Source organism: Leucobacter sp. CX87 (assembly GCF_018682295.1).
Taxonomy (GTDB): Bacteria; Actinomycetota; Actinomycetes; order Actinomycetales; family Microbacteriaceae; genus Cx-87.
Window position 1 is genome coordinate 114,355 of record NZ_JAFIRI010000005.1, and the last position, 115,343, is coordinate 229,697.

Annotated in this window: 95 protein-coding genes and 1 tRNA gene (1 of these 96 running past the window's edge); 62 read left to right on the top strand and 34 right to left on the bottom strand. The window is 64.8% G+C overall.

Features of this window, described 5'->3' with window-relative positions; genetic code table 11:
• From eccCa to KOE53_RS07700, 3 genes are all read left to right on the top strand, one after another.
• Nucleotides 1–472, top strand: the 3' end of a protein-coding gene (gene eccCa, locus KOE53_RS07690; RefSeq protein WP_188058027.1) for a type VII secretion protein EccCa. 3,512 nt of this gene lie to the left of the window's left edge; 472 of the gene's 3,984 nt are visible here — the last part of the coding sequence; the start codon falls outside the window, past its left edge; it ends in the stop codon at nucleotides 470–472.
• A gap of 96 nt (nucleotides 473–568) precedes the next feature.
• Complete coding sequence (locus tag KOE53_RS07695; protein WP_188045599.1) at nucleotides 569–1,207, top strand: NfeD C-terminal domain-containing protein; 639 nt, start codon at nucleotides 569–571, stop codon at nucleotides 1,205–1,207.
• 3 nt (nucleotides 1,208–1,210) lie between these two features.
• On the top strand, nucleotides 1,211–2,845 hold the full coding sequence (locus KOE53_RS07700; RefSeq protein WP_188058028.1) for an SPFH domain-containing protein: 1,635 nt from the start codon (nucleotides 1,211–1,213) through the stop codon (nucleotides 2,843–2,845).
• A gap of 273 nt (nucleotides 2,846–3,118) precedes the next feature.
• On the opposite strand, the gene KOE53_RS07705 is transcribed toward KOE53_RS07700, so the two are convergent.
• Both KOE53_RS07705 and KOE53_RS07710 read right to left on the bottom strand, forming a co-directional pair.
• Complete coding sequence (locus KOE53_RS07705) at nucleotides 3,119–3,643, bottom strand: MarR family winged helix-turn-helix transcriptional regulator (RefSeq protein ID WP_188045601.1); 525 nt, start codon at nucleotides 3,641–3,643, stop codon at nucleotides 3,119–3,121.
• Nucleotides 3,636–5,354 (bottom strand): DHA2 family efflux MFS transporter permease subunit, encoded by a 1,719-nt coding sequence (locus KOE53_RS07710; protein ID WP_188058029.1) that lies wholly within the window; start codon nucleotides 5,352–5,354, stop codon nucleotides 3,636–3,638. Before KOE53_RS07710 ends, KOE53_RS07705 begins: the two co-directional genes overlap by 8 nt.
• 144 nt (nucleotides 5,355–5,498) lie before the next feature.
• Here KOE53_RS07710 and KOE53_RS07715 point away from each other — a divergent pair, with 144 nt between their 5' ends.
• From KOE53_RS07715 to KOE53_RS07735, 5 genes are all read left to right on the top strand, one after another.
• Complete coding sequence (locus tag KOE53_RS07715; protein WP_256434431.1) at nucleotides 5,499–6,632, top strand: 5-(carboxyamino)imidazole ribonucleotide synthase; 1,134 nt, start codon at nucleotides 5,499–5,501, stop codon at nucleotides 6,630–6,632.
• A gap of 120 nt (nucleotides 6,633–6,752) precedes the next feature.
• On the top strand, nucleotides 6,753–8,264 hold the full coding sequence (locus tag KOE53_RS07720) for an APC family permease (RefSeq protein WP_188045604.1): 1,512 nt from the start codon (nucleotides 6,753–6,755) through the stop codon (nucleotides 8,262–8,264).
• 251 nt (nucleotides 8,265–8,515) lie between these two features.
• Complete coding sequence (locus KOE53_RS07725) at nucleotides 8,516–8,959, top strand: DUF1801 domain-containing protein (RefSeq protein ID WP_188058030.1); 444 nt, start codon at nucleotides 8,516–8,518, stop codon at nucleotides 8,957–8,959.
• Between the two features lie 43 nt (nucleotides 8,960–9,002).
• The gene (gene purE / locus KOE53_RS07730) at nucleotides 9,003–9,524 is read left to right on the top strand and encodes a 5-(carboxyamino)imidazole ribonucleotide mutase (protein WP_188045606.1); all 522 of its coding nucleotides are present in this window, start codon (nucleotides 9,003–9,005) and stop codon (nucleotides 9,522–9,524) included.
• Between the two features lie 11 nt (nucleotides 9,525–9,535).
• The gene (locus tag KOE53_RS07735) at nucleotides 9,536–9,997 is read left to right on the top strand and encodes an HNH endonuclease (RefSeq protein WP_188058031.1); all 462 of its coding nucleotides are present in this window, start codon (nucleotides 9,536–9,538) and stop codon (nucleotides 9,995–9,997) included.
• On the opposite strand, the gene KOE53_RS07740 is transcribed toward KOE53_RS07735, so the two are convergent.
• Nucleotides 9,896–10,984 carry a glycosyltransferase gene (locus tag KOE53_RS07740; protein WP_188058032.1) on the bottom strand — a complete coding sequence of 363 codons (1,089 nt, stop codon included), beginning with the start codon at nucleotides 10,982–10,984 and terminating at the stop codon, nucleotides 9,896–9,898. The genes KOE53_RS07735 and KOE53_RS07740 overlap by 102 nt on opposite strands.
• A gap of 176 nt (nucleotides 10,985–11,160) precedes the next feature.
• On the opposite strand from KOE53_RS07740, the gene galE reads away from it, so the two are divergent.
• The 3 genes from galE (at nucleotide 11,161) to KOE53_RS13555 (ending at nucleotide 15,295) form a co-directional block, all read left to right on the top strand.
• The gene (gene galE, locus KOE53_RS07745; protein WP_188058033.1) at nucleotides 11,161–12,174 is read left to right on the top strand and encodes a UDP-glucose 4-epimerase GalE; all 1,014 of its coding nucleotides are present in this window, start codon (nucleotides 11,161–11,163) and stop codon (nucleotides 12,172–12,174) included.
• Nucleotides 12,171–13,562 carry an LCP family protein gene (locus tag KOE53_RS07750; RefSeq protein ID WP_353055609.1) on the top strand — a complete coding sequence of 464 codons (1,392 nt, stop codon included), beginning with the start codon at nucleotides 12,171–12,173 and terminating at the stop codon, nucleotides 13,560–13,562. Before galE ends, KOE53_RS07750 begins: the two co-directional genes overlap by 4 nt.
• 113 nt (nucleotides 13,563–13,675) lie before the next feature.
• Complete coding sequence (locus tag KOE53_RS13555) at nucleotides 13,676–15,295, top strand: sulfatase-like hydrolase/transferase (RefSeq protein WP_188058035.1); 1,620 nt, start codon at nucleotides 13,676–13,678, stop codon at nucleotides 15,293–15,295.
• A 67-nt stretch (nucleotides 15,296–15,362) separates the two neighbouring features.
• On the opposite strand, the gene KOE53_RS07760 is transcribed toward KOE53_RS13555, so the two are convergent.
• From KOE53_RS07760 to KOE53_RS07770, 3 genes are all read right to left on the bottom strand, one after another.
• Nucleotides 15,363–16,757, bottom strand: a complete 1,395-nt coding sequence (locus tag KOE53_RS07760; protein WP_188058036.1) for a sugar nucleotide-binding protein — start codon at nucleotides 16,755–16,757, stop codon at nucleotides 15,363–15,365.
• Nucleotides 16,758–16,759: 2 nt separating this feature from the next.
• Nucleotides 16,760–17,761, bottom strand: coding sequence for a dTDP-glucose 4,6-dehydratase (gene rfbB, locus KOE53_RS07765; protein ID WP_188058037.1), 1,002 nt, complete (start codon nucleotides 17,759–17,761; stop codon nucleotides 16,760–16,762).
• 97 nt (nucleotides 17,762–17,858) lie between these two features.
• Complete coding sequence (locus KOE53_RS07770; protein WP_188058038.1) at nucleotides 17,859–18,752, bottom strand: glycosyltransferase; 894 nt, start codon at nucleotides 18,750–18,752, stop codon at nucleotides 17,859–17,861.
• 94 nt (nucleotides 18,753–18,846) lie between these two features.
• On the opposite strand from KOE53_RS07770, the gene rfbA reads away from it, so the two are divergent.
• The 6 genes from rfbA (at nucleotide 18,847) to KOE53_RS07800 (ending at nucleotide 25,059) form a co-directional block, all read left to right on the top strand.
• Complete coding sequence (gene rfbA, locus KOE53_RS07775) at nucleotides 18,847–19,704, top strand: glucose-1-phosphate thymidylyltransferase RfbA (RefSeq protein WP_188058039.1); 858 nt, start codon at nucleotides 18,847–18,849, stop codon at nucleotides 19,702–19,704.
• 91 nt (nucleotides 19,705–19,795) lie between these two features.
• The gene (locus KOE53_RS07780) at nucleotides 19,796–21,016 is read left to right on the top strand and encodes a rhamnosyltransferase WsaF family glycosyltransferase (RefSeq protein WP_188058040.1); all 1,221 of its coding nucleotides are present in this window, start codon (nucleotides 19,796–19,798) and stop codon (nucleotides 21,014–21,016) included.
• Complete coding sequence (locus tag KOE53_RS07785; protein ID WP_188058041.1) at nucleotides 21,009–21,941, top strand: NAD-dependent epimerase/dehydratase family protein; 933 nt, start codon at nucleotides 21,009–21,011, stop codon at nucleotides 21,939–21,941. The genes KOE53_RS07780 and KOE53_RS07785 overlap by 8 nt, the downstream gene beginning before the upstream one ends.
• Nucleotides 21,932–22,975 (top strand): glycosyltransferase family A protein, encoded by a 1,044-nt coding sequence (locus tag KOE53_RS07790; protein WP_188058042.1) that lies wholly within the window; start codon nucleotides 21,932–21,934, stop codon nucleotides 22,973–22,975. The genes KOE53_RS07785 and KOE53_RS07790 overlap by 10 nt, the downstream gene beginning before the upstream one ends.
• Nucleotides 22,968–23,867 carry an ABC transporter permease gene (locus KOE53_RS07795; protein ID WP_188058043.1) on the top strand — a complete coding sequence of 300 codons (900 nt, stop codon included), beginning with the start codon at nucleotides 22,968–22,970 and terminating at the stop codon, nucleotides 23,865–23,867. The genes KOE53_RS07790 and KOE53_RS07795 overlap by 8 nt, the downstream gene beginning before the upstream one ends.
• A gap of 4 nt (nucleotides 23,868–23,871) precedes the next feature.
• Nucleotides 23,872–25,059 (top strand): ABC transporter ATP-binding protein, encoded by a 1,188-nt coding sequence (locus tag KOE53_RS07800; RefSeq protein ID WP_188058044.1) that lies wholly within the window; start codon nucleotides 23,872–23,874, stop codon nucleotides 25,057–25,059.
• A 49-nt stretch (nucleotides 25,060–25,108) separates the two neighbouring features.
• Here the strand turns inward: KOE53_RS07800 and KOE53_RS07805 are convergent, their stop codons facing one another.
• The 4 genes from KOE53_RS07805 to KOE53_RS07820 form a co-directional block, all read right to left on the bottom strand.
• Complete coding sequence (locus tag KOE53_RS07805) at nucleotides 25,109–25,837, bottom strand: acyl-ACP--UDP-N- acetylglucosamine O-acyltransferase (RefSeq protein ID WP_188058045.1); 729 nt, start codon at nucleotides 25,835–25,837, stop codon at nucleotides 25,109–25,111.
• Nucleotides 25,830–26,828 carry a Gfo/Idh/MocA family protein gene (locus KOE53_RS07810; protein ID WP_188058046.1) on the bottom strand — a complete coding sequence of 333 codons (999 nt, stop codon included), beginning with the start codon at nucleotides 26,826–26,828 and terminating at the stop codon, nucleotides 25,830–25,832. The genes KOE53_RS07805 and KOE53_RS07810 overlap by 8 nt, the downstream gene beginning before the upstream one ends.
• An 82-nt stretch (nucleotides 26,829–26,910) precedes the next feature.
• Complete coding sequence (locus KOE53_RS07815) at nucleotides 26,911–27,270, bottom strand: DUF2304 domain-containing protein (protein ID WP_188058047.1); 360 nt, start codon at nucleotides 27,268–27,270, stop codon at nucleotides 26,911–26,913.
• Between the two features lie 8 nt (nucleotides 27,271–27,278).
• On the bottom strand, nucleotides 27,279–27,983 hold the full coding sequence (locus KOE53_RS07820; RefSeq protein ID WP_188058048.1) for a glycosyltransferase family 2 protein: 705 nt from the start codon (nucleotides 27,981–27,983) through the stop codon (nucleotides 27,279–27,281).
• A 153-nt stretch (nucleotides 27,984–28,136) separates the two neighbouring features.
• Between KOE53_RS07820 and KOE53_RS07825 the strand changes: the two genes are divergently transcribed.
• From KOE53_RS07825 to KOE53_RS07840, 4 genes are all read left to right on the top strand, one after another.
• A complete protein-coding gene (locus tag KOE53_RS07825; RefSeq protein ID WP_188058049.1) occupies nucleotides 28,137–30,440 on the top strand; it encodes an LGFP repeat-containing protein in 2,304 nt (767 codons plus the stop codon).
• Nucleotides 30,441–30,529: 89 nt separating this feature from the next.
• The gene (locus tag KOE53_RS07830; protein ID WP_188058050.1) at nucleotides 30,530–31,642 is read left to right on the top strand and encodes a DegT/DnrJ/EryC1/StrS family aminotransferase; all 1,113 of its coding nucleotides are present in this window, start codon (nucleotides 30,530–30,532) and stop codon (nucleotides 31,640–31,642) included.
• An 8-nt stretch (nucleotides 31,643–31,650) separates the two neighbouring features.
• On the top strand, nucleotides 31,651–32,808 hold the full coding sequence (locus tag KOE53_RS07835) for a glycosyltransferase family 4 protein (RefSeq protein ID WP_251364224.1): 1,158 nt from the start codon (nucleotides 31,651–31,653) through the stop codon (nucleotides 32,806–32,808).
• A gap of 138 nt (nucleotides 32,809–32,946) precedes the next feature.
• A complete protein-coding gene (locus KOE53_RS07840) occupies nucleotides 32,947–33,993 on the top strand; it encodes an acyltransferase (RefSeq protein ID WP_188058052.1) in 1,047 nt (348 codons plus the stop codon).
• Nucleotides 33,994–34,035: 42 nt separating this feature from the next.
• Here KOE53_RS07840 and KOE53_RS07845 read toward each other — a convergent pair whose 3' ends face one another.
• Nucleotides 34,036–35,730, bottom strand: a complete 1,695-nt coding sequence (locus KOE53_RS07845; RefSeq protein ID WP_188058053.1) for an asparagine synthase-related protein — start codon at nucleotides 35,728–35,730, stop codon at nucleotides 34,036–34,038.
• A gap of 67 nt (nucleotides 35,731–35,797) precedes the next feature.
• On the opposite strand from KOE53_RS07845, the gene KOE53_RS07850 reads away from it, so the two are divergent.
• Genes KOE53_RS07850 through KOE53_RS07860 form a run of 3 tightly spaced genes read left to right on the top strand, consistent with a single transcriptional unit; the run spans nucleotide 35,798 to nucleotide 39,383 of the window.
• The gene (locus KOE53_RS07850; RefSeq protein ID WP_188058054.1) at nucleotides 35,798–37,129 is read left to right on the top strand and encodes an oligosaccharide flippase family protein; all 1,332 of its coding nucleotides are present in this window, start codon (nucleotides 35,798–35,800) and stop codon (nucleotides 37,127–37,129) included.
• On the top strand, nucleotides 37,129–38,292 hold the full coding sequence (locus KOE53_RS07855) for a glycosyltransferase (RefSeq protein ID WP_188058055.1): 1,164 nt from the start codon (nucleotides 37,129–37,131) through the stop codon (nucleotides 38,290–38,292). The genes KOE53_RS07850 and KOE53_RS07855 overlap by 1 nt, the downstream gene beginning before the upstream one ends.
• Nucleotides 38,292–39,383 carry a glycosyltransferase gene (locus tag KOE53_RS07860; protein ID WP_188058056.1) on the top strand — a complete coding sequence of 364 codons (1,092 nt, stop codon included), beginning with the start codon at nucleotides 38,292–38,294 and terminating at the stop codon, nucleotides 39,381–39,383. Before KOE53_RS07855 ends, KOE53_RS07860 begins: the two co-directional genes overlap by 1 nt.
• Before the next feature lie 6 nt (nucleotides 39,384–39,389).
• Here KOE53_RS07860 and wecB read toward each other — a convergent pair whose 3' ends face one another.
• Nucleotides 39,390–40,460, bottom strand: coding sequence for a non-hydrolyzing UDP-N-acetylglucosamine 2-epimerase (wecB, locus tag KOE53_RS07865; RefSeq protein WP_188058057.1), 1,071 nt, complete (start codon nucleotides 40,458–40,460; stop codon nucleotides 39,390–39,392).
• 27 nt (nucleotides 40,461–40,487) lie between these two features.
• On the opposite strand from wecB, the gene KOE53_RS07870 reads away from it, so the two are divergent.
• Genes KOE53_RS07870 through KOE53_RS07880 form a run of 3 tightly spaced genes read left to right on the top strand, consistent with a single transcriptional unit; the run spans nucleotide 40,488 to nucleotide 44,668 of the window.
• On the top strand, nucleotides 40,488–41,753 hold the full coding sequence (locus tag KOE53_RS07870; protein ID WP_188058058.1) for a hypothetical protein: 1,266 nt from the start codon (nucleotides 40,488–40,490) through the stop codon (nucleotides 41,751–41,753).
• A 5-nt stretch (nucleotides 41,754–41,758) separates the two neighbouring features.
• Nucleotides 41,759–43,048, top strand: a complete 1,290-nt coding sequence (locus KOE53_RS07875) for a nucleotide sugar dehydrogenase (protein ID WP_188058059.1) — start codon at nucleotides 41,759–41,761, stop codon at nucleotides 43,046–43,048.
• Between the two features lie 60 nt (nucleotides 43,049–43,108).
• Nucleotides 43,109–44,668 (top strand): DUF2142 domain-containing protein, encoded by a 1,560-nt coding sequence (locus KOE53_RS07880; RefSeq protein ID WP_188058060.1) that lies wholly within the window; start codon nucleotides 43,109–43,111, stop codon nucleotides 44,666–44,668.
• Nucleotides 44,669–44,776: 108 nt separating this feature from the next.
• Here the strand turns inward: KOE53_RS07880 and KOE53_RS07885 are convergent, their stop codons facing one another.
• Genes KOE53_RS07885 through KOE53_RS13850 form a run of 3 tightly spaced genes read right to left on the bottom strand, consistent with a single transcriptional unit; the run spans nucleotide 44,777 to nucleotide 48,677 of the window.
• Nucleotides 44,777–46,309, bottom strand: a complete 1,533-nt coding sequence (locus KOE53_RS07885) for a DUF2142 domain-containing protein (RefSeq protein WP_188058061.1) — start codon at nucleotides 46,307–46,309, stop codon at nucleotides 44,777–44,779.
• A gap of 5 nt (nucleotides 46,310–46,314) precedes the next feature.
• A complete protein-coding gene (locus tag KOE53_RS07890) occupies nucleotides 46,315–47,565 on the bottom strand; it encodes a lipopolysaccharide biosynthesis protein (protein ID WP_188058062.1) in 1,251 nt (416 codons plus the stop codon).
• Complete coding sequence (locus KOE53_RS13850) at nucleotides 47,562–48,677, bottom strand: glycosyltransferase (RefSeq protein ID WP_188058063.1); 1,116 nt, start codon at nucleotides 48,675–48,677, stop codon at nucleotides 47,562–47,564. The genes KOE53_RS07890 and KOE53_RS13850 overlap by 4 nt, the downstream gene beginning before the upstream one ends.
• Nucleotides 48,678–48,786: 109 nt before the next feature.
• Here KOE53_RS13850 and KOE53_RS07900 point away from each other — a divergent pair, with 109 nt between their 5' ends.
• Complete coding sequence (locus KOE53_RS07900) at nucleotides 48,787–49,599, top strand: glycosyltransferase family 2 protein (RefSeq protein WP_188058064.1); 813 nt, start codon at nucleotides 48,787–48,789, stop codon at nucleotides 49,597–49,599.
• Nucleotides 49,596–50,714, top strand: coding sequence for a glycosyltransferase family 4 protein (locus KOE53_RS07905; RefSeq protein ID WP_188058065.1), 1,119 nt, complete (start codon nucleotides 49,596–49,598; stop codon nucleotides 50,712–50,714). The genes KOE53_RS07900 and KOE53_RS07905 overlap by 4 nt, the downstream gene beginning before the upstream one ends.
• Here the strand turns inward: KOE53_RS07905 and KOE53_RS07910 are convergent, their stop codons facing one another.
• Both KOE53_RS07910 and KOE53_RS07915 read right to left on the bottom strand, forming a co-directional pair.
• Nucleotides 50,715–51,086 carry a DUF2304 domain-containing protein gene (locus KOE53_RS07910; protein ID WP_188058066.1) on the bottom strand — a complete coding sequence of 124 codons (372 nt, stop codon included), beginning with the start codon at nucleotides 51,084–51,086 and terminating at the stop codon, nucleotides 50,715–50,717.
• On the bottom strand, nucleotides 51,083–51,811 hold the full coding sequence (locus KOE53_RS07915) for a glycosyltransferase family 2 protein (protein ID WP_188058067.1): 729 nt from the start codon (nucleotides 51,809–51,811) through the stop codon (nucleotides 51,083–51,085). The genes KOE53_RS07910 and KOE53_RS07915 overlap by 4 nt, the downstream gene beginning before the upstream one ends.
• An 84-nt stretch (nucleotides 51,812–51,895) precedes the next feature.
• On the opposite strand from KOE53_RS07915, the gene KOE53_RS07920 reads away from it, so the two are divergent.
• Both KOE53_RS07920 and KOE53_RS07925 read left to right on the top strand, forming a co-directional pair.
• Nucleotides 51,896–52,897 carry a glycosyltransferase family 2 protein gene (locus KOE53_RS07920; protein WP_353055610.1) on the top strand — a complete coding sequence of 334 codons (1,002 nt, stop codon included), beginning with the start codon at nucleotides 51,896–51,898 and terminating at the stop codon, nucleotides 52,895–52,897.
• A 63-nt stretch (nucleotides 52,898–52,960) separates the two neighbouring features.
• Nucleotides 52,961–53,497: an Lrp/AsnC family transcriptional regulator gene (locus KOE53_RS07925; RefSeq protein WP_188058069.1), complete on the top strand. Its 537-nt coding sequence runs from the start codon at nucleotides 52,961–52,963 to the stop codon at nucleotides 53,495–53,497.
• Here the strand turns inward: KOE53_RS07925 and KOE53_RS07930 are convergent.
• Nucleotides 53,472–54,608, bottom strand: coding sequence for a histone deacetylase-like amidohydrolase (locus KOE53_RS07930; protein WP_188058070.1), 1,137 nt, complete (start codon nucleotides 54,606–54,608; stop codon nucleotides 53,472–53,474). The genes KOE53_RS07925 and KOE53_RS07930 overlap by 26 nt on opposite strands.
• A gap of 252 nt (nucleotides 54,609–54,860) precedes the next feature.
• On the opposite strand from KOE53_RS07930, the gene KOE53_RS07935 reads away from it, so the two are divergent.
• From KOE53_RS07935 to KOE53_RS07945, 3 genes are read left to right on the top strand one after another with little or no spacing between them, the layout of a single operon-like run.
• A complete protein-coding gene (locus KOE53_RS07935) occupies nucleotides 54,861–55,850 on the top strand; it encodes a sugar ABC transporter substrate-binding protein (protein WP_188058071.1) in 990 nt (329 codons plus the stop codon).
• A gap of 24 nt (nucleotides 55,851–55,874) precedes the next feature.
• The gene (locus KOE53_RS07940; protein ID WP_188058072.1) at nucleotides 55,875–57,350 is read left to right on the top strand and encodes an ATP-binding cassette domain-containing protein; all 1,476 of its coding nucleotides are present in this window, start codon (nucleotides 55,875–55,877) and stop codon (nucleotides 57,348–57,350) included.
• Nucleotides 57,351–57,367: 17 nt separating this feature from the next.
• Nucleotides 57,368–58,378, top strand: a complete 1,011-nt coding sequence (locus KOE53_RS07945; protein WP_188058073.1) for an ABC transporter permease — start codon at nucleotides 57,368–57,370, stop codon at nucleotides 58,376–58,378.
• 16 nt (nucleotides 58,379–58,394) lie between these two features.
• On the opposite strand, the gene KOE53_RS07950 is transcribed toward KOE53_RS07945, so the two are convergent.
• Nucleotides 58,395–58,793 (bottom strand): hypothetical protein, encoded by a 399-nt coding sequence (locus tag KOE53_RS07950; protein ID WP_188058074.1) that lies wholly within the window; start codon nucleotides 58,791–58,793, stop codon nucleotides 58,395–58,397.
• A gap of 76 nt (nucleotides 58,794–58,869) precedes the next feature.
• Nucleotides 58,870–60,255 carry an O-antigen ligase family protein gene (locus KOE53_RS07955; RefSeq protein WP_188058075.1) on the bottom strand — a complete coding sequence of 462 codons (1,386 nt, stop codon included), beginning with the start codon at nucleotides 60,253–60,255 and terminating at the stop codon, nucleotides 58,870–58,872.
• 64 nt (nucleotides 60,256–60,319) lie between these two features.
• Between KOE53_RS07955 and manA the strand changes: the two genes are divergently transcribed.
• The 4 genes from manA to KOE53_RS07975 all read left to right on the top strand — a co-directional run bounded on the left by manA (nucleotide 60,320) and on the right by KOE53_RS07975 (nucleotide 66,615).
• A complete protein-coding gene (gene manA / locus KOE53_RS07960; RefSeq protein WP_188058076.1) occupies nucleotides 60,320–61,657 on the top strand; it encodes a mannose-6-phosphate isomerase, class I in 1,338 nt (445 codons plus the stop codon).
• Nucleotides 61,658–61,781: 124 nt separating this feature from the next.
• Entirely contained in the window at nucleotides 61,782–62,093 is a 312-nt protein-coding gene (locus KOE53_RS07965; protein ID WP_188045649.1) for a WhiB family transcriptional regulator, read from the top strand.
• Between the two features lie 57 nt (nucleotides 62,094–62,150).
• On the top strand, nucleotides 62,151–65,198 hold the full coding sequence (locus KOE53_RS07970) for a glycosyltransferase (RefSeq protein ID WP_188058077.1): 3,048 nt from the start codon (nucleotides 62,151–62,153) through the stop codon (nucleotides 65,196–65,198).
• The gene (locus KOE53_RS07975; protein WP_188045651.1) at nucleotides 65,191–66,615 is read left to right on the top strand and encodes a DUF5719 family protein; all 1,425 of its coding nucleotides are present in this window, start codon (nucleotides 65,191–65,193) and stop codon (nucleotides 66,613–66,615) included. The genes KOE53_RS07970 and KOE53_RS07975 overlap by 8 nt, the downstream gene beginning before the upstream one ends.
• 64 nt (nucleotides 66,616–66,679) lie before the next feature.
• Here KOE53_RS07975 and KOE53_RS07980 read toward each other — a convergent pair whose 3' ends face one another.
• On the bottom strand, nucleotides 66,680–67,096 hold the full coding sequence (locus KOE53_RS07980) for a VOC family protein (RefSeq protein WP_188058078.1): 417 nt from the start codon (nucleotides 67,094–67,096) through the stop codon (nucleotides 66,680–66,682).
• Nucleotides 67,097–67,419: 323 nt separating this feature from the next.
• On the opposite strand from KOE53_RS07980, the gene KOE53_RS07985 reads away from it, so the two are divergent.
• Complete coding sequence (locus KOE53_RS07985; RefSeq protein ID WP_188058241.1) at nucleotides 67,420–69,240, top strand: APC family permease; 1,821 nt, start codon at nucleotides 67,420–67,422, stop codon at nucleotides 69,238–69,240.
• A 40-nt stretch (nucleotides 69,241–69,280) separates the two neighbouring features.
• Here KOE53_RS07985 and KOE53_RS07990 read toward each other — a convergent pair whose 3' ends face one another.
• Nucleotides 69,281–69,535, bottom strand: coding sequence for a DUF3499 family protein (locus KOE53_RS07990; RefSeq protein ID WP_188045652.1), 255 nt, complete (start codon nucleotides 69,533–69,535; stop codon nucleotides 69,281–69,283).
• 71 nt (nucleotides 69,536–69,606) lie between these two features.
• On the opposite strand from KOE53_RS07990, the gene KOE53_RS07995 reads away from it, so the two are divergent.
• Nucleotides 69,607–70,080, top strand: a complete 474-nt coding sequence (locus KOE53_RS07995) for a hypothetical protein (RefSeq protein ID WP_188058079.1) — start codon at nucleotides 69,607–69,609, stop codon at nucleotides 70,078–70,080.
• A 321-nt stretch (nucleotides 70,081–70,401) separates the two neighbouring features.
• Here KOE53_RS07995 and aqpZ read toward each other — a convergent pair whose 3' ends face one another.
• Nucleotides 70,402–71,148 (bottom strand): aquaporin Z, encoded by a 747-nt coding sequence (gene aqpZ / locus KOE53_RS08000; protein ID WP_188058080.1) that lies wholly within the window; start codon nucleotides 71,146–71,148, stop codon nucleotides 70,402–70,404.
• A gap of 84 nt (nucleotides 71,149–71,232) precedes the next feature.
• On the opposite strand from aqpZ, the gene mtrA reads away from it, so the two are divergent.
• The 9 genes from mtrA (at nucleotide 71,233) to KOE53_RS08045 (ending at nucleotide 83,675) form a co-directional block, all read left to right on the top strand.
• Nucleotides 71,233–71,916, top strand: coding sequence for an MtrAB system response regulator MtrA (gene mtrA, locus KOE53_RS08005; RefSeq protein ID WP_188045655.1), 684 nt, complete (start codon nucleotides 71,233–71,235; stop codon nucleotides 71,914–71,916).
• A gap of 11 nt (nucleotides 71,917–71,927) precedes the next feature.
• Nucleotides 71,928–73,625 carry an MtrAB system histidine kinase MtrB gene (gene mtrB, locus KOE53_RS08010; protein ID WP_188045656.1) on the top strand — a complete coding sequence of 566 codons (1,698 nt, stop codon included), beginning with the start codon at nucleotides 71,928–71,930 and terminating at the stop codon, nucleotides 73,623–73,625.
• Nucleotides 73,622–75,331, top strand: a complete 1,710-nt coding sequence (locus KOE53_RS08015) for an LpqB family beta-propeller domain-containing protein (RefSeq protein WP_188058081.1) — start codon at nucleotides 73,622–73,624, stop codon at nucleotides 75,329–75,331. Before mtrB ends, KOE53_RS08015 begins: the two co-directional genes overlap by 4 nt.
• 95 nt (nucleotides 75,332–75,426) lie before the next feature.
• Nucleotides 75,427–76,206, top strand: a complete 780-nt coding sequence (locus KOE53_RS08020) for a ComF family protein (protein ID WP_188058082.1) — start codon at nucleotides 75,427–75,429, stop codon at nucleotides 76,204–76,206.
• Between the two features lie 100 nt (nucleotides 76,207–76,306).
• On the top strand, nucleotides 76,307–76,936 hold the full coding sequence (gene hpf, locus KOE53_RS08025; protein ID WP_188058083.1) for a ribosome hibernation-promoting factor, HPF/YfiA family: 630 nt from the start codon (nucleotides 76,307–76,309) through the stop codon (nucleotides 76,934–76,936).
• A gap of 418 nt (nucleotides 76,937–77,354) precedes the next feature.
• On the top strand, nucleotides 77,355–79,580 hold the full coding sequence (locus KOE53_RS08030) for a M1 family metallopeptidase (RefSeq protein ID WP_251364225.1): 2,226 nt from the start codon (nucleotides 77,355–77,357) through the stop codon (nucleotides 79,578–79,580).
• Nucleotides 79,581–79,807: 227 nt separating this feature from the next.
• Nucleotides 79,808–82,567: a preprotein translocase subunit SecA gene (gene secA / locus KOE53_RS08035; RefSeq protein WP_188058085.1), complete on the top strand. Its 2,760-nt coding sequence runs from the start codon at nucleotides 79,808–79,810 to the stop codon at nucleotides 82,565–82,567.
• Nucleotides 82,568–82,609: 42 nt separating this feature from the next.
• Nucleotides 82,610–83,563: a DsbA family protein gene (locus KOE53_RS08040; RefSeq protein ID WP_188058086.1), complete on the top strand. Its 954-nt coding sequence runs from the start codon at nucleotides 82,610–82,612 to the stop codon at nucleotides 83,561–83,563.
• Nucleotides 83,564–83,603: 40 nt separating this feature from the next.
• Nucleotides 83,604–83,675 (top strand) — tRNA-Thr (locus tag KOE53_RS08045).
• Between the two features lie 326 nt (nucleotides 83,676–84,001).
• Here the strand turns inward: KOE53_RS08045 and KOE53_RS08050 are convergent.
• Nucleotides 84,002–85,201, bottom strand: coding sequence for an AI-2E family transporter (locus KOE53_RS08050; RefSeq protein ID WP_188058087.1), 1,200 nt, complete (start codon nucleotides 85,199–85,201; stop codon nucleotides 84,002–84,004).
• A gap of 123 nt (nucleotides 85,202–85,324) precedes the next feature.
• Here KOE53_RS08050 and KOE53_RS08055 point away from each other — a divergent pair, with 123 nt between their 5' ends.
• Nucleotides 85,325–86,272 carry a DMT family transporter gene (locus KOE53_RS08055; RefSeq protein ID WP_188058088.1) on the top strand — a complete coding sequence of 316 codons (948 nt, stop codon included), beginning with the start codon at nucleotides 85,325–85,327 and terminating at the stop codon, nucleotides 86,270–86,272.
• 1 nt (nucleotide 86,273) lies between these two features.
• Here the strand turns inward: KOE53_RS08055 and KOE53_RS08060 are convergent, their stop codons facing one another.
• A complete protein-coding gene (locus KOE53_RS08060) occupies nucleotides 86,274–86,849 on the bottom strand; it encodes a nitroreductase family protein (RefSeq protein ID WP_188058089.1) in 576 nt (191 codons plus the stop codon).
• Between the two features lie 5 nt (nucleotides 86,850–86,854).
• Nucleotides 86,855–87,280 carry a peptide-methionine (R)-S-oxide reductase MsrB gene (msrB, locus tag KOE53_RS08065; protein ID WP_188058090.1) on the bottom strand — a complete coding sequence of 142 codons (426 nt, stop codon included), beginning with the start codon at nucleotides 87,278–87,280 and terminating at the stop codon, nucleotides 86,855–86,857.
• A gap of 301 nt (nucleotides 87,281–87,581) precedes the next feature.
• On the opposite strand from msrB, the gene KOE53_RS08070 reads away from it, so the two are divergent.
• Entirely contained in the window at nucleotides 87,582–90,626 is a 3,045-nt protein-coding gene (locus tag KOE53_RS08070) for an HtaA domain-containing protein (protein ID WP_188058091.1), read from the top strand.
• Nucleotides 90,627–90,782: 156 nt separating this feature from the next.
• Nucleotides 90,783–91,712 (top strand): HtaA domain-containing protein, encoded by a 930-nt coding sequence (locus KOE53_RS08075; RefSeq protein WP_188058092.1) that lies wholly within the window; start codon nucleotides 90,783–90,785, stop codon nucleotides 91,710–91,712.
• 85 nt (nucleotides 91,713–91,797) lie between these two features.
• Here KOE53_RS08075 and KOE53_RS13560 read toward each other — a convergent pair whose 3' ends face one another.
• The 3 genes from KOE53_RS13560 to KOE53_RS08090 all read right to left on the bottom strand — a co-directional run bounded on the left by KOE53_RS13560 (nucleotide 91,798) and on the right by KOE53_RS08090 (nucleotide 94,807).
• Nucleotides 91,798–92,250: an endonuclease domain-containing protein gene (locus KOE53_RS13560; protein ID WP_353055611.1), complete on the bottom strand. Its 453-nt coding sequence runs from the start codon at nucleotides 92,248–92,250 to the stop codon at nucleotides 91,798–91,800.
• Nucleotides 92,251–92,930: 680 nt separating this feature from the next.
• Complete coding sequence (locus KOE53_RS08085) at nucleotides 92,931–93,740, bottom strand: heme ABC transporter ATP-binding protein (RefSeq protein ID WP_188058094.1); 810 nt, start codon at nucleotides 93,738–93,740, stop codon at nucleotides 92,931–92,933.
• Complete coding sequence (locus tag KOE53_RS08090) at nucleotides 93,740–94,807, bottom strand: FecCD family ABC transporter permease (protein ID WP_188058095.1); 1,068 nt, start codon at nucleotides 94,805–94,807, stop codon at nucleotides 93,740–93,742. The genes KOE53_RS08085 and KOE53_RS08090 overlap by 1 nt, the downstream gene beginning before the upstream one ends.
• A gap of 150 nt (nucleotides 94,808–94,957) precedes the next feature.
• Here KOE53_RS08090 and KOE53_RS08095 point away from each other — a divergent pair, with 150 nt between their 5' ends.
• The 5 genes from KOE53_RS08095 (at nucleotide 94,958) to KOE53_RS08115 (ending at nucleotide 100,495) form a co-directional block, all read left to right on the top strand.
• Nucleotides 94,958–96,193, top strand: a complete 1,236-nt coding sequence (locus KOE53_RS08095; protein ID WP_251364226.1) for a heme/hemin ABC transporter substrate-binding protein — start codon at nucleotides 94,958–94,960, stop codon at nucleotides 96,191–96,193.
• Nucleotides 96,194–96,252: 59 nt separating this feature from the next.
• Nucleotides 96,253–96,906 carry a LytR C-terminal domain-containing protein gene (locus KOE53_RS08100; RefSeq protein ID WP_188058096.1) on the top strand — a complete coding sequence of 218 codons (654 nt, stop codon included), beginning with the start codon at nucleotides 96,253–96,255 and terminating at the stop codon, nucleotides 96,904–96,906.
• A 122-nt stretch (nucleotides 96,907–97,028) separates the two neighbouring features.
• Nucleotides 97,029–98,648, top strand: a complete 1,620-nt coding sequence (gene groL / locus KOE53_RS08105) for a chaperonin GroEL (protein ID WP_188045672.1) — start codon at nucleotides 97,029–97,031, stop codon at nucleotides 98,646–98,648.
• Between the two features lie 132 nt (nucleotides 98,649–98,780).
• Entirely contained in the window at nucleotides 98,781–100,265 is a 1,485-nt protein-coding gene (locus tag KOE53_RS08110) for a glycosyltransferase family 2 protein (protein ID WP_188058097.1), read from the top strand.
• Entirely contained in the window at nucleotides 100,262–100,495 is a 234-nt protein-coding gene (locus tag KOE53_RS08115) for a hypothetical protein (RefSeq protein ID WP_241095448.1), read from the top strand. Before KOE53_RS08110 ends, KOE53_RS08115 begins: the two co-directional genes overlap by 4 nt.
• A gap of 26 nt (nucleotides 100,496–100,521) precedes the next feature.
• On the opposite strand, the gene KOE53_RS08120 is transcribed toward KOE53_RS08115, so the two are convergent.
• The 5 genes from KOE53_RS08120 to KOE53_RS08140 form a co-directional block, all read right to left on the bottom strand.
• A complete protein-coding gene (locus tag KOE53_RS08120; RefSeq protein ID WP_353055612.1) occupies nucleotides 100,522–102,213 on the bottom strand; it encodes a sensor histidine kinase in 1,692 nt (563 codons plus the stop codon).
• Between the two features lie 75 nt (nucleotides 102,214–102,288).
• Nucleotides 102,289–102,987 carry a response regulator transcription factor gene (locus KOE53_RS08125; protein WP_188046717.1) on the bottom strand — a complete coding sequence of 233 codons (699 nt, stop codon included), beginning with the start codon at nucleotides 102,985–102,987 and terminating at the stop codon, nucleotides 102,289–102,291.
• Nucleotides 102,988–103,051: 64 nt separating this feature from the next.
• On the bottom strand, nucleotides 103,052–104,686 hold the full coding sequence (locus KOE53_RS08130; RefSeq protein WP_188058098.1) for a DNA repair helicase XPB: 1,635 nt from the start codon (nucleotides 104,684–104,686) through the stop codon (nucleotides 103,052–103,054).
• A 167-nt stretch (nucleotides 104,687–104,853) separates the two neighbouring features.
• Entirely contained in the window at nucleotides 104,854–106,719 is a 1,866-nt protein-coding gene (locus tag KOE53_RS13855) for a helicase-associated domain-containing protein (protein ID WP_188058099.1), read from the bottom strand.
• A gap of 18 nt (nucleotides 106,720–106,737) precedes the next feature.
• Nucleotides 106,738–107,010: a hypothetical protein gene (locus KOE53_RS08140; RefSeq protein WP_188046720.1), complete on the bottom strand. Its 273-nt coding sequence runs from the start codon at nucleotides 107,008–107,010 to the stop codon at nucleotides 106,738–106,740.
• Nucleotides 107,011–107,182: 172 nt separating this feature from the next.
• Here KOE53_RS08140 and KOE53_RS08145 point away from each other — a divergent pair, with 172 nt between their 5' ends.
• From KOE53_RS08145 to KOE53_RS08165, 5 genes are all read left to right on the top strand, one after another.
• On the top strand, nucleotides 107,183–107,563 hold the full coding sequence (locus KOE53_RS08145; RefSeq protein ID WP_188046721.1) for a cold-shock protein: 381 nt from the start codon (nucleotides 107,183–107,185) through the stop codon (nucleotides 107,561–107,563).
• On the top strand, nucleotides 107,556–108,284 hold the full coding sequence (locus KOE53_RS08150; RefSeq protein WP_188058100.1) for a DUF3027 domain-containing protein: 729 nt from the start codon (nucleotides 107,556–107,558) through the stop codon (nucleotides 108,282–108,284). The genes KOE53_RS08145 and KOE53_RS08150 overlap by 8 nt, the downstream gene beginning before the upstream one ends.
• A 661-nt stretch (nucleotides 108,285–108,945) precedes the next feature.
• A complete protein-coding gene (locus KOE53_RS08155) occupies nucleotides 108,946–112,461 on the top strand; it encodes a SpaA isopeptide-forming pilin-related protein (RefSeq protein WP_188058101.1) in 3,516 nt (1,171 codons plus the stop codon).
• 137 nt (nucleotides 112,462–112,598) lie between these two features.
• Nucleotides 112,599–114,038, top strand: a complete 1,440-nt coding sequence (locus KOE53_RS08160) for a SpaH/EbpB family LPXTG-anchored major pilin (RefSeq protein WP_188058102.1) — start codon at nucleotides 112,599–112,601, stop codon at nucleotides 114,036–114,038.
• Nucleotides 114,039–114,134: 96 nt separating this feature from the next.
• The gene (locus KOE53_RS08165) at nucleotides 114,135–115,145 is read left to right on the top strand and encodes a class C sortase (RefSeq protein ID WP_188058103.1); all 1,011 of its coding nucleotides are present in this window, start codon (nucleotides 114,135–114,137) and stop codon (nucleotides 115,143–115,145) included.
• Nucleotides 115,146–115,343 lie beyond the last annotated feature (198 nt).

The following is a 115,343-nucleotide window of genomic DNA, read 5'->3' on the forward strand; positions in this document are numbered from 1 at the left end:
GACGAGCGCGGAACAGGCGAGTGGCGCTATCGCGCAGCTTGTCGAGTTCTTCCGCGGCCGCCTGCCCGGCCCAAACGTCACCGCCGCCGAGCTGCGCAACCGCAGCTGGTGGACGGGAGCCGAGGGCTTCGTGCTGATCGACGACTACGACCTCGTCGCGAACCAGCAGGGCAACCCGGCGGCGCCCCTCGCGCAGCTGCTCGCGCAGGCGAGCGACGTCGGCCTGCACGTCATCGTCACGCGCCGCACGGGTGGGGCGTCGCGCGCGGCGTACGACCCGATCCTGCAGGGCATGACCGACCTCGGCGTCACCGGGATCCTGCTCAGCGGCAGCCCGGAAGAGGGCCAGCTGATCGCGAAGGTCAAGGCGATGCCGAGTGCGCCCGGTCGTGCGCAGGTCGTCTCGCGCGCTCGCGGGCACCAGATTGCGCAGCTCGCGTACGTGCCGACGGCGCACGAGAGCGGGCTCTGACAGGATCCGGACCGGGGAGTATCGCCCCAGCCCGGCGTCGGCCCTGCCCGATAGACTCCTCATAGGCCACACAACCACCGGCGGGAGGAGCCCATCATGATGGACTGGATCCAGGGGCTGCTTAATGGCTCGGTCGTGTCGGGTGGTGTCTTCCTGCTGATCGGCATCGCCGGCGCCGTGCTGCTGCTTATTTCGCTGCTGCTCGACGGCATCTTTGAGGCGTTCGACTTTGGCGACGGGCCGCTGAGCCTCACCACCATCTCGGCGTTCACCGCGATCTTCGGCTTCAGTGCCTTCGCGCTGGTCGGGGCCGGGGTCGCGCCCCCGCTCGCCGGCACGCTCGGCGCGGTCGCCGGCATGATCGGCGGCGGGCTCGCGTGGTGGCTGTCGCGCTTCGTGCGCAGCGCCGAGTCGTCGACCGCCGTGTCGAGCGGCGAGCTCGCGGGGCTCGAGGCCTCGGTCGTGCTCGCCATCCCCGGCGGCAGCCGCTTCGGCGAGATCGCCCTCACCCGCCACGGCGAGCGCGTCTCGCTGTCGGCGTGCGCCGAGCTGCCACTCGAACGCGGCGCCCGCGTGCGCATCGTCGAGTCCCTCACGCCGACCTCGGTGCTGGTCGAGCCGCTGGTGGCCGCCCCGCTCGAACAGGATCCCGCCGCCGGCGCGGATCCTGCCGCCAGCGAGGCCGAGAGTGCCGACCCGGCCGACCCCACAGACCCCCACCCCGAAAGGAACTAATACATGTTCTTAGCGACTCCCTCGATCGTGGGTGTGTTCGGCGCGATTATCGCGATCGTGCTCATCGCGCTCGTCATCATCAAGCGGTACCGCATCGCCAAGCCCGACGAGGCGATCATCGTCACGGGCGGCAAGGGCAAGCGGGTCACCGAACCCGACGGCTCGGTGTCGCACGACCTGTCGGGCCAGAAGGTCGTCACCGGCGGCGGCGTGTTCGTGGTGCCGTTCATTCAGAAGTCGTTCTCGATCTCACTGCGCTCGCGTCGCCTCGCGATCACGACTGAAGCACAGACCACCGACGGCATCACCATTCAGGCGCAGGCCGTCGCCGTCGTCAAGGTCGGTGGTACGCAGGAGATGATTCGCGCCGCCGCCCAGCGCTTCCTCTCGAACTCCGACGAGATCGACGAGTCGACGCAGGAGGTGCTGTCGGGTTCGCTGCGTTCCATCATCGGCGGCCTCACCGTGCTGCAGATCATTCGGGATCGCGCCGTCGTCGCGCAGAACGTGCTCGAGGCGGCCGAAGAGGCGCTGACGAAGCAGGGCCTCGTCGTCGATACGCTGCAGATCCAGGAGATCCGGGACGGCTCGGACTACATCGTGAACATCGGTCGCCCCGAGGCGGCCAAGGTGCGCCAGCAGGCCGACATCGCCGAGACCAACGCCTACCAGGCGTCGGAAGAGGCGAAGATCAACACCCAGAAGGTGCTGCTCGACCGCAACCGAGAGCTGAAGTTGCGCCAGGCCGAGATCCAGGCCGAGACCGACAAGGCCGCCGCGCAGGCAGAGGCCGCGTCGCCGCTTGAGGACGCGATCCAGCGCCAGGCCATCGTCGCGCAGGAGGAGATCACCGCCAAGCGCGAGGTCGCTCTGCGCACCGAAAAGCTCAACGCCGACGTCCGCGCCGTCGCCGAGGCCGAGGCCTTCCGCCTCGAGGCGCTCGCAAAGGCCGACGCGGCTGCGGCGATCTCCGCCGCCGAGGGTCGCGCGCAGGCCGTCGAGCGCGAGGGCCTCGCGAGCCGCTCGGCTCGTATCGCCAACGCCGAGGCCCTCGCGGCCGAGGGTGAGGCCGAGGCCCGTGCCATCCGCGCCAAGGGTGAGGCCGAGGCTGCCGCGATCGACGCACGCGGTCGCGCGCTCGAGACGCAGTCGGAAGCGGTGCTCGCACAGGAGCTCATCCACCTGCTGCCCGAGATTGCCGGCAAGTACGCCGAGGCAATCGGCGCGATCGACACCATGACCGTGGTTTCGGCCGACGGCACCTCGAAGGTGGCGGCCGACGCGATGGGCAACATCAAGGGCCTGCTCGACATGGCGCGCGACACGGTCGGCATTGATCTCGTCGGCATGCTGAACGGCGTCACCGCCGGCGCCGCGACGGGTGCGGCCGCTGGCCGTGCGTCGCGCGGCTCGGGCGCTGACTTCGCTGATGCGGGGGCGGGGGCTGCCCGCGAGCTGGCCGAGGCTTCGGGCTCGGTCGCGCGCGCGGCCGACTCGCTCGCCGACAGCGTCGGCACGGTGTCGAGCTCGGCGGCGACGTCTGCTTCGTCGCTGGGTTCCTCGGCGGCACGACTGGGCGAATCGGCGTCGTCGCTCGGCGATCACGCCGCTGACGCGGCGGGGGCTGCGGCAGAGTAGCGCTCACTACGCAGCAGCGCCCCACCTCGGCGGAGGTGGGGCGCTGCTGCGTTTGGGGGAGGATCCTGTGGTGCGTGCCCTGGGCAATGTGGTCGCCGCGGCGGCGCCGCCTTTCACCCGATAGTAGATTCGCCCCAGAACTCACCAAATCGCCCGAATTCGTACTATTCAACGCAGATCTACTATTGAGTGAAAGGCCGCGAGAGCCGCCGGGCGCCGGCTTGGGGCGCCGGCTGGCCGCCGGCTTGGGCGCCGCCTTGGGCGCCGCCGCGTTTACGAGGAAGCGGGATCCTGAGCCACATGCCCCGGCGTGCACCGGGCAGATGGCGAAGCCGAGTCCTCGAAGAAGTCGGCGCTGCCGTTGAACCGCCGCAGCAGGTCGCGCAGCTGCACGATGTCCTCGGCGCCCCAGTCAGCGAAGCGCTGGCGGTACTGCTCCGACATCTGGCTCCGCACCTCGTCGAGCCGCGTGCGCGCCAGCTCGGTGCCGGTAAGCAGCGTGACCCGGCGATCCTCGGCCGCGGCCTGCGCATCCACCAACTCGAGCTTGCGCAGCAGCGCTACCTGCCGGCTGATCATCGCTTTGTCCATGCGCAGCCGGTGCCCGATCTCGGTCGCCGTGATCGGACCCTTCTTGAGGATTACCTGCAGCACGAAGATCGATCCGCCCGACAGCTCGGGGTGCAGCTGCTCCGTGAACTCGGTCCACCGCGTGCGGATGAACGAGAACGTCTCGGAGAACTCGGCGATCACGTCGAGGATCGGGTCGTGCGGGTGGTCCCGCTCGGGCTTAGTCACGAGAGTCGACGTTACCCGAGTCTGTACGTGCGGCACGCGCCTGAACGGGAATTGATCCGGTCATCACGAACTCGCCATTCGCGGAAAGCCCGGTTTCGACGAGCGTCTGCTCGGCGGCTGCGACGCGCGACCGCTCCTTCTCGGCGAGCAATTGCGAGGTCGTCTTGTTGCCGAGGGGGATGTTCGGCAGGAAGATGATCGCGATCAGTGCGACGAGGGCGAGCGGCACGGCGGCCAGGAAGATGTCGCCGATCGCGTGCCCGTATGCCGCCTCGACCACCTCGCGGATGGGCAGGGGAAGCTCCGCAATCTTCGGGATGCCGCCGCCCTTGAGCGCCTCGACGCCCGCAAGCTGCGCGGGGGCAAGGTGCTTCAGGCCCGAGGCGATGAAGTCGATGACCTGCGTGCCGAGCATGGCGCCCAGCACGGACATCCCGGCGGTGCCGCCGATCGTGCGGAAGAAGGTGACGGACGAGCTAGCGACGCCGATCTCGGTGGGTGCGACGGTGTTCTGCACGATGAGCACGAGGTTCTGCATGCACATGCCGACGCCGGCGCCGAGCACGGCCATCGATACGCCCACGTACCAGAACGAGGTGTCGGAGCGCAGCTGACCCATCAGCGCGAGGCCGATGCCCATCAGGATCGCACCCAGCACGACGTACCGCTTCCACTTCCCGGTGCGCGAGATGACCTGGCCGACGATGGTCGACGCGACCAGCAGGCCGAGCATCATCGGAATGGTGAGCAGGCCCGACTCGGTCGGGGTCTTGCCGCGGGCAAGCTGCATGTACTGGCCGAGGAAGATCGCGGTGCCGAACATGGCGACGCCCACCGCGAGGCTCGCGATGACGGCCATCGTGAAGGTGCGGTTCTTGAACAGGGTGAGCGGAATCATCGGCTCTTCGACGGTCAGTTCGACGAATACGGCGGCGATGAGCACGGCGACGCCGCCACCCGCCATCGCGAGGGTCTGCCACGACCACCAGTCGAACTGGGTGCCCCCCAGGGTGGCCCAGATGAGCAGGCTCGAGAACCCGGCGGAGATGAGGACCGCGCCGAGGTAGTCGATCTTCACCTTGCGTTTGAGTGTCACGAGGTGCAGCGACTTCTGCAGGATGATGATGGCGACGATTGCGACCGGGACGGAGACGAAGAAGTTCCAGCGCCACCCGAACGCGTCGGTGATGACGCCGCCGAGCAGCGGCCCGCCGATTGTCGGGACGGCCATGACGGCGCCCATGACGCCCATGTACTTGCCGCGGTCGCGCGGGCTGATGATGTCGGCCATGACGATCTGGCCGAGGGCTGCGAGGCCGCCGCCGCCGAGGCCCTGGAGTACGCGGAAGCCGATGAGCCAGTTCGCGTCAGGGGCGAAGCCGGCGAGGATGGTGCCGAGGGTGAAGATGACGAGCGCGAGCTGCAGCAGGAGCTTCTTGCTGCTGAGGTCGGCGAGCTTGCCCCAGATGGGGGTCGAGATCGCGGTGGCGAGCATGGTCGCCGTGATCACCCAGGTGTAGGCCGCCTGGCCGCCGCCGAGGTCGGCGATGATGAGTGGCATAGACGAGCCGACGACCGTCGATGCGAGCATCGAAACGAAGATGCTGAGGAAGATGGCGGCGAGGGCGGCGTTCTTGGCGCGGCCGTGCAGCAGCCCGTCGTGTGCGGCGGGGGCCGCAGCGGCGGCGGTAGCGGGGGAGGTGCGTGGCATTCGGGGGTGGGATCCTTCGACGCGGCGTAATTCGTTGATAAACATCAACTATAGGGCAATTGGTTGATGAAAGTCAACTGATCCCGGATGCGGCAGAATAGTGGCAGGCGCCGCGATCCTGGCGGTCGCGCACGAGGGAGACACGTGACCACGAAGATCGGCGTAATCGGCGGCGGACAGCTTGCGCGAATGATGATCCCCCCGGCGATCAACCTCGGCTTAGGCATCAGCGTGCTCGCCGAGGTCGACGGCTCGAGCGCCGCCCGTGCGGCCGATGCGGTCGGCGACTACCGCGATCCTGAGACCGTCTATGCCTTCGCCGAGACCGTCGACGTGATCACCTTTGACCACGAGCACGTGCCGCAGGAGATCCTGCTCGAGCTCGAGCGACGCGGAGTCCCTGTGCACCCGCGGCCCGGCGCCCTGCAGTTTGCCCAGGACAAGATCTTGATGCGCGAGAAGCTCACCGAGCTCGGCGTCCCCGTGCCCGCATGGGCCGCGGTCGCCGATGAGCAGGAGCTCGACGCATTCCTCGCTGAGCGCGGCGGACGCGCGGTCGTGAAGACGGCCCGCGGTGGCTATGACGGCAAGGGCGTGCGCGTCGTTGCCTCGGCGGTCGAGGCCCGCGACTGGTTCACCGCGCTTGACGAGGACGGCCGGGGCGGTCAGCTGCTCGCCGAAGAGCTCGTCGATTTCACCCGCGAACTCTCGCAGCTCGTCGCCCGCCGACCGAGCGGCGAGGTGCGCGCCTGGCCCGTCGTCGAGACGGTGCAGCTGGACGGCGTGTGCTCGGAAGTGCTCGCGCCCGCACCCGTCGCGAACCCCGCAACCCTCGACGAAGCGGCCAGGATCGGCGCCATCGTCGCGGAGGGCGTCGGAGTGACTGGCGTGCTCGCGGTCGAAATGTTCGAGACGGCCGACGGCCGCGTGCTCGTGAACGAGCTCGCCATGCGCCCGCACAACTCGGGCCACTTCTCGATCGAGGGATCGGTCACCAGCCAGTTCGAGCAGCACCTGCGCGCGGTCGCCGACCTCCCGCTCGGCGACACCTCGATGACCGCGCCCGCCGCCGTCATGGTAAATGTGCTCGGCGGCCCCGCCGAGGGCACGATGGCGCTGCGCTACCCGTCCGCGCTCGCCGCACACCCGCGTGCGAAGGTCCACAGCTACGACAAGACGCCGCGGCCGGGCCGCAAGGTCGGGCACGTCACGGTGACCGGGCAGGATCTCGCCACGGTGCGGGCCGAGGCGAACGCGGCGGCCGACGCGTTCAAGTAGGTCCGGGAATGCGGGGCTGATCCGGCATTTCTGATACGTATTTCGCCCGAAATACCCCTATGCTGGCGCCACGGGCGGTAGTTCGGCCCGGGTCTGCAATGATCCGAAGGGAATGGGACAATGACGTCTCCACGCGAAACAGAGCACCTGGGTGACGCCGATCACCTCGCCGTGCTCGGCTATGAAGGCAAGTTCGATCGCTCCATGAGTCTCTGGGCGAACTTCGCCCTGGGCTTCACCTATCTCTCGCCCCTCGTGGGCGTCTACTCGCTGTTCGCGGTCGCACTCGCGACGGGTGGCCCACCCTCGATCTGGTGGATCGTCATCGTCGGCGCCGGCCAGCTCACCGTCTCGGTGGTGTTTGGCGAGGTGGTCTCGCAGTACCCGATTCACGGGGGGATCTACCCGTGGGCGCGGCGACTCTGGGGCAAGCGCTACGCATGGATGGCCGCCTGGGTGTACATCTGGGCCCTCATCGTGACGATCACCGCGGTGGCCGAGTTCGGTGCGGGCTTCGTCGCGAGCCTGCTCGGCATCGAGGTCACGCCGCTCGTCGGTCTGCTCACCTCGCTCGGCCTGCTACTGCTCGCGCTCGCGATCAACTTCACGGGCACGAAGTCACTCGCCAGGATCGCCCGCATTGGGCTGTTCGCCGAGCTCATCGGGGTGATCGGCGTCGGCCTGTACCTGCTGCTCTTCAAGCGCGAGCACCCCTTCTCGATCTTCTTCGACTCGATGGGCACCGCGGGCGACGGCTCGTACATCCCCGTCTTCTTCGCCTCAGCGATCGCCGGCCTCTTCCTGTTCTACGGGTTCGAGGCGTGCGGCGACGTGGCGGAAGAGGTGTCTGACCCGGCCCGCAGGATCCCGAAGGCCATGATGATGACCATTCTCGTGGGCATGGTGTCGGCCCTCTTCTCGTTTGGCGGCTACGTACTTGCGGCCCCAAACCTCGAGCAGATCGTCGCGGGCGAGGTGGGCGACCCGATCCCGGCGATCCTGGAGGCAAGCCTCGGGACGGTTGGGGCGAAGATCTTCCTCGTCGTCGCGATCATCGCCTTCATCTCGTGCGTGCTGAGCCTGCAGGCGGCCGCGAGCCGACTGCTCTACTCGTTCGCGCGGGACGGCATGCTGCCCGGCCACGTATGGCTCGCGAAGGTGTCGGAGCGCACGAAGGTGCCCACCAACGCCCTCATCGTCGCCTGCACCGTGCCGGCCCTGATCTGCGTGCTGATTTTCCTGAACGACAGCATCCTGGTGCCGGTTACCGCATTCGCGATCCTCGGCATCTACCTCTCGTTCCAGATGGTCGTGCTCGCCGCGCTCCGTCAACGGTTCAAGGGGTGGAAGCCCGCCGGCCCGTTCAACCTCGGCACGCTCGGCTTTGTCATCAACGTCGTCGCGCTGGCGTATGGCATCTTCGCGATGTACCTGCTGGCGACCCCGGGCTCGAGCGGCGACTTCTTCGCCGACTACGTGGTGCTGATCGGGCTCTTCGTCGTGCTCGTGACCGGACTGATCTACCTGTTCGTCGCGCGCCCCGACCGGAAGTCGGACGCCCCCGGGGGCGACGCCATCGCGGTGGCCGACGAGATCCGCCGCCGGACGGGGCAGGTGCCGACGCACCGGTAGCGCTCTCTGGAAGTGCGGGGCCCGCGAGAGGTTGGCGCGGGCCCCGCTGACCGGACAGGGCCGAACGCCGCAGGTCTTTGCGCGATCACACTTCCCGGAGCCCGAAATGGGGCGCACGGCCTCCGGGAAGTGAGATTGCTCCGGGAAGTGTGAGCGCGGCGCGGCGGGGCGGATCACGAATCGAGAAGCCACGGGACGCCGATGCTCGCTAGCGTGGAAGCACTCAGGTCACCACGACGAAAGGGCAGATCATGGCGGGCACAACGAACGGATTCTCGGCGGAGGAACGCGCGGCGATGAAGGCGCGGGCGCAGGAGCTCAAGAACGAGGCCCGCACGGCGCGGGGCGCCGAGAAGGCGGCCGCGGAGGAGAAGGCGGTGCTCGAGAAGATTGCCGCCATGCAGTCGCCGGATCGCGAGCTCGCCGAGCGGGTACACGCGATCGTGCGCGAGGCCGCCCCCGAACTGGCGCCCAAGCTGTATTACGGGCAGCCGGGGTATGCGCGGGCGGGCAAGGTCGTCTGCTTCTTCCGCAGTGGGCTTGACGACAAGGAGCGGTACTCCACCTTCGGGTTCAGCGCGGCGGCGAATCTTGATGTCGCGGGCGGCATGTGGCCCACCTCGTACGCGCTTGCCGAGATGGACGCGGCGGCCGAGGCGGCCCTCGGCGAGCTGGTGAAGCGCGCGGTCGGTTGAGGATGACGCCAGCCCGCGCGGTCCCCGCCGCTACGATGGAGCCATGAGCGATCGCACCACGCAGAGTCCCCTTGTCGGCGTCATCATGGGGTCCGATTCGGACTGGAACGTGATGAGCGAGGCAGTCGCGGCCCTTCGCGAATTTGGCATCCCGCACGAGGTGCAGGTCGTGAGCGCGCACCGCACGCCCGAGAAGATGATGAGCTACGGCCGCGAGGCGGCGAGCCGCGGGCTGCGCGTCATCATCGCCGGCGCCGGCGGTGCCGCGCACCTGCCGGGCATGGTCGCTTCGCTGACGAGCCTCCCCGTGATCGGCGTGCCCGTGCCGCTGTCGCGCCTCGACGGTATGGACTCGCTGCTGTCGATCGTGCAGATGCCCGGCGGCATCCCGGTCGCGACCGTGTCGATCGGGGGCGCGAAGAACGCTGGGCTGCTGGCGGCCCGGATCCTGGGCTCGGGTGACCCTGAACTGACCGCGAAGCTGGACGCCTATGCGGCGGGCCTCGCCGAGATGGTCGAGACGAAGGACGCCGCTCTGCAGCTGCGGGTCGCGGAAGAGGCGTAGGCCGCAGGGCCATGGCTGTCTCGCAGAGCCGTCGCGCTCGCGCCCAGCGCCGGCGGACGAAGCGGGTCGCCGCGGCCGACAACGACCTGACGCTCGCGCAGTGGGACGACATTCTCGCGGCGTGGGGCGGGTGCGCCTATTGTGGCGCCCTCGACGACGCACTGCAGAAGGACTGCGTGCTGCCCATCTCGCGCGGCGGCCGGTACACGCTTGAGAATGTGGTGCCCGCGTGCAGGTCGTGCAACGCGAGCAAGTCAAACAGCGAGGTGACGTCGTGGATGCGCAGTCGGCGCCGGGACGAACCTCTGTTCCTGCGGCGCTGGGTGGAGGCGCTCGCGGTGTTGCGTGCCGCCGAGCAGGCTGCGGTTGACCTAGAGGTCGGCGTGCAGTTCCCAGAGGTGCCAGGCGGTGCTGCGCCAGGTGAAGGTGCGGCCGCGATCCTCGGCCAGGAGCGCGAGGCGACCGCGGGCTGACTCGTTCGAGCAGAGCTCGTTCAGTGTGCGCACCAGGTCGGCCGCGTCGGTGAAGGCGACGCCGCCGTCGAGCGCGATCTCCGCGGTACCCGCGATGCTGGCGTGCAGGATCGGGACGCCCTGGGCGAGCGCGCCGTGCTCGACGTAGCCGGAGCCGACCGAGATCTGCGGCTGTACGAGCAGCAGCGCGCCGGAAATCGCGACGCCCACGTTGTCCTGCTCATCGACCGAGACGTAGTGCACGCGTCCGTCAAGCCGCGGGCGCGCGGGCGCCTCTTCGGCGCCTTTCGCCTCGGGAGGTGTGCCGAGGACGACGAGGTCGGGAAGTTCGGGGGAGGCCTCGAGGGCGTCCAAGATCCAGTCGAGCCGGCAGTGCTCAGCCTGCGACGCCGAGGTCAGGATGTAGCGCTCGGGCAGGCCGAGGGCGGTGCGGCGTGCGTCGGCGTCTTTCGGGCGCAGGAAGCTCGAGGGTGCGGCGAGCGGTACGACCCGGATCGGGGCGTTCGACCCGTACACGCCGCGGAGCACCTCGGCGACCGCGTGGGTCGGCGTGATGATGAGGTCTGCGTGGCGCATCGCGCGGCGGGTGAACGCGCGCATGAGGCGCGCGGTCTGGCCGGGCATGCACTCGGGCGCTTCCCACGGGAGGGCGTGAGGGATTGTGACGGTCGACTGCGAGTCGTCCTCGCGCGAGCGCAGCGGCGCCATTGCGGTGAGGGAGTGCACGAGTGCGCCGTCGAGGGAGCGGGCAGCTGTGCCGCTCTGCCACATCACCGGGAGTGCGGAGGCCGGGAGCTGCATGCGCTGCACGGCTAGCTTGGGGTGATTCAGCTCGGGGGGTGTCGACGTGCGACCCACCAGCATCTCGACGCCGCAACCGCGGGGAGTCGACCCTGCGAGGGCAAGCGCGAGATCTTGAACGGCAGTGAGGCTGGCGACCAGGTCCGCATCGGGAAACGGTTCACCGATGAGGGTCAGAGTTGCCATCACTCGCCCCTTTCGTTCCACAGATTCTGGACTGAATCTCAAGTCTATGGCCCGCCGAAGCGCGCCCGATGACTCAGAGCGGGATCATCACGAATTGTGACCAAGTTCCCAGCGCGTCGGCAGCAATCGGCGGTTCCGCAGCAAGTCGCGCCCGTTGCAAGGTTAGCCTTGTCCTCATGCGTGTACTCCTCACTGGCGGCGCCGGCTACATCGGCTCGCACACCGCGCTCGTGCTGCTCGAGCGCGGGCATGACGTCGTCGTGCTCGACGACTATTCGAACGGCTCGCCTGAGGCGACCCGTCGTGTCGCCGAGCTCGCGGGGCGAGAAGTGACGTCAGTTCGAGCGGACCTCGTTGACCCGATCGCTACGCGTGCGGCGCTTGCAGATATTGGCTTCGACGCGGTAGTGCACTTTGCGGGATTGAAGGCGGTGGGGGAGTCGGTCGCGCAGCCGTCTCGCTACTACCGGGTGAACCTCGACTCGACCATCACCCTGCTCGATCTCATGGAAGAGCGCGGAGTTGACACGCTCGTGTTTAGCTCATCTGCGACGGTCTATGGTGACCCGCAGACTCCGACCATTTCGGAGAGCCACGCGGTTGGGGTCGGACTGACCAACCCCTATGGCTGGTCGAAGTTCATGAACGAGCAGGTAATTCGTGACGCTCAGATCGCCCGGCCAGAGCTGGCGGCGACGCTGCTGCGCTATTTCAACCCGGTGGGCGCTCACGCCTCAGGACAGATCGGTGAAGATCCAAAGGGAACACCCAATAACCTTATGCCCTACGTGGCGCAGGTTGCCTCGGGTCGCCGCGAGCGCCTCGCGGTGTTTGGCAGCGACTACGACACTCCGGATGGCACCGGCGTGCGCGACTACATTCACGTGATGGATCTCGCAGAGGGACACGTCGCCGCACTCGAGCGCGCCGAGGCGGGGGTGCGCACCTACAACCTGGGCTCAGGCATCGGTTCAAGCGTGCTCCAGGCGGTTCGCGCGTTTGAACGCGCCTCGGGCCGTGAAATTCCGTTCGACCAGGTTGCGCGACGCCCGGGGGACGTGGCCGTCGTCATTGCGGATCCTGCGCTAGCGAATGCCGAGCTTGGCTGGCGCGCGACCCGCACACTTGACGATGCCTGCAGAGATGCATGGACGTGGCAGTCAGCGAACCCGATGGGGTACGACGCGTGAGCGCGACGCTGGATCTCGAGCGCCCGCTTCGACACCCCGATGCAGGCTCGGCGCCGCTTATGACGAAGCGGGCCCGCTGGCTCGTCGTGCTCGGGTTCTTCCTACCGGGCAGCGCGCAGGTGCTTGCCGGGAGTAAGAAGCTTGGGCGGTTTGGGCTCGGCATCACCTTCACCCTTATTGGCCTACTGCTGCTCGCCGGCGTCGGCTTTTTCGTCGCGCGCACTTTCACCCTCACGATCGCGACCAACACCATCGTGCTCCTGCTGCTGCAGGGGCTGCTCATCGCCTACGCGATCTTTTGGCTCGTGCTCGGATTCAATACATTGAAGCTTGCACGCATCCCCCGTGTGGCGAAGAAGTGGCGGCTGCCGATCGCCATTCTTTCGATCCTGCTGACCGTCGTGCCCTCGGTGGGTGCCGTGTGGGCCTCGACCGCCGTCGGCGCGGGCCGCGCGGCGATCTCTTCCATTTTTGGCGGGGGAGCGCCCGCCGTTGCGCCGGTCGATGGTCGATACAACATCTTGCTGTTGGGCACCGACGCTGGTGCCGACCGCGAGGGCCTGCGCCCTGACAGCATCTCGCTGATCAGCGTCGATGCCGAGACGGGACAGTCTGTGGTGGTGGGTCTGCCCCGCGAGCTGCAGAACATGCCATTCCCCGAGACCTCGCCGATGTACGCGGCGCACCCGAGCGGGTTTGGCGCCGACTGGGGTTGCAACATCGGTCTGTGCTACCTCAATGGGGTTTACGCGGAGGCTGAGTTCTTCACGCCCGAGCTGTACCCGGACGCGACCTCGCGCGGCTCATCGCCCGGCATTGAAGCGACCAAGGACGCGGTGTCTGGTGCGACGGGCCTTGAGGTGCAGTTCTATGTACTGATCGATATGGAAGGTTTCGCGAAGCTCATCGATGCGCTGGGCGGCGTGCAGATCGACGTCAAGGAGCAGCTGCCCATCGGCGGCCAGATCGATGAGAACACGGGCGAGCTCTACGGGGTCGTCGGCTGGATCGAGCCCGGGCTGCAGACGCTAGACGGGTTCACTGCCGAGTGGTACGCCCGCTCGCGCTATGGCTCGGCGCGCGGCGACTACGACCGCATGGACCGGCAACGCGAGCTGCAAGCCGCGATCTTGGCACAGGCGAACCCCGCGAATGTGCTGATGCGCTTCCAAGAGCTCGCAGCTGCGGGCACGAACCTCGTCGAAACGGATATCCCTGAGTCGATGCTCGGTCGGTTTGTTGACCTGGCTTCGAAGGCCAAGAACCACACTCCGGTCAATGTACAGCTCACACCGCCGGAGGTGGACCCGGAGTACCCGGACTACGCGCAGATCCATCAGCTCGTGCTGAACGGGATCGCTGCGGCTTCGCCGCCGCCCGCGGAGTAGTGCATCTCAGCCAATCTCATGCACAGGAGGATCACGTAGCGTCGGTTTCCTGTGCAAGCTATTCGCGCTGAGCTTTAGGGGAACGGCCGGTTAGCGGAGGTGAACCACAACTCGTGGCTACGAAGGTAGGTTCGGCTTCGGTCGAAGCAATGGCGATTAAGCGTCTGGTGAAGCGGAGAACCGCAGTTCGAACGACTGTGTTCACACTTGCGGTGTCGATTGGGGCAGTCCTACTGGGGGCTGCCAGCTGGATCCGTCGTACCTTCGGTCCTATTTCAGTGGACCAGATGCTGATGCACTTGCCCGGAGCGGGAGGCGCTGAAACAACGGGCGCCGAGAGCGGGTATGTCGTCACATTTCTCTTGCAGGCAATCGTTTTGCCACTGGGCGTAGTCGTGGTTGCCCTCGCGATTGCGGTCGCGAATCATCGGTTCAAGCGGCCAGAACTGGCCAATGTATCTAAGGTTCGGAAAGGACTGGAACGAATCGCAGATTCGATTCGCCTCGTACGGTGGGTACCCTGCGCGCTTTCAGTAGGCGTATTTGTCCTTGGTGCAGCAGTCTTTGTGCAGGCTGTTGGTCTGCCGCAATACATTCGGTCATCGCAGACCTCGCTCACAATGGGAAGCTATTACGCGGCTCCAACACTGGGCGATGCAAGGGCAGTTTCGTCTGAGGCCAACGTCGGCGACAAGAAGAATCTCGTGCTCATCTTCCTCGAGTCGATGGAGACCGCATTGGCTGATGATGAGTTATTTGAAGCAAACATGCTCGCCCCACTAGAGGAGGCAACTGAAGGATGGGAAACCATCCCCGCGTTAGAGCAGTACCCAGGCGGGGGCTGGACTATGGCGGGCATTGTTGGAACAGAGTGCGGCGTGCCGTTGCGTGGGCCGGGCGTTGGCAAGAGCGACATCAATTCGAATGACATCGGTGTCTATTCCGAGTCCTACTTACCGGGTGCTACCTGTCTGGGAGACGTCCTTTCCGATGCGGGTTACACAAATACATTCTTAGGCGGCGCCGACGCAGAGTTCGCGGCAAAAGAGAACTTCCTGCGTTCGCACGGATACGACGTTGTGAAAGATCTTCCGTACTGGCAGGAATCTGGCGAGACCGAGTTCTCTGACTGGGGTCTTTCTGACCGAGCGCTCATGGAGCAGGCAAAACACGAGGTCACCGAACTGCATGAGTCAGGTGTGCCCTTCAATCTCACGTTACTGACACTTGACTCGCATGAGCCGAGCAACATCTTCGATTATTGCTCGGCTGACACGAAGAGCCCAATGGTCTCCGCCTCTCGTTGTTCCATGGAACAAGTCGCTGGATTTGTAAATTACCTCGACGAAATGGGTTACCTCGAAGACACTGTCGTTGTGCTCACCGGGGACCACCGGAAGATGATATCCGAGGGGGGAAACTTCTGGGACGAACTTTCAGCACATGACGATCGTACGATTTTCAACCGTTTCTGGACCCCGGATGAGATTTCGATCGCTCGAGAACGAACGGACCAACTGAGCATGTTTCCCACGATGCTCGACTTGCTAGATCTTGGCCGCGAGGACAAGAAGGGTGGGATAGGAGTCTCTGCGCTCGTGTCAAAGACCGAGGGGATGAGCGTGCTTGACCTTGGCGATGGTGAGTACGCGGAGGTCGTCGAGTCACGATCTGCAGATTTGTATCGAGACCTATGGCGTTCAATTCGGACGAATGCTGAAATCCCAGAGTAGGCAAGTGGCAGTGAAGCGGCCCTCTCTGATCTCGCGATAAAAGAGGGGCCGCTTCTGGGGCGGGTGCCTACTGAATGGCCAGGTAGTTTTTCAACGCCTCCGCCGCGTCGCGAGGGGCAAATCCAGTCGAAATGATCTTGTCAAGGGCGAGCATGCTGTTCAGCGGGCGGGGAGCCACAGACTTGCCGGCAAAGTACTCGGACGTGCTAACGCCGCTCACGCGCCCAGCGTCATGGCCGGAAGCAGAATAGACGAGTCGAGCAATCTCGGCCCAGGACATCGAAGGCCCGTCGTTAGTTACGTTGTACGTGCCAAACGCAGGACGTTCCTCAAGCAAATGGCAGATGGCTGCTGCGATATCCTCCGTAAAGCTCAGTCGTCCAATCTGATCATTGACCACGCTCGGGTCGATCCCGCGTTCAGCAAGTGAATGCATAGTCCGGACAAAGTTGTTTCCGTCGCCAATTACCCAGCTGGTTCGCACAATGTAGTGGCGCGGGGCGGTAGCAACGACAGCGTCTCCTGCTGCTTTCGTCTGGCCGTAGACGCCGAGCGGCGCGAACGCGTCGTTCTCGGTGTAAATTTCATGCGTGCCGTCAAACACGTAGTCGCTCGACACGTGTACGAGGGTGATCCCATGCTCAGTCGCTGCCTGCGCCAAACGGGCGACGCCAGTTGCGTTCGCGGCCCATGCTTCGACGCGACCAGCGTCTGTCTCAGCGTCGTCGACTTTGGTATACGCGGCGGCATTCACGATCGTGTCGTAGTCGGCGAAACGGATGCCGGAAAGCGCCTCTGGTGAGGCAAGATCGACGCGCGCGCGATCGGCGAAATCTGCGTCAGCTAGCACCGTGCGCAACGCGCGGCCAAGCTGACCGTTCGCGCCAAGCACGAGCGTGCGCTTCGGCGGCATCGGGACGACATCGCCGAGCACGGGGTGCGCAAGGTCCTTTGCAGAACGCTCCGCCTCGTCTAGGGGGATCGGCCAGGTGATTGCTGAGGTCGGGTCGGCGAGGTTGAGGAAGGTGTACTCGCTCTGTGCTTCCGCGCTCCAGTGGGCATTAACGAGGTATACATAGGCGGTGTCATCCTCGAGAGTCTGGTACGAGTTGCCGACACCGCGAGGCACGAAGATCGCGGTTGAGGGGTCGAGCTCGGCGGTAAACACCGTGCCGAAGCTTTCGCCCTCGCGCAGGTCAACCCAGGCGCCGAAGATTTTCCCTGTCGCGACAGAGACAAACTTGTCCCACGGCTCGGCGTGGATGCCACGTGTGGCGCCGGCCTTGTCGTTGAATGAGATGTTGTTTTGGACGGGGCCAAAGTCGGGCAGGCCGAGCGCAACCATCTTCTCGCGCTGCCAGTTCTCCTTGAACCATCCACGGTTGTCTCCGTGAACAGGCAGGTCGATGAGCACGAGTCCAGGGATCGTTGTCTCTCGCAGCGCGAGCTGCTTCGCAGCCAAAGTTACTGACCCTGCTCGCGGTACTTCGCCTCGGTTGCGGCTTTCTGCGGCTGCCACCACGCCTCATTCTCGCGGTACCATTCGATCGTCGCCGCGATTCCCTGCTCGAAGTCAGGGAACGACGGGGTCCAGCCGAGCTCGGTACGCAGCTTGGTCGAGTCGATGGCATAACGCAGGTCATGGCCCGGGCGATCGACGACGTGGTCGTACGCGTCGGGCGACTGGCCCATCTTCTCGAGGATCAGCTCGAGTACATCCTTGTTGTTCTTCTCGCCGTCGGCGCCAATGAGGTAGGTTTCGCCCTTGCGGCCGGCCTCGACGATGCGGAGCACTGCAGACGAGTGATCGTCGGCGTGGATCCAGTCGCGGACGTTTAGTCCCTCGCCGTACAGCTTGGGGCGCTCCCCGGTCAGCACGTTGGTGATTTGGCGGGGGATGAACTTCTCGACGTGTTGACGAGGCCCATAGTTGTTCGAACAGTTCGACAAAGTCGCGTTGATGCCGAACGAGCGCACCCAAGCTCGCACCAGAAGGTCGGAGCCCGCTTTAGTCGACGAGTACGGGCTCGATGGGTTGTAAGGAGTCGACTCTGTGAACCGGTTCGGGTCGTCGAGCTCGAGATCCCCGTAGACCTCGTCGGTCGAGATGTGGTGGTAACGCTTGTCGTAACGACGCACCGCCTCGAGCAAGGTGTACGTGCCGATGATGTTCGTGTCAAGAAATGGCTTCGGGTCGTGCAGCGAGTTGTCGTTGTGAGACTCGGCCGCGTAGTGCACCACTACGTCGGAGTCTGCGACCAACTGGTCAACGAGCGTTGCATCGCAGATGTCGCCGTGGACAACGAACACGCGATCGGAGGGCAGGCCAGCAAGTGAAGCCTCGTTGCCTGCGTAGGTGAACTTGTCGAGCACGGTCACGATGTCGTCGGTGTTCTCGACGAGATAGTGCACGAAGTTGGAGCCGATGAAGCCGGCGCCCCCAGTTACGAGAATCTTGCGGGCCACGGTCGGTCCTCCTGAAGAAGTGGTTGAATGCCCCAGCCGGGCGGAAGTCCCTTCAATTCTATGGGCGAAGCCGGCGAAGCCGCTGAGTCAGGCCAACCTAGGCTGAAGTTCGATCGCGAGCCAGCGCCCTGAGCTTAAGTCTTCCTCGTATGCGAAGCCCTGCAATGATGGCAAATCGGACAGGAGCTCTCCAGAAACCGGAGTATCGCTTCGACATGAACCTGATCGCGCTCTCCGTCATGGCCCGTTCTACAACGACAGCGTGTTTCTTCGTCGAATGCGCTCCAGAATGGTGGACGCTGATTGTTGGATCAAAGAGATTCGTGAATCCAGCCAGGCCGATCCGATAGCCAAGGTCAATGTCTTCGAAATGCATGAAGTAGGCCTCATCCCAGCCGCCGATGCGCTCAAACACTTCACGCTTGACCATGATGGCCGCGCCCGAGAGTGATCCTGCAGTCCTGAGCATCGAGTAGTTGGAGGCGTCTTGGTAGCGGCGGGTCCAGGGGTTGCCTACCCAAATCTTGCTAAACAGGGCATGCCCCACGCCCGTGCTGAGCGAGGGAATGTTTCGTGCCGAGGGGTATACGCTTCCGTCGTCATTGAGGAGCCTGGGACCGATGCTTCCCGCAGTGGGAAGCGATGCGAGCCTGTGCGCCAATGGCCCCACTGTGGGCTCAAGGAAGCTAACGTCTGGATTGCAAAAGAAATATGAGTCAAATGATTCTTCGAGTGCACGCACTCCGGCGTTCATTCCGGCCCCATAACCAGGGTTTGACGCTAATGGAACATAGATCGCCCCGAAAGTGGACGCGATTTCGCGAACATTCTGTTCGTCTGGCTTGTTGTCGACAACGACGACGGTTTGCTCAGTGCCCTGAAAGGCGCGCAGCGTCTTCAGAAATTCCCTCAGTACCTCGCCAGAACCATAGCTCACCGTGATGACGGCGGAGCGCAGATGCGGGAGGGGATCCTGTCCGGAAGCGAGCATGGGCTTCATTCTACTTTCCCGGAATCAGCGACGTCGGGGCTGGTCCAGGTCACGTTCGTTAGGATGAACGCTGAGACTTTGAAAGGACGTGCTCATGAAGGGCATCATTCTGGCCGGCGGCTCCGGTACGCGGCTCTGGCCGATCACCAAGGGCATTTCGAAGCAGCTCATGCCGATCTATGACAAGCCCATGGTCTATTACCCCTTGTCGACGCTCATGATGGCTGGCATCCGGGAGGTGCTCATCATTACCACCCCAGAGTACAACGAACAGTTCCGTGCTCTTCTTGGAGATGGGTCTCAGCTTGGCATGGCAATTGAGTATGCCGTGCAGCCCTCGCCAGATGGCTTGGCCCAGGCCTTTATCATTGGCGAGGATTTCATCGGCGCTGATGGGGTGGCATTGGTGCTCGGGGACAACATCTTCCACGGTACCGGTCTTGGAACCAGCCTGAAGAGCCATGCAGAGGTCGACGGTGCTGTGGTCTTCGCCTATCACGTGTCAAACCCGACGGCGTATGGCGTGGTGGAGTTTGATGAGCAGATGCGTGCGATCTCCATCGAGGAGAAGCCCGCCGAGCCTAAGAGCAATTACGCGGTTCCCGGACTCTACTTCTACGACAATGACGTGGTCCGCATTGCCAAGTCAATCGTTCCCAGTGCCCGCGGAGAGCTCGAAATCTCGAGCATCAACGAGGAGTACCTGAATTCGGGCCGACTCAATGTGCAGACGCTCGACCGGGGTACCGCGTGGCTGGACACGGGAACATTTGAGTCGATGATGCAGGCATCGGAGTACGTGCGAGTGATCGAGGACCGTCAAGGCTTCAAGATCGGCTGTATCGAGGAGATTGCGTGGCGAAATGGGTGGATCAGCGGCGAGCAGTTGGCATCGCTCGCCGCTCCATTGGAGAAGAGTGGGTACGGGAAGTACCTCAGCCAGCTCAGGTAATATCGTCAGTTCGTTCGAGATCAGTGGCGGTTCCATGCGAATCAAGCCTCAAGAATCGTAGATTAGCTCGCTAGAGCTACAGAAGGTGCCAATGAACAAGCTGAAGCGCGGAATGTACTTCTTGAGAGAAGAGGGCCCTCGACGCACCTTGGCACGGGTATTCACCTTCCTAAGCAACCGATTGTTGTCGATCGGAGCGGACGGCAAGATGATGGTCAGCCCGCATCAGGTGCTTGCGGCAGACTGGACTGAGCCCACTGAGAGATTCACCTCCCAGAAGGAGGAAGGACCGTTTGAGCTTGCCTGGATAATGTCTCCTCCGGGGTGGGCGAGCGGGGGCCACCAGAATATCTTCAGGTTCATCCACTTCGCGGAGCAGGCTGGACATCGGTGCAGAATCTATCTTTATTCGACGTCGAATGATGTGCCCTCGCTCGAGGAAACGAAGAGGATGCTGGAGAAGTCTGATGCCTATCCGGAAATCTCCGCCCCGATCGAACCGTACGACGAAACGCGTGGTGTCGCCCAGTCTGTCGACGCCATCTTTGCGACTGGTTGGGAAACGGCCTACCCCGTGTTCAATGACACCCATGTCGCGAAGCGATTCTATTTCGTCCAAGATTTCGAGCCGAGTTTTTATCCTGTTGGCACCCAGACGATGCTTGCAGAGAACACCTACCGCTTCGGCTTCCACGGCATTACGGCGGGCGGATGGCTTCCCGGGAAACTCGGTGAAGATTTCGGAATGGATTGCGACCACTTCGATTTTGCTGCGGAGCCCGACAACTACTCGGTGACGAACACCGCGGAGCGTGACGAACTCTTCTTCTACGCGCGCCCAGTCACGGAGCGTCGCGCGTTCGAGTTTGGCTTGCTTGTATTGCAAGAGTTCTCGCGTATGCGTCCTGACGTGACGATTAATTTTGCCGGCTGGGACCTCTCGAGCTTTGACATTCCATTCCCTCATCGGAGCCATGGCGCGATGGCGTTGAGTGACCTCAACGGCCTCTACAACCGCTGCCGGGCGGGCCTCGTGCTCTCGCTCACCAACATGTCGCTCCTGCCCTTGGAACTTATTGCGGCGGGTGTGGTGCCGGTCGTGAACGATGGAGCGAACAACAGGCTTGTTTCGGACCACCCGGGCATTGAGTTCGTCGCGCCGACGCCTCACGCGATGGCGCGCAGACTTCTCGAGGTTTTCGAGCGCGCACAGGATCCGGTGGCGCTGGCCGCGGGCGCGCCCACGCACACGTGGCACGATTCTGGGCAACAGTTCCTCTCTGCTCTCGAGAAGGCGATGCGCGTTGGTTGAGAAGAAGCGGGCGGTCGTCATCGGCGCGAACGGCTTCATTGGCTCGCACCTCGTCGACAGCCTGGCATTGGCCGGGCATGAGGTCACTGCGTTTGACCGATTCAGCGCGGGTACCCGTCTCTACCGCGAAGAAGCGAGGCAACTTCGCGGAGACTTCCTGAACACCGATGACTTGCGTGAGGCGGTCCAGGGGCAGCAGCTGCTCTTCCATTTCCTCTCGACTTCGACGCCGGCCACCGCGGAGCGAGATCCGTCGTTCGACGTACGGACGAATGTCACGCAGAGCATCGAACTCATGAGACTTGCAGTCGAAGCAGGAGTCGAACACGTGTACTTCGCGTCGACCGGGGGGGCAATCTATGGCGAGTCCGGGCGCGACTCATACTCGGAATTCGATCCAACCTTGCCCATCTCGCCGTACGCAATCGGAAAGCTCTCCATTGAGAACTATCTTCGGTACTTTCGAACAAAATATGCGCTCGAGAGCACAACGTTTCGAATCTCGAATCCGTTTGGGCCGCGCCAGCATGTCAATCGGAAGCAAGGCTTGATCCCGATCGTCTTGCGTCAGATTGCACTTGGTTTACCGGTGACTCAGCTGGGTGACGGATCAATGGTTCGTGACTATGTCTATGTCGAGGACCTGGTCGAAATGATCCAGACGGTGGTGCATCAGGGGAGCTCGTCGAGCGTCTACAACCTCGGCAGCGGTGAAGGCCGCAGCGTCGCCTCGGTGCTGGCCACGATTCGGGAAGTGGTAGGAAGCGACTTCGAGGTCGTAGAAGCACCCAAACCCGCAACTTTCGTCGATCGAATCACGCTCAATATCAACCGGTATATTGAAGAATTCTCGGCGCCAAACCTGACCGACTTTGCGACTGGAGTCGACAAGACCTGGCAGGAGGTGCGCTCGCAATGTCGCTAGATTCATCGCAGCCGACGCTTACCGTGGCGATTCTGACCTACAACGGTGAGGATTACCTCCGCCAAATCCTAGAGTCGTTGCGGCGGCAGAGCTACTCGCACTCGATTGACGTGCTGATTATCGACTCGGGCTCAACCGACGCTACTCTGGACATCGTTGCCGAGTTCGACGAGGCGAGGCTCGTGCGAATTCCCAATGGCGAGTTTGGGCACGGGCGGACCAGGAACCTGGCAGCCCGGCTCGCGACAGGCGAGGTGATCGCGTATCTGACCCACGATGCTGTGCCTATGCACACTCACTGGGCTTCTGAAATGGTTGCCCCGTTCGCATACTCGGCCAGAATCGTCGCGGTGATGGGAAAGCAAGTGCCCCGAAGCAACTGCTTCCCGCTCCTCAAATACGAGATCAACGCTGTTTTTTCTGGCCTGGGCAGCGACCTGGGGACAACCCTATATGAGCTTCATGAGTCGGATCGCGCAGACGAGGGACTCCAGGCGGCGAAGGCTTTCTACTCAGATGTTAACTCCGCAGCGCGCCGAGAGTTTCTTCTGAATACCATCCCCTATCGCGACGTCAGGTATGCCGAGGACCAGCTATTCGGGCTGGATCTCCTCAAGGCGGGGTACCTCAAGGCGTATGCTCCTGGGGCCGCGGTGGAGCATTCAAACGACCTCACTCTTGCTGAGTATGGCCCCCGCATCTTCGATGAAACGGTCGCGCTTCGGGAGATTGGGCGCGAGGTGTCACCAGTGAGCGCAAAGACGCGGCTGCGGCTGACCGTTCGGGGCATCCTTGCGGACTCGCTCAGGATCTTGCGGGATCGCTCCTTCGGGCTACGGCGCAAGCTCTACTGGTTGGTGATGAACCCTGCATTTCATGTACGCAAATGGAAATATCACAATCTCGGAGCTGCACTCGATCTCTCGAACGCGGGGGGCGATTCGTCGCACTCACTCGAGGCCCAAAGAAAGACAGATTCGATTCGCGGCAAGCAAGCGGGAGCAAACAACGTGAGCGACAATTCCAATGACTGAAGCGGGAAGGCGCCAAGGGCGTAGCGAGATCGTGGTGCTTGAGCACCACGCCGGTTTCTTCACGGGGGTCGCGAGTGCCTGGCGAGATGTCTGGAATGCTCGGGGACTGCTGTTTGAACTGATCGCGAGTTCGATTCGAACGCGATACAAGAACAGCAAGCTTGGCGTCCTGTGGAGCTTTGCCCGGCCGCTGGTCCAGTTGTTGATCTACTACTTCGCCATCGGGCAAATTCTGGGCGTCGCTCGGTCCATCCCCGACTTCGCGATTTTCGTGTTTATTGGCTTAACCGTGTGGGCGCTCTTCGGGGAGCTGATCAACAGCATGACCACCTCGGTAGTGGACAACGCGGGCATTGTGAAGAAGGTGTATTTCCCGCGCGAGTTGTTCCCCCTCAGTACCGTGGGCACCTCGGTCTTCAATTTCTTGTTCCAGCTCGCCGTTCTCCTGCTCGCAGTTGCAGTGTTTGGGAGTGTGCGCTGGAGCTGGGATCTGCTGCTCATTCCACTCGCAATCCTCACGCTTGTCGTGTTTGCGCTCGCGATCGGTCTCTTCCTTGCGGCCGTGAATGTTCGGCTGCGTGACGTGCAGCACCTAGTGGAAGTCCTGCTGTCGGTACTGTTCTGGGCGTCGCCGATCGTGTATTCGTTCAGCTTTGTGCAGAGCGCTCTGGGCAGCGGCCTTGCGATGAACTTGTACATGTCAAACCCGGTCACGCTCGTGGTCCTCGCACTCCAGAAGGCGCTTTGGAATGCAGGTTACGAAGCTGGACAGACCTGGGATGGCGACTTTGTGCTGCACCTCCTCATCACGTTGGTCGTGAGCTGCGTGCTGTTGTTCTTCTCCCACCGTTATTTCCTCAAGATGCAGGGCAGTTTTGCCCAGGAGCTGTGAAATTTTGGAACCAACTACTGCAATCAAGGTTGAAAACGTTACGAAACGTTTTCTTATTCAGCATGACCGTTCCCTCAAGGAGCGGCTACTCAGGACCAATTCGCAGGCCGCGAAGGAAGAGTTCCTCTCCCTTGATTCTGTGAGCACTGAGGTGCGCCTAGGAGACACCGTTGGGCTGATTGGTCACAATGGCTCTGGCAAGAGCACGCTACTGAAGGTCATTGGCGGAATTCTCGAGCCAACGAGCGGGCGGGTGCTTCGTCGCGGGCGGCTAGCCGCGCTGCTTGAGCTCGGGGCGGGTTTCAACCAGGATCTGACCGGACGCGAGAACATCTTTCTCAACGCGGCGATTCTCGGGCTCACTCGTGCCGAGACCCACAGGTACCTCGACTCGATTATCGCCTTCTCAGAGCTCGAGGCCTTCATCGACACTCAAGTGAAGTTCTACAGCTCCGGTATGTACGTGAGGCTTGCGTTTGCGGTCGCGGTACACGTGGACCCGGATGTGCTTCTGGTTGATGAAGTTCTTGCCGTAGGAGACGAGCCATTCCAGCGGAAGTGCTTGTCGAGAATTAGCGAGTTTCAAGCTGAAGGGCGAACCATCGTTCTGGTCAGCCATTCAGCGGATCAGATTGCGAGCGTCTGCAATCGTGCAGTAGTTCTGGACTCCGGAAAAGTTGTACACGACGGCGAGGTCGGTCTGGCGATCCGTGTGCTTCGAGACACCTTCGAGTTTCGCGAGGCGCTGCGAGCGGAGAAAGCCGGGAAGACCCCAGCGATGCAACCGACGGTTGAGGTGCTTTCGCTCGCGGTCACCAATTTGGACCGAGATCACATGGCAGCCCTGACGCAGGTTGGCGACACTCTGCGGGTATCGATTGAGGTGGAAGTGCACCGCTCAGGTCCCTGGATGTGCGGGATTAACTTCAGCACTCCGCTGGGACACTCTGCCTATCGCGCTGACACCAACGTGCTTCCCAAGCCCTTGCCACAGGAACCGGGGCGTCATCGCATTGAGTTCACGATTCCTGGGGTGAACTTCGGGGCAAGCCGCTTGAAGCTAGACGCGGCAGTTGCGTCGCTAAGCGGTGAGGTGTTTCACGAGTACGTCAATGACTGGGATATCAACATGCCGCCGGATCTGGTGGGGCAGGGGGATATGCAGTACGCAACGACGGTCACGGTGGACTAGCGAAACTTGTTCGCCTGGGCGGTTCCGACGGCCCTCCGGTCGGCTCCGCCTAGAGTGACGATCTCGCCGGCCGGCGTAGATCCCGAGCGCGCCATTCGGATACGGCAATTCCAAGCTGGCCCGTCCAATCCGACTCGTCCTCTTCGAGCATGAGGTCGCCCGAGCGGTACGCCGAGAGCAGCGCCTGAATTTCGTCCGGATGGATCCCTTGACGCTCCATGCCGATCGTGTTCACCCCGTGAATGCGAGCTGGTGAGCCGAACGCCTTGACGAACGGGGGCAAATCCCGCGCCAGCGGGGTTCCCATCCCGACCATGGAACCTGTCCCGACAAACGTGCGTTGGTGAATGGAAGCGTTCATGCCAATGTTCACAAGGCTGCCGATGACGCAATGCCCGCCGATACTCACTCCCGCGCTAATAGTGCTTCGATCACCAACTGCTACGTCGTGAGCAAGATACGCGCGGTTGAGCACCCATGCGCCTGCGCCAACCGTGGTCGGGCGGTGGGTGCCTTGGTGAATGACAGCGGACTCGCGGATAACCGCATGGCTTCCGATGACGACTCCAGCATGTGCGAGTACACCTGTCCAGGCCGCGTTCTGGGTGCGATCGGTCACCTCAGGAGGCGCGCCGATCTGTGCTCCGGCGCCAATAAACGCATCATCGCCAATGGAGCAGGGGCCAAGTAGGACAGCATGCGGCCCGATAGAGACTCGCTCACCGATTTCAACACCGGGCCCAATGAATGCGAGTGGGCTGATCTGTGAGCTATTCACTACTGCGTTCCAGGGAGACGGACCTGCCGGTTCGCGCGGATTCAATTGCCGCTTCGCAAACGCGCAATACCTCGAGGCCGTCGCTCAGAGTTACGGCTTCACTGGGGGCTCCAAGAATGAGATCCCGGAACGCCTCATGCTCTGCTCGCAAGGGCTCGCGCTTGTCCAACGCGAACCGAGTGACGGTGCCTTCGCTCACCCCGCGAAATGCGGTGACCGCGTCCCAGCTGCTGGTGAGGAGTCCGTTCTCGTAGAAGGTCAAGTCGGCGGTGAGGGTGTCTGCAATGAATGCCCCGCGCTCGCCGGTGACGATCGTGAGTCGTTCCTTGAACGGAGTCAACCAGTTCACCAAATGGTTGGTGATGGTGCCGTTCGCCAGCTTCCCAGAGATGGTGACCATGTCCTCGTGCTCACGCCCACTGCGAAATGCAGCGTGCGCGGCTACCTGTGAATAGCTTGAGCCAGCTAACCAGGACGTGAGGTCGATGTCGTGGCTACCGAGATCCTTCACGACGCCTACGTCGGCGATTCGCGCTGGGAAGGGTCCTTGTCGGCGAGTGTGGATCTGATAGACCTCGCCGAGTTCCCCCTTTCGAAGTCTCTTGCGAAGCTCCACAAGCGCAGGATTGAATCGTTCAACGTGGCCAACCGTGCCTACGAGACCGTTCTGGTCGAAGGCCGCTGCGAGTCGCTCGCCAGCGGCAATGGAATGCGCAATGGGCTTCTCGATGAGTGTGTGAACCCCCGCCTTCGCCAAAGCGAGGCCGACTTCCTCGTGGAACTGAGTGGGGACAACTGCCACGGCAGCGTCAATCCCAAACTCAATCAGTTCGTGCACAGAGTGGAGCAGGGGCAGATTGCCGGCGACGCCGTGGGGGTCACCCATCGCATCTGCGACGGCGACAAGCTCCACGCCCTCAATATCGCGAGCGACACGTGCATGATGGCGCCCCATCATGCCGAGACCAATGATGCCCAGCCGAATGCTCATGTTTCAAGTCCTCCAGAGTTGATGTGAGCCGAACCGCTGGACCCCCGACTGAGGAAGCGGAATCTTCAAGTGAGTGTGTTGCCTAGTCCCGCGGGGGCTCGGCGCGTTGTTCGATCAGTCGAGCTTCCATGAGAGCGACCGCCCGTGCTAGCTCAGTCGTCCGCGCGTCTCGTCGCGCTTGGGCCCGAACCGTCGAAACCGCGTACAGCAGCGCGGCAATCATGAACAAGTACAGCAACAGGTCGGTTCCCCTGCCGATACCCAAGAAGTGCGCGATTGCGGTGAGGGTGTTCGGGAAGATGATCGCAAGAATTGCCGCCGCCACAAACAGCAATGTCAGGAGCCGCTTGATCGCGAGCGAGCGGTCGCCGGGCATGAAGCGCGTGGCCAAGAATGCGCTCGCACAGACCGCCACAATGAGCAGGAACTGAAAGATTGTCATTGCTGCCTCTACCGGATAATGAGGTCGATGAGAATGTTGACTGAGTTGAGCAAGGACTGGCCCTTCGCTTTGGAGTAGTCCGTATAGATCACCTCGACGGGGTGTTCGACGTAGGGAAGTTTCGTGCGGCCGAGTTGGACCACAATCTCAGTGCCGTGTGCCATACGGTCTTGCTTGAGGTGAATACGGCCGACAGCATCGCGGCGGAGCACCCGTAGCCCGTTGTGGGCGTCCGTCAAGTTCGTGTGCGTTGTCCAATTAGTGACGGTGACTGCGGTCTTCAAGACCAATCGCTTGAGCACTCCCGGCTTGGTCCGGTCATCTAAGAAGCGTGACCCGAAGACAATGGCAACGTCCTCGGCTCGAGCGCGATGCAACATCGCTACCGCGTCAGTCACGCGATGCTGGCCGTCAGCGTCGAAGGTGACGACAAATTCTGCCTCGTGGGACAGTGCAAACTCAAAACCTGTCTGCAGGGCGGCCCCTTGCCCCAGGTTGATGGGGTGTGTCACCACTCGAGCCCCGGCGGCGGCGGCGGCGGCGCCACTGCCGTCGCCCGAACCATCATCGATACAGACAACGTTTGCAAATGAACGACGCAATTCAGCGACGACATTGTGAATTACGGTAGCTTCGTTGTACAGCGGGATTACCACCCACGTGTCACCATTTCGGGACTCGAGAGGCGAATCTTGTGCTGCTGCAAAGTCCATGGGCCCATTCTTGCAGACTGGACTGTGTGCTTACGGCATAGCGCGGCTCAACATTTTACGTCGGCACACCGTGCTCGCCACTATTCTAATTGAATGTGACCTCGACGCCCAACTGAATTCATTGGGGGAGCGGTGTTAGCGGGAAGGAATCAAATGGGCCGGATCAAGCGAACCGTTGCCTCATTGGGGTGCGTCCTCGCACTCGTCTTGGGGCTTTCGGTTACTACGGGCGAGCCGGCGCAGGCGGCACCAGTTGAGGGATTCCAGCCGGGCAACATCATTACGGACGGGCTGTTCTACGACGGCAGGGCGATGGAGCCCAGCGAGGTGCAGTCCTTTCTCAACGAACGAGTGCCGCGTTGCACTATCGGAGACCCCGGACGACTGCCCGGCGCTGTGTATGGCAACAATCGCGTGGCCGCGCAGTGTTTGAGAAACTTCTCTATGGCTACGCAGAGCAAGCCAGCGAACCCCTATTGCGCAGCCTATGCGGGTACTGCGAGCGAGAGCGCCGCTCAGATCATTACGAAGGTCGGACAAGCGTGCGGCATCAGCCAGAAGGTGCTGCTGGTGATGCTCGAGAAGGAACAGTCGCTGATTTCCGATAGCTGGCCGTTCCAACGCCAGCTCGACGTGGCGATGGGCTATGACTGCCCGGATTCGGGGCCAAACTATGGGGCGAACTGCAACCCGGCCCAGATCGGCTTCTTCAATCAGGTGTACAAGGCCGCCTGGCAGCTCAAAGTGTACAAAGCCCAGCCGAACAGCTACAACTACCGGCCTTACCAGAACAACAACATCCTGTGGCATCCCAACCCGGGGTGTGGCACGTCGCAGGTGTACATCGAAAACTCTGCAACCGCCGCGCTGTATATCTACACCCCGTACCGCCCGAACCAGGCGGCCCTCGACGCGGGATGGGGGACGGGCGACGCGTGTTCCACCTACGGGAATCGAAACTTCTATAACTTCTACAAGGGGTGGTTCGGTGACCCGAGGGGCATCCCGGTCACCGGAAAAATAGCGACACTCTGGAATTCGTATGGCGGGGCGAGCGGGATCTTTGGTCCGCCATCTCAGCCCGCGAAGTATGTGGCAAATAACGGAGGCGGTTACGTTCAAGAGTTTGCCGGAGGAGTAATTCTTCTGGAGAACTTGGGCGGAAACGCGACGGCAATGTCCACGGGTGCCTTCCTCACGAACTACCGAGCCGCCGGCTTTGTCAGCGGATCCTGGGGCTGGCCCGTGGGTATGGCGAAATGTGGTCTGCCCTCGGGCGGCTGCACCATGGCGTTCCAAAAGGGAACCGTTGCATTCTCCGCGGCAACCGGCTCGTATCTGGTTCCGAGTGTGCTGACCAATGAGTGGACTCGAATCGGAGGAGCGGCGAGCGCACTCGGCTATCCGATCGCAGCCGCTGAGATCGGTACGTCCGCAGTTCTTCAGCGCTATACCGGGGGGCTGCTTGTTTGGGGCCCGGATTCAGGGGCGCGAGAATTTGACTCGAGATTCCTCGATGCATGGCGAAGCTACGGTGGTGTCAACAGCAGCCTCGGAGCACCGGTGGGAAGCTCCGCGGTCGTTGCTGGCAATGGCGGGGGCCTGACCTACGAGATGAGCCGAGGCACCATCTATCAATCGCCGCTGGGTTCGTTTGCGATGGAGTTCGGTGCGTTCCGGTCGGGCTATCTCGCGGCGGGTGGTCCTGCGGGCTCTTGGGGTTGGCCGGCGCAGAAGGCTGCGTGTGGTTTGACCGGGGGCGGGTGCTACATGGGATTCCAGCATGGAATTGGAATGTGGTCGACCGGCACGGGAATGGTCCTGGTTAACCAGCCTTCGTTTGACATGTGGAACCAGGTGAAGGGGTCTATCGGTTACCCAACGAAGCCTCCGGTGCTGCTCTCGGAGAACGGCGGGGGTGAGGTGCAGGAGTTCACTCGGGGAACGGTGTGGACGTCGCCGCTGGGTTCGTTTGCGATGGAGTTCGGTGCGTTCCGGTCGGGCTATCTCGCGGCGGGTGGTCCTGCGGGCTCTTGGGGTTGGCCGGCGCAGAAGGCTGCGTGTGGTTTGACCGGGGGCGGGTGCTACATGGGATTCCAGCATGGAATTGGAATGTGGTCGACCGGCACGGGAATGGTCCTGGTTAACCAGCCTTCGTTTGACATGTGGAACCAGGTGAAGGGGTCTATCGGTTACCCAACGAAGCCTCCGGTGCTGCTCTCGGAGAACGGCGGGGGTGAGGTGCAGGAGTTCACTCGGGGAACGGTGTGGACGTCGCCGCTGGGTTCGTTTGCGATGGAGTTCGGTGCATTCCGGTCGGGCTATCTCGCGGTGGGTGGTCCTGCGGGCTCTTGGGGTTGGCCGGCGCAGAAGGCTGTCTGCACAGCCGTCGCTTGCGAAATGAAGTTTCAGCGTGGGACCGCGTCGTACTTGGACGGAAAGATGAGCTTCCGCTAGCGCGACGCCGCGATCGTCACCCAAGAACACTCGGTACGCTTGACGTTGCAGCTTAACGAAGCACGCATCACGAGAATGAAGGGCGCGAGATGACCTCGGAGTTCATACCTGCAGCGAGACCGATTATCGGAGACGACGAGCGTTCCGCCGTTGACCGTGTCATGAGAACAGGAATGATCGCTCAGGGTCCAGAAGTTGCAGCATTTGAGAAGGAGTTCGCGGCTCATTTTGCGCAGGGCCGACCGACTGTCGCCGTAAACTCTGGCACCAGTGGCCAGCATCTCGGGCTTCTCGCCGCCGGCGTCGGACCCGGCGATGAGGTGATCGTCCCATCGTTCACCTTTGCGGCCACAGGAAATTCAGTGGCCTTGACTGGGGCAACCCCAGTCTTTGTGGACATCGAGCCCACCTACTTCACCCTGTCACCCGAGGCAGTGCGTGCCGCAATTACGCCGCGTACCAAGGGGATCATGCCGGTACACCTCTACGGACACCCCTTCCTCGCGGATGATATTTCGGCGATCGCTCGAGAACACGGGCTGCACATCTACGAGGATGCCGCGCAAGCACACGGCGCGAGTTGGTCAGGACGCCCCGTCGGAACACTCGGCGACTTCGCGATGTTTAGCCTGTACCCCACGAAGAATATGACTGCGGGTGAAGGCGGAATGGTGGTGTGCGCGAATGACGACCTGGCGCGCAGCGTTCGCCTTCTGCGCAATCAAGGAATGGAAACTCAGTATGCCAATGAGGTGATTGGCTTCAACGCGCGCATGACCGACATCCATGCAGCTATCGGACGGGTGCAGCTCACGAAAGTAGATGGCTGGACCCAGCGACGCCAGCAGAACGCAGCGATGTTGAATGCCGGACTCTCCGAGATCGCTGGAGTAATTCTGCCAAAGGTTGCCCCTGGCGCGGTTCACGTCTATCACCAATACACGATCCGCGTCGATGCGTCGGAGCGGGACCGCATTCGTGCGGCTTTGCGCGACGAGCATAAGGTCGGTTCTGGTGTGTATTATCCGATCCCCAACCACCGGCTGCCTTCGCTCAATCGATTCGCGCCGGGGTTGCATCTGGAAGAGACCGAGCGGGCTGCGAGTGAGGTGTTGTCCCTGCCGGTACATCCATCATTGACTGCAACTGACCTTGAGCGAATTGTGGCGGCCATGGATGCCGTCTGCGGCGCCGGGGCGTAGCGAGAATCATGCGCGTGTCGATCGTTACTCGCATCTTTGCGCCCGAGGCAAGCGCTGCATCGTTTCGTTTGGGCACGCTTGCAAAGTCATTTGCTCGGGCGGGACATTCTGTCTCGGTCAAGACTGTCTTGCCTCCACGAGCACTGCGTGGGACAGCAAAAGACTCCGGAAACCCATTTCCCATAACGAGGTTCCCCGTCCTCCGCGACCGATCAGGTTACGTTCGGGGGTATCTGCAGTACCTGTCGTTCGATGTTCCATTGTTCTTCCGAGTGCTCCTCGGCCCAAAGCAAGACTTGTTCATCGTTGAACCGCCGCCCACCACAGGCTTCTTTGTTCGCCTCGCTGCGGCTTTGCGGCGCACTCCCTATGCCTACTATGCGGCCGACGTTTGGTCAGATGCGGCAGCTTCAACTGGCGCATCGCCCGCGGTGGTGCGAGTGGTTCGAGCCATGGAACGCTTCGCCATGTCTGGCGCATCGCAGGTGCTTTCCGTTAACGCTGGTGTGACAGATCGTGTGCGCTCGATTGCACCTCGGAGCACTGTCGTCACCGTCGGCAATGGCGTGGACACCGAGGTTTTCAACGCCGAAGGTGAGGGCGCTCTCGATGGGAAGGTCGCGATCTACCCTGGCACGGCGTCGGAATGGCAAGGTGCCGTCATATTCATTGAGGCATTGGAACAAATCCTGCCTGAGGTCCCGGAGGCCAAGATCGTATTCCTCGGCCAGGGGAGTGACTGGCCCGCGCTCCAAGAAAGGTCCGCCTCGTTACCGCCAGGGAGCGTGGTGTTTACTCCATCAGTTCCGCCAGAACAGGCCGCAGTGCTGATGAGAGGCGCAGCCACAACGCTCGCTTCGCTCAGGCCAGGGACTGGCTATGAGTTCGCCTTCCCGACGAAGGTTTTTGCGTCATGGGGATGCGGTACCCCGGTAATATATTCGGGGCCCGGACCAGCGCGGGAATTCATGTCGACGCATGCAAGCGAAGCGAGGCTCGGGATCGCCTGCGAGTACGAGGTGGGTAAGGTTGCCGACGCACTGCGGCAGGTATTCACGGAGGAGCACGCCGGCGCGGATGAACGCCAGCGGACCAGCGAATGGGCGAGTCGCAATGTCAGTCTTGACGCGGTCGCCGCTCGCGTTATTCAGGCCGTGGCTTTGTAAACGATCGACCCTGCAGTCGGAGTCGATGCTCACGAGTGGGCCCTTGCAAGATGCCCGTGAAGCGGTTCAGGAATACGATTCGCGCCCAAGATCCATCAGAGTGAAACGGAGTAGATCATCGAGCCCACGGCGCACCGGGTGGCTGGCCCAACGAGAGTTGGCTATTTCGACACGCTTCGAGCGATTGCAATTGTCGCCGTGGTGGTGCTCCATACTGCCGCGTGGAATTGGTACATTTTCCCCGTCGATTCGAGGGATTGGCAGGTCCTTAACTGGATTGATAGTGCGGTGAGATTCGCGGTACCTATTTTCTTCATGATCAGTGGGGCGCTATTTCTGGATCCGGGGCGATCCGTTAGTTTGAAATCGCTACTTCGCATAAGAATCCCTCGTATCGCGATTGCCTTTGCCTTTTGGTCCGTGTTTTACGCGACAGTCACGACCTTCGGCCCGGGTGGAACTGGGTCGCTACGGTCGTTGATCGGGCAGATATTTGTGGGCCACTACCACCTCTGGTTCTTGCTCGCACTTGGGGGGCTGTATCTCGCGACTCCCCTGCTACGAAAGATCACCGAGGACCGAGATGTGGCGTGGTACTTCGTCCTTCTCGCGTTCGTTTTTGCGGCGGTGCTTCCGCTGGTTGCACAGATTCCACTGATCGGGAAGCTGGTTGGGAAGCAGCTGGAGACGATGCAGCTGGATCTAGTCTTGGGATACAGCATCTATTTCGTGCTGGGGTACCTGCTCAGTCGGCTGCACCTCTCCGCGATTTGGCTTGCAGTGGTGCTTTCGCTCGGGGCAGTCGGCGTGACAGTCACAGCAGGCGGGACCTCGTGGCTCTCGGGGCGCGCTCACGAGCCGATCTCGACACTCTACGGGTATGTCACACCCAATGTCATTCTTGTGTCAATTGCGGTGTTTCTGGGAATCAAGGCCTGGAGTGAGCGCCCTTCGGGAGCGAGATTCGCGAACTGGCCAGTTGTCTCGTATCTCGCGAAGTACTCGTTTGGCATCTTTCTCGTTCACCCGCTGTTTCAATGGGCCTACACCGGGTTAGGTATCACGACTGATTTTGCTTCACCGCTGATTTCTGTGCCCATCCTTGCCGCGATGATTCTTCTGCCGAGCGCGCTCTTGGCTGCGCTCATTCAAAGAATTCCGGTTATCGGAAAATACATCGCGTAGGCCGTCCGTGACGGGCCATGTGGCACCCCCTGTCGGTAGACGTCAGTCTGGTTGAGATTCGCGTGGTGGGGTTGCAGGCAAGGGAGCGCTGGTGACTCCCGCCCGAGAGTGAGCCGTAGGGGGTGTTGAAAATAAGTCACTTCCTGGCGTCCAGGTGTCAGCAAGGAATTGGTGCGCCCAGATTCCCATGGGCGTGCCACCTCGCATGATTTCTCTGCGAATATCGCGTTCGCTTGCTTCCCCCGAGAACGCCTGAAACCCCATGGGGTGATGCGCGACGGCGCGAGATCTGGCCGCTCGTTCCGCAAGCGTAAGCAAACCGACTCGCCTGAGACTGGACTTGATGAGCTCTCTTCGAGCAGGCTTCATCTGAGTGGGAGCGAATGTGCCAATTGTTTCCCCGGTGGCCCGCTGGTAGCGACGGGAGACGTATCGCTGGTACCAGTCACGGTCCTTTGCGGGAGCAGTGGCGAAGTCTTCCCAAGCCTCGAAGACGGCAGCGTCAAGCATCGGCAACGCCCAGGCGTACCCAAAATGCTCGTACCCCCGCATCGAATTATTGATGTACTTCGTTTGGCGCTCGAGAATATTCCAGTTCTCAAGAGCCTCGAGTCGAGCCCGGGCACTGTTGTCATAGTCCAGTCTGTCCAGAAACCGCTCAAATTCGTCCCGGAACCGTTCGCTGCGCGAAAGCACGGGATTGGCACTAATTCGAGCGTGATGGTGCACCATGAGGTCGAAGAGCTGCGAACGAGAAACCTCCTGTGGGAGGTCCACAATGTGCTCGTCGTGCATGTTCCCCACAACCGTGTGGCCCGCGAGGAATACCGCATCGTCGGCAACGAGGCCTCGTCTGCGAAGCTCGCGCACCGCGTACCAGTCTTGAACGTGAGGCAACGAGGCTCCGGCGTAGCTATCTCCCACAAAAGCCTTCGCCTCGTCGCTTCGCCAAGCTTCGCGCAATTCCTCTACCGAGTACTGAATGAACTCCCACCGTTGTCCAAGCGCGGCCGACACCTTGCGGCTGATGGCGACTTCGCTGGTCTCGCCCACTCCGTAGGTAAAGTTCACTACGTTGTGATGCCCGAGGTCGTGCAACGCTATTGCCAGCAGCCGTGAGTCAAGCCCTCCGCTGAGTGGAATGACAATCTGTCGGTCACCCACCCAATTCAGCATTCGGGAAAATGCGATGTCAAGCCCGTCGGTGAAGCGCGCATCCAAATCAGCGTCGGTAGAAAGGTTCCGGCCGGTGTAATGCAGGCGACGGTAGAATTCCTGCGTCTGCTCGCCATTCTGGTCAACAGAGACCCATTCGCCAGCCTGCACTTGCGTGATCTCCGTGAAGAGGGTGCGCGCGCCGGCAACGTACCCGAGCTGCGAAAACTCAAGCTGGGCTTCAGGGTCGAGGGTGCCTCCGCCGACTGCGCCCCGTGCCGCTGCAATGCTGTCGGAAACGGTGATCGTCCGACGCGAGAGCGCGCTGCGTCCCGCCGTCAACCTTGCAATGAACAGTGGTCGGCTCCGTATCGGGTCCTGAATCAGCGTAATGCTGTCCGGGCGCTCCACGATGGCGGCCCAGTGCCCGCCCATGCGGGCGAGCTTCTCCGTGTCGAGTGCTTCGGCGGCGGCCACGAGCCCCAGCTCATCGTCGGGGATTCCCCACACCCGCACGGTTGCGTTTGGCGTTGGGTAGCTTGCCCATTGGGCATCAGAGAGTTCTAAGAATCGATCCAGCACACCCCTATTCTGCGGCATCGTCCACTCAGGGGCGCAGCCGTAGACTAGGAAGCGAAGAATTCGGTGCGTGACTTCCAGCGCCAGCGGGTCGGATGAGGAGCGTATGGGGAAAATCGGGTCTCGCATGCGCGCCTATTTCGGGCGAAACGAGTTTTTGCGACATGTCCTCGCGTTGATGTCAGGGACTGCTTTGGCCCAGGTCGTCGTGATGGCACTCATGCCGGTGCTATCGCGTCTCTACACCCCAGAGCAATTTGGAGTACTGGCCGCATTCACGTCCGTCGTCGCGATCATCTCTGCTGTTGCCGCGCTCAAGTACGACATGGCGATCATGCTGCCTGAACGTGATGAGGATGCGATTGTCCTGAAACGGACAGTGACGTGGATCGCATTTCTTTCAGGGGTATTTGCAACCATCGCGTGCCTGCTGCTCGCACGGCCGATCGCCGAACTCATCAACGCGCCCGATGTTGCTCCCTGGCTTGCGATTGCAGGGCTCTCCGCGTTCACCCTTGCTGAGATTGCGGCACTCGGCTATTGGCTGAACCGCAAGAGTCGGTATTCCGAGATGGCGGGCAACCGTGTCGTGCAAAGTGGAAGTACCGCAGTCCTCCAGGTCCTCTTCGGGCTTCTGAAACCACTCGGTGCAGGCGGACTGATCCTGGGTACGATTCTCGGTCAGCTCATTTCGATCCTGGCGCTTCGCAGAAAGACCCCGGAACTTCGTCGGGGCGCTGGACCAAGCCTCCATGCTCGCACGACCCTGCTTCGCCGCTATCGCCGGATGCCTCTGTTAAACGCGCCAACCGCATTGATTGATGCGCTTCGCATGAATGGAATTTTGCTCGTCATCGCGACGATCTCGTTGAGCTCCCTGGGGCAGTTTTCTATGGCCTGGCGCATGGTCGAGGTGCCTGCGGCACTGATTAGCGGCGCCCTCGCTCAGGTCTTCTTCCAGCGCCTGTCGGTTACGCCTCCCGGTCAAATGAGAGCTGCGGTGTTGAAAAGCGTTGCGCGCTCAGCGCTTTTTGGCGCGTTGCCCTTTGTTCTGGTCTTTGTTCTCTCCCCCTGGCTGTTTCCATTGGCGTTTGGAGCGGACTGGGATCAGGCCGGGCACTTCGCTCGCGCGCTCGTTCCATGGTTGTTCATGAATCTCATCACCTCGCCGATCTCCACAATTTTTGTTGTCACCGAGCGGCAGCACATCATGCTCGCCTATTCGATCATTTTTACAATCGTGCCCATTGGGACGATTATCTTACTCAGCGCCGACATGTTGCTCGCGGTGACCGTGATGTCCTGGGCAATGGCCGGAATGCTTATGATCTTCGTCTTCCTCGCGATCTGGGTTGCGCGTGGATACGATCAAGGCGCTCGAACGACCGAGGAGAAACTCTGATGCACATACTTTTTCTTCCGTCGTGGTACCCCGAGACGGCGGACGACTTTTCGGGGAGCTTCTTCCGCGAACAAGCAGAAGCTTTTGTCGATGAGGGACATCAGGTGGGGGTACTTTCCGTTCGGGGCTTCCCGCTCTACGCCGCACGCGAAATGCGTGCGCGACCCAGCGGGGTACGCATAGCCGAGGAGGCGGGGATTCCCGTCTACCGTGCCGATGTTTTGCTTCCGGTTCCGAAGTGGGCTGCACTCAACCTCCGGGCATTGGAACGGCACTGGCAGACGCTGTACGAGCGCTACGTTTCGGCGCACGGCGTGCCAGATGTGTTGCATGCCCATGCGATGTTCCCTGCGGGAATTGTCGCGCATCGAATCGCGACACGGGAGGGAATCCCGTTTGTGGTCACCGAGCACCGCCCCTCGTCGATGGATCGCCTCCGTGAACCTGGTTTGGGGAAAATGGCGATTCGAGCAGCGGGCAGTACGCGCGGACTTGTTGCTGTCGCTCGTGGATTCGCAACCGAATTGAACGCGGCCTACGCTTCCTCGTCGGGCGAAACGTGGAGATACCTTCCGGGATTGCTCTCTCCTCAGTTCGAGGACGTTCGCGTTCGAGAGTTTCCAGCGGGGGAGATGGTCTTCGGACATGTTTCCCACTTGGACCCGGGCAAGCGTGTTGGGCTTCTGATCGATTCTTTCGCCGAAGCGTTTCCCGGGGCAACAGGACCACGCCTGCGAATTATTGGCAATTCCGTGCATTTGCAGGGGCTCAAGCAGCAGGCTTCGGAGCGTGGCGTGGGTAGCCGAGTCGAGTTTGTCGGGGCTATTCCGAGGGAGCAGATCGCCGCCGAGTTTGGCCGGCTGCATGTATTCGTCCTGCCGAGTGAGGCAGAAGCATTTGGAACGGTACTGTGGGAGGCCATGGCTTGCGGCGTGCCATTGGTCTCTACGAGGACGTGGGCCGGCCTGAACGCGGTGACCGAGCAGACGGGACTCACCGTCGCCATTGACAACCAGCATGAACTTGCCGAGGCGCTCATCACGATGCAGCAGACCGCAGTCTCCTACGACGGAGAACAAATTCGGAACCACAGCGTCAGCCATTGCGGGCGTGCTGCGTTTGTCGCCAACTACATTGAGCTGTATCGAGAGGTAGGCGCCTGATGCCCAAGATGATTTTCCACGTGCCTTACCCTCTGAATCGAGAGGCCACCTCCGCCAGCGGAATTCGGCCGGTGGCGATGCGAGACGCATTTGAGTCACTTGGGTACGAGGTCACCGAGGTCACCGGACTGGCGGCTCAGCGCAAGGCGGCCATCCGCAGTGTTCGAAAGCGGATCCGGTCAGGAGAGAAGTTTGATTTCGTGTATTCGGAGTCATCGACTATGCCGACTGCACTCACAGAGCCGCACCACCTGCCAACACATCCACTCCAAGATATTAGTTTTTTGGGGTACTGCAAGCGACGGGGAATCCCATCTGGCGTTTTCTATCGCGATATCTATTGGCAAGAACCTGCCTACCGCGAAAGCGTGAATGCGCTTGTCGCCTTGGGGACAAGGAGGCTCTATCGTTGGGACTTGCGTCGATACCGCACCCAGGTGAGCCGCATATTCGTCCCCTCCATGAGGATGGCCGAGGTCATGCCTCACACCCGTCTGGAACAGTGCGTTCCGTTGCCGCCAGGCTCTCCGATCGTCGACCAACCTGTGGCGGACAATCCCTCGGCACTTTGCTATGTCGGTGCGCTGGGAAGCTACTACCGGCTGCACGAATGTGTGCGGGCGGTCGAATCAGTTCCGGGAGCGTCGCTGCAGTTGTGCACGCGCCCCCAACTGTGGGAGGCCGAGAAAGCAGGGTACGTGCCCCTCATGCTGAATGGTGCGACCACGGTGATCCATGAAAGTGGTGCGGGACTGGAGCCGATGTACAAGAGCAGCGCCGTGGGTGTGCTCTTCATGGAACCGATTGACTATCGCGAATTTGCCGCTCCGATGAAGCTCTATGAGTACTTGGGCCACGGACTCCCCGTTGTCGCGGTTAAGGGGTCACTCGTCGCGGAGTTTATCGAAGAGTACGATGCGGGTTGGGCACTGGACTACGACGGTGGTGAGCTTTCAGAATTGCTCAGGCGGCTGCAATCGAATCCGGACGAGTACGCGCAGAAAGCAGAGCGAGTGCGCAACCTCCGTCGTCAACACACATGGGAAGCACGCGCGCAACAAGCTGCAGACGCACTGAGTGCCGCACGATAGCGAAGGCTACGCCCAGATCCGATCAGCTATTACCTGGACGGCGCGTGCAGCAGCGTGCCCGTCGCCGTAGGGGGCGACGGAAGTGGGCTGAGGAGCCGCCCGGGTGAGTGATGCGGTAATCTCCTCCGCCGAATTCGCCAAGACATTCCACCCGAGGTCGATGGTCTCGACCCACTCCGTCTCGTGACGAACCGTCGTGCAGGGTACTCGCAACAGAAAGGCCTCTTTCTGGAGGCCCCCCGAGTCGGTGACGACTCCAGCGCTGTTCAGCACTGCTGCAACGAGTTCGGGGTAGCTCAACGGATCGCGAGTAATGAGGTTGCCGGAATTTAGCGGAATCTCGTGCTCTTCGGCCTTCGCGCGCACTCGTGGGTGCGCGAGGAGCACGACGGGCTTATCGGCCGCCCCGAGCGCCGCCACAATTTCGCGAAGACGCTCGGGGTCGTTCGTGTTTTCCGCGCGATGGATCGTGGCAACGTAGTAGCTATTGGGTGCAAAATCAGTGCCTAGCGGGTTCATTGTGCCGCCGGCGAGCACACTTTCGCGCACTTGATACAGCACGTCCGTCATCACATCTCCCACGAGAACGGATCTCTCAGCCAGGCCCTCGGCGCTGAGATGGTCCATCGCTACCGCAGTGGGTGCAAGACAGAGATCAGCGGAGTGATCGGTGAGTACCCGATTGTGCTCCTCAGGCATGGCGCGATTGAACGAACGCAGACCCGCTTCAAGATGTGCCACAGGGAAATGTAGCTTCACCGCGCTCACCGCAGCGGCAAGGGTCGAGTTCGTGTCGCCATAGACCAGCACGCAATCAGGGACGAACCGCGCAAGCACCTCGTCCATCTGCGCCAGGATTGCCCCGGTCTGCACCCCGTGAGAGCCCGAGCCAACTCCGAGATGGGCATCGGGCTCGGGGATGCCGAGGTCACGGAAGAAAACATCTGACAGCATTGGGTCATAGTGCTGTCCGGTGTGCACGATGATGTGCTCGTGGCCTGCGGCCGTGATTGCCTCGGCGATTGGAGCAAGCTTGACAAACTGGGGACGTGCGCCCACGACGCTCATGATTTTCATCTCGGCTAGTCTACTCGCGAACGGCGAATGAATATTGGAACGGGGTATTTTGCTATGGCGTTGATGCGATATGCCGTGGAGTTTCGCAAGCGGTTGCCCGCCCCGTTGCGCCGTTGGGCCGACTCGATGCTTGCCGCGCAGCACGGCCCTGCCCTCTGGGCAAAGAACCTCGCCGCACGCGGAATTGCCATACCTGAACCGCTCACCCCGCGAAGCGATGCTGAGCAATCGGTGCTGTTTGGGCCACTCAACTATGCGGGTCAGGGCTATCGTTGGGCGCTGAGTCTCCGGCAGAGCGAGAGCCGAGTCGACGCGAGGGCGCTCGCGGTGGAGTTTCCTGGTGGATTCCAGTTCGAGGCTGACCTGGTGGTTCCGATTGCGGTGTATCTCGGTTCCACACAGTGGCGGCGCGAAGTACAGGAAGCAAATGAGCGCTTCAGCCACATCGTCATTGAGTCGTTTGCGTCACTTCTCGGTTTGGGAACCGGCAGTGTCGTCGAACGAGAGATCGAAAGGTACAGGACGAGGGGCCAGCGCGTCGCGTTGCTGTGTCATGGCTCGGACATTCGCGATCCCGGCGCGCATGCGCGGCGGGAACGGTATTCACCGTACGCGGTGAATTCGCAGGATTGGAAGGCGCTCCAGCGCGCTGTAGACGTGAACCGCCGGGTCCTCGATTCATTCGACGGTCCAGTGTTTATCTCTACCCTTGACCTTCTCGACGACGTTCCCTACGGGGTCTGGTTGCCTGTCGTAGTAGATGTCGACTTGTGGTCAAGTGCAGCACACGCCTCGAGCGGAGACGAAGGCCCATTGCGGGTCCTGCACATTCCAAGTTCCGGACCTATCAAGGGAACCTCCTTCGTCGATGCCGCCGCTTCCGAGCTGGAAACGCGCGGACTCATCACGTATGAGCGGCTTACTGGCGTGCCCGCCGCAGAGATGCCTGGACGAATTGCTGCAGCGGACATTGTGATCGACCAGCTCCTGCTGGGGAGCTATGGTGTCGCCGCGTGTGAAGCGATGGCAGCTGAACGGGTGGTGGTCGGCAATGTGTCGCGTCAGGTGCGGGCACAAATTCGAGAGCGGACGGGTTGGGAGCTCCCGATCGTGCAGGCTGATCCGGATGACCTCACTACGGTGATCGCGCGTCTCGCGGCTGACCCGGCGGCGCGAGCAGATGCGGCTCGTGCGGGTGCAGCATTTGTGCGAGCTGTGCATGACGGATCGCGCACTCCTCACGCCATGAGCGCCTTTCTCGGATATGCAGCGGGTGGTAGCGACGTAGACTGATCGGTGTGAAGATCGCAGTCGTAGCCACCGGAAAAATCGGCCTCCCACTTGCCACTCAGTTCGCCATGATGGGACACGAAGTGGTCGGTGTCGATGTGAATCAATCGTTAGTCGATGTCATCAACAGCGGCGTGGAGCCGTTTCCCGGCGAAGCGGGACTCGCCGAGGCGCTTGCCGAACTGGTTCCGGCTGGTCGGCTGCGCGCGACTTCTGATTACGCGGATGCCATCCCTGCAGCGGACGCCGTCGTCGTTGTCGTGCCGTTGCTAGTCGACGAGGAAACTTGGCAGCCAGATTTCAAATGGATGGACGCCGCCACAACCTCCCTCGCGGAGCACCTGACTCCGGACACGCTTGTCTCGTACGAGACAACCCTGCCGGTGGGCACCACCCGAACCCGATGGAAGCCCTTGCTTGAGGACGTCTCGGGGCTCACCGAGGGGACCGACTTCCACCTGGTGTTCTCGCCGGAGCGGGTGCTTACCGGGCGAGTCTTTGAAGACTTGAAGAAGTACCCCAAGCTCGTGGGCGGACTGTCTGCAGCCGGAGCACAGCGAGCGGTCACCTTTTACGAATCGGTGCTGACCTTTGACGCACGTGACGACCTCGATCGTCCGAATGGTGTGTGGGACATGGGAAGCGCGGAAGCGGCCGAAATGGCAAAGCTCGCTGAAACGACCTACCGCGACGTGAACATTGGACTGGCCAATCAGTTCGCGCGTTTTGCAGACACTGCAGACATTGACGTCTACAAGGTGATCGACGCCTGCAATTCGCAGCCGTTCAGTCACATCCATAGGCCGGGTATCGCGGTGGGCGGTCACTGTATTCCGGTGTACCCGCGCCTGTATCTGTCGACCGATCCCCATGCCGATATCGTGCGCACGGCTCGAAACTACAACGCGTCGATGCCGGAGTATGTGATCACCCGTGTCGAGGCTGCCATCGGGGATCTTGCGGGAATGCGCGTCGCGGTTCTCGGCGCGGCATATCGGGGCGGAGTGAAAGAGACTGCCGTCTCTGGAGTCTTCCCCACCGTTGAAGCGCTTCGTCGCCGGGGGGCGTCGGTGACGGTGCATGACCCGCTCTTCTCAGACGTGGAACTGCAAGGTTTTGGATTCAACGCCCACCACCTCGGAGACTCCGCAGACATTGTTATATTGCAAGCGGATCATGCGCTGTACCGGGAGCTGGGTCCTGCGGACTTCCCGGGAATCCGACTCTTTATGGACGGACGGAACTTCACCGAGCCCTCGAGATGGGCCGGAGTACCTCGGTTAGTCGTCGGGGCCTAACCGCGTCGGTAGGTTCCTGACTCCACAACATTGTTCGTGAAAGAATCACAGTAGGTCGATATGTCGCATGAGAACGAGGGCGTCAGAGTGAAGCCCCGAGTCGCTCGCTCGAAGCACATTTTTGTAGCGATTGCTATCGCGCTACTCGGGTTTGTTGGACTGGGCAGTTGGGCGGTTGCCTCGCCAGTGGGTTCGTCCCCGGACGACGACTATCACCTCGTAAGCATCTGGTGCGCTTGGGGTGACCGCGAGGGGCTGTGTGAGCCGAGCGTGTTCGAAGGTGAGCGCAGGGTTCCGCATGAGCTCGTCCAATGGTCGCGATGCTACTTGGATGACAGCATGCAAAGCGGAAACTGTAGCGTTTCCAGCAAGCTTGCATCCACGAGTCGTGGCGATTTTGCAAATAACTATCCTCCGGTCTATTACCGGGCGATGGGCGTGTTTGCAAGCGACAACGTTCAGCTGTCGACTCTCGCCATTCGTCTGACGAACGCGGCACTCTTCGTGGGGGCAGTGAGTATCCTGCTTGCTTTGCTGCGTCCTGGGCAGCGCGGACCATTGTTTTGGTCAGTGGCCGTTGGGCTAGTCCCACTGGGAATGTTCATCGTCCCCAGCATCAATCCCAGCAGCTGGGCGATACTGTCCGGTCTCACAGTCTGGTTGGCGATCACGGGCTTCTTTACCGCGACGAGCATGTGGCGACGGATCGGGTTGGGCGCGTTCGCAATTATCGCCGCCTTTCTCGGCTCAGGCGCCAGAGGTGACGCAGGCATCTATGCGGCGGTTGCAGCCGGAGCTGCCGCGATCCTGACGTTTGAACCTACGCGGGCCTGGTTCCGCCGTCTCGCGCTTCCGGTCGCAATCGTCGCGATTGGCGCGGCATTCTTCCTCACTACCGGCAACTCAACCTCGTACGCGAGTGCAGGGGTTGCCCAAACCCAGACAGGTGCCGGGACCGCTTCGTCCTCCTGGCCCCTCGTGATTGAAAACCTCACGCTCACGCCGTCGCTCTGGGCCGGCAGCTTGGGAACTTGGGGACTGGGGTGGTTCGAGGTGGTGCTGCCCCAAACAGTATCGATTGTCATGATCGGCGCGTTTTCTGCCCTCGCGTTTCGGGGACTTCGAGTCCTTTCGAAGCGCAAGGCGATTACCTTGGCGCTCCTTCTCCTCGCACTCTTCGTTGTTCCGGGCTACATCCTGTATGGACTGCAAATCTTGGTGGGCACCGAAGTGCAGCCCAGGTACATTCTCCCGCTCGTACTCATGTCAATCGGCGTCGCAACCTACGGCTTCACACGTGATGACTTGGGTCTCACGAGAGTGCAGGCGATTGTCCTCTTTGCGGGCGTCGCCTTTGCGAACTCCCTCGCACTGTATACGACTATGCGGCGATACCTGACCGGCACCGACTACACGGGCCTGAACCTCAACTCGAACGTGGAATGGTGGTGGGCTACACCGATCACGCCGATGGCGGTTTGGCTTCTCGGCAGTGCGGCTTTCGGGTTGTGTCTGCTCGGCGCATTTCTATTCCTGCGAAGCCGGCAATCGTCTCTGGTGCCGATGGCCATTCCAGATACGGGCACCGAGGCCCAACCAGCCGAAACACCGGTTCGTTGAGGCAGCCTACGGGAATTTGATACCTGGCGGAGTGGTGCGACGGCGAACTGCTCCGCCGGTAGCTCGGCCCCCGAGACGGGCCGGTGGAGTCTCAGTGAACCGCGGTGGCTACGCGGCTCCCAGGTCGCGCTCACGTGTGTCCTCGCGAGCGATTGCGAAGACCCGATGCGTGCGGGGAGCGGAGTCCGAACGTTCTGACGTGATGGAAAACAGCGCCATGAGAGCGGCAAACGCAACTGCACCTATCGCTAATACGGTGAAGGGCGAGGGGCCAGCATTCCACCACCAGTCAATATCGCCGTCGAGATTGTAGGAGCCAGTTGTGACGTATCGCCGAAGATTGACAAACAGCGAGATCGCATGTGCGCCAGCCAGTCCGAACCCGATGAGCCAGAGTTGCAGGCGCGACAGAGCAACTACGGAATTGGTGGCAGTTCGTGTTGCTGCGGTGGGAGCGATCACGGCACAGAGGAACATTGTGATGAGCGGCAAGATGTATCGCGGTTGAACGTGGCTTCCGACAAGCGTCTCGCTCTGGACGAGAATGTACGTCGGGATGACGATCGCCGCTAGCCCGATGCCGCTCAGAGCGACGATTCTTCGCCAGTCAATAGTTCGCATGTGTACGAAGATCGTGCCGGCGAAGAGGAAGATAATTGTCGCTGGAACGACTGCGGGCATCGTCGTGTTGAGCCACCCCAGGCCCCAGTTCTGGCCAAAGACACCGTTCCATAGGTTTGGCAGACTGAGGAGATTGAGGATTACGAGAGTTGCCTTGGACTTTGGAGCTTCATCGGTGGTTTCGCCCATGGCGCCGTCGAGCGCCAGGCCCGTTTGTCCCGTACTCAAGAAGGCGGCGATGGCGCTGGCAATCAGTGCCACGGGAAGCAACGACAGTTTCCAGAAGCGTCGGTCGGGACGGAACGCCAGGACGGTGGCTGCGAGCGCCGCGACAAGCGTGTACGCGGCACTGTCTCCTCGCGCGCTGAAGCTCAGAATCGCCGCGAACACTGCGATACCTGCCAACGAAATCTGACGCCACCCGGTGGTAGAAAAGTACCCCAGTAGTGCAGGGAGCACGAAGGCTGCTGAGGCAATCGCCCAACTGCTGGGATTCACTGACGCGACCATGAACACACCGACAGGTACAAACGTCAATGCCACGCTTGCAGCGAGCGAGAACCGCAAGCGCCGAGGCAGGATGTACCAGGTCGCGACCATGAGAATCGCGAAGAGCGCGGAATTGGCTAGTCGTATCGCGATTGTGGAGGTCGCGACGTTTTCGCTTGCGAGTTTGGAGGTCCAGAAATAATATCCGGATGGGTACTGGTTGCCACTATTGACGCGAGTGGTCTCTACCAGGTCGTACCCACTGTCGAGGAAGTGTTCTCCTTGGCATGAGGGGGTGACGTCCGGGTCGTGCGCGTAGCAGGGCGAGGTGATTGCCTTGTCGGGTGCAAGTCGTTTGCTCTCCGAAGTGCCCAACTCGCAAATGCCCTCGCGCGCACCGCTGCCGCACCAAATGCTTGCCAGGTGAAAGTCATCGTCCGGGGCGGAACCCACCGGCGATGCAAGCGACCAAGCTCCCAGGGTGAGAAAGATGAGGAGTCCCGCGCCAGCAGCGATCAGGAGTGACTTCAAGCGACTCAAGATAATTTCTCCTGTGGATCTGGGAGCCGCGCCGGGAGGCCCACGTGTTCGCGAACGGTAAGACCGACGAGCATGACAACGATGGACCCGCCCCCGCCCCCAACGGCAAACCCGATGAGTGCTCCCCAAAGGCCCATGCTGGGAGAGGCGACAATCATGGTCACGGTGCCCAGCACGAAGAAGATGATCCAGATTTGCGCGTATTTGCGTTGGTGGCCTGACGCCATCAGATACGCAGAGGGGGCGCATGTTGCCGAGATGAGGAAGACAACCACCAGGAGCACTTGCATTGCCGAGGTGCCGCCCGAGAACCGTTCACCGTAGAGAATGGTGAGTATCGCTGGAGCTAGTAGAACCAGCGCGCCAAATATCAACACGAACAGGGCAGCCGTGACGGCAAAAATCTTGCGAAGCGAGGACTGCAGCTGGATTGGATCACCTTGTTGGCGGGAAAAATGGGGGATCAAGACCTGATTGACCGCCTGCGAGATGAGGCTTGCCGGCGTCGCGAGGGAGAGAGCTGCCGCGAAGAGACCGGCTTGCGCTGGCGAGTCGTAGGCGCGAACGAAGACCATCGTTGCCGGAAGCAGGCCACCGGTGGCAAGTGCCCCGATGGTGGCATCGCGAATGAACTTCCTCATCATTGAACGTTCATGGGCGTCGATGGTCCCCGCAATCGTCCGCGGGCGGGCCGAAATCGCAAAGATCGCGTATCCAGTTGCTAGCGGAAGCAGGAGCGCCCAGTCCACTCCGGCCACGAGTACCGCAACGAGCGCGGTGAGGGCCACGAGTGAGGACACAAAATCGGCGATAGTCGCTCGAAGTATGCGATCCTCGCCCATGAGGATGCCTCTGGAATACACGTACGCGTTGTAGCTGAACACGAGGGCAGCGCAGCTCGCCGCCGCGAAAATATCCTCAGTGATGATGTAGGCAATGGGTGCGGCGACAACTGCGAGCCCCAACGACGAGGCCCAGAACAACCGATGGAGGTAGCCCGCTGCTGCGCCAGCGAGCGCCGACGAGGGCAGGTATCGTGAGGCTGCTATCCCCAGGCCCGCGGGTAGGACGAGCGACAGATAGACGGCAATCGAGAGGAGCGCGCTGGTTTCGCCGAGAGCTTCAGGCCCGGCGAGTCGGCCGATAGCGAGGGTATAGAGGAAGCGAGCAAGGCCCTGAGCCGCCATTCCCGCGGTCGAGAGTACCGTTCGCGAGAAGATTCCATCGCTTGGGGTAGATCGCTTCATGCAGGTTCCTGCTGCCGTTGCTCAATTAACTGTGCGAATAGCGAACGGTAGCGTTCGTACGCAGTTCGCGGGTGATACTCCTGCTCGGCCCGTGACCGTGCCGCCTGGCTCAATTCCGCCCGGGTATCGTCGTCCAGGCTGATGTATGAGCGCAACGCGGCGGCTAGTGCAGATGCATCTCCGGGGCGGACCAAGAACTGGGGATCGTCGACAAACTCCTGGCAACTCCCCAAATCGGTTGAGATGACGGGGATTCCCAGCCCGGCTGCCTCCGCTCCAACAATCGGGAAAGCTTCGCCATACACACTTGAAATCACCAGGGCGGAAGCTGCTGCAAGCGCCTCTTCTGGATGATCGGTGGCGCCAAGCAAACGGATGCGGCCCTGGCTCGTCAGCTCCTCAGCACCCGCCTCAGTAATGGCGCGTCTCATAGCTTCATCGTCCATCGTCACATTGGTTCCATACGCGACCAGATTCCAGTCTGGCGCGCCTGTGGCGACCAGTGAGAATGCCTCGAAAAGCTGGCGGTGCCCCTTTACCGGATGATTCCGGGCAAGTGAGAGGAACGTGCGGGAACTCTGGCGAAAGGCTGGGTGTTCAGGTACCGTTGCTGCGTTCGGAATGGGGCTGACGACATTTCGCATTCGAAGCGAGCTGATGAAACTCGCCATCTGCGAACTCCCTCCTGCGGGAATTACGGCGTCGAATCTGAACGACAGCAGTCCGACCGCGCGAGCGATCAGGCGGGTGAGTGGATGGTCGTCCGAGCTAAGTCCCTGAGTGTGAACGGTCGTGGTTCGTGGAGCAGCGAGGTGTGCCAACGCCGTCACCAGGTCAGCATGGAAGAGATGTGACGAAACGACGTCCGGCGAAAATGCCGCGGCGACGCGCTCGAGCGCTCGAACCATCCCTGGAAGGTTCCTAGATGTGGGCGGGAAACCCAAATAGGTGACCTCATCAAACGCATTCTCAAGCTGCGCGCTGAGATCCCCAGGGCGCATGAGTACCGCAAGGGAGAGGACGTCACCCGCGCGGCGAGCTGAGGCCAACGTCGCGAGAAAACGCTCAGCGCCCCCGATCTCAGCATCGGTACACACGAAAAGAATGCGCACAGCTTCCTCTCTCGCTCCGGAACAGGTTCAGCTGAACCCTGGGTATCGTACCGCGCGGGCAATTCGCCAAGCTGCCGCCTCGGTGGGGTCTTGGGATATCCTGGCCAATATGACTGACGACCTCGAGCGAACTGATCTAATCCCGGGGCTCTTGAGCGTTGTCGTTCCTATCGGACGGGTCGATCAGTGGCTGGACGAGGCAATCGCATCGGTCCTCGACAGTGATGCGGCGAACTTTGAGATCATTACCGTTTTTAACAACGGAGCCGAAGTCCCGACAGGTTGGGTGTATGCCAAAGACGAGCGGGTCCGAGTGCTCTCCACGACAGCCTCGCTCGGTCCAGGGGGTGCTGGCCAGGCGGGGATTGATGCCGCGCGAGGCGAGTATCTCGTCTGCTTGGATGCTGACGATGTCATGCGCCCGGATCGGCTCAGACTGCAACAGGCGTGGCTTCAGGGGAACCCGGAAACGGTTCTCGTCAGTTCACAGGTGGACTGGATCGACGAGCGCAGTCGAAGGATTGGCAAGTTTGCCTTGCCCCAAGGGGTCGATGTTCGTCCGCAGCTGGTCAAACTCAATGTCGCGCCGCATTCGTCCTGGATGGCACGCATGTCCGCGGTGCGCTCCGCTGGAGGGTACGACCTCACCATGAATCAGATGGAGGACTACGACCTTTTACTAAGGCTGGGTCTGCTGGGCCCGATCGCGGTGCTCCCGAAGACGTTGACCGACTACCGGCTTCATGCCGCTCAGCTCAGCCGCGCGGTGCTCCCCAATGGGCGCTACGTTCGCATCATTGCGCGACAGCGCCGGGCGTTGGGCGTGACGCTTGGGTTGTCCAGAGCACGCATCTTTCGTGCGCGGGTCTGGTGGGAGGCCCAGCAGTGGATGATGTACGTCGGACGGCGAGTCCGCGGATGAAGATCGCATTTGTCGTCAACAACTTTCTGCCGAAGGTTGGAGGGATGGAGTACCACATTGCCTCTCTCGCGGAACAACTCGTAGCGCGGGGGCATGAGGTTATTGTGCTCGACCTTGGAGCGCGTTCAGGTACACGGACGTTGCGCGGGTTCGAAGTGCACACGTTCCGAGAAACCCCCCAAATCGGCGGGGTGCTCGGATTCCCGCTGCCGGGTACTCGCCGCAGAATCACGCGATACTTGAGATCACGAGGGGTGGACATTCTTTCGACCCACACCAGGTTTTTCCCGATGAGTTTTGTCGGGCTCCGAGTGGCGAAGCGCCTGGGAGTGCCAGTTGTTCACACGGAACATGGAAGCGACTATGTCGCGAGCCGCTCAAGGATCATTTCGGCGGCGAGCCGAATGGTTGACCGCACATTTGGGAGAGCGGTGCTGCGCGGGGCGAATCGTGTCCTCGGGGTGTCTGAGGAGGTCTGTGCCTTCGTTGAGCGGCTTGCAGGTGTCAAGGCTCAACTCTTCTACAACGCCATCACCCTGTACGAACGTCCGGCAGAGGAGGCCCTGAGTCGACCGGAGCAGTTTGTGTTTGTGGGGCGAATTGTCCCGGGAAAGGGCTGGGGCGACTATCTGGAGCTCCTTCGCAGGCTCCGGGCTCGGGGGTATCAAGTGCGTGGCGAAGTTCTTGGCGATGGAGCCGATATGCGCGCGCTGATGGATTCAATCACCGAACTTGCGCTCGGAAACGACGTGAACGTTCGCGGACGGATCGATCCGTCCGAGGTTCGTGACGTGCTTCGCGGCGCAACGCTCGTGAACCCGACTGTGCTTTCCGAGGGGTTCCAAACGACCCTTCTTGAGGCGATTGCGGAGGGGGGCAGAGTGCTGACATATCCGGTTCCCGGTGCGAAAACGCTCCTTGATGAGGGGGCTCCAGTGCGCATTGCACGTCAGCGCAATGTTCTCGCGCTTGAAGAAGCTGCCATTGCTTTGCTGGAGGAGCCTCCAGAACGAGCTTCGCCCGAGCTTATTGAGTCCTGGACGTGGACTGCCCGAGCGGATGAGTACTTGGACGTATGTGGCCAGCTGCTGGGGCGTGCGCCGAACTCGTTGTAGCTAGGGCCGCGTGCGAGAGGACAATTCGTCCTCTACTCGCTCCAGGCGATTGTCGAGCAACGCAACCTGTTCGGCCAGTGTCCGCGACCGGTTCTCGGCTCGGGTAAGCTCGCTCGATTGCTGAAGGCACACGAGGAAAAGCACAACAATGCTCAGGAAGAACACGAGGTTGATTGGAGCTTCCACTCCGATCACCTGGGCAGCCGAGTTCAAGATGTCGGGAAAAATCCCGACGACAAGGCCGATGATGCCTGCCGTCAACCACCAGAGCGTGTGCCGTTCGCGCAGCTGGCCGCGGCGCAACATTTCAAAAACAGATACCAGGACCAGTAGGGCTGCCCCAATTCCCAGTAGATAGCTTGCGAGTGTCATGCGTTGAGGCTTGCCTTTGGCTTGGGTCGAAGAAATGCGATAGTGAGCGCGAGGAGGGCGCGGAAGAGGTAGATCGCTGAGCGACTCGGGTTGTGTGACGGAGTTCCGCCTGCCCGTTCACGCATTGCTACTCCTCGCTGGCCGAAGCGTAGTCCAGCGTGATGCCCGATTACGAGGGCCTCGACGGTGTCTCCGAGGTACTCGACCGGAAAATTTCGAGCAAAGACCTGGATCGCGCGGGGCCCGTGGGCTTTGAAACCGGAGGTGGTGTCGGTGAGCTCGGTACCGAGGGCGCGACTGAGAGTGCTCGACAGAAATCGCATTGCCCATTTTCGTGGGCCACGGACTTCGTAGTCACCAGAACCCGCGAACCTTGCGCCAATAACGACGTCGTAGCCAGCGAGCGCGGAGACGAGCGCCGGAACGTCAGCGGGATTGTGCTGACCGTCGGAATCCAGTTGCACGGCAACCGTATAGCCATGCAACTTTGCGTACTGAAACCCCAGCCGCATCGCGCCACCGACACCGAGATTGAACGGCAGCGCGAGGGCAACTGCCCCTGCCGTCTTTGCAAGGCCTACGGTGTCGTCTGTCGACCCATCGCTCACAACGAGTATGTGCGCCGAGGGCAATGTCGATCGAACCTCGGCAATGACCTCTGAAATGACCGCTGCCTCGTTAAACGCGGGCATCACGATCAATACGTGATCCAGAGATGAGTCCATGTGAACATACTATTTGTCGTTGGACCGCATCGCGCGGGCCCCCCGAGCATGCGAACTGCGCGACTTCCCGCGAGAATGGACCTTGTGGATCCTGATACGACGCTCTCTCCCCGCATCTCCGTCGCCCTCGGCAGCCATAACGGCGAGCAATTCATCGGCGAACAGATCGCCTCGATCCTCGTGCAGACGCGGCCCGTCGACGAGCTTGTGCTGTCGGATGATGCGTCTACGGATCGAACCGTAGAGATTGTCGAACGAGCCGTTGCCGCGCACCGAGAGAAAACCGGTTCCGCGCCGAACCTAATTGTGCTGCGCAATGACCCGGCCCTCAGGGTCACCAAGAACTTCGAGCAAGCGCTGCGGGCGACCACGGGCGAGCTCGTCGCCCTGTGCGACCAGGACGACGTTTGGCACCCGGAGCGGATCGAGCGCCTCGCCGCGCGTTTCGATGACCCCAAAGTTCTGTACGTCTTCAGCAATGCGCGCCAGGTCGACGACGCCGGCGCGTATCTCGGTCACGACCTCTTTGAGGCGAACGGCATGAGCGCTGCGGAGCGCGCGCTCGTCGAGTCAGGCCAGGTGTACCGCGCCTTCCTGCGGCGCAACCTGGCGACCGGCGCGACCGTCATGCTGCGCCGCACGCTCGTAGACGAGGCAGTGCCGTTCCCAACAACTTGGCTGCACGACGAATGGCTGGCGGTCATCGCGGCTGCGCATGACGGCGTGCGCATGCACGACGAGTCACTGACCGACTATCGCCAACACGACAGCAACCAAGTCGGCATGCAGAAGATGACGCTGCGGCGAAAGCTCGGCATGTTCGCTCAACCCCGCACCGAGCGCAATCTGCGGCTCTATCGGCGAGCTCAAGAGCTCCCCCCGGTTCTCGAGGCGCTTCCGAACGTTCCCGCAGAGTACGTCGAGGCCGCCCGGGAAAAACTCGCCTTCGAAGAGGCGCGGCAGGCATACCCGGAAGCCCGGATCCTGCGGGCAGCGCCAATCTTCCGCCAGCTGAGGCTCGGCCGCTATAGCAAGTACGGCACGGGATTGAAGGACGCGGTGCGCAACCTCCTGCAGCCGGTGTAGCAGCGACCCAGATCACCCGCAAGCCCTTGCGGCTACCCCTCCGACAGCTGCCATACTGCGAGCATGGGTCAAAATCGCAAGAGCAACAACGATGAAGCAAACCACCTGGGGTGGACCGTGGGCCAGCGGACCTTCATCTCGCTCGACGACATCGACGAGCAGCTGCTCTCGATGCTCGAACGCGACGGTCGGACAAGCTACGCCGACCTCGCCGCCGCCGTCGGGCTGACCCCTGGTGGCGCCCGCGCCCGGGTGAAGCGACTGGAAGAAAACCGGGTCGTCAAGGTCATCGGCATCACGAACCCATACGCAGTCGGGCTGCAGTCGGTTGCTGGTCTGCAGATCGAGGTTTCGGGCGACATCGATGAGGTTGCTGACCGGCTCAGCGAGTACGACGGCGTGCGCTACGTGGTGCTGGGATCGGGCCGATTCAGCATCTTGGTCGAGGTGTACGCCGAAACACCCCAGGCCCTCTTCACGTTGATTAATCGTGAAATTCGCGAGGTGCCCGGGGTGTCCAGGATCGAGACGTTCGTCTACGACTCGGTGCACACGCATCGGCCGATCTTCCCGCTTACCGGGGCGACTGGTCCGCTATAACGAGTCCAAGCGCTCGGGCGAGTTCGGCCGACTGCTGAATGACCTCCGTCTGGTGCGCCAGGATCTCGCGAGTTGGCGACTGGCCGACGGTGATGTTCACGGGATCCTGCACGCCCGACTCGACGCCGCTCAAGGCTTCAAGGACCGCGATGCCGCAGAACGGCACATGTACGGGGGAGTACCCGCCCTCGTGCGAGAAGATGATCTTCCCGTCACAGACGTCGGCGGCGAGTCCCACGAGGCGCTCGGCCATGCCGCGGAAGCCGCCCGAGGTGACGCTCATGCGCCCGAGCGGGTCCATCGCCGACGGGTCAAAGCCGCTCGAGACGATGATGAGGTCGGGCTGGAACGCGGTGATGGCGGGAATCGTGACGTTGTCGACGACCGACCAGTAGGCGCCGTCGCCCGAGCCTGCGGGCAGCGGGATGTTGATGTTGGTGCCGAGGCCGGCGCCACCGCCCTGCTCATCGGCCATGCCCGAGTCGACCGGGAAGAGGCGATCCTGGTGCACCGAGATGGTGAGCACGTTCGGGTCTTCCCAATAGATCTTTTGCGCACCGTTGCCGTGGTGCACGTCGTAGTCAAAGATCGCGACGCGCTGCACGAGGCCGCGGGCGCGCAGCGACTCGATGGTGACGGGGACGTTGGCAAACAGGCAGTATCCGCGCCCCTGGTCGGGCTCGGCGTGGTGCCCGGGCGGGCGCACGAGCGCGTACGCGTTGTCGACCTCGCCGGCCAGCACGGCCTCGGCGGCGGCGAGCGTGCCGCCCGCGGCAAGCTTTGCGAGCTCAAACGAACCGCGGCCGAAGGGGGAGAAGCCGTCACCGGCGTCGCCTCCGGTCGTGTCGGACTGGGTGCGAATGCGCTCGATGTGCTCGGGGGTGTGCACGCGCAGCAGGTCCTCGTCGGTGACCGGGGTGGCCTTGATGCGGGTCAGGTTGTTGATCATGCCCGAGACCTCGACCAGGCTCGCCATGCGGGCCTTCGACTCTGGGCTCTCGAAGTTTGCAAGCGGTTGGACGTACCCACCGGAGGGGAATACTCCCGCGTGTGTGCCGGTGTCGTGCCAGGCGTACTGCTCGTGCCAGATGTAGCCAGTCTTTCGCGTCATTGCGATTTCCTTCCCAGAAATGAGTGGTTTTGCCGTGGGGCTGCCAAGTTGTGGCTGCCGGTGCGAGTAACGATAACTCAGAATGAGTGACAAATCACAAGTCAAATGGGTGCTCAGAATAACGAATCAACATTGAAATGGTGATTTTGTTGACGAAGTGAGGTTGGTTGTGGTCCTATAGTCAACGCTGCAGAAAGCGAGTGTGTTCTCGGGCTCTGCACGTCACCCATCACAGACAAGGGAGTCATTGAGATGAATCGCATGCGTAAAGTCTTGGGCGCAATCGCCCTCACTTCGGCGGCAGCGCTCGCCCTCGGCGGCTGCGCCTCGGGCGGGGACGCCGCTGGAGGAAGCGCCGATGGTGCCGACAGCAAAGGGGCGCTGGCGATGAGCTTTGCCGGCCTCGACATCCAGATCTGGAATGACATGCTCCCGTTCATGGAGACCGCGGTCACCGATGCGGGCTACGAATTCGTTACCGACGACCCCAAGTGGAACGCCCAGACGCAGGTGCAGGACTGGGAGTCCTGGATCGTCCGCGGAGACATCAAGGCGATTACGGGCTACCCGGTGCAGTCTGACGCGATGGTGGCCGTCACCCAGCAGGCCACCGACGCCGGCATCCCGGTGCTCGGCTACGGCAGCACTTGGGACGGGGTCCAGGGTGCCGTCGTGTTCGACCACAAGAAGGACGGCTTCGCTGCTGGCGAGGAAGCCGCGAAGTGGATCAAGGAGAAGTACGGCGACGAGCAGGTCGATGTGGGCTTCCTCGGATACCCCGACACCGACCTGGGCCGTCTGCGCGGCGAGGGCATGATGGAAGCCCTCGACGAATCAGGGCTCAATCTCAACATCAACGAGCACTCGGTGTTGAATCTCGATGACGGCTATGCCGCGGTGCAGAACCAGCTGAACGCCTTCCCCGACACGAAGGTCTGGCTGGCGATCGCCGGCGACCCGGCCCTGGGGGCCTACCAGGCGCTCACCGACGCGGGCGTCTCGCCGACCGACGAGGGCATCCTGCTCGGCAACCTCGACGTCACGGACGCTGAGCTCGAGGTCATCGGCCAGAAGGACTCGTTCTGGCGCTTCAGCTTCGGCACGAGCACCCGCGAGTTGGCGGAGTCGATTGCGCAGATGATGATCGACGCGGCTGAGGGCAAGCCGGTCGAGGATCAGACCGTCGCCGTGACGCTCGTCACCAGCGAGAACGCCGACCAGTTCCTGCTGGCAAACCAGTAGCACGGCGCGGGCGAGAGGATCACGATGGGTCAGGCAACGGAGCGGATCTCGTTCGACGGCGTCACGGTTGACTTTGGCGCGACGAGGGCGCTGGAGGACGTCACCTTTGCGGTGCGCCCCGGCGAGATCGTCGGCCTGCTCGGCCACAACGGCGCGGGGAAGAGCACGCTGTTCAACGTCACCACCGGAGTGATCGAGGCCACGAGCGGTGGCTATTCGATCGACGGCGTGCCGGTACAGGGCAAGCTCAACCCCCGCGTTGCCGCGCAGCACGGCATCACCGTGATCTACCAAGAGCCCGCGCTCGCCCCCAATATGACCGTGCTGGAGAACCTCTTCCTCGCCCGCCCGACGCTCCGTGCCGCGGAACGCCGGGAGCGGGCGAGGAAGGCCCTCCTCGCGGTCGGCGCGGACCTGCCGCTCGACATGCCGGTCGAGGCGCTGGGCCTCGGCGAGCGCCAGCTCGTCGACCTCGCGCGCGGCATGCTCGCGGGCGAGATGAAGGTGTTGCTGCTCGACGAACCCACCGCAGCGCTGGGCAAGGCCGAGACGGACGCGCTGCACGCGCTCATCCAGCGCTTCGCGGCAGAAGGGGTCGCCGTGCTGTACGTGTCACACCGCCTGCCCGACATCATGGAGGTCTGCACGCGCGTCGTGGTGCTGCGCGGCGGCAGGCTCGTCGTGGACGCGCCATCGACCGACTTCACTCCGGCGAAACTCGCCGAGGCGCTCGTGCCCGACCTGCGCTCGCTCGACTTCGAGCACGTGGCCCCCGGGGCCGAGATCCTGCGCGTCGATACGCCGGGCGGCCCGATCACGGCCCGCTCGGGCGAGGTCGTCGGGCTCTTCGGCATGGCCGGCGGCGAGCAGTTCCACCTCGCCGCGCAACTCGCGGGCGCCGCGGCCAAGGTTGCGCTGGAGTACGAGCTGTGCGGCACGCCCGCACGGTTCTCGAGCCCGGCGGATGCCATCGCCCAGCACGTGTTCTATGTGCCGCCGGACCGCGACACCGAGGGGTTGATCGGCTCGGAGACCGCCATCGACAACGTGATGCTGCCCTGGTACGGCGCCACTCGCGCCCGCGGCTGGTGGGTGTCGGCGAAGTCCGGCGCCGAGGTCTACGCGAAGGCCCGCGAGGCGCTCGACATTCGCGGCCCGCTCGGCGAGGCCGAGGTCTCGCAGTTCTCGGGCGGCAACCGGCAAAAGCACCTGCTCGCTCGCTGGCTCTACCCCTCCGAACCCACCCTCCTGATCCTTGCCCAGCCGACGCAGGGCGTCGACGTCGGCGCCAAACTCGACATCGTCGAGGCCGCGAGAGCGGCGGCCAGCCGGGGCGCCGCGGTCATCGTCGCCTCGAGCGAGTCTGACGAAATCGCCTCGATGTGCGATCGCGCCTACACGCTGCTCGGCGACAGCCTTAGCGAGCTCCCCCGCTCGGCCGCCTTCAACGAGGAACTGCTCGCCTCACTCCTTTCGCTCGGCGTCACCGCCCGCTCTTGACAGAAAGACACACCCTGATGAACACCGAACGCCTCAAGATCTTCGCCGCCAAGAACGGCATCTTCCTCGCGCTGGTCGTGCTGATCGCGGTCTTTTCCATCCTGCGCCCCAACTTCTTTACCTTCGCGAACGGCCAGAGCATCCTGATGCAGGCCGCGGAGCTCGGGCTCATCGCGATCCCCGCGGCCTTCCTCATCATGTCCGGCACGATCGATCTGTCCGTCGGCTCGATTGCCTCCGCAGCGGGGGTCATGGGTGGCCTGACGATGGCGAGCACCGGATCGGCCCTGCTCGGCTTCGCCGCGGCGATCGCCACCGGCATCGTCGCCGGCGCGCTCAATGGCTTCCTCATCTCGTACCTCGGGCTGAACTCGTTTGTGGTCACCCTGGGAGCCCTGAGCGTCTGGGGCGGCTTCGCCCTCATGATGTCGGGCGGGCGCACGATTCCCCGCTCGGACCTCCCCGAGAGCTTCCGCGCGATCGGCACCATGAAGGTCGGCCCCGTGCCGATTCAGATTGTCCTGCTCGTGATTGTCATCGCACTTGGCTGGTACGTCTTGAACCACACGAAGTTCGGCAAAGAGATCAAGGCCATCGGCGGCAACCAGCGTGCCGCGCGCCTGATGGGCGTGCGCGTCGAGCGCTCGCGCTTCCTGCTCTTCGTCGCGAGCGGCGCGTTCGCGGCGCTGGCCGGCATGATGCTCTCGGCGAAGGTGCAGTCCGCAAACCCGAACATTGGCAGCGGCCTCGAGCTCGAGGCGCTGACCGTGGTGCTGCTCGGCGGCGTCGCGTTCGAGGGTGGCGTCGGGCGCATCAGCGGTGTCGTCGCGGGCCTGCTCTTCTTCCGCGTGCTGCGCGCTGGCCTCGTCTTCATGCAGGCGTCGCCATTCCTGCAGACCATCCTGGTCGGTGCGACCCTCATCGTCGCGGTTGCGCTCGACAGCTCGATTCAGAAGATGATTCGAAAGTCGTGGGCGAGGCTCGGCAAGAAAGCGGTGACGGAACCGGATCCGGTCCCCGCCGCATAGCGGGAGGGCCGGGGCGCTAGCGCTGTGCCTCGGCCCCTGCCTCGGGCTCCGTCTGGGCGCCGACCACACGCAACCTGCCCGCGAGCTCCCACACGGCCTGCGTCAGCGGCGGGCAGTCCAGCGCGATCTCGCGCAGGATCTCGAACTCGACCTGATCGGCCATGTGCGCGTACTTCTCGCCGTCGGGCCCCGGGACGCGGCCCATGAGCCGTGTGATGTTGAACTCGGCGAGCTTCCCGTCCTGCTCGAGCAGCTCGTCGCGCAAATTGAGCACCACAATCACGTCGATGCTCGACATCTGTTCCATCGAGACCGCCGGGTCTTCTCCGTGGCGTCCCCGGGTTTCCATCATCGTGGTTCGCTCGAGGCGCGCATCAGCGCGAAGCTCGAGGAGACGCTGGGTGGTGAGGTGCATGGATTCCGTGGCCGTTCGATCGCGCGGTGGCAGTGGGCTCTATCTTGTCACGCCTCTGCTGAGCGGCCGCGGGCAATTATCTGACGGAGTGGTTGCCAGCAGTGGGGCGACTGTCGCGACTGAGGGGCACGCGCCGCCACGGCAATGCCTGCGGTTCGCCGAGCTGTGAGGGCACCTCGTAGTCGGTCTTTGACTTCACCGCGAAGAGGACGAGCAACAGCCAACCGCCCTCCACCAGGATCCTGCTCTCGGTGAGCGACTGCACCAGCAAGGCGATCACGATGAGGAACGGGAACAGCGCCGACGTGGCGTAGGGCAGCGGCGCGCCGTGGCCACGCCGCGGCTGGTCGATGGCGCGGAACCAGACGCGCCACACGGTCAGGAACACCAGAATGGCGAACAGGATCAGCCCGACGACGCCGAGCTGGAGCCAGACATCGAGCCACGCGTTGTGCGCGCTCATCACCTGGATGCCGGCCTTCTTGTCGAGGCTCTTGAACGGTTCCGCCCAGGGCGCCCAGTAGCTGACCCAGCCCCAGCCGAACCACGGCTTCTGGGCCGCGAGGTCCGCGACCTTCTGCCAGGTTTCCATGCGGCCCGTGAGGTCGCCGCTCTTGCCGAGCAGCCCGAACACGAAGTCGCGAGCGAAGAGCGTCGCGGTGGCGGCGATCACGATCAGCGCGGTGCCGGTCGCGTAGAGGGGTACCCGTCGCTCGGGGCCAACCCGCCTCGCCCAGAGTGCGAAGAGCAGGGTGACGACGACCGCGGCGAGGGCGACCGTGACGGTGGCTCCGCGGGTGAGCGCGATGGTGAGGAACGCGATCGCCAGCCAGAACCAGCCGGCGACGGGGCGCACGAGCCCGGCGCGCAGCTGCACGGCGAACACGATGACGCCGAGCAGGCCGAGGAAGCCGAGCAGGACGGAGCTCGCGACGAGGCCCTGGATGGGGCCGCCGCTGAACAGCAGGTCGCGACTCCAATACAGCAGCGGCGACACCTTGCCCTCGGGCGCGTCCATCCACCACGGCAGGAGCGGCTCGCGCACAAAGATCGCGACCCAGAGTTCGAAGAGGAGCGAGAGGCCGAGCAGGAAGCGCAGGGCGGTGCCGAGGGTGCGCAGCACCTCGTGCCAGGTCAGCGTGAAGGCCAGCACGAGGGCCAGCAGCGTGGTCGAGAGCTGCGCAAGATTGCCGAGCAGCGTCTCGGGGCGATACGCAGACCACGCCACCGAGACGAGCGCGAGGGTGAGAAAAAGGGTCAGGGGCGCCGGCAGGCGATACCAGCGAAAACGCTCGGGCTTGCGTGCGATCATGATCCAGAGCCCGATGCCGACCAGAGCGACGCCTACCGCGAGGAAACCGGGCCAGCCGAGGGCGTTGCGCACGCCATTGCCGCCGAGGGTGACAAAGAAGACGGTGCCCGCGTATGCACTCAGTCCCAGTCGGGTCTTCGAATCCGCCATACGGGTAGTGTAGGCCGTGGCCACGCGCTGAAATTGCGAGGCATTGCCAAGTCCGGGAGCGCGAGTGCTGGTCTTCATCGAGAACACCCCGCTGCGCTATGCGTGGGGGTCGGCAAACGCGCTGCCCGAAATTCTGGGAGTGGCGCCCACGGGCGAGCCCCAGGCCGAGCTTTGGCTCGGCGCGCACCCGGGCAGCCCCGCCCAGGTGGCGAACGCGAACCCCGTCGTGCACACGCTGATCGACTTGATCGAGAGCGACCCCGAACGGTACGGCGTCGACGGTGCGCACCTCCCGTTCTTGTTGAAGATATTGGGCATCGGCCAACCGCTTTCCCTGCAGGTGCACCCGAACCTCGAGCAGGCCGCGCGCGGTTTCGCCGCAGAGGACGCCGACGGCGTGCCGGTCGACGCCCGCGAACGCCGCTACCGAGACGCGAACCACAAGCCCGAAATGCTCGTCGCCCTCGGCCACGGAGTGAACGCGCTCTGCGGGTTTCGGCGCCTGCGCGACGTGCGACGCGACCTCCACGCGCTCGCCCTCGTACTTTCGCCGGGCGAGGGGCGAGACCTGCTGGCCGCCTTCGCCGAACGCCTGCACGGGCGCGGCGACGCGGCTGGCGCACGGCGACAGGCGCTCGCCTGGATGTTCGACGCCGACCCGGACGTGTCGGCGGTCGTCTGGAAGACCACGGTCGCGCTCGCCGCTGCGAGCGAGCGGGCGATGGGCAGGATCGCGGAGCCGGAGGGGGCCGGCGACGAGGGCGCGCCGGTGCTCGACATCGACCCCGAGCGGGTCTCGGTGATTTCGACCATCCACCAGACTCACCCGGGTGACGCCGGGATCCTGATCTCCATGCTGTTGCACCTCGTGCGCCTCGAACCGGGAGAGGCCCTGTTTTTGGAGCCCCGGCAACTGCACGCCTATCTGGGCGGCATCGGCGTCGAGGTGATGGCCGCGTCCGACAACGTGCTGCGCGCGGGGCTCACCGAAAAGCTCGTCGACATTGACGAACTCTCCCGCGTGATGGACGCCGATCGACTGGAGTCCCCGCGAATCGAGGGGGAGAGCCCGGTGCGTGGCCTGGTCGTCTGGCAGCCGCCCGTGCCGGATTTTCGCCTGATGCGGGCCCGAGTAGGGGAGAGCGGCGAACGCGGCTTGGGCGGCTGCGCCGAGTCGATCTCGATCGAGGCGCCGTACCCGCTGGTGCTCGTCGCGACCGCTGGTCGCATCCGGGTCGAGCGCGACAGCGACACCTATCAAGAGGTCGCGGGCGTGCGCCGAGGCCAGTCCCTCTACATTTCGGCGGGCGAGCCCATCGTGCTCACGGGGGCCGGCGAGGCGTTTTTAGCGACCGTGGGCGACGGCTGGCCGGACCGAAATTCGAGCCTCAGCGTGTCGTGAATCCTCAACCCGCACTTGAGGGTTTACGATCCCCGGCTTGACTTGAGCGAATCACACGGGTGTAATTAGCAGGAGCCGATTCGCCAGACCGGCGGAATGTGCCAGATGAGAGGAAAAGGACCGCATGACTCAGCAGCACCCCGTCCCCTCAAACTGGTTTGTCGATCCGGTCGCACTCGGCGTTCCCGGTGTGCGTCGACCCGAGATCGACGACGAAGCGCTCTCCTGGCAAGGTGACGCGCTCTGCGCGCAGACCGACCCCGAGGCGTTCTTTCCTGAAAAGGGCGGTTCGACCCGCGAGGCCAAGCGCATCTGCGAGGGCTGCGAAGTGCGATCCGAATGCCTCGACTACGCGCTCGCGAATGACGAGCGGTTCGGCATCTGGGGCGGCCTCTCCGAGCGCGAACGCCGCAAGCTCCGCCGCGAGGCGATCTAACGCTTCCCGGCACGCCGTCGGTTTCGCCGCGGTGTCGGCGCTTAGGGTGAAGGCGCTATGCCTACACGAGTAACCGCCATCCTGGTCGCACAGCGCGGCAGCCACTGGCTCGACGAGACCCTTGCGGCGCTCGCGGCCCAAACCCGCCGCCCCGACCGCATCATCGCGGTCGACAATGGTGGCGGGGACGCCCTCGCCGCCCGCCTGAACGCGGCCGCGGTCGATGGGGTGGTCTCGACCGGCAGCAAGCTGTCCTTCGGCCGGGCCGTCGCGCTCGGCGTCGCCGCAGCGGTCGGCGCGCCCCCCGCTGCGGGAGCCCCGCACCAGGCCGGTTCACCCTCCGAGAGCGACTGGATCTGGCTCTTGAGCGAGGACTCGGCGCCCGAGCCCCAGGCGCTCGCGAACATCATCGCCGCGGTGCAGCGCTCCCCATCGGTCGCGATTGCCGGGCCGAAGCTCGTCGACTGGGAACACCCCGAGCGCATCATCGAGCTCGGGCAGAGCCTCACCCGCACGGGCAGCCGTTGGAAGCTGCGTCGGCAAGAACTTGATCAAGAGCAGTACGACCACCTGCAGGACACCCTGGGCGTGGGCCCCGTCGGCATGCTCGTGCGCCAAGACGTGTGGATGCGCCTCGGCGGTTTTGACCCTGCCCTCGCCGTCTACGACGACGGGCTCGACCTCAGCGTGCGCGCCCGCCTGGCCGGGTTCCGCGTCATCGTCGCCCCGCACTCGCGCATCCGCTTCGCGCAAATCGGCGTCGCCGGCCCGCACATCGATCGGCGCCGATCCGTCCTTCGCACCGCTCACCGGCAGGCCCGCACCTCCGCCCTGCACCGCCGCCTCGCCTACGCGCCCGCCGCGCTCGTGCCGTTCTATTGGATTGCGTTGCCGTTCATCGGGGTCTTGCGCATGGTGTGGGCGCTGCTGCGTGAGCAGCCCGGCAACATGCTGGGCGAGCTCTCCGCCGCCCTCCGGGTGTTCTTCCGCCCCGGGGCGGTCGCGCGCGCGCGACACCGAATCAAACAGGATCGGTCAGTCGGCTGGGACGCCGTACGCCCCCTGCGTGTCGACCCGAAGTCGGTGCGCACCGCGCGCATGATCGATCGCGAGGCGCTGCGTGCGGCCCAGGGTCGCACCCGCCCCGAGCTGCACTTCGTCTCGACCGGAGGGCTCGGTGTGCTGCTGGGCGCCCTGGTCGCCGCCGCGGCCCTGTTCTGGTGGCTGCTGGGCACCGACGTCGTGAGCGGCGGCGGCATCGCCCCGCTGAGCGACAGCGTCGCTGAGCTGTGGCGGAACACGCAGTGGACCGCCGAGGGCCCGGCCGACCCGTACGCATGGGTGCTGGCGACGCTCGGCACGCTCACGTTCTGGAACCCGAGCCTGTCGATCGTGCTACTGCTCGCGCTCTCGATTCCGCTTGCCGCGTTCGGCGGCTGGCACTGGGCCGCCCGCGTGACCGAGCACCCCGCTGGTCGCGCGATCGGCGCGGGGGCCTGGGCCCTGAGCCCCGTGCTGCTCGGCTCGCTCGACGCTGGCCGACTGCCCACGGTGATCGTGGTCATCGCGCTGCCGTGGCTGCTGATTGCCGCGTCGCGCGCACGTGAATCGTGGAGCTGGGCCGGCTCGGCCTCGCTGCTCGCCGGCGTCGTGCTCGCCTGCGCGCCCGCGCTCATCCCCGCCGCCATTGTGCTGCTGATCGTCGGGGCCTGCACCTCGCCGCGCGGGTTGAGCAAGGTGTTCTCGATCGCGCTCGTCCCCCTCGCGCTGTTTGCGCCGCTTGCCCTGCACGCGATCCGCACGGGTCGACCGCTCGACTTGATGCTCGACCCCGGCCTCAGCCCCGCGTTTACGCCCGGAAACCCCTGGCACCTGATGATCGGGTTCCCCGAGTTCGGGCTGCACGGCTGGGCGCCGTTGCTCTCGATGATCGGGCTCGGCAACGCGCCCACGACACTGCTGGTCGGTCTCCTGATGGCTCCGCTCGCGTTGCTCGCGGCGCTCGGCCTGTACACGGCCCCGGTGCGGGTCAGCGTCTTTGGCGCCCTGGCCGCCGGCCTCGGCCTCGCGACCGCGATCGCCTCGGCGCAGGTGCAGCTCACCTCGGTCGGCGCCGAGCCGCTCTCGATCTGGACCGGATCCGGTATCGCCCTCTTCTGGATCGGCCTCGCAACCCTCGCCGCCTCGGGGGTGAGCGTGCTGCGCAAGGCCGCCGCGCCGCTCGTCGCGGTCGCCGCCATCGGCGCCGTCCTCGCGGTGCTGCCCGTCGCCGCCCACCTGCTGCTCAAGCAGTCCGCCGTGCAGCCCGGCTCGGGGCGACTACCGGCGCTCGTCGAGGCGGCCGGCAACCTCGACCCCGAGATCGGCACCCTCGTGCTCAGCGCGGTCGGCGAGCACGCGGTCCACGCCGAGATCGAGCGCGGATCGGGCACCCGACTCGACACGGTGCGCACCGCCCGTGTGCAGCCCACCCTGTCCGCGGAAGAGCAGCGGATCGCGACCGTCGTCGGCCAGCTCGCCAGCACCGGCGGAGAGGACCTGCGCGATGCGCTGGCCGCCGAACGGATCGAGTTCGTCGTGCTGCTCCAGAACGACGACATCTCGGACGGGGCCGCCGAGCTCGAGCGCGGCACGCTGCAGGGCGCGCTCGATCAGAACGCGGCGCTGTCGAGCGCCGGAGAGACTGATTCCGGCCTGCTGTGGCGGGTCGAAGTGCCCGCTGAGCCCGTCGCCGAGAACGTGGATGCCCGTGCGCCCCTGATCGCGATGCCGTTCTGGTGGGCCCAGATCGCGATGCTCGCTGCGATGGTGCTGCTCGCGCTGCCCACAGGTGACATCGTGGAGCGTCCTGAGCGGCGCCCGCGGCGTCCCCGAAAGGGCGAACCGGGCGGCGGGGCTGTGGCGCCGGCCGCGCCCGCTGAGGGGGCGATGCCTGCTGCGCCTGCTGCGCCTGCTGCGCCCGCTACGACGGCAGCGCCGGCCGAGGCAGCGGGCGACAGCGTCAGTGCGGATGAGGCCCAGGGCGATCCTGGAGCCTCGGCCACGTCCGCACCCACACCCGTTACTGAGAACCGTACCGACTCGAAGGGAGCCGACCATGAGTGAGCGACCACAGTGGCTTCGCGCGAGTGGGCGAGCCGTCGTCGGACTGGCCATCACAGTTGTCGCGGTGGGCGCCGTCGTCGCCGTGGGCACGATCACGCTGCCGACCATCTCTCGCGGCGCGGTCGCGATGACCGTCGACACCTCGCAGGGCGCGGGGCGCGACCTGAGTTGCGCCGGACCCTTCATGGAGCTCGGCGTCGACCCCACTCGCCCCGGCGCCTCGCTGCCCACGGGCGCGGCAGAGCTGAGCGTCGCCGGCGAGCCCGGCGAGACCCGCACCCTGACGACCGAGGCTGGCGACAACGCAGCCACCGTCCTCACCGCGGCGTCCGCGGACGAACTGCTCGCGGCGGCCCAGGTGCAGCGCATCGACACCGAGAGCCTCGCAGGCATCGCCGCCAGCGCCTGCGGCGAGCCCGCCAATGAGCAGTGGCTCGTCGGCGGAGACACACGTCTCGGCACCGCGACCACCCTGACGGTGGGCAACCCCGGGGACGTCGCCGCGACCGTTCGCATCTCGCTCTTCGACGAGGCGGGCCCGGTCGACGAGGTGCAGACCGCGGGGGTGCTCGTACCGGCCGGGAGTCAACGCACCGTCTCGCTCAACGGCTACGCCCCCGATCGCGCCCAGCTCGCCGCGCGCGTGTTGAGCACCGGGGCCGCGGTCACCGCGACCCTCGGCGTCGCACAGACGCGCGACATCACCCCCGTGGGAGTCGACACCGTGATGGCGCAGTTCTCGCCCACCGAGGTGTTGGCGTTCCCCGGTGTGACGCGCACGAGCGACGACGCACAGACGGCGACCGACGCGCACGACATGGACGAGTTCCCCGTCACGGTGCGCGTGCTCGCGCCGGGCAGCGCCGACGGCACCGCCGAGATCCGGGCGGTCGACGCTGATGGGTCGTCGACGGTGGTCGGGAAGGCGACGCTGACGGCCGGGGTGGTCAGCGAGACGGTGATCGAACATTGGGACGCGACGTTTAGCGGGATTGTCGTCACCGCCGATGTCCCCGTCGTCGGTGGCGTGCGCGGCACGGCTGTCGTTGGTCGTGCGCACGACCTCGCCTGGTTCTCGCCCGCTGGCGTGATCGCAGCGGGCGTCACCGCCGCGGTTCCGGTCGTGAACGCCCCCGGGGTCTCGATGACGTTGCTCAACACCGGAACCACCGAGGTGGAGGTCGCGGTGTCGCGTCAGCCCGATGCCGGGCTGCTCGGACTCGCCAAGCCGACCCTGGTGCGGGTGCCCGCGGGGGCCGCAGTCGAGGTGCCGGTGGAGCGCGGACGGGCCCTGACCATCGTCAGCGACGCGCCGATTTACGCAGCCATCACGATGGTTGAAGGACCGGGGATCGCCACGTACTCCATCGAGCCGCCGCGCGAGCGCGCGAGCACTCTGACGGTCTACCCGCGCTAGCCGGGGTGCGGGCGGCGCGGGATCTCCCCGCGCGCCCGCGGGGCATCGCCCCGGCGAGGCCCACCTAGCCCGCGCTCACCATCCAGGTGATGCCGAAGCGGTCGCGCAAATCGCCGAAGGTGTCGCCCCAGGGCGCCGTCGCGAAGGGCTCGCGGATCTCCGCGCCCTCGGCGAGGGCGTTCCAGATCTGGGTGAGGTGCTCGAGGTCAGGACCAAAAACGCAGACCGACGAGCCGCCGGCGGCCGAGTCGGGGGAGTCGGCCATGCTCGCCGGCATGTCTGCCGCCATGAGCGTGAAGCCGTCCGCAGTGTCGAGTTGCCCGTGCATCACTTTGTCGCCTTCGTCACCCTCGCCCATCATGCCGGGGATGGAGTCGTAGCGCATGATGTTCAGCTCGCCGCCGAGTACCGACTGATAGAACTCGAGCGCCTCGCGTGCGTTGCCGCGGAAAGAGAGATAGGTGGCCAGCTGTGCGGACATGAGGGTGTTCCTTTCAGTGACTTCGTTGACACGTTCCGGGCGGACTGCGGGGACCGGTGCGGCAAGCATACGGTCCGCCACTGACAGCCGTCACTGGGTGGGCGACCCGAGTGGGGGTTCTCGGGAGTAGAGTCGCGATCGTGATCACAAGATCCACGGCACAGGGCTACAGCGCTGACGATGGGGAACCGGCTGGCGAGATATCGCCGCGGCGTCGCTCCCTGAAATCCTGGCTGCTCGCCGACACTGCGGCGGCGCCAGGAGCGCACGTCGGCCCGCACGGCCGACCGGAGGAAGCGCACACGCGGAGCTGGTGGCAGGTGATGTGCCTCACCGGCGTCGACTACTTCTCCACGTTGGGCTACCAGCCGGCGATCGCCGCGCTCGCCGCCGGAGTGCTCGCCCCGATCGCGACGGTCGTGCTCGTCATCGTGACGCTGGCCGGCGCGCTCCCCGTGTACCGGCGGGTGGCTGCAGAAAGTCCGCGCGGATCCGGCTCGATCGCGATGCTCGCTGCGCTGCTGCCCAGGTGGGGCGGCAAGCTGGTCATGCTCGCGCTGCTGGGATTTGCCGCGACCGACTTCATGATCACCATGACCCTGTCGGCCGCGGACGCGACCGCCCACCTGGTGGAGAACCCGTTTGCGCCCGTCGCGCTCAAGGGCCAGGAAGTGGTGATCACCCTCGCCTTCCTCGCCTTGTTGGGTGCCGTCTTCCTGCGCGGCTTTCGCGAGGCGATCGGCATCGCGACCGCCATCGTCGGGGTGTTCCTCGCGCTCAACATCGTCGTCGTCGGCGTCGCACTCGCCCACGTCTTCACCACCCCGCTCGTGGTGGACAACTGGTGGGTCGCCCTCACCACCCAGCACGGCGACCCCCTGCTCGTGATTGCGCTTGCGCTATTGGTGTTCCCCAAGCTCGCCCTGGGCCTCTCCGGCTTCGAAACCGGCGTCGCCGTCATGCCGCAGATTCGTGGCGGGGCGAACGACACCGTCGACAACCCCGCGGGGCGCATTCGTGGCGCACAGCGACTGCTCACCACCTCGGCGCTCATCATGAGCACCTTCCTCGTGACCTCGTCGCTGGCTACTGTGATCCTGATCCCCGCGGCAGCCTTCGAGCCGGGCGGCGAGGCAAACGGCCGCGCGCTCGCCTATCTCGCGCACGAGTTCCTCGGCGAAGGGTTCGGCACGGTCTACGACATCGCGACCATCGCGATCCTGTGGTTCGCGGGCGCCTCGGCGATGGCTGGCCTGCTGAACCTCGTGCCCCGCTTCCTGCCGAGACTCGGCATGGCGCCCTCTTGGGCTCGCGCCATCCGGCCGCTCGCGCTCGTGTTCATGGCGATCGCGTTCCTCATCACGATCGTGTTCCAGGCCGACGTGAACGCGCAGGGCGGCGCCTACGCCACCGGTGTGCTCGTGCTCATCACTTCCGCCTCACTCGCGGTGACCCTCGTCGCGAAGCAACGGAAGCAGCGCCGTGGTGCGATCGGTTTTGGCGTGATCACCGTCGTGTTCGTGTTCACGACGATCGCCAACATTATCGAGCGGCCCGAGGGCATCAAGATCGCGGGTCTCTTCATTCTCGGCATTCTCATCATCAGCTTCATCAGCCGGATCCAGCGGTCGTTCGAGGTGCGCGCAACCGAGGTGAAGTTCGACGCCACCGCACGCGAGTACCTCGACGGATCCGCCGACCGCCCGCTCCGCCTCATCGCGCACGAGCCCGCGGACCGCACGCGCGGGCGTTACCAGGCGAAGCTGCGGCACGCACGCCTCGCCAACCATCTTCCTGCGGCGGGCACCCCCGTCGGAGATGTGCTCTTCATCGAGGTGCAGCCGGGTGACAGCTCAGACTTCGAGGAGGCGCTTGACGTACACGGCATCCTCGAGCACGGTCACCGGGTGCTCGAGGTCACGAGCGGCAATGTGCCCAACACGATCGCCGCGATCCTGCTCGCGATTCGAGACGAGACGGGACGCATGCCCCACGTCTATTTCCGCTGGGCCGAGGGTCGGCCGGTCGGGAACTTCGCCAAGCTCTTCCTCTTCGGTGAGGGCCAGATCGCGACGCTCACGCGCGAAGTGCTGCGCGAGGCCGAGCCCGACATCGAGCGTCGGCCCTGGGTGCACGTCGGGTAGGGGCAGGATCCTGCTGGGTGCCGCGTTGCGGGGCGCCGAACTAGGCGGACAGTGTTTCGGCCGCGTGCGCCGCGCGCCGGCCGTCGTGCCGGATGAGCTCCCAGCCGCCGGGCGGAGTGAGGCGGTCGTGGTGCACCGCGCAGAGATCCTGGCCGTCGGGCGTGCGCTCCGGACTCAGCGGGCCGAGCGCGACGATGCGCGAGGCGTAATCCATCGTCAAGGTCGCGGCGGCGATCCGCTGGCAGGCGGGTTTCGCGCAGCGGCGATCGACGGCGGGAGCGGGAAGCGCAGGCATATATCCAGGCTATTCGAACCGCCCGTTCACGGCCCGTTCCCGCGCCGTGTGGGCGCCGGTAGACTGGCGACATGTTTGGACGAGGCCGCACGCGTGGGCACGATGCAGGGCCCGTGAGCGGCGGCGCTGGCGGGTCGGCCGGGCGCGCCTCCCGTCGGCACGGACGCCGCGAGCCGCGATCCTCGATCACCGGCCCGGGGCTCGCGAACCCCGACGCCCGCATCACCCGGTTCGAGCGGCAGGCGCGTGGCGCCCTCGACCTCCTCTTCGCGGCGTTCCCCGCCGACCTGCAGGGCGTCAGCGTGAGCTTTGTGTCGGTGCCGCGCGAGCTTGGCGACGGTGACGAGCCCCTCTTCTGGACCGTCGACCGCGACGCTCGGACGATCCTGCTCTATCGGCTGCCGATCCAGCGTGCCCGCGGGCTCCACGTCGACGACGACGAACACCGCCGCATGTTCGTGGAGCACTGCGTGTACCGGGCAATCGCCGAGTTCCTCGACCGCGACCCGTGGGAATTGCTGCCGGGGCGGTTCGACCACTTCTAAGCGCGCTCGCGCGTTGACTTCGGTGGTGCCGCGCCGCGCCGCGCCTCATCACTCGCCGCACCGCACCTCATCTCGCCTCGCCTCACGTAACGGAGGGATCCTACGTAACGGAGCCGCAGACGGGGTGTTTCGGCTCCGTGAAGTGGGATTGCTTCGGGAACTGCGACCGCGGCGGCCGCGGCGGTCGCAGCGACTATGGCGACCATGACTACCACGGCGGCGGCGGCCACGGCGGCAGGATCCTGCCGGGCCTATTGGGCCCCGAACGCACTCGCGGGCGCGCACCCCGAAAGGTCCGCGCCCGCGAGTAGGTGAGGCAGCTTAGGCAGCAACCTTCTTGGTGCCGTTGAACAGCGGGCCGAAGGCGAAGCCGGCGATGAGGCCGCCCAGGATCGGGAACACGATGAACGCCCACACCTGCGTGAGGGCCTCGCCGCCGCCGAAGACCGCGGTCGCGATCGAGCGAGCCGGGTTGATCGAGCCGTTCGAGACGGGGATCGACACGAGCAGCACGAGCATCAGGCCGAGGCCGATCGCGAGGCCGGCGAAGCCCGCGGGGGCGCGGTCCGAGGTCGCGCCCAGGATGATCGTGACGAAGATGGCCGTCGCGATCAGCTCGGTGAGGGCCACGGCGAGCAGGCCGTAGCCGCCCGGCGACGCCTCGCCCCAGCCGTTCGAAGCGAAGTTGCCGAGGTTGCCGGCCTGCGGGCTGTCGCCGAGGATGACGAAGAGCAGGGCGGCGGCGATCGTGCCGCCGATGACCTGCGCGACGACGTAGCTGAGGACGTCCTTCCACGCGAAGCGGCCGGCGGCGGCGAGGCCGAAGGTTACGGCAGGGTTGAAGTGCGCGCCCGATACGGACCCAAACGCGTAGATGCCGGTGAGGACTGAGACGCCGACCGCGAGGGCGACACCGAGGAACCCGATGTTGACGGGATTGCCGGGCTCACCGGCGAAACCGGCCGCCGTGAGCGCGGCACCGATGCCGGCAAAGACGAGGACGAACGTGCCTACAGCCTCGGCCGCGAGGCGGGCTCCGGTGCTGGGAACTGCTACGGATGTCGACATTGAAACCCCTCCGAAAAGTCGAACGTATTATGTGCTGTTTCTCAGGGTAGTGGGAGGAAGGCGGACTGTGACCATAATGGAGGCATGAGTGCACGGATTCTGGTCGTCGACGATGACAAGGCCCTGGCCGAGATGATCGGTATCGTCCTTGAAGCCGAGGGCTTCACGCCTTTCTTCTCGGGGGACGGTGCGGAGGCCATCGAGGTCTTCCGTGAGGGGCGCCCGGACCTGGTGCTGCTCGATGTCATGCTTCCGGGCCTCGACGGGATCCAGGTCTGCGAGCGCATTCGCGCCGAGTCCGGGGTGCCCATCATCATGCTCACAGCCCGCACCGACACCACCGATGTGGTGCGCGGGCTTGAGGCGGGCGCTGATGACTACGTCGTCAAGCCGTTCAACCCGGTGGAGCTGACCGCCCGCATCAAGGCCCGCCTGCGCGAGCCCCAGCAGGATCTCCCCGAGACCATTCGCGTGGGCGACCTGACGATTGACGTCGCCGCGCACGAGGTGCGCCGCGGCGCGCAGCCGATCTCGCTCACGCCGCTCGAGTTCGACCTGCTCGTCATTCTCGCCCGTAAGCCGCAGCAGGTGTTCAGCCGCGAGGTGCTGCTCGAAAAGGTGTGGGGCTATCAGTACAAGGCCGACACCCGTCTCGTGAACGTCCACGTGCAGCGCCTGCGCGCCAAGGTTGAGCTCGACCCGGACTACCCCACCATCGTCACCACCGTGCGCGGCGTCGGCTACCGCGCCGGCGCGGTGACTGACTGAACGGCAAGCCGGTGAGTCGCGGCCGCTCAAGGCTCGCGCTCTGGCTGCGTCGTGCGTGGCTGCGCGTCGTCAAACTGACCAATCCGGTGGTCGGGCCGTTTCGCGAGCGCTGGCGGCGGTCGCTCAAGCTGCGCACGATGGCGGTCACCGGCCTCGTGACCGGCGTCATGATCGCGATCGCCGGCACCTTCATCTTGACGAGCATCGGCGACGACCTCTACTCGGCCCGTCGCGACCAGGTGCTGCAGGACTCGGCGCGCGCAACCGTCTCGGCCCAGCAGCTGCTCGACGCGTCGGACGCGAGTGAGCACAGCACGCTGTCGGCGCTGATGACCTCAATGCGTCGCGCGGTGAGCGACACGACGTCGAGCCAGATGTTCGCGGTGAGACGCCAGCCGGGCCAGACCGCGACCGCCGAGGTGCCGCAGGACTTCAGCACCGAGATCGCGCTCGGCGACCTCATCACTCCCGACCTGGCGACGGCGCTACACAGCGGCGATGCGCCGCAGTACTGGCAGCCGGTCGAGCTCGACACCCCCTCCGGGGAGCCGGGCCCCGGCATCATCGTGGGCTCGACCCTCACCTTCCCGGGGGCTGCGGGCACGTACGACCTCTACATCGGGTACAGCCTCGCCGAGACCCAGAGCACGCTCGAGTTCATCCAGCGCACGCTCATGATCACCGCCGTCATCCTCATGCTGCTGATCGGCGTGCTCGTCTGGACCATGACGCGCATCGTCTTCCGGCCCATCCGGGCGGCCGCCGATACGAGCCGGCGCCTCGCCGCGGGCGAGACCCAGGTACGCATGCCGCGGCAGAACGACGAGCAGTTCGACCTGCTCTCGGACAGCTTCAATCACATGGCCGACACCCTGCAGCAGCGCATCGCCGAGCTCGACGAGCTGTCGGAGATGCAGCAGCGCTTCGTGTCGGACGTGTCGCACGAGCTGCGCACCCCGCTCACGACGATCCGGCTGGCCAGCGAGGTGCTCAGCGCGAAGGCCTCCGACATGGACCCGGCGCAGGCGCGCTCCGTCGAGCTGCTGCGCACGCAAGTAGACCGCTTCGAGCGGTTGCTCACCGACCTCCTCGAGATTTCGCGCTACGACGCCGGGCGGGTCACGCTCGAGACCGAGCAGACCAATCTGGTGCGCCTGACGGAGGAGGTGTGCGAGGGGCTGCAGCCCCTCTCACCGAGTCTCATCGAGGTGCGCGCGCTGGGCGGGTACGCCCCCATCGAGGTCGATCCGCGCCGCATCCGCCGCATCGTCACGAACCTGGTGGGCAACGCGATCGAGCACGGCGAGGGCAACCCCGTCGTCGTCACGATCGACTCGAACCAGTCCGCGGTGGCGCTCACCGTGCGCGACTGGGGCGTCGGGATGAGTGCCGACGCCACCGAGCACGTCTTCGACCGGTTCTGGCGGGCCGACCCGTCGCGCAAGCGCACCCTCGGCGGCACGGGCCTCGGCCTCGCGATCGCGCTCGAGGACGCAGCGGTGCACGGCGGGCAGCTCGAGGTGTGGTCCGAGGCCGGCGTCGGCACGAACTTCCGGCTCACGCTGCCCCGCAGCGAGGGCGTGGCATCGTTCCTGTCGCCCCTACCCCTCATCGCCGACGAACACCTCACGGCGGCGGGCGACACCCAGTCCACGGGCGGCTGGTTGCGCCGCCCCATGCGCAATCTCGGGAAACGGCGGCGATCATGACTGCGATGCACGCTCACCCCGGCAGGCGCAGGGTCTCGCGCAGGATCCGGGCCGTCGCAGGCCTACTTGCCGCAGGGATCCTGCTGGCGGGCTGCCAGGGAGTACCCTCGAGCGGTCCAGTCGCGGCCGGACTGACCGACCTCGAACAGAGCGATCAGCAGGTGCTGTTCAACCCGAACCGGCCCGTCGAGGGAGCGTCAGCGAAGGACATCGTGGGCGGCTTTGTTGACGCCGCCTCGTCGAGCACGGATAATTACGCGATCGCGCGCCAGTTTCTCTCGCCGGACTACGCCGAGCAGTGGGACCCGAGCGCCGGGGTGTTTATCTACGAGGGGTCTCGGCCCTTCCGAGAACCGGTGGAGGGCGTCGCCATCCTGTCGCTCTCGGCGACCGCACTGCTCGATGAGCACGGCACGCTCACCCCGACGCCCGAGGGGCCGACGACCGATGTTCGTTTCGAGGTGGTGCAGGTGGATGGGGAGTGGCGCATCTCCTCCGCGCCGAACGGCATCATCCTTGACCAAGCGATCTTCACCGAGGTGTGGGCCCCGCATCAGCTCTATTTCGCGGATGTCGCCGGGGTGCTGGTCCCCGATACCCGCTGGTTCCTCAGCCGGGCCACCGCCAGTACCAACATCGTTGCGGAGCTCATTGCGGGCCCCGCTGACCCGCTCTTAGGCGCCGTGCGCAGCGGGTTCCCGACGGGCACCGTGCTCGCTGCCGAGGCGGTGCCGATTGTCGAAGGGACTGCCAAGATCGATCTGTCGGGAGAGGTCGAGAATGCTGACGCGGCCGACCGCGAACTCATGAGCGCGCAACTCGCGGCGAGCCTGCGATCAGTGCGCGGCGTCACCGGGTTCGCGATTTCGGTGAATCAGACCCCCGGGTTCGCCGAGGGGCCGGTGGCGGCGCAGCCAGTGAGCGGCGCGCCGAAGTCGAAGTTCTCGGCAGTGATCATGGGCGAGGACGGGTTCGGGTTCCTGTCGACTGCCGGGTTTGAACCGCTTCCGGGGATCGGAGATGCCATCGCGGCCCTCGACCCGAGCGCCGTCACGCTCTCGCTGGACGAGCCAGTGCTCGCTGCCGTGCTGGAAAACGGCCGTGTGACGGTGTTCGGGGCGGGTGGGCCGGTGCCGGTGGACGACCGCCCCGGAGTGCTCGCGCCTTCGGTTGACCGCTACGAGTACGTCTGGGTCGGCTCGTCGGCGACCCCCACCACGGTGACGGCGACCCGGATCGGACGCGACCCCGTCTCGATCGCCGTGCCCTGGCTCGACGGCTTGTCGCTGCGCGCGTTGCGGGTGTCGCCCGATGGCAGTCGAATCGCGGCCCTCGTCGCCGACGGAGACAGCAGCGGGGTGGTCGTCGGAGGGATTATGCGCGACCGCGAGGGGCGCCCGATCGCCGTCACCGAGACGGCAGTCGTGAGCATGTTCCTGCCCGGCGCGCCGATCGATCTCGATTGGATGGACGAGACGCGCTTCGTCACGCTGACCGAGGTGGGCAGCGTCGCGCGAGTCACGATCGGCGGCCCGGGGCTCTTTCCGATGGAGGCCGGATCGGTCGCGGAGGGCGTCAGCATCGCCGGGACCGGGTCGCGCTCGCAGCTGCGAGTGCTGGACGCGGAGGGCGCGCTCTTCGGGTTGCAGGGCAGTGGCTGGCAGCGTCAGGCGAACGGGGTGGAACTGCTCGCAAAGCGCGGGTAGGGGAGCTTTTCCCTCACAGAGGGGCAGACGACGAAGTTGTGCACAGATCGGCGCCCGAAGGCCGACCGGCTCGCGCGTGCGGGCAGCCTGAGGGTATGACCTGGACATTCCGGCTGCCGCGGGCGCTGCGCGAACTCGCCGCCGACCTCGCCGCGCTCGTCTGGCCGGTCGAGTGCGCGGGCTGCGCACGACCTGATCGGGCGTGCTGCGACGCGTGTCTCGCGGGGCTGCTGCGACAGGCGCATGCGGCAGCGCCGCAGGTGGCGGTGCCGGCTGACGCCGCGTCGCCGCCGATCGGGGCGCCCGCCGCTGCGGAACCGGCCGCGGCTGGCCCGCCGGTCTTCGGTGCTGGCGCCCACGAGGGGCTCCTGCGCGACCTCCTCGTACCGTTCAAGCATGCGGGGCGGACGTCCCTCGCGCCGATCCTGGGGAGGGTGCTTGCGGTGCCGCTCGAGCGCGCGCTGGCGCTCGCACACGGGCCAGACCCGCCACTCGTCGTGCCCATCCCGTCCCGGCCCGAACGCGTGCGTGATCGCGGGTATCGGCACGTCGAGATGCTGGGGCGCGAGGCGATACGGGCGCTCGGCGCCACCGGTGCGCGCACGCCGGTCCTGCGGCGTGCGCTCCGCACGCTGCCCGGACGCACGAGCCAGGTGGGGCTGCGGGCAGGCGCGAGGCGCAGGAACGCCGCAAAGATCGCCGTGAGTTCCCGGATGGTGTCGCGGGTGCGAACTCGGGAGGTGGTCCTGCTCGACGACGTTCGAACGACGGGCGAAACCCTGGCCGCAGCGGCCGCGGTACTGACGCGCGACGGTGCCAAAATTGTGGCCGTCGTGACGCTCTCGCAGGCGCTGCGACACGCCCCGGGAAAGTAGTTCTAGCCCCCACCCAGTCCAAGCGAGTAGGGTGCGGGAAAGGCGCTGAAAGTTCGCCCACACCTCTTGGGCAACCCGCCTTCGGAATGAGGAGGTCACCATGGACGTGAACATCCGAGGACGTAATGTCGGGATCACGGATCGCTTCGAAAGTTATGTGAGCGCAAAGACCGACAAGGTCGCGGGGCTGCTTCCCAAAGCCCAAGCGTTCGAGGTTCGAGTCTCTCGCCTCAGCGATCGAAGCCCGAAAAACGGCGACCGGGTTGAGGTGACGATCATTGGCCCCGGGCCAGTGATTCGAGCCGAATCCGAGGGCAGTGACAAGTACACCGCCTTCGACATTGCGTACGGCCGAGTGCTCGAGCGCATCCGTCGCGCGAAGGAACGCCGCAGCGATCGCCGCGGCCGTGGGCGTCTCTCACTCGGCGAGGCCGCAGAGCATGACTTTGCGCAGGTCGACATCACCCCGGCGCCGCTCGAGGTTATCGAGGCGGTGGCCACCGGGAACGTGCCGGTGCAGCCGTCCGAAGAGGCTCCGTACAGTCCCGTCGTCATCCGCAGCAAGGAATTCCCCGCTGCGAAGCTGAGCGTCGGGGAAGCTGTCGACCAGATGGAACTCGTCGGACACGACTTCTTCCTGTTCGTCGAGCACACCTCGGGCAAGCCGAGCGTCGTGTACCGCCGCAAGGGCTGGGACTACGGCGTGATTAGCCTCGCCGAAGCCGAGTAGAACCGAGCTGCGGCGTTCGCTGCGAAGCTGTAAAGGAAATGCCCCGGGCCCAGTGCCCGGGGCATTTCCTTGTCTGGCGGAGGCGCTCGCCGCCACCATGATTCTTCTGGAGCGCTCCAGAAAGTACGAGACGAATCTGCCCGGGCAAGGCCTAGGAACGTCCTCAGTAAATTGCTAGGTTCGTCGGAATGCCGGGAGCCCGGCGGGCCGCGTACATCCGAGATCAAAGCTGATTCTGGGCGACCTAAGCAATGAAGCGGTGACGAGTATTTGGGGAGCAAATAGTATGGCGTTTTGGCAGAAGCAGGAGATAGCCGGGGAATACACACCGGATCGAAGCCCACGGCGACAGCGAGGCAAGAGGGGACTCTCGATCGCGACGGCCTCGCTGATCGCGTGCACGTTGCCGCTGATGGGGATGAGCGCGGCCTACGCGGCCCCCATTGATGGCGCACCGAGTATCGGTGACTCGCTCTTCGCCGGAATCGGGAACACCGGGTACGACGTCAAGCACTACGACGTGGACATTAACTACACATTCGATGCGAAGACGGACCGGGCCGCGAGATCGGTCGTTGCTCAGAACACGATCACCGCGAACGCGCCGGTCGAGCTCGGCAGTTTCTCGCTCGACTTCGAAGGCATGAATGTTGACGCGATCACGGTCAATGGGGCCCCGGCAACCTTCACCCGATCGAGCGACAGCACGATCGAGTCGTACAAGCTGCATATCGTTCCCGCCACCCCGGTGGTTGGCGACTTCACCGTGGTGGTGAACTACTCGGGTGTTCCCGTGACGCACAACGACAACGACGGATCAGAAGAGGGCTGGTACCACACCCCCGACGGCGCAATCGTGCTCGGTCAGCCGGTCGGCGCGATGGCTTGGCTGCCGAGCAACAACACCCCCGCAGACAAGGCGACTTTCGATATTGCGCTGACCGTCCCGACCACCATCGGCGGCAAGCCCGCTGGCGCCGTGAGCAACGGCGAGATGGTCGGCAAAGCGGTGTCGGAGGATGGCCTGGAAACCACGTGGAACTGGAGCCAGCAGAACCAGATGGCCACCATGTCGGCCATGCTCGGCATTGGCAACTACGACATCACCGAGGGCAGCATCACCTTGCTCAGCGGAAAGGTGATCCCCGAGTGGACGTTCGTCGACTCGGAGCTGTCGACCAGCGCCAAGGCGACGACCGAACTGCGCCGCAAGGAGATTCAAGAGATCACGCAGTTCCTCGAGAGCAAGTACGGGCCCTACCCCGGCAACAGCACGGGCTTCGTGGTGGACATCTCGAACGTGGGCTACGCCCTGGAAACGCAGGACCGTTCCTACTTCCCGAGCACCCCGGGCAAGAGCACCCTCGTGCACGAGATGGCGCACCAGTGGTTCGGCACCGCGGTCACCCCCGCAGACTGGAACAGCATCTGGATCAGCGAGGGCCAGGCGAGCTACGCCTCGAACCTCTACAACGAGGGTCACGGCGGAACCGCGACGAAGACGACCTACCACAACACCTGGCGCAGCACGGCCCCCGGCAGCGCGAACTGGACGGTGGCCTCCGCGGCGATGACCGACCAGAGGCAGCTCTTTGGCTGGCAGGTGTACACCCGTGGCGGAATGACCTTCGAGGCCCTCCGCCAGGTCGTCGGCGACGACACGTTCTTCGCGATCCTGCAGGCGTGGACGCAGAACAACAACGGCAAGAGCATGGTGACGGAGAACTTCATCTCCCTGGCAAGCGAGATGTCGGGCAAGGACCTGACGGCCTTCTTCCAAGACTGGATCTACGACACAGACAAGCCAGCCTGGCCGTCGCTCTGGACACTCGGCCTCGGCAGCGATCCTGCCGACGGAGTGGTCGCTCCGGGTGACGAGATCACGTACTCGCTGACCGCGACGAACGCCGGGCAGGTTGACCTTGCCGGCACGGCGCAGGTGGACCTCGCCGGGGTGCTCGACGACGCGACGCTGGACACCGCGGCGCTCGATCCGAGTCTGACGCTGACGGGCACCACCCTGAACTGGGCGGTCCCCACGACGACCGGCACGAACGCCGCCACGGCGAACTTCAGCGTGAAACTCAGCGATCGCGCCTACGGTGCGGCGCTCGACGCGACCGCTTCCGGCTCGCTCGGATCGACGTGCACCACCTGCACGACTGCGCACACCACCGCGGCGGTCCCGGTGATCACCGACGACGACCTCACCGACAGCAACCGCGGTGACCTTGTGGTTCCGGCGACGGCGGTCCCCGGCGACATGATCACGGTTGATTTCGCGAACGATGTCTACAACGGCACCACGGTCACGGGTGTGCTGTTCTCGGACCCCCTTGATCTCGGGGCGAGCGCGGTGGCCGAGGCCGCGGCGAAGTTCAAGATTCCCGCGAATGCTCCCCTGGGCAAGCACCGCGTGGCGGTGTTCGACTCGATCGGACTCTTGATTGGTTGGGCCGATATTGAGCTGGTCGCGGCCCCGGTCGACACCAAGCCGCCGGCAACGGGCACGGGCAATGGATCGGGCCTGTCGTCAACCGGTTCGGACGACGCCGGGCTGTGGGTCGCCGGAGGTGCAGCGGCACTCCTACTGCTCGGCGGGGGGGCCCTGCTGCTCGCGCGTCGGCGCACGGTCGCTGAGTAGATAACGAAGACACGATGCCCCGGGCCCAGTGCCCGGGGCATCGTGCGTTCCCCCGCACACCCCACCCCCTCAAATTTCGCGGCCAACGAACGCCGCGGGTGAATCCGCTGACTCTCAGTGGTGCCGCCCGCCGGTATTGCTAGGCTGAGGCGTTGTCACAATTCGGCAACGACCGGCGCACCGCCTTACGCGGTGGGGCCGCCCGCACGGCACAGGAGATAATCAACGTGGCTACTGTCCTCGAGAAAGTCCTCCGCTTCGGCGAAGGTCGCAACCTGAAGAAGCTGGAACGCCAGGCCCAGCTGGTGGCCAAGCTTGAGGACTCCTTCACTGAGCTGAGTGACGACGAGCTGCGCGGCGAAACGGCGTCGTTCCGTGAGCGCATCGCCGCGGGCGAGAGCCTGGACGACCTGCTGCCCGAGGCCTTCGCCGCGGTGCGCGAGGCCTCGAAGCGTACACTCGGCCTGCGTCACTTCGACGTGCAGATCATGGGTGGCATCAACCTGCACCACGGCAACATCTCGGAGATGAAGACCGGTGAGGGCAAGACCCTCGTCGCCACGCTCCCCGCATACCTCAACGCACTGGCCGGCAAAGGCGTTCACGTCGTCACGGTCAACGACTTCCTCGCGAGCTACCAGAGCGAGCTCATGGGCCGCGTCTTCCGCGCGCTTGGCATGACGACCGGTTGCATCATTGCCGGGCAGGATCCGACCGAGCGCCGCAAGCAATACGAGGCCGACATCACGTACGGGACGAACAACGAGTTCGGCTTTGACTACCTGCGCGACAACATGGCGGCGTCGGCGATCGAGCGTGTGCAGCGCGATCACTTCTTCGTCATCATCGACGAGGTTGACTCGATCCTGATCGATGAGGCGCGCACGCCGCTGATCATCTCGGGACCGTCATCGGGCGAGGCCAACCGCTGGTTCGCGGACTTCGCGCAGCTGGTGCGCAAGCTCGTCCCGGGCACCGACTACGAGGTCGATGAGAAGAAGCGCACGATCGGTGTGCTCGAGCCCGGCATTGAAAAGGTCGAGGACTACCTCGGCATCCACAACCTCTACGAGTCGGTGAACACCCCGCTGATCTCGTTCCTGAACAACGCCATCAAGGCAAAGGCGCTCTTCGCGCGCGACAAGGACTACGTCGTGCTCAACGGCGAGGTGCTGATCGTTGACGAGCACACCGGCCGCATCCTGGCCGGGCGCCGCTACAACGAGGGCATGCACCAGGCCATCGAGGCCAAGGAAGGCGTGCAGGTCAAGGCCGAGAACCAGATGCTCGCCACCGTCACGTTGCAGAACTACTTCCGCCTGTACGAGAAGATCTCGGGCATGACGGGTACCGCCGAGACCGAGGCTGCCGAGTTCATGGGCACCTACAAGCTGGGCGTCGTCTCGATCCCGACGAACAAGCCGATGCGTCGCGTCGACCAGCCGGACCTCGTGTACAAGAACGAAGAGGTCAAGTTCGCTGAGGTCGTCAAGGACATCGCCGAGCGTCACGAGGCGGGGCAGCCCGTGCTCGTCGGCACGACTAGCGTCGAGAAGAGCGAATACCTCTCGCGGCTGCTCGCGAAGGCCGGCGTCCGCCACGAGGTCTTGAACGCCAAGAACCACGCGCGCGAGGCCGCCATCATCGCGCAGGCGGGTCGGCTCGGCTCGGTTACCGTCGCCACCAACATGGCCGGCCGCGGTACTGACATCATGCTCGGCGGCAACGCTGAGTTCCTCGCGGTCTCTGAGATGGCGGCCCGCGGGCTCTCGACCACCGAGACGCCGGACGAGTACGAGGACGCGTGGGACGACGTGTTCGCCGCGGTCAAGGAGACCGTGCAGACCGAGGCCGATAAGGTCGTCGAGGCCGGCGGGCTCTACGTGCTCGGCACCGAGCGCCACGAGTCGCGCCGCATCGACAACCAGCTGCGCGGTCGTTCAGGTCGTCAGGGTGACCCGGGCGAGAGCCGCTTCTACCTGTCGCTGACCGACGACCTCATGCGACTGTTCAACTCGGGTGCCGCAGCGGCCCTGATGAACCGCAGCGGTGTGCCCGATGACATGGCGATTGAGTCCAAGGTCGTCAGCCGCGCCATCCAGAGCGCCCAGAGCCAGGTCGAAGCGCGCAACGCTGAGATTCGAAAGAACGTCCTCAAGTATGACGACGTGCTCGACCGCCAGCGCAAGGCGATCTACGGCGACCGCGCCCAGATCCTGAACGGCGAAGCCATCGAGGATCGCGTCAACGCGTTCCGCACCGATGTCATCGACGCGATTCTCGATACTCACACCTCGACCGGCAACGGCGACGACTGGGACTTCGACGCGCTGTGGGCTGACTTCAAGCAGCTGTACCCGATCAGCCTGACGATCGACGAGGTCATTGCCGAGGCCGGAAGCCGCGGCAGTGTCAACCGCGACTTCATGCGCAAGGAGATCTTGTCGGACGCCGAGCACGTGTACGCGGGCCGCGAGGCGGCCCTCGGCGCGGAGGCGATGCGCGAGCTCGAGCGACGCGTCGTGCTCTCGACGATTGACCGCCGCTGGCGCGACCACCTCTACGAGATGGAGTACCTGCGCGAGGGCATCGGCCTGCGCGCAATGGCGCAGCGCGACCCGATCGTGGAGTACCAGCGCGAGGGCTTCACGCTGTTCAACAGCATGATGGGCCAGATCAAGGAGGAGGCCATGGGCCTGCTCTACCACCTCGAGGTGCAGGTGCGGCCCGCGGCGGAAAGCCCGGACGGCCACGTCCACCTCCAGGGTGGCGGCATCGAAGAGACCGAGCAGGGGATCGATCAGTCGAAGCTCAGCTACACCGCTCCCAGCGAGGACGGCGATGCTGAGGTGCGCGGCGCGAGCGGCCGGGTCAACCAGGCCGCCACGGCGAAGCAGCAGGCTGCCCAGCGCGGCGCCTTTGGCCAGCAGGTACCGACCGACGACGCTGCTCCGACGAACCGCGCGGATCGCCGCAAGAAGAAGTAGCCCCTCAGGGCCCCTTGACCATACGAAGCACGGGAGACATCAATGTCCAATGAGGCGAATTCCCGCCCCACGAAGAGCCAGCGCCGTGAGCAGGCACGTGCCGACGCGAAAGCGGCGCGGGCCAAGCAGCAGCAGAAGGAGAAGCGCAATCGGCGCCTCCTGCAGGGTGGCGTAGCGCTCGCGATCCTGGCGGTCATCGCCATCGTCGCGATCGTCATCACGACCTCGATGCGCCCAATCGGCCCCGGGCCGAAGAACATGGCCAGCGGCGGTGCCGTCTTCGGTGCCGATCTCGTCGTGCAAGAGACCCCCGCGCTCAAGGATGGCGCCGACATCGTGCCGACCAAGGTCGACCGCGAGAAGGCCCCGCTCGACATCGTGGTCTACCAGGACTACATGTGCCCGTTCTGCGGCCAGTTCGAGCAGCTCAACGGATCGGTGCTCGAGAACTGGGCCGGCAACGGCCAGGCGACGGTCGAGCTGTACCCGCTGAACATCCTCGACCCGCAGTCCGCGGGAACGAAGTACTCGACGCGTGCCGCGAATGCGTTCGCGTGCGTCGTTGAGCAGCAGCCCGAGGCCGCCTGGAAGTTCAACCAGCGCCTGATGAGTAAGGACGTGCAGCCCGCGGAGCAGACCCAGGGGCTCACGAGTGACGAGCTGCTGAAGCAGGCCGAGAAGGCTGGCGCCAAGCTGGATCCGGCGCTTGTCTCGTGCGTCAAAGAAAACCGTTTCGGGGCCAACATCGACAAGCAGACCCAGCGCATGCTGAACGGTCCCGTGCCGAACCTCGCCGAGGGCGTCGCGCTCCCGACAGGTTCGCAGGACGGGTCACTGCAGGATCCCGACAAGCCCCAGCGCATCACGAGCACCCCGACCGTGCTGGTGAACGGTGAGGTTGCGCCGCTCGACACGTCTTTGGAAGAATTCCTCCTGAAGAAGTACGCTGAGGTAACCGGAAACGGTGCTGCGGCAGATACGAAGAAGTCGGAGTAACGCTCCACACCGCCCGCCCGGGTCTCTCGGGCGGGCACAGGCCGGCTTGGCGCAGTGGTAGCGCAGTGCTCTTGTAAAGCGAAGGTCGCGGGTTCAAATCCCGCAGCCGGCTCGAATGTGATGTTGCAAAATGTCCACAACCGCCGGGTCCCGTATGGGGCCCGGCGGTTTTGTGTGTGTAGGCCGGGTTGCGTCCGCTGGCGCGCACTTCTCGGAGGAATCTGAGTTGTTGGAGCCCCCGAGTCAGGTTTTGGGCTCCGATAACGCAGATTGCTCCGTTATGTGGTGGCCGGGTTGCCGGCACCGGCACCGCGCACCGGCACCGCGCACCGGCACCGGCACCGCGCACCGGCACCGCGCACCGGCACCGGCACCGCGCACCGGAACAGCGTGCCCGGGCACGCCTACCCTGCAGGTGCCTGCGCGCGCAGCGAGCCGCTAGACCTGCTCGAGCTCCTTGCGGGGCCTCGCCCAACGAGCGGCGAGGTCAGGGCCATCCCAGACCTTGACGACGCCCCAGGCGACGGCCGCGATCGGGACAGCCAGCACGGCGCCCAGGATCCCGCCGAGGACGGTGCCGACGGTCAACGCCAGCAAGATAACGAGCGCGTGCAGCTTGAGGGCGCGGCCCATCAGGACGGGCTGCAGGAAGTTCCCCTCGAGCTGATTCACCAGCACGACGACGCCGATCACGAGCAGCGCGTTCACGGGCCCATTTGCGACGAGGGCGACGAGGGCTGCCAGGATCCCGGCGACCGTGGCGCCGACCAGGGGAATGAACGAGAGCAGGAAGACGAGCACCGAGAGCGGCAGGGCGAGCGGCACCTGCAGGATCGTGATGCCGATACCGATGCCGATCGAATCAACGAGCGCCACCGCAGCCGTACCGCGAATGTATGACCCGAAGGTCTGCACTGTCTTCTCCCCGACCCGACGCGCGCGCTCAAGGTGATCGTCGTGGAACGGGCGCAGCATGAACGACCAGATCCTGGGGCCGTCCTTGAGGAAGAAGAACAGCACGACGATCATGAGCACGAGCCCGGTCACAAAGTTTGAGACGGCGCCGACGCCGGCAAGCGCGCCGCTGCCGAACTGGCTGCTCGTGAGAAAGTCGATGACCGTCTTCTGCCAGTCCGCAAACTGGTCGGCACTCGGGGCGAACGGCAGGTGGCGGCCCCACTCGAGCACCTGCTCGAAGCCGTCCTGCGCCTGCGCGGAGAGGTCGTCCCACTGGTCGCGCACGGCCGAGACAATGAGCCAGCCGACGCCGGTCAAGATGAGGAGCACCGCGACCAAGACGAGTACCGTGGCGAGCGCGTCCGGTACGCGGTGAGCGCGCATCCAGCGCATGACCGGCGCAAAGGCGCTCGCGATGATGAGCGCGAGCAGGATCGGGATGACCACGATAGTGAGCGATTGCAGGCCCCAGATGACGGCGATGAGCAACGCCACGACAGCGATGATCTGGATGGACCGGGTCGCGACGAAGCCGAATCCCTGGCTCCAGAGGCCCCGGTGCACGGGCGGTTCTGGGGTGCGGTCGATGGCTGGGTTCGCGTCGCTCGGTGCCTGCCGGGCGGCTGCACCCGTGGCAAATGCCTGCTCTGCTCGTCGCCTATCTGATCGCCGTCCAAACATTACGTGCTCCCTCGATGTCGCGTCGCTTCCCGCGCTGCCTAGGGCGAATGCCCGGGAGGCCCAGCTTAGGGGGCCCGCGCTGAGCAGGCTATGGGGCGGCCCGCGCGGCAGTACTCTTGAGAGATGAACGCGCCGCGTGGAATCCCCGTCTGGATGGCTCTTCTGGGTTCCGGTCTCGCAGGGATTCTTGTCGCTACACAGTCGCGTTTGAACGGCGGGCTCGGCGCCACAATCGACAACGGGATCCTGGCTGCCGCAGTCTCGTTTGGGGCGGGTCTGCTCGTTATGGTGCTCGCGATCTTGCTGTCGCCCAACGGGCGCGCGGGGCTCGGCCGTGTGCGCGCGGGGGTGCGCGAGCGTGGCTTCCCCCTCTGGGCGCTACTGGGAGGGCTCTGCGGTGCGTTCTTCGTGATCACGCAGGGCGTCGCCGTCGGGGTGCTGGGCGTCGCGCTTTTCACCGTCGGAATCGTTGCTGGTCAGGTCGTGGGTGGCCTTGTGCTCGACCGGATCGGCCTCGGCCCGGGGGGTCGTGTCATGCCGACGGTTCCGCGGATGTTTGGCGCAGTGCTCGCCGTCATCGCGGTCGCCGTGTCGGCGTGGACCGGGCTCGGCGAGGCCTCCGGAGTGGCCCTGCTCATTCTCCCGCTGCTCGCTGGGCTGGCCGTGTCGTGGCAGTCGGCAGTGAACGGCCTCGTGCGAAGCGTCGCGGAAAGCGCCATTACGGCGACGTTCATCAACTTTGTCATCGGGACGGTCGCGCTGACCGTTGCCGCCGCGGTCTCGGTCGGGCTGCGTGGCTGGCCCACCGATTGGCCGGGGGAGTGGTGGTGGTACGCAGGCGGGCCGCTCGGCTGCGTCTTTATTGCCCTCGCCGCAATTTTCGTGCGCTCGGCCGGGGTGCTTTTGCTGAGCATGTCCAACGTTGCCGGTCAGCTGGTCGGGGCCCTCGTGCTCGACGCCGTGGCGCCGGTCCCTGGTCGAGGCGGGAGCGAGCTGCTGCTGGGGGTAGGGATCGCGCTGGTCGCGGTCGTGATCGCTTGCCTGCCCAGCCGGGATCCTGCCCGAACGTGACTCACAGCTCGCTGAGGCGGCCCTGCAGGTCGATCGGCGAGCGGTCCTTGCGCTCACGGTCGTCTGGGCGCATGCCGCCGACGTAGAGCCAGCCGAGGAGTACCTCGTTGGGGGCGAGCCGGTGAGCGCGAGCGACCTCGGCCGAGCGGGTCAGTAGCCCGGTGCGCCAGAGGACACCCCAGCCGGCTTCATCCAGCAGGAGGCTGAGGACGTGCGCGACGCCTGACGCCGTCGCCTCTTGCTCCCACAGCGGAACCTTGAGGCTCGGCACGGGGGAGCTCACGATCGCGATCAGGAGTGGCGCGCGCTCGGTCTTCGCGACTTGGCGCTCGATCGCGCGTTCATCGGTGCGCTCGGGGGCGGACTGGGCAGCCGCGAGGGCCTCGCCAACGCGTGCGCGGGCGTCTCCGCGCAGCTCGATCAGGCGCCACGGGCGCAGCTTCGAGTGATCGGCAACTCCCGCGGCGGCCTGCACGAGCTCGGCGAGCTCTGCGTGGGTGGGGGCGAGGTCGGTGACCTTGGACCGTGACCGCCGGCTGCGCACTGCGTCGAGTGCGGGGTGCTGTTCGGGAGCCATGGTGATCAGTCCTCGAAGTTGCCGGGCTCGAACGTGAGCGCGAGCGAGTTCATGCAGTACCGGTCGCCGGTCGGCGTGCCGAACCCGTCGGGGAAAACGTGCCCGAGGTGTGAGCCGCAGGTCGCGCAACGCACCTCGGTGCGGGTCATGCCGAGCGTGGTGTCGTCGAGGAGTTCGACCGCCTCGGGGCGGATGCTCTCGTAGAAGCTGGGCCATCCACAACCCGAGTCGAACTTGGTTCCGCTGATGAACAGCTCGCTCTTGCAGGCCCCGCAGCGGTAGATGCCATCGCGCTCCTCGTCCAGTAGCTCGCCGGTTCCGGCGCGCTCGGTCGCGGCGCGACGCAGGATCTGGAACTCGTCTGCGCCGAGCGTCTCGCGCCACTCGTCGTCGCTGCGTTGGACGGGGTACTGGCGGGATGCGTCTGTCATGAGCGTGCCTTTCGCTTCGCGTGCCGGTCGTCGCCGACGGGCCCAGTGTACGCCGGTCGTTCGAGAGTCCGAAGTGTCAAAACTCGCACGGCGAGGGACAGGATCGGGTGATATTTGGCCGTGGAGTTGACACGGCATCGTAAGGTCTGATGAAATTCATCTGACTAAGGTTCTCCTAACTCCGAGTAAGGGTGGCCTGTTCGACTCTCGGTGCCGGCGTTGGCGCCAACTCGCACGGGCGATTATTGCCACTGCGAGCCGCTTCGGGCAATGCCCGTACCTCTGAAGGGGTCCCCTCGACATGCCCGAATCCAATCGGACGCTGCTTGGTCGTGCGCGTGCTTCGCTCGCCGCGGCACTCGTTACCGGCCTCTTTGCCGGCTCGCTCGTGCTTGGCGGCAGCGCGGCCTACGCAGCCGATGAGGTCGCCGCTGCGCCCGTCGTGACAGAGGCCCCTGCCGCTGAGGCTCCGGTCGACAGTGCGGATCCTGCTGCGCCTGTTGCGCCTGAGACGCCCGAAGCACCTACCGATGCCGTCGAGCCCGAGGGTTCCGACGCCCCGGAAGCGCCCCTCGCGCCTGCCGCCCCCCAGACTGCTGCTGAGGCCGCCCCGGCTGCCACCGAGGCGGCCCCCGCGGTTGCTGCGGTCCCGACGGTTGAAATTGTGGGTTCGGTGACGGGGCTTGACGCCTCGGCCGAGACCGTGGTCACCGTGAAGGGCTCAGGGTTTGTGCCCTCGGCCCCCGGGACGACCGCGCTGTACCCGCCGCTCGCGGGAACGTTTGCCGGCACGTACGTCGTGTTCGGATCGTACGCACCGGTGTGGAAGCCGTCGGAGGGTGCTGCGTCGTCGACTCGAAAGTCGGTTCACCAGAAGTGGGCGGTGCCCGCGGAGAGTGTTCAAGCGATCGGTGGCGCGGCCGCTGGCGCGGTGACGTTGAACGCCGACGGAACGTTCGAGACGACGTTGACGCTGAAGCCCGACGAGGCGAAGGCTGTCGCCGGTGGCTCATGGGGCATTGTCACGTACCCGGCGGGTGGTGCGAAGTATGCGCCGTTCGAGACGTTTACCCCGGTGACGTTTGCGGCTCCGGCGCCGTCGGTTGAGGTTGTGGGTTCGGTCTCGGGTTTGGATCCTGCTGCTGCGACGGTTGTGACGGTGAAGGGTAAGAACTTCCTGCCGAATGCGCCCGCGACGAGCGGTGCGAACCGTCCTCCGTTGAACGGGCAGTTTGCTGGCACGTATGTTGTGTTTGGGTCGTATCTCCCGGCGTGGAAGCCGTCCGAGGGTGCCTTGTCGTCGGCTCGTTCTGCGGTGGATCAGAAGTGGGCCGTTCCGGCTGCGAGCTTTGACGCGATCGGTGGAGCGGCCGCGGGAGCGGTGTTGCTGAACGCGGATGGCACGTTTGAGACGACGTTGACGTTGAAGCCGAACGAGGCGAAGGCGTTGGCTGGCGGTTCGTGGGGCATTGTGACGTATCCGGGTGGTGGTGCGAAGTATGCGCCGTTCGAGACGTTTACCCCGGTGACGTTTGCGGCCGCTGGGCCGACGGTAACTGGTGTGGTCTCGGACGTCGTCGAGGGCGAATCGCTCACGATCGACGTGGACGGTTCTGGTTTCGAGGTCAACTCCGCCTATGTCGCAGTCATTGAGCGCAGCACTGAAGGATCACTCGACGCAAGCGGCGGATTCGTCGCGTTCGCTCTTCCCTTCCCGACGATCACCGACGGGGTGCTCGATATCTCGTTGGTCGCGGAGAAGGCGAAGCTCGACCGCACCAAGCAGTACGAGGTGCTCGTCTGGAAGCAGCACAGCGCCCCGACGGCCTCGAACATCTTTGCGCGCGCTGATATCGAAGTGAGCGACGCGAACTGGGACGCGATCTTCGGCAAGTTGGAAGGACCAGCGGTCACGGCGAGCGTCACGAAGGTCACAGACGGCACCTCGCTGACGGTCGGCGTCAACGGAACCGGCTTTGTCGAGTCCGTCGCGTACGCTGCGCTGATTGAGCGCGGCACTGAGGCAGCCCTTGGAGCAGACGGTGGGTATGCCGCCTTCGCAATGCCGTTCCCGACAATCACTGACGGCGTTCTGAAGACGTCGATGGTCGCCGAGAAGGCGAAGCTTGATCGCACCAAGCAGTACGAGGTGCTCGTCTGGAAGCAGCACACGCAGCCGACGGGCGACAACATTCTCGCTCGGGGCAATGTCGCGATCAGCGCAGAGCAGTGGGACCAGGTGTTCGGGAAGAACCCCGACCCCAAGCCGCCAGTGACGCCGACGGTTCCGACTGTTCCGACCGGACCGTCGCAGCCGGGGTCGTTGACCTGGGGGATCTCCTCCACGTTTGGTGCCTACGTGACGGGTGATATTGCAAAGGGTTCGATCACGACCTTGGGTGCCGGTGGCGGCGCGGGCGGCTACGTCTTCCCGCAGTCGTCGAGCAGCTCCTGGGACCGCTCGAGCCAAACTGGATCGGTGCAGTATTCGGGCTCTGTCAGCTACTCGGGGCACCACGGCCTGCTCAGCCTGTCAGTTGCAAACCCCATGATCCGTGTCACGGGGCCGACGACCGGACAGTTGTTCGCCAACGGCCAGCTCTTCGCGAACCTCAACCTCGGCGCGGCGAACCGGACCGTTGCTGCCGACGGCTCCGTGACCTGGAAGGGCGTGCCGGTCAGCCCGGCGGGAGCGGGCGCAAGCTTCTTCTCCTTCGGCAACTACGCCATGGCGATGGACGGCCTGAGCTTTACGGTCGGTGCCGTCAACACCGGGATTAGCGGCGGCACCACGGTGGTGTCTCCCGCTGCGCTCAAGACGAACCGTCAGCCGGCCGCCACGGCGCCTGCCACCAGCGGGATCCGCGTCCTGACACCAGCCGATGAACTGGTTGCGGGCGGCGCGATCGAGTTTGAGGCAAGCGGCTTTGAGCCGGGCGAGCGCGGCATCCTGGTCGTGCTTTACTCCGACCCGATCCTGCTCGATCGCAACGCCGGAGCCGACGCCAACGGTGTCGTGCGCTGGATCGGCACCCTGCCGAAGGACCTGACGGGCACGCACACGCTGACCCTGCAGGGAAGCACCGACGCTGGCGCGACGATCACGATCGCGAAGGAGCTCACCAAGGAAGCCAAGGAGTCAGGGCTTTCGTCAGACTCCGAAGCACAGGACGGTGCGGTCGCGGCAGTTGCCCTCTCGGACCTGCCCATCGCCGGCTCGTCGGCTCTCTGGTGGGCCGCGGCAGCCGCCCTGGTGCTCGTCGCGAGCTCCCTCGTGGGAGTCGTTATTGCGCGCCGCCGATCGGCGGAGGCGCTCAGCCAGAGCGGCCCCGGGACTGCCAATTAGGCTGGTACGGTCCAAACCCTGAGGTGCGGGGACGGAAGGTGGCGAACTCGCCGCCTCCGCCCCGCGCCGGGGACGGCCACTGGGCCAACCGCGGAGGCCAAACTCGCTCCCGCACGATTCATCTCTTCTGACCGGCGAACAAAGGATGCAACCCTCGTGAATGCACGCCCACTCACCCGCAAGCTGACCGCAGTGCTCAGTGGGGCCTTTGCCGCCATCGGCGTCGTTGCCGCCTGCGCAATTGCGCCCGCCGCCGTCGCCGCACCCCTGGTGGCCTCGCCCGCCGCAGGACCGTTGGCCGCTGAGATGGGCGTGGGTTGCACGGTGAGCGATGCATCCCTGGAGTGGGGCATCATCGAGCGCTGGCGCGCCTACATCACCGGCACTATCGCGAACGGTGACTGGACGTTGAAGGACGGAGTCGAGTACGAGACCCCGGCGTTCCGCTGGGCAGCAGGATCCGGCGCGATCGAAGCCGACGGAAGCGGGTCGATCGGATTCACCGGTGGCGTCCTCTTCGCCGGCCACGAGGGGCTGCTGCAGTTGGACGTGGCGAACCCGACACTTGAGCTTGTCTCGCCGACCGAGGCGTACTTGCTGCTTGACCTCGCCTCGACCAAGCAGACGGGTGAGCCCGACGTGACGCTGCCGCAGGTGCGTGCCGTCAAGCTTGACCTGGCCGGAAGGATTGTCGTCAATGGCGTGACGCTCGAGATCGTCGACGCCCCGGGTCGCTTCACTGCGGAGGGGGCATCGGCGTTTGGCGGCTTCTACGCGGCGGGCGAAGAAGTTGACCCGCTGAGCCTGACGGCGCAGGCCGATGGCTGCGCGCTGGAAGCTGGTGCCGCGGACAAAGCTGCGGACGAGACCCCCAGCGAGGACGCGGAACCCGCGACCGGTGTGATCACCGAAGAGCGGCCGGGAGTCCCGTGGCTGCCGATCGGCATCGGTGCGGTTGCGTTGCTGGTCATCGCCGGTGCCACGCTCGCGCTCGTGCGCAGTGGGCGAAAGCCGGCTGCTGCCGACGCTGTGGAATCGACGCCCGACGAGGCCCGGGGCGAGACGCCAACCGACCCGAACGCCTAACCACTCACGCCTGACGGCGGCGGGGGCGAGTACTCGCGTCCGCCGCCGTTCTGCGTCTCGCGGGTTCGGCGGGATCCTGCGGGTGCTAGCGGGCATGATGCAGCCCATTCGCGATGGCGTGAGTTATGAGGTCCTGGATCAGCGGCCACTCGTGAATGAGCTGGCGGTAGCTGATGCGGATCACGGTGTATCCGCGCAGGCGGAGAAGGGCGTCATGGGCGTTGTCTGAGTCGCGCTGCGCCCCGACATGGTGGCCGCCATCGACCTGGAGGACAAGCCGTTCCCCGAGCAGCAGGTCCACCCGGTGCCCGAACAGCCAGACCTGCATTCTGAAGGGAACGCCCGTCCAGCCCAGTCTCTGACGGAGGTACGTCTCGAGGCCAGAATCTGCCAGCGGCGTCGCATCTCTCAGCACGCGTCGTGCGCGGGCCGGCAGCGGCAATTGATTCAGCGCGTGAAGGTCGGTCAGCTTCTTGTTCAGTGCGGAGTCCCGGATGGCGACTGCCTCTTCGTGCGGCACGCATGTGGTGACCAGCACGAGGGTGTTGATGAGCGAGTCCTCAAGGCGGTCGGGGTGGCGTGGCTCGAGCGGCCTGTGGCGGTGGACGACAACATGAGGATCACGAATGGGTGGGCCGTTTGGCAGGGAAGCGACGTGGGGCCGATCGTTGTCGAGTACCCAGAGCCCGAGCCTTTTCGCGCGGGAAATGCAACTGACTGTGACGTTGTGTCGTGCGGCCAGAAGGAGGAGGGGATCAGAGTGGGGTAGGGCAACCCAGCCTCTCGCTACCCGGAGGACAAGCGAGCGCGAGACTGCTTGTGCGATCTCATAGCGCGTACAGCCCAGTCTGAGCAGAGTCGCTGTGCGAACGACACCGCCGAGCTTTCGCACCTCAGATGGAACGGACATTTGTCCAGTGTTCCTGGGTGGGACAACCAGCAACGGTGTTCGGGCGAAATTGTGGAGAATTGCTTGAAGACGTCGGGTGTGAACGGGCAATAACACTTTCACTCAATAGTAGAAAAGCCGAGAATCCCCACGAGAACGCCGAATTTCTACTATTGAAGGCGGATCTACTACTGAGCGAAAATTAGGGTGCCCAGGGTGCCCAGGGTGCCCAGGGTGCCCAGGGTGCCCAGGGTGCCCAGGGTGCCCAGGGGACCTCGGGCCACCCCGCACAGGGCCACCCGGCGCAGCTCACCCGCCACAGCGACGAACTACCTCAGCGGCAGCACAATCCCGCGGCCAGTCACCGGGTGCGGGATCACCTCGACGGGGGAGTCGTACACGGCCGAAACGGTCGAAGCGGTGAGCACCTCGGCGGGTGAGCCCAGCGCCGCGATCGAGCCCTGGCGCAGCAGCGCGATGCGGTCTGCGTAGGCCCCCGCAAGGTTCAGGTCGTGCAACACCACGATGACGGCGTCACCCTCGCTGGCACGCGAGCGGGCGAGTGAAAGCACAGCCTCCTGGTGCTTGAGGTCGAGCGCCGCAGTCGGCTCATCGAGCAGCAGCACTCCGGTGCGACCGGCAATCACGCGCGCGAACGCGGCGCGCGCCCGCTCGCCGCCCGAGAGCGACGGGACGCGGCGGTTGCCCAGGTGCGCGATGTCGGCGGCCCCGATGGCGTCAGAGATCGCCGAGTTGTCCTCTTCTTCCCGCGCAGTGCGTCGCCACGGCGCTCGGCCCATCTCGACAACCTGGTGCACCGTGAAGGGGAACAAGACCTGGTTGTCCTGCAGCAGCACGCTGCGCCGGCGCGCGAGATCGAGGAGCGACCACGAGTCGAGCGTCTGCCCCGCGAAGTCCACATCGCCCGCGTCGGGGACGAGGTCGCCCGAGAGCACATTGAGTAGCGTCGACTTGCCGGCGCCGTTGGGGCCGAGCAGGGCGAGCACTTCGCCGGCCTGCACGGACAGCGAGACCGAGTCGAGCAGGCGCCGCCCGCCGCGCGACACCGTGATGCCCCGCATCTCGAACGCTGCCGTCCCAACAGGGACCGGCGTGGGAAGGGTGAGGTGTCGAGCCATTAGCCCCAGCCTCCGCTCCGCTTGCGGGTGCGCCGCAGCAACCAGAAGAAGAAGGGCCCGCCGACGAGGGCGGTGAGCATGCCGATCGGCAGATCTGCCATGGGCACCATCGTGCGTGCGGCGAGGTCTGCGAGCGACAGCAGTAGCGCGCCGCCTAGGGCGCTCGCCGTGACGAGCGGGAGGTGTGCGGGGCCGAGAATCATGCGCATGAGGTGCGGCACCACGAGGCCGACGAAGGCGATGATGCCGGCGAACGCCACCGCAGCGCCGACGAGCAGCGAGACGAGCACGATCACGCCGATCCTGAGTGCCTCGACATTGACGCCGAGGTGGCGCGCGTTGCGCTCGCCGAGCGACAGCAGGTCGAGCTTGCGGGCGACGAGGTAAGACACGATGAGGCCGATCGCGACGACGGGGGCGACGACGAAGACCTGCTCCCAACGGCTGCCCGCGAGGCTGCCGAGCTGCCAGAACACGATCTGCTCACGCGACTGGGTGTCGCCGAGGAAGGTCAGCAGCGCGATGCCAGCACCCGCGATCGCGTTGATCGCGATACCGGTGAGAATGAGGGTGACGACCTCGGTGCGGCCATCGGCGCGGCTCATGAAGTACACGAGCAGCGTGGCGATGAGGCCGGCCCCGAAGGCGAAAACGGCAACCGTCCAGTCACCGAATATCGTGAGCCCGAAAACGATGCAGATGCCCGCGCCGACGGCTGCACCGGACGAGACGCCGATGACGCCGGGCTCGGCGAGCGGGTTGCCGAACACGGCCTGCATGAGCAGACCCGACACGGAGAGGGCGGCGCCCACGAGCACGGCCAGCGCGACGCGGGGGAAGCGGATCGCCCACAGCGTCTGATCGCCCGCGGGGTGCTCGGGCAGTGGCAGCCAGGTGATGCCGAGGCGGTGCAGGATCGAGCCGAGGACCTGATCCGGCGGGATCGCCAGTTGGCCCGTGCCGGCCGACACCAGAACGACCACGAGCAGCGAGACACTCAGCGCGGTAAACAGCGCAAACACCGTGGCGGTGTGCCGCGAACGCGCGGTGACGGCGGTGCTCTTCATGACGCGGCGGGTGCTGCCTTCCTGGCGAATAAATGGGCGTGCAGGCCCTCTGTACTCTAAGCGCACGCCAGCTGTGTGAGCCCCGAGAATCCCGGGGCCACCACACCATCTTAGGCTAGGCTAACTTCTCGAGTCACTTTGGCTCGTCGCATGGCGTCCACGGCGGTCGCCGGATCGCGTAGTGCGGTCTGGGAGCACCCCGGATCCTGCAGCGATCGGCGACCAATCGAAAGCCGCCTCGCCTCTATGTCGTATCGTCGCCTCGCCCGCTCCGCCGCGCTCGTTCTCGTGCTTGCCATGGGGGCTGGCCTGACGGCGTGCCAAACCGGGCCGACGCAGGCGACGGGCGGCACCGCGACCGAGATCGATTTGCCCCCGCTGTCAACGCTCACCCCGCTCGAGGATCCCCGGGCGTATCAGGGCCCGACGACCGCGGTGATTGGCGGACCGACGCTGCAGCCGATCGCCGACAACCCTGAGGCCGATCTTCCTGCGACGGTCGTCTCTCGCGACCGCGGCGGCGACCGCGAGATTGAGGTCACCGACACTTCCCGCGTGATCGCGTTGTCCATGACGGGCACGCTCGCGGACCTTGTGCACGCATACGGCTTGGGGGACCGTCTTGTGGGGCGCGATACCTCGACAAATACCGAGGGCACCGCAGATCTTCCCGTGGTCACCAAGGCTGGGCACACTATCGATGCCGAGAGCGTCATCTCGCTCTCGCCCACGCTGATCATCACCGACGGATCGATCGGCCCGATCGACGTGCTCCTGCAGTTGCGCGATGCCGGCATCCCCGTCGTGGTCGTGACCAAATCCGACGACTTCGAGAGCACCTACCAGTCCGCACGCGAGGTCGCGGCCGCCCTCGGCATCCCCGCGCTGGGCGAACAGCTCGTCACCGAGATTCAAGATGCGATCGCGGCGAAGATGCTCGAGATCGCACCGCTCGTTCCCGGGAGCGTTGAGGACAAGCCGCGCGTCGCGTTCCTCTACATTCGTGGCACTGCTGGGATCTACTACCTCTTCGGCGAGGGCAGCGGCATCGATTCGATCATCGACGCGGTGGGCGCGATCGACGTGGCGAAGGAGATCGGCTGGTCGGGAATGAAGCCCATGACCGACGAGGCGCTCATCGCAATCGACCCCGACGTGGTCGTGGTGATGACCGAGGGGCTTGAGAGTGCGGGTGGCGTCGACGGCCTGCTCGAGGGCGTGCCGAGCGTCGCGCTGACGACCGCCGGCAAGAATCGCCGGATCATTGACGTGGACGACACCGCGCTCTTCGCGGGGGGCACGCGTATCCCCGACGTGCTCGACGGGCTGGCCCGCGCGCTCTACGCTCCCGATTCGCTGCCAAGGAAGCAGAGTTCTGCCGAGTAAGGTGGAAACGGTCCCGGGCAAGCGCCCGAGCGGCAAGGCAATCATCCGGAGGTACGCGCGTGGCGCAGAAGCAGAGCGCTGAATCCAGCGGTGAGGCCCGTGCGTCAGGCACGCGCGCCCCGCAGGATCGCTACGACCTGGTCGAGCGCAGCCACCGTGTCGGGGTGCACCGTTCGCCCGAGCGGGCGGGGTCGTTCTGGCTGCGCGCGCTCATGGTGCTGCTCACTGCCGCGGTGCTCGCCACCCTGGGTATTGTCTTCATCGTGATCGGGCCAGGCAACGTGCAGTTGCCCGGCGCGGTCGAGGAGACCAAGAAGCCGGCGCCCGTGCAGGTGGTCGGCGAGATCGACCCCGCCGCGACGATCGCGATCCTGAATGGCAGCCCCGCGGATGGACTCGAAGACAACGTCGATCAGGCGATCCGGACCGGCGCGCTGGGTGACGTGATTTTTGCCGGAGTCGCCGATCAGCGGGACGTGACGATCTCTGCGATCTTCTACGTTGATCCGAAGGACGAGGCATTCGCCAAGGGCCTCGGCGAGCAGCTCGGTGGCGCTTCGTACTACCTGCAGCCGGACTACGCGAGCTACGGCGCGCGGCTCATCGTGTTGCTGGGCAGCGACTACCGCGGCCCCGGCGCCGTCGAGATGCCAAGCGATACGCCCGCCGCGCCGGCGGAAGAGACGCCTGCCGAAGAGCAGCCCGCCGAGTAGGCGGCGCCGGACCTCCTCCTTGCGCTTGCACTCTCAGGGTGCGAGTGCCAAGATTGTGGTTAGCACTCCGATCTCTCGAGTGCTAATTCCACTCGTAACATCCTGGAGGATCGAGAACACTTATGGCTAAGATCATTGCCTTTGATGAAGAGGCCCGCCGCGGCCTTGAGCGCGGTCTCAACATTCTCGCCGACGCCGTGAAGGTGACCCTTGGTCCCCGCGGTCGCAACGTCGTGCTCGAGAAGAAGTGGGGCGCCCCCACGATCACCAACGATGGTGTCTCCATCGCCAAGGAGATCGAGCTGGACGACCCGTTCGAGAAGATCGGTGCCGAGCTCGTCAAGGAGGTCGCCAAGAAGACTGACGACGTCGCAGGCGACGGCACCACCACCGCGACCGTGCTCGCACAGGCGCTGGTCCGTGAGGGCCTCCGCAACGTGTCCGCCGGCAGCGACCCCATCGCGATCAAGAAGGGCATCGAGAAGGCCGTTGCCGCTGTAACGGCGCAGCTCCTCGAGAACGCTCAGGACATCGAGACCACCGACCAGATCGCGGCAACCGCGTCGATCTCGGCCGCTGACGAGCAGATCGGCAAGCTCATCGCCGAGGCGATCGACAAGGTCGGCAAGGAAGGCGTCGTCACCGTCGAGGAGTCGAACACGTTCGGCACCGAGCTCGAGCTCACCGAGGGCATGCGCTTCGACAAGGGCTACCTGTCGGCGTACTTCGTCACCGACGCAGACCGCCAGGAAGTTGTCTTCGAGGATCCGTACATCCTCGTCGTCAACAGCAAGGTCTCGAGCATCAAGGATCTCCTCCCGGTCGTTGACCAGGTCATCCAGTCGGGCAAGCAGCTCCTCATCATTGCCGAGGACGTCGAGGGCGAAGCGCTCGCGACCCTCGTGCTCAACAAGATCCGTGGCATCTTCAAGTCGGTTGCCGTCAAGGCTCCCGGCTTCGGCGATCGCCGCAAGGCCATGCTGCAGGACATCGCGATCCTCACGGGCGGACAGGTCATCTCGGAAGAGGTCGGCCTGAAGCTCGAGAACGCGACCCTCGACATGCTCGGTCGTGCCCGCAAGGTCATCATCACCAAGGACGAGACCACCATCGTCCAGGGTGCAGGCGAGGAAGACGCGATCGCAGGTCGCGTCGCGCAGATCCGCCGTGAGATCGAGAACACGGACAGCGATTACGATCGCGAGAAGCTCCAGGAGCGCCTCGCGAAGCTTGCTGGCGGCGTTGCAGTCATCAAGGCTGGCGCGGCTACCGAGGTCGAGCTCAAGGAGCGCAAGCACCGCATTGAGGACGCAGTCCGCAACGCAAAGGCTGCTGTCGAAGAGGGTGTCCTGCCCGGCGGCGGCGTCGCGCTGATCCAGGCCGGCAAGGCTGTCTTCGCTGGACTGAACCTCACCGGTGATGAGGCCGTTGGCGCTCGCATCGTCGAGGTCGCCATCGAGGCGCCCCTGCGTCAGATCGCGATGAACGCGGGCCTCGAGCCCGGCGTTGTCGTGAACAAGGTGTCGGAGCTCCCCAACGGTCACGGCCTCAACGCCGCGACGGGCGAGTACGGTGACCTGATCGCTCAGGGCATCCTCGACCCCGCCAAGGTGACCCGCTCGGCGCTGCAGAACGCAGCCTCGATCGCCGGCCTCTTCCTCACCACCGAGGTCGTTGTCGCTGAGAAGCCGGAGCCCGCAGCTGCAGGCGGCGGCGACCCCACGGGTGGCATGGACTTCTAGTCCAGCCTGCGCATAAGCGGGGTAGTGGCCTTCGGGCCGCTGCCCCGCTTTTCGTATGCCGGGGCTATGCGCCGGTGGACGAGATCCAGAACTGACGCTCCGCTCTGGCGCAATCATCGCTAGGATTTTTCTATGACGGGTCGTGGATTTGAACGCCTCGCGGGGGTGGGGGTGCTCCTGGTCGCAGGCGGCGCCGCTGCGCTGCTCTTCTTCACGCTCGCGATCGACGAGCCGTTGCCGATTTCAGAGCCTGCGACCCGAGCAATCTTTGGGATTTGGCAGATCTTCTACAGCACGACCGCGCCCGACCCGCAGGTCGTGATCTCAGCCATCGCGCTCGCGCTATTTTTCGCGGCGAGCATCGCGCTCCTCGAACGCAGCGTGGCCGTTCGCTCGCGGCGCTCGAGCAACCCGGTCAGCACACCGCTCGCCCCAAAGGTCATCATGGAGCAGACCCGCGGCGTCTTCTCCGGCCCGATTACGGTGACCGTGCTGATGCCGGCGCACAACGAGGAGGCGATCATCGCTGCGGCGCTGAGCGCGGTGCTCGCACAGGAGGAGCTGCCTGCGCGCATCATTGTGGTCGCCGACAACTGCACCGACAACACCGCTGGTGTCGCCCGAGCCCACGGCGCGGAGGTGTTCGCGACGGTCGGCAACCGGGAGAAGAAGGCGGGCGCACTGAACCAGGCGCTGCAGACGCTGCTGCCGGGCATGGGCCCCAACGACCTGGTAATGGTCGTCGACGCCGATACTGTGCTGGACCCGGGCTTCCTCACTGCCGCGACGCAGCGCTTCACGAGCGACCGCGCGCTCATGGCGGTCGGGGGATTGTTCGTCGGGGAGGAGGGGCACGGCCTCATCGGGCAGTTCCAGCGCAACGAGTACCTGCGGTATCGGCGCGAGATCGCTCGACGCCGAGGCCGTGTCTTCGTGTTGACGGGGACGGCGTCCGTCTTTCGGGCCACGGCAATGCGCACTGTGGCGGGCGAGCGGGGTAAAGGTCTTCCCGGCAGGCCCGGCGACGTCTACGACACCATGGCGCTCACGGAGGACAACGAGCTCACGCTCGCGATCAAGTCGCTCGGCGGGCTGATGATCTCGCCCGAGAAGTGCCAGGTCGTGACGGAGCTCATGCCGACCTGGCGCGAACTCTGGGTGCAGCGCCTGCGGTGGCAGCGTGGAGCGCTCGAGAACCTGGGCAGCTACCGACTCACCCCGCACACGTTCCGGTATTGGGCCCAACAGCTCGGAATCGGATACAGCGTGATCGCGCTTAGCTCCTTCTTCCTTCTCCTCATCGTCACGTTCCTCTCGCTCGACCACTGGATCTGGTTCCCGTTCTGGATCGGGGTCGGCTCGCTCTTCTTGCTCGAGCGCGTCGTGACGGTGTGGGCAGGGGGGCCACGGGCCCGGCTCCTCGCCCTGGCGCTCTTTCCCGAGCTCTTCTTCGATATGTTCCTAAACGTGGTGTACGTCACCGGAGTGCTCGAGATCAGCCTGGGGCGTAAGGCGGCCTGGGGGAACGGGGTCGCGTCCGAGAGTGAGGCGGAGGGCGCGGGGCCAGACAGGAACGCCGAGCGGGCCGCGGAGTCTGAGCGCGAGGGGAACGCATGATGATCGAGAGTTGGGCGACCGACGCTGTGCACGCCGGGATCCTGCTGCCCGAGTCGACACTGCAATCGGACTGGTTCGCCGTGCTCGCCGCGTTCGTTGCGATCAACACCGTGATGTACGCCGTGCTCGCGGTCGCCAAGATCCTACCCAAGTGGTACCTGTCGGACCTCTTCACGTCGCGGAACCGGCGGACCGAAACCCGCAGCATCTACCCCGAAAGCAACGACTAGGCCGGTGCCGGGCCCGAGCGTGGTCGCTACGCGAGTGGAAGCTCGACGCTGAAGGTCGCGCCGCCGCCGGGAGTTTCACGTGCAACGACCGTGCCGCCGTGCGCCGCGACGATCGACGACACGATGGCGAGCCCGAGGCCGGAGCCGCCCGTCTCGCGGTTGCGCGACGTGTCGGCACGCCAGAACCGCTCAAAAATGCGCTCGCGGATCTGCTCGGGGATGCCCTCGCCGTGGTCCACGATGTCGAATCGGGCCGTGCCGCGCTGCGGGGCGACCGACACCACGATGTCGATCGGGCTGCCCGCGGGCGTGTGCCGTAGTGCGTTCCCGATGAGGTTCGACATCACCTGGCGCACCTTGTGCTCGTCGCCCAGCACGATGGGGCGCCGCGGCTCGTACACGAGCGGCAGCGGGCCTGAATCGGAGATGACGCTCGACGCATCGGCCAGCTGGCTACCGTCGCCCGGGCCCTTCCGGCGCAGCCGAGCGAGGGCCTGGCTGCCGAATGCGATGGCGCCGGTTGCGAGGGTCGCGGGCGCCGCCTTGGCGGCCTTCTGCTGCTCGGCCGGAGCGACGACATCGTCCTCGCCGCTCGGGACGGTCGGCAAGACGCGCTTCGGGGCGCCGCGTTGCCGGGCACCTGCCGGTGCCGGATCGATCGCGGCGACCGTCGCACCGGCGTCGACGGCGGACGGGTCGACAATCACGGTGACGGTGCGGCTCGGATCCTGCGCCTGTGTGTCGAGCGCGGCGTCTCGCGCGAGCGGGATGAGGTCGAGCGCGCGCTGTTCGAAGGCGCGCTTCTCGTCGAGGCGGGCCAGCGCGAGGAGGTCCTCGACGAGCGAGCCCATGCGCACGGCCTCGCCCTCGATGCGGCCCATGGCCTGGGCGACCTGCTCGGGCGTCTGCAGCGCGCCCATGCGGTACAGCTCGGCGTAGCCCCGCACCGAAACGAGCGGGGTGCGCAGCTCGTGGCTGGCGTCGCCGACGAAGCGCCGCATTTGGTCGATGGTGCGCGCGCGATCGGTGAAGGCGTCGTCGATGCGGTCGAGCATGGTGTTGAGCGAGCGGCCAAGGTGGCCGACCTCGGTGGTCGGGCTCGTGACCGTGATGCGTTTGGAGAAGTCGCCGGCGGCGATCTCGTGCGCCGTGCGTTCGACCTCCGCGAGCGGTTCAAACGTGGTCGTCACGAGTATTCGGGTGAGGGCGGCCCCCAGCAGGATCACCGCCAGGCCGAACCCCGAGAAGATCGTCACGAACTGCGCCATTGTGCTGTTCACGGCGGCGGTGGACGCGGCGATAATCAGGGTGCCGCTGGCGGACTCGGTGTCGGTCGAGGAGTGAATGGGGGTCGCGATGCCGCGCCACTCGGAGTTGTCGGCCGCGCGCATCGTGAAGCTGCGGTCGCCGTTCTCGGCAACCCAGTTCGTGGTGAGCATCGGGATCGTCGGCCCGCTGCCCGCGGGGTGTGAGCGGAAGTTGTCGTAGAGCAGTACGCCGTCCGAGTCGAGCACCGCGACGTAGTAGCGGTCGGGCGCGTAGAGGACGTCGTCGCGGGTCATGCTGGCCGAGTTGGCACCCGGGCCGAGCGCCAGCGTGGGGTCAACCCGGAGCTGGCGCAGCTCCGCGTCCTGCTTCGCGATGAGCTGCGGCTGCAGGAACGAGAGCGTGCCGGCGCCGGCCACGAGAAGTCCCAGGGTGAGGATAAATACCGTCACCCCGGTGATCTTTGCGCGGAGCGATACATTCGCCCAGCGCTTGCTCAGTGACCGACCCGACACGGCTACCCGTCGTTACTTCTGGTCGATCTTCAGCATGTAGCCGAAGCCGCGCTTCGTCTGGATCAGCGAGTCGTCCGAGTGCTGATCGAGCTTGCGGCGCAGGTACGAGATGTACGACTCTACGATGCCAGCGTCGCCGTTGAAGTCGTACTCCCACACGTGATCGAGGATTTGCGCCTTCGAGAGCACCCGGTTGGGGTTCAGCATGAGGTAGCGCAGCAGCTTGAATTCGGTCGGGGAGAGCTCGATCGGCGTCCCGTTCATGTTGACCTCGTGCGTGTCCTGGTCCATGGTGAGCGGGCCCGCCGTGATGACGGCGTCCTCGTCTTCCTGGATGGTGCGGCGCAGGATGGCCTTAATGCGGGCGATGATCTCGTCGAGCGAGAACGGCTTGGTGACATAGTCGTCGCCGCCGACGGTGAGGCCCATCACCTTGTCCTCGGTGTCGTCCTTCGCCGTGAGGAAGAGGATGGGGGCGGTGTAGCCAGCCGAGCGCAGGCGCTTGGTGACACTAAACCCGTTCATGTCGGGCAGCATGACATCGAGGATGATGAGGTCTGGTTCTTCCTCGAGCACGGCCGAGATGGTTTGCGCGCCGTTTGACACGGAGCGCACACCGAACCCGGCGAAGCGCAAGCTCGTCGTGAGGAGCTCCCGAATGCTGGGCTCGTCGTCGACGATCAGAATACGTGGTCCCTTGTTACCGGTCATGTGTCCCAGTATCTGACCGTTAGCTATGAGCTTGCTGAAAGCCGCAAAGCTTGCTCGGATCGCCCTACAGGTCGTCGGCGTTCACGATCGTGTACGAATAACCCTGCTCGGCCAGGAACCGCTGGCGATTCTGTGCGAAATCCTGGTCGACGGTGTCGCGCGTGACGAGCGTGTAGAAGGAGGCGGTGGCCCCGTTCGCCTTCGGGCGCAGCAGCCGGCCGAGGCGCTGTGCCTCCTCCTGCCGCGAGCCGTACGAGCCCGAGATTTGAATCGCGACCGAGGCATCGGGCAGGTCCACCGAGAAGTTGGCGACCTTCGAGACGACCAGGATCCGCTCTTCGCCGGCGCGGAACGCGTTGAACAGCCGCTCGCGCTCGTCGACCGGGGTCTGGCCGGTGATGAGCGGGCTGCCGAGCGCCTCACTCATCGCCTCGAGCTGGTCGATGTACTGGCCGATCACCAGCACTTGCTCGTCCGGGTGTTTGTCGATGATCCGGCGTGCGATGGTCTGCTTCGCGGGGGCGCTCGATGCGATCCGGTAGCGGTCCGCGTCTTCTGCGGCCGCGTACTCGAGACGCTCGAACTCGGGCAGCACGACGCGGACCTCGAAGCAGGCGGCGGGCGCGATGAATCCCTGGGCCTCGATGTCCTTCCAGGCGGCGTCGTAGCGCTTCGGGCCGATCAGCGAGAAGACATCGCTCTCGCGGCCGTCCTCGCGCACGAGCGTCGCCGTGAGGCCCAGGCGCCGACGCGCCTGCAGCTCGGCGGTGAGCTTGAACACGGGTGCGGGGAGCAGGTGGACCTCGTCGTACACGATGAGGCCCCAGTCGAGCACGTCGAGCAGCGACAGGTGCGCGTACTCGCCCTTCCGCTTGCTGGTGAGGATTTGGTAGGTCGCGATGGTGACCGGCTTGACCTCTTTGCGCTGCCCCGAGTACTCGCCGATGTCGTCCTCGGTGAGCGTCGTGCGCTTGAGGAGTTCATCGCGCCACTGGCGGGCCGACACCGCGTTGGTGACCAGGATCAGGGTGTTCGCCTGCACCGACGCCATGGTGGCGGCGCCCACGATCGTTTTGCCGGCGCCACAGGGCAGCACGACGACCCCCGAGCCGCCGGTCTCGAAGCTGGTCACGGCGCGGCGCTGGTAGTCGCGCAGCACCCAGCCGTCCTCCTGCAGGGCCATCGGGTGTGGCGTGCCGGGGGTGTAGCCGGCGAGGTCCTCGGCGGGCCAGCCGCGCTTCACGAGCTCCTGCTTGAGCTGGCCGCGCGCCCACGCCTCGACCGGGTAGGTGTGGTCGTCGATGCGGTTGCCGAGCAGCGGGGCGATGGCCTTCGCGCTCGTGACCTCGCGCAGAATGGGCGGCTCGTCCGAGCGCAGGATCAGCTGGCCCTCCGCGTCCCGCTCGATCGTGAGGCGGCCGTAGCGGTGCATGGTCTCGTTGATGTCCACCGAGACGGCGCTCGGTACGGGAAACTTTGCGTACTTGTCGAGCGTCTCGAGGATCTCGGCGGCGGTGTGCCCGGCGGCGCGCGCGTTCCAGAGTCCGAGCCGCGTGATCCGGTAGGTGTGGATGTGTTCGGGAGCCCGCTCGAGCTCGGCAAATACCGCGAGATCGTGCCGCGCGTCCTCTGCGTCGGGGTGCGCCACCTCGAGGAGGACGGTGCGGTCGCTTTGAACGATGAGCGGGCCGAGTGTCATAGCGGTCTAGCCTAGTCGGCCCACGTGTGAACCGGCTGCCGCGCCCGCCGATTGATCGCGTGCCCGCGCGCGTCAGGCCCTCCGCCGAGCCGTCGCAATCTGCGGCTTCGCGCCACGGGATGCCGCAGATTGAGACTTCTCGATGGGGAGAGCGGGCGGGACGGGAGTTAGAGAGCGCCGTCCGCGTCCTGCACCGGCGCGACGGAGACGAGCGAGGCGAGGGGGAGGGTGCGCTCGACGTCAGCGCCCGGGTCGATGCCGCGGACTCGCCCGTTGGCGACCGCGTGCGGCAGCATGCGCAGCGGCCAGTCTCGGCCGCTCGCGTGCACCACGAGGTCCATGACGGTGCGATCGCGAATGGCGAGCTCCAGGATGCGCACGAAATCACCTGCCTCGGGCTGGCTCTCTGCCGCGGCGCTCACCCGGGACACCATCGCCTCGAGCGCGGGGCTCAGCGGCGCGTGGTCGGGAATCTCCGAGGGCGCGAACGGCGTCATCCTGGGCGCAGCCTGGGCGGCGCAGCGATCGGACGGCGGTCCCTGGTGCGAGCCCGGGACGGTCACGGGGTAGCGGGCGTCGGCCAGGGCGGCGGCGACGTGTTCCGGCGAGAGCCGCGAGAGCGCAATCGGCTTCGCGGCACGTTCCAGCCGGGTTAGCCGCAGGTGCTGGAGCGATCGGTCCACCAGCATCGCGTCGAGCAGCTCGGGTCGCTCGGCAGTGATGCGGCTGCGCGCGCCGTCGCCGTTGTGTGCGGCGACGATGATGCTGCCGTGGCGTGCCTCGACCTCGTCGAGCAGGTACGCCAGGGGCTGGGGGATCCCGGTCAGCGAGAGGTGCTCAAGGAACTCGCGGGCTTCCTCGCCGGTCCAGCCGCGATCGAGCGCGCGGGTGAGCGAGCTGGACGACAGTCGAAAGACGGCGGCGATGCCGAGCTGTTCGAGGTCGGCGAGCTCGATCAGTCGTTGCTCGTCGTCGGGGCGAAGCGGGCCGGGGGCGACGACACTGAGATCGGGCTGCACGTAGACGCCATTTACCGGGGCGGGAAAGGCGGAGCTGACGATCTCGTGCGCGCGGTCCCAGTCGCCGGCGAGCAGCGCGGCGGCGGGCTCGCTCAGTTGGCCCCAGGGTGCGAAGCCCGCCTCATTGGCGGAGGCGCAGTACTCGGCTGCGGCTTCGCGCACCTCGTCGGTAGCGAGGGGGAACCGGTCGCGGAGCCCGGAGCCGGTCGCGGAGTCGAGCGAGGCTCCCGGCTCGGTGAGCAGGCCACGAACCGCGAGTGGCATGCCGGCGAGCAGCGCGGTCGCAAGCGCGAGCCAGCGCTCGGGGTGCGGCAGCCGGAGCCAATCGGCAGCGCGCGGGGTCACGACGAGCGGACGAGAACCGTCGCTGTCGCTGTTCCCTGCCCGCTCGGGAACGGTCGTGAGGCCGGCGAGCGAGAGCATCGGCAGGATCCGGATCACCGATGAGGGCTCGGTGTGCGCGGCCGCAGCGAGCGCCTTCACCGTAATCGCGGCGACAACGCCTCGTCGGCGGACGTGACCCGGGGTGCCGGTGAGGGCCCGCAGGATCGCCGCCGCCCGCTGGGTGAGCGTAAACGCGGGCTCGACCCAGTGGTCGGCGCGGCCCGGGGCGGACGGCTCGACCGAGACGGGGGGAGACGGGAGCGCGGCATGATCAAGGTCCGCCACGTCGATCGTCACAGCGGCGAGTGCCCGTTCGAGCGCGGTGGTGACCTCGGGCAGCGGCACGGTGACCCCGCCCAAAAGCCCGGCGAGGCCGAGCGAGCGGAGTGACTCAGCGGCGTCGGCCGCGAGAGATTCGCCACGGCCGAGGCGCGCAATGTCGGCGAGGGTGCCCCGGTCTGCGGCGGCGAGGGCGCGGCTCAACGAGTCCGGTCGCAGCAGCGCTGTGGCAAGTCCGATCGGATCCTGAATCGCTGTCGGGCCGGACGGCGGGCGAGTGCCCACCAGGCGGGTCAAAGCCGCCCGATCCAGGCTGGCGATTGCTCCGGCGAGCGCGAGTGTGCCGCTCACCGGGAAAGACTGCTTCGCTTAGCGGCGCGCATCCCGCGGATTGTCCTTGGCTCGACGCCGATTATTCACGATCAGCAGGGTGATGATCAGTACGAAACCGATCGGCAGCCCGATATAGGAGGTCCACACCACCAGGGGCCAGCCGCCCGAAGCGAGAATCTCGCGACCCGAGCCGGTCAGGCCGATGATCAGCGTCACGAAAAACGCCAGCACGGCGAGCGCCACGATGGTCACGGCGGCATAGGCAAGGACGCGCTCGAGGCGCGACGGGGAACTGGTCTCAGCAGACATCTCTTCTAGCCTACCTCCCCAGCCCCACGCGGATAGACTGGAGACAACGCGAAGCTTCGGATTCATCACCGACTTGATGAACGGCAAGCACCGATACGCGTGACGACGATCCGCGCCTCGGGCGCGAGCGACCGGGGTGACTCGGGTCGCACCCAAGAAGAAAGGACGACGCATGCCAACTGGCAAGGTCAAGTTCTACGACGATGAGAAGGGCTTCGGCTTCATCGCTGGCGACGACGGACAGCAGGTCTACTTGCACGGATCCGTGGTGCCCGAGGGCGTTACCGTGCGCCCGGGTATGAAGCTGGAGTACGGCATCGCCGATGGCCGTCGCGGCCCGGCAGCCCTCTCGGTACGGGTTGTTGACGCGCCGCCGCGGCTCGCGCGCATTCGGCGGAAGCCTGCCGACGACATGGCCGTGATCGTTGAGGATCTCGTGAAGCTGCTCGACGCGGTGGGGGGCCGGCTGCAGAGCGGGCAGTACCCGGACGGCGCGCAGGCGCGCACGATCGCGACCATGCTGCGCCGAGTTGCGGACGACTTCGATGCATAGCCCGGAAGAGACAGACGAGACGGCCACGGCCGAGGTCTCTCCCGCGGAGACGGCGATCGAGACGGTTGCCGTTGAGAGTGCTCCTGCAGAGGCGGCGGCAGAGACAGAGGCTGCCCCCATCGAGGCTGAGGCAGCTCTCGCAGAGCCGATTGACCCGGATCCGGTGCTGCTCGCCGCGGTCGATCAGGCGCGCGCCGCGCTTGCCGAGATTACCGACGCGGCAAACATTGGCGAGCCTGCTGGGCACGAGGTCAACGGAATTCACGTGTTGACCCTGTTCTTCGAGAACACCATGCCGGGTTACCCGGGGTGGCGTTGGGCGGCCGCTGTGGCGCGCGTCGACGAGGAATCCGCGGTGAACGTACTCGAGGTCGAGCTTTTGCCCGGTCCCGGCGCGCTCACGGCCCCGGCCTGGCTACCGTGGTCTGAGCGGTTGGCGCAGTACCGCGAGGCCCAGGAACTGCATGCGGCAGAGAACGCCGAGTCAGGCGTGACCGACTTTGCTGAGGGTGAGGGGGACGCGTACGCCGATGACGACCCGGACAGCGACATCTTGCTGAACGACTTCAGCGACTTTGACGACGAGATCGATGGGGTCGACGTTGACGGCGAGGACGACGACGAGGACGACGAGGGTGAAGCCGAGGGTGACCTCGACGATTCCGACGACGACGATGAGGATCGCCTCGATCCTGACGAGGACGACGACGAAGAAGAGTAAGAATCGCCTGAACTTCCCCGGAATCACGGGGCGAAGGACCGTCGCTGATGCGGCGGTCCTTTTCGTTTGTGCGCCCGCGCAGAGGCTAAATACGTAATCCTCACGGATGCCCCGAGATTTCCCCCAAACCTAGCGTTCACATCAAACGGGGGATTCACGCAGTTGGGCACCTGCACATCAGTTCCGCACAGTCCTCCGATCAGATGGAGACGAGGACGCAATGAAGCTTCCCAGTACCCCGATACGTCACCGGGGCGGACGGACCGAGACCGGTCGAGATGAGTCATTCCGAGGCACGCATTCCGCTCGGGGGCTCGAAGGGGGAAGCGGAAAGCCTCGACGATTCAGGCAGCTGTCCGCGGCTCTCGCCGTTGTGGCCTTGGTGCTGATGGGCGCGTCGCCGGCGATGGCCGAGGGAGAGATCGTCGAGCCTGCCCCCGACGCAACCGTAACGGCACCGGCTGAAGCGCCGGCCCCGGAGGCGCCGCCGGCTGAAGCCCCAGCTGCCGAAGTTCCCCCGGCAGAAACGCCTCCGGCCGAGGTACCCCCGACCGCTGAGGCCCCCGTTCCCGCCCCCGAACCGGCGGCAGTTCCGGCACCTCAAGCGCCGAGTGATCCCGCGCCTGCAGCTGACGCTCCCGCAGTCCCGGAACCGCCCTACTTGCGTTGGCGTGTCGCCGACGACGGCGATGTGCTGGTGGGCGACACCTCAATCATGGTTGAGGGTCCTCGTAACGAAGAGGTAGCGGACGACGGCAATGGCAGCCAATGGCAGGGAGTAGTATCCGCCACGGTTACGGACAACGCGGGGCAACCCGACTATGTGGGCGCGGACCTCGACCCCGAAGCGGGGGTATTCCTGGTCAAACAGCTCACCCACGATCTTGACCCGGCAGTCGCGCACGATGTGCTTGCGAACGAACACTTCCGGGTTCGGCCCGCAGCTGCCCCAGAAGGCTTTGTCGTCGGCGACGCCACGAGCTGGCAAGAACTCGCGAGCGCAGCATCGGCGGACGATCCGCTGGGAACCCTGGTGTTGACGGTGCCAACGAAGCAGGGACCGGTAGACGAGTCAACGGCGCCGTCAGCGGCGAAGTCTGACCTGATCACGCCGTTCGCACTCATCGCCACCGACTGTGGCAACACCAGTGATTGCGCTGGGCTGCGGATGACCAATGTGGTGGTCAACACGGGCGGCGGAACAGCAACGACCGCGGACTGGGCGCTCAAGGCGGTCCGGAACAACCCGGCCCTCGACGAGTACGCCTTCACGAATGGGCAGACCCGCACGGTTCCGCGCAATGTGGGCGGATCGACGAAGGCGGTGTATTCCCTCACCGCGACCGCAACTCCCGCAATACAGGCGCTTTATACCACCACGTTCGCCTGCACCACGGCCGAGCCATCAGGCAACTCGAACAACACCACCGATGTAGACACGAACGCCCGCACTGTCGCGTTCGGGTACCGCAGCAACAACAACCTCGGGACACCCGCGACGCGCTACGCGTACTGCACGTTCACCCATACGTTCACGACACCGGCGAACATCATCGTCAAGGTTGGCGGAGATCGGACCGGGGTCAGCGGAGTGACTAACCTGGCGGGAGTGGTGCTCTACCTGAACACCGGAGGATCGGCCCCGAGCGGCACTCGTCCTGACGGGGTTGCTGGCGACGGCGCCGGTTGGGCGCGCTGTGTGTCCGACGTAAACGGTGAGTGCACCTTTGCTGTCCCGGGTGCCGGCACGGGCGGCCCGAATCGAGACGCTCGTTTCTGGGTGGTGCAGCCCGCGAACGGGGTGCCCGCGGGGTGGTACACCAATCCGAATTTGCGGACTGGAGATGGTACCGGTGCTGGTACGTCCACTGCATACAGATTCCAGACGGGGACCCTCCTTCGCGCCGGCCAGACATACCGTTCGACGAGCCAGTTCATGTTTAGTACTGATGAGGATGCCACGGCATCGGGCGGGACGTGGCAACAGTCGCGAGTGAATCCGAGCCTGACTCAAGCGTGTGGCATTAGCGCCGCGCTGGTGCTCGACACTTCGGGTTCGGTGGGAAGTGCGATCGAGGACCTCAAGGACGCGTCTGACGCGTTCGTTGACGCTCTCGTGGGTACTCCTTCCCGCATGGCGCTCTTCTCGTTCTCAACGAATAGCCCGTCCGTGAGCGGAGCAAACTATCCATCGCTGACGTCGGTGGCGACACCCTCCCAAGCGGCCGCTTTCAAAACCAGGTACAGCGGTTGGACCTCCACTGGCGGGACGAATTGGGATAGGGGGCTGGCGGTGCCGGCCGCGGCAAATGTTCCCGGAAACCACTATGACGTCGTCATCGTGATCACGGACGGCAGTCCGACATACTTCTCGAGCCCAGTGCAGGGAAGCGGCGGGGAGACCAGGTTCGTCGAAACAGAGAACGGTATCTTCTCGGCGAACGCGATCAAGGCGAACGGCACTCGAGTCATCGCCTTCGGCGTCGGTAGCGGCGCGACAGGCGCAGCGAATGCGCTGAATCTGAGAGCCATTTCCGGCCAGACGGCCTACAACGGTTCGTCGAACGGCTCTTCGGCGGACTATTTCCAAACCAGTAACTATGCAGCAGTCGGAAATGCGCTCCGCGCCCTTGCCCTCGGAAACTGCGCTGGACAACTCACCGTCACCAAAATGGTGGTCCCGAATACCTCGCCGGTCGGATCGATTGTCGGTGCTGCGCCGGCAGTTGCCGGTTGGACATTCACTGCGTCAAATCCGAGCGGACTCACGGCACCGGATCCGGTGCAGACGACCGTTGCTGACGGCACCGGGACGGTCGCCTTTCCGCTTGATTTCGCGGGAGGGAACCTGAGCGGTGATGTGACAATCACTGAAACCCAGCAACCTGGCTACTCTCTGGTTCCAGTTGGCGGACAAAACGCGGTGTGCAGAAACTTGGTCACCGGAGCAAGCGTCGTACCGATCGGGAATCCGGCTGACGGGTTCAGGGTGAGTGTGCCAAGCACCGAGGCTGTGAATTGTACGGTGTACAACCGGGCCCCCAGCCTCGCCGCAACTGTTCAAGTCTTGAAGAACTGGGTGGTGGAGGACGGACTGGGCAACTCCGAGAGCTACCAGATCCCCGGAGACGAGGGATCTCTGCCGGACGGTCTCGCAGCTCAACTCACACTGACCGGGCCGACCGACCCGAACCCAACAAACCAGGCCTGGGGCACGGTGCGCGCGAACTACGTCACCGGCAATCCAGTCACAATCAATGAGATTGCGACAATCGACACGCAGAAGCTTCCCGGTTGCACCATGACCTCGAAGCTCGTCACAAAACAGAACGCTGGCACTATCAGTGAGGCGATTCCGTACACGGTGAATCTCGCTCAAGGCCCGAACACTTTCGAAGTCACCAACACGGTGACCTGCGAGACGAAGCTCACGCTCGTGAAGTCGCTGACCAATGACAACGGCGGCACCAGTGTGATCGCGGACTGGACGCTGACGGCGGCTGGACCGACCGCAGATGTCAGCGGCAAGACGACCCAAGCGACCGTCACTAACCGGCTCGTGGTTCCCGGTGACTACACGCTGAGTGAGGAAGGGGTGCCAGGGTACACCCCGGAGGCATGGACCTGTGCGAGTGCGGCGGGCAGTCTTCCCGTGACAAACGGCAGCGTGAGCGTCCCTATGGGCGCAAGCGTGACTTGCACCATCGTGAATGATGACAAGCCGGGCGGGGTGAGCTGGTCGAAAGTGGCCACCGGCTCGAGCGAGCTGCTTGCCGGGTCGGAATGGGAGATTGTCGGCACTTCGCCAGTGGTTCCCGCCGACGAGATCTCCGACTGCGTAAGCGCCCCGTGTTCGGGGCCGGACATGGACCCGGCCGTTGGCAAGTTCGAGCTGCGCGATCTCTCCTGGGGTAGCTACACCGTCACGGAGACGAAGGCGCCTCCCGGCTACCAGGGCGGCGCAAGCTTCCCCGTCGTCGTCACGGGAGCCAACGCCGGGACAATCATCGCGGCAGGGTCGATCTTGAATGATCAGCAAAACGGTGTCGCGCTCCCCCTCACCGGTGGAATGAGTACTGAGCTGTTCACCCTCTGGGGGACCGGCATCGGGCTCTTGGCGGCGCTCATGAGCGTCGTGTACTGGAGGCGCTTCCGGAGGCCGGTGATGACGCCATGACCCGCGCCGCCCGAAAACCTGGGGCGTGCGGATGAGGTGATTCGCACGACAGCCCCCCACCAAGCTCAACAATTCCAATCACAGGCAGTTCCACTAACCGGGTGCTCAATGATGCGCCCCGAGGAGAGGTAACAGACATGAACACGTCACAACGGGGAGGGCTCGGTAGACGAGCCGTCGCCCTCATCGGTGCACTGGCTCTGGCGCTAATCGGCACCGCGGCTATCGGCACCGCGGCATCGGCTGCAGACCCCGCCCCCAGCCCTTCGAACATTACGGGCACCACGGGAACGCTCACCATTCACAAGCACGCTGGAGAACCCGGCGAAGCGGGCAACGGGACGGCGATTACCGATCCGGCACAGATCGCGGCGCTGGGCGCGGGGCTGGTGGGCGTTGAGTTCAGCATCCAGCGAGTCAGCAACGACGGGGCCCCGATCGACTTGACGACGGCGGCCGGATGGGATGTCGCACAGGCGGCAACACCAGCCAACGTCAGTGTCGCACCCTTCAGCCTGGCGGCTGGGACCACCGCGACGACGGGCGCTGGCGGCATCGCCGTTGTACCGAATCTTCCGTACGGTCTCTACCTGGTAACCGAGACAAGCCCGGGCGCAAACCCGATCGTCTCGCCGGTGCAGCCGTTCCTCGTATCGGTTCCCTACCCCGACGCGACGAACAGTACCTGGCTGTACAACGTGCACGTCTATCCGAAGAACAAGCTGAACACCACGGTGCCCGAGAAGACGGTCTCTGCACCTGACGGACTCACCCTGGGATCCTCGGTGGTCTGGACAGTGACCGCACCGGTGCCGGAACTCGGTGCAGGCGACACCTACACGAAGTTCATGATCACTGACACCATCGACCCGAGGCTGGAATTGACCGGGTTGGTAGTGAAGGTCGACGGCGTGGTGATATCGGAAAGTCCTGCCGGCTACACGCGCAGCGGCGATGTGATCGTCGAACTGAACCTGGACACGAGAAACACACTCGTCGCGGGCACGGACGTCACGATCGAGTACACCACCAAGGTGATCTCGCTCGGCGAGGACGGCACGATCAACAACCAGGGTTTCGTGAACGTCAACGACTCAGTTCGCGAGACCGGTATGCCGCAGACCAACTGGGGACCGCTCACGGTCGTGAAGAAGGCCGCGCAGGCGCCCAACAACACGCTCGCCGGTGCCGAGTTTACGCTGCACGAGACGAAGGGTGGTCCGGCTATCGCGACGTACACCACCAATGCCTCGGGCGAGATCGTCGTCGATGGCCTGTGGGTCGGCAACGGAGGGGTCCTCACCAAGGACTACTGGCTGCTCGAGACGAAGGCCCCGGCCGGGTACGCGCTTCCCACAGGGGACGCCGCGTGGACCGAGGTTACGGTGAACGCCGCGGGTGAGAACGACCCGACAATGATCACCATCAACAACACCCAGCAGAACGGCCCGAACCTGCCGCTGACCGGCTCGACCGGCACGACAATGTTCATGCTCGGTGGGCTCGCCCTGCTCCTGACGGCAGGCGGAGTGGCCCTCGTGGCCTCCTCGCGTCGCCGCCAGGGCACCTTCCAGTAGCGAGCTCGCTCGCACCAGAAGAGGGTGGGGAGGTTTCGGCCTCCCCGCCCTCACCCAACCCCCACCGACTGCATCAGTGCCGCCCAGGAGGACGCCATGAGCACGATCATCGATCAGGAGCCGCAGGCCGCACCGGCCCGTGCCGGCTCCTGGCGGTTCCCGCGCTTCGCGTTCTTCACGGCGCTGCTGGCGCTGACGGGGCTGCTCATCTTTCTCTACCCGGGCGTCGCCTCGTGGTTCTCGCAGTACGCCCAATCGCAAATCATCAAGTCCGTCGAGGTTTCAACAAGTAGCGCGGCGACGACGCAGCGCGAGGCCGAGATCGACCGGGCGCGCGCATACAACGAGGCACTCGTTGGCGGTGCGCTTGTCGGAGCGAACACCAACGTCCCCACAGGCGCAGGCACCGAAGGTGGCGAGTTCGACTACGACCGTCTGCTGCCGGCGAGCGCTGATGGCGCGATGGCGCGCCTGCGCATTCCCGCAATTGACGTCGATCTTCCGATCTACCACGGCACGTCCGACCAGACGCTTGAGCGGGGTGTCGGGCACTTGCAAGGTACCTCGCTCCCGGTCGGCGGCGTCGACCAGCACTCCGTGCTCACCGCGCACCGCGGGCTCGCAAGCGCCGAGCTCTTCACCCATCTCGACCAGGTCAAGGCCGGGGAGATCTTCACAATCGAGGTCTTCGGCGAGGTGATCAGCTACAAGGTGGTTGAGACGCAGGTGGTCGAGCCCAGCGAGACCCAGGCGCTCTACCCCGAGTACGGCAGGGACCTCGTGACGCTCGTCACGTGTACCCCGCTCGGCATCAATAGCCACCGGATCCTGGTGACGGGTGAGCGCATCACGCCGACTCCCATCGGGGCGATCAATGATGCCGGGAAAGCGCCCGACATCCCGGGGTTCCCCTGGTGGGCGGTCGGCATCGGCGTCGCGCTTGCGCTTTTGACGGCGTACGTCTGGCGCATGGGCCGGGTCGGCGCGCTGCCGGCGCCGCGCGCCGCGGCGCAGCAGGGCTGGGGCATCGCCCCGAAGGGCTCCGGCCCGCACGCAGACTCCGCACCCGAACACGGGGCCGCGGATGGCCAAGGATCGGGGGGTTAATCCGCAGAGCCATACAGACCCGGGTCAGTGAGTGTCCCCCCGCTCGTTGGCCCGTTGGGGAGCAGGATCGATCACGTCACACGCGAGACTGGCGAATGTTGGAGTTCACCGGAACGACGTTGTACGGAACTCGTTGCCTGCCAGCTGCTGGGCCCGAGGCGCACACGCGCTTTCCCGGGCCCAGCAGTGTTTCTGCGG

Bases quoted from the DNA above. Each gene is read 5' to 3' on its own strand.
- KOE53_RS07695 (WP_188045599.1), top strand. From the start codon at position 569: ATGATGGACTGGATCCAGGGGCTGCTTAATGGCTCGGTCGTGTCGGGT.
- KOE53_RS07700 (WP_188058028.1), top strand. From the start codon at position 1,211: ATGTTCTTAGCGACTCCCTCGATCGTGGGTGTGTTCGGCGCGATTATC.
- KOE53_RS07710 (WP_188058029.1), bottom strand. From the start codon at position 5,354: ATGCCACGCACCTCCCCCGCTACCGCCGCCGCTGCGGCCCCCGCCGCA.
- KOE53_RS07720 (WP_188045604.1), top strand. From the start codon at position 6,753: ATGACGTCTCCACGCGAAACAGAGCACCTGGGTGACGCCGATCACCTC.
- KOE53_RS07725 (WP_188058030.1), top strand. From the start codon at position 8,516: ATGGCGGGCACAACGAACGGATTCTCGGCGGAGGAACGCGCGGCGATG.
- purE (WP_188045606.1), top strand. From the start codon at position 9,003: ATGAGCGATCGCACCACGCAGAGTCCCCTTGTCGGCGTCATCATGGGG.
- KOE53_RS07735 (WP_188058031.1), top strand. From the start codon at position 9,536: ATGGCTGTCTCGCAGAGCCGTCGCGCTCGCGCCCAGCGCCGGCGGACG.
- KOE53_RS07740 (WP_188058032.1), bottom strand. From the start codon at position 10,984: ATGGCAACTCTGACCCTCATCGGTGAACCGTTTCCCGATGCGGACCTG.
- galE (WP_188058033.1), top strand. From the start codon at position 11,161: ATGCGTGTACTCCTCACTGGCGGCGCCGGCTACATCGGCTCGCACACC.
- KOE53_RS07770 (WP_188058038.1), bottom strand. From the start codon at position 18,752: ATGCTCGCTTCCGGACAGGATCCCCTCCCGCATCTGCGCTCCGCCGTC.
- rfbA (WP_188058039.1), top strand. From the start codon at position 18,847: ATGAAGGGCATCATTCTGGCCGGCGGCTCCGGTACGCGGCTCTGGCCG.
- KOE53_RS07780 (WP_188058040.1), top strand. From the start codon at position 19,796: ATGAACAAGCTGAAGCGCGGAATGTACTTCTTGAGAGAAGAGGGCCCT.
- KOE53_RS07790 (WP_188058042.1), top strand. From the start codon at position 21,932: ATGTCGCTAGATTCATCGCAGCCGACGCTTACCGTGGCGATTCTGACC.
- KOE53_RS07795 (WP_188058043.1), top strand. From the start codon at position 22,968: ATGACTGAAGCGGGAAGGCGCCAAGGGCGTAGCGAGATCGTGGTGCTT.
- KOE53_RS07810 (WP_188058046.1), bottom strand. From the start codon at position 26,828: ATGAGCATTCGGCTGGGCATCATTGGTCTCGGCATGATGGGGCGCCAT.
- KOE53_RS07815 (WP_188058047.1), bottom strand. From the start codon at position 27,270: ATGACAATCTTTCAGTTCCTGCTCATTGTGGCGGTCTGTGCGAGCGCA.
- KOE53_RS07820 (WP_188058048.1), bottom strand. From the start codon at position 27,983: ATGGACTTTGCAGCAGCACAAGATTCGCCTCTCGAGTCCCGAAATGGT.
- KOE53_RS07825 (WP_188058049.1), top strand. From the start codon at position 28,137: ATGGGCCGGATCAAGCGAACCGTTGCCTCATTGGGGTGCGTCCTCGCA.
- KOE53_RS07830 (WP_188058050.1), top strand. From the start codon at position 30,530: ATGACCTCGGAGTTCATACCTGCAGCGAGACCGATTATCGGAGACGAC.
- KOE53_RS07835 (WP_251364224.1), top strand. From the start codon at position 31,651: ATGCGCGTGTCGATCGTTACTCGCATCTTTGCGCCCGAGGCAAGCGCT.
- KOE53_RS07855 (WP_188058055.1), top strand. From the start codon at position 37,129: ATGCACATACTTTTTCTTCCGTCGTGGTACCCCGAGACGGCGGACGAC.
- KOE53_RS07860 (WP_188058056.1), top strand. From the start codon at position 38,292: ATGCCCAAGATGATTTTCCACGTGCCTTACCCTCTGAATCGAGAGGCC.
- wecB (WP_188058057.1), bottom strand. From the start codon at position 40,460: ATGAAAATCATGAGCGTCGTGGGCGCACGTCCCCAGTTTGTCAAGCTT.
- KOE53_RS07870 (WP_188058058.1), top strand. From the start codon at position 40,488: ATGAATATTGGAACGGGGTATTTTGCTATGGCGTTGATGCGATATGCC.
- KOE53_RS07880 (WP_188058060.1), top strand. From the start codon at position 43,109: ATGTCGCATGAGAACGAGGGCGTCAGAGTGAAGCCCCGAGTCGCTCGC.
- KOE53_RS07890 (WP_188058062.1), bottom strand. From the start codon at position 47,565: ATGAAGCGATCTACCCCAAGCGATGGAATCTTCTCGCGAACGGTACTC.
- KOE53_RS07900 (WP_188058064.1), top strand. From the start codon at position 48,787: ATGACTGACGACCTCGAGCGAACTGATCTAATCCCGGGGCTCTTGAGC.
- KOE53_RS07905 (WP_188058065.1), top strand. From the start codon at position 49,596: ATGAAGATCGCATTTGTCGTCAACAACTTTCTGCCGAAGGTTGGAGGG.
- KOE53_RS07910 (WP_188058066.1), bottom strand. From the start codon at position 51,086: ATGACACTCGCAAGCTATCTACTGGGAATTGGGGCAGCCCTACTGGTC.
- KOE53_RS07915 (WP_188058067.1), bottom strand. From the start codon at position 51,811: ATGGACTCATCTCTGGATCACGTATTGATCGTGATGCCCGCGTTTAAC.
- KOE53_RS07925 (WP_188058069.1), top strand. From the start codon at position 52,961: ATGGGTCAAAATCGCAAGAGCAACAACGATGAAGCAAACCACCTGGGG.
- KOE53_RS07930 (WP_188058070.1), bottom strand. From the start codon at position 54,608: ATGACGCGAAAGACTGGCTACATCTGGCACGAGCAGTACGCCTGGCAC.
- KOE53_RS07935 (WP_188058071.1), top strand. From the start codon at position 54,861: ATGAATCGCATGCGTAAAGTCTTGGGCGCAATCGCCCTCACTTCGGCG.
- KOE53_RS07940 (WP_188058072.1), top strand. From the start codon at position 55,875: ATGGGTCAGGCAACGGAGCGGATCTCGTTCGACGGCGTCACGGTTGAC.
- KOE53_RS07945 (WP_188058073.1), top strand. From the start codon at position 57,368: ATGAACACCGAACGCCTCAAGATCTTCGCCGCCAAGAACGGCATCTTC.
- KOE53_RS07950 (WP_188058074.1), bottom strand. From the start codon at position 58,793: ATGCACCTCACCACCCAGCGTCTCCTCGAGCTTCGCGCTGATGCGCGC.
- KOE53_RS07955 (WP_188058075.1), bottom strand. From the start codon at position 60,255: ATGGCGGATTCGAAGACCCGACTGGGACTGAGTGCATACGCGGGCACC.
- KOE53_RS07965 (WP_188045649.1), top strand. From the start codon at position 61,782: ATGACTCAGCAGCACCCCGTCCCCTCAAACTGGTTTGTCGATCCGGTC.
- KOE53_RS07970 (WP_188058077.1), top strand. From the start codon at position 62,151: ATGCCTACACGAGTAACCGCCATCCTGGTCGCACAGCGCGGCAGCCAC.
- KOE53_RS07975 (WP_188045651.1), top strand. From the start codon at position 65,191: ATGAGTGAGCGACCACAGTGGCTTCGCGCGAGTGGGCGAGCCGTCGTC.
- KOE53_RS07980 (WP_188058078.1), bottom strand. From the start codon at position 67,096: ATGTCCGCACAGCTGGCCACCTATCTCTCTTTCCGCGGCAACGCACGC.
- KOE53_RS07985 (WP_188058241.1), top strand. From the start codon at position 67,420: ATGTGCCTCACCGGCGTCGACTACTTCTCCACGTTGGGCTACCAGCCG.
- KOE53_RS07990 (WP_188045652.1), bottom strand. From the start codon at position 69,535: ATGCCTGCGCTTCCCGCTCCCGCCGTCGATCGCCGCTGCGCGAAACCC.
- KOE53_RS07995 (WP_188058079.1), top strand. From the start codon at position 69,607: ATGTTTGGACGAGGCCGCACGCGTGGGCACGATGCAGGGCCCGTGAGC.
- aqpZ (WP_188058080.1), bottom strand. From the start codon at position 71,148: ATGTCGACATCCGTAGCAGTTCCCAGCACCGGAGCCCGCCTCGCGGCC.
- mtrA (WP_188045655.1), top strand. From the start codon at position 71,233: ATGAGTGCACGGATTCTGGTCGTCGACGATGACAAGGCCCTGGCCGAG.
- KOE53_RS08015 (WP_188058081.1), top strand. From the start codon at position 73,622: ATGACTGCGATGCACGCTCACCCCGGCAGGCGCAGGGTCTCGCGCAGG.
- KOE53_RS08020 (WP_188058082.1), top strand. From the start codon at position 75,427: ATGACCTGGACATTCCGGCTGCCGCGGGCGCTGCGCGAACTCGCCGCC.
- hpf (WP_188058083.1), top strand. From the start codon at position 76,307: ATGGACGTGAACATCCGAGGACGTAATGTCGGGATCACGGATCGCTTC.
- KOE53_RS08030 (WP_251364225.1), top strand. From the start codon at position 77,355: ATGAGCGCGGCCTACGCGGCCCCCATTGATGGCGCACCGAGTATCGGT.
- KOE53_RS08040 (WP_188058086.1), top strand. From the start codon at position 82,610: ATGTCCAATGAGGCGAATTCCCGCCCCACGAAGAGCCAGCGCCGTGAG.
- KOE53_RS08050 (WP_188058087.1), bottom strand. From the start codon at position 85,201: ATGTTTGGACGGCGATCAGATAGGCGACGAGCAGAGCAGGCATTTGCC.
- KOE53_RS08055 (WP_188058088.1), top strand. From the start codon at position 85,325: ATGAACGCGCCGCGTGGAATCCCCGTCTGGATGGCTCTTCTGGGTTCC.
- KOE53_RS08060 (WP_188058089.1), bottom strand. From the start codon at position 86,849: ATGGCTCCCGAACAGCACCCCGCACTCGACGCAGTGCGCAGCCGGCGG.
- msrB (WP_188058090.1), bottom strand. From the start codon at position 87,280: ATGACAGACGCATCCCGCCAGTACCCCGTCCAACGCAGCGACGACGAG.
- KOE53_RS08070 (WP_188058091.1), top strand. From the start codon at position 87,582: ATGCCCGAATCCAATCGGACGCTGCTTGGTCGTGCGCGTGCTTCGCTC.
- KOE53_RS08085 (WP_188058094.1), bottom strand. From the start codon at position 93,740: ATGGCTCGACACCTCACCCTTCCCACGCCGGTCCCTGTTGGGACGGCA.
- KOE53_RS08090 (WP_188058095.1), bottom strand. From the start codon at position 94,807: ATGAAGAGCACCGCCGTCACCGCGCGTTCGCGGCACACCGCCACGGTG.
- KOE53_RS08095 (WP_251364226.1), top strand. From the start codon at position 94,958: ATGGCGTCCACGGCGGTCGCCGGATCGCGTAGTGCGGTCTGGGAGCAC.
- groL (WP_188045672.1), top strand. From the start codon at position 97,029: ATGGCTAAGATCATTGCCTTTGATGAAGAGGCCCGCCGCGGCCTTGAG.
- KOE53_RS08110 (WP_188058097.1), top strand. From the start codon at position 98,781: ATGACGGGTCGTGGATTTGAACGCCTCGCGGGGGTGGGGGTGCTCCTG.
- KOE53_RS08115 (WP_241095448.1), top strand. From the start codon at position 100,262: ATGATGATCGAGAGTTGGGCGACCGACGCTGTGCACGCCGGGATCCTG.
- KOE53_RS08125 (WP_188046717.1), bottom strand. From the start codon at position 102,987: ATGACCGGTAACAAGGGACCACGTATTCTGATCGTCGACGACGAGCCC.
- KOE53_RS08130 (WP_188058098.1), bottom strand. From the start codon at position 104,686: ATGACACTCGGCCCGCTCATCGTTCAAAGCGACCGCACCGTCCTCCTC.
- KOE53_RS08140 (WP_188046720.1), bottom strand. From the start codon at position 107,010: ATGTCTGCTGAGACCAGTTCCCCGTCGCGCCTCGAGCGCGTCCTTGCC.
- KOE53_RS08145 (WP_188046721.1), top strand. From the start codon at position 107,183: ATGCCAACTGGCAAGGTCAAGTTCTACGACGATGAGAAGGGCTTCGGC.
- KOE53_RS08150 (WP_188058100.1), top strand. From the start codon at position 107,556: ATGCATAGCCCGGAAGAGACAGACGAGACGGCCACGGCCGAGGTCTCT.
- KOE53_RS08160 (WP_188058102.1), top strand. From the start codon at position 112,599: ATGAACACGTCACAACGGGGAGGGCTCGGTAGACGAGCCGTCGCCCTC.
- KOE53_RS08165 (WP_188058103.1), top strand. From the start codon at position 114,135: ATGAGCACGATCATCGATCAGGAGCCGCAGGCCGCACCGGCCCGTGCC.